Here is a 115,343-nt window from a genome sequence, read left to right as displayed (position 1 = left end):
CGTCTCCTCGTGGGTATTCACCAAATCCCAACATTCTTCCAATGTATTTGCAGCTGAAACCTCGGTCCCGGCATATTTACCGGCTTTCATGGCATCGACGGTCATGGTTACATGCCATAGCCAAGGTGTGGCAATGACAACGGCATCCACCTCCGGTAGCTCCAATAGATTCCTATAGTCATAATTATTCTTGCCAAAGGTCTTGGGAGGCTTGCCACCGGCATCCGCAATTTTTTGTTTCGCGATCGAAATGCGGGCCGGGTCTACGTCACAGACCGCAGTAACGTTTACGTCCTTGCGTAGAAGCAAGTTCTGAAGGTGATTGGTGCCCCGTAATCCGGCACCGATAAGTCCTACGTTCAATTTATCATTCTGACTTGAACCCGAAATATCAAAGGCAAATCCAGGTGCCATGACCATTCCCGCCCCTACTAGGGAACTTTCCTTTATAAATCTTCTTCTTGAACTCATACGTCTATTTTAAATATTGGTTTTGGAATTTATGTTGTTGCTCAAATTATGAAATTCTATATAAAATTGTTTGTATTAATCCCCTTAATTATGATCTATATCGATATATAAACCATTTTTAAATTCAAAGGGCTATTTTTGCCCCAATAAAAAATTTCAAGAAATTTTATATTTTGCCCCTCCCGGAATTGCTAAAAGGCAATTCCGACCTCCCCAAGGGGAGGTATGATTGGAAACTCCAAGGCAAGGCTATCGGGGAATTATACAGATTAAAAACATAAACCACATGACCTTACTTTTAATGGCTGCCGGAAGCGGAAGTCGCTATGGAAAACTGAAACAATTTGACGACCTAGGACCCAAAGGTGAATTTTTAATGGAATTTGCCATATACGATGCCTTAAAAAATGGTTTTGACCATATTGTGGTCATTACCAAAAAGGAAAATACATCTTTTTTGTTCGACCATCTTCGCAAGAGGCTGCCCGAAAATATTAAACTGGATGTATTGGCACAGGAAGTTACCGATTTACCGGAAGGATGTAGTTTTTCCGGCGAACGTCCCAAACCTTGGGGCACAGCGCATGCCGTATGGACTGCGCGTCATGTAATAAACAATCCCTTTGTAGTCATCAATGCGGACGATTTTTATGGGCAGCCTGCCTATAAAAACGCCGCCGATTTCATTAGGGAACATAAAAACGACAATACCTTTGCCTTGGTAGGCTATACTTTAAAGGATACCCTTTCCGAACATGGTTCGGTTTCCAGAGGGGTTTGCAAGGTGGATGGCGACCATCTCCTGTCCGTTGATGAACGTTTGAAACTGGAATGGGAAGGCGATGGCGTAAAAGATCACGATTCTGGAAATATGTACACCGGTGACGAACAGGTAAGTATGAACTTTTGGATTTGTAAACCTTCAATATTTGACAAAATAGAAAGTGAATTCCGGAGCTTCCTTTCAAATGAGGAATCGGCCAAGACCAGTGAGCTCTATATTCCAAAAACCGTTCAGGAAATGTTACAGGCCGGTGAAATAGAAGTGAAAGTTGTACCCTCTGGTGGAGAGTGGTTCGGGGTTACCTATGCGAGCGACCGTGAAGTGGCCGTGACCCATCTGCAAGAAAAAACAGATAAGGGACAGTATGTATCACCTCTTTGGCCGCAACAATGAGCCGCTATTCCCACAACGAACTCAACTTTCTTTTAGAAAACTTTTCCATAGCGAAGAAGGAGTATTCGCTTTCGCCATTAACAGATGGTTACATTAACGATACGTTCTTGGTAAAGGAAGGCATTGCTCCTGTTTACATTTTGCAACGTATCAACCATGATGTATTTCCGAATGTTTCTGGGATAATGAACAATATCGAAAAGGCGTTCTCCTTTCTTAAAAGCGATGACTACCATAATATTTCGCTTGTACAAACGGTAACGGGACAAAGTTATTACAGCCATAAAAAAGAGGGCGCTACCTATTGGCGGCTGATGACCTATATGGACAATAGCCTTGCTCACAATACCACGGAAAATCCAAAGATCGCTTTCGGGGCGGGAAAAATCATTGGTGAATTCCATCGATTACTCTCTCCCGCCAAACCGGAAAGTTTTGTTGAAATCATACCTGGGTTCCATGATTTGAATTTGCGAAAAAAGCAATTTAATGAATCGCTTTCCATGAGAGCCAGCGATCGGCAAAATACGGCTAAAAATGCTATTGCCTTTGCCAAAAATACCCTAGAGACCTTAAAGGAACTTGACCATCTTGAACTTCCATTGCGAATCTGCCACAATGATACCAAATTGAACAATATCCTTTTTTCAAAAAAGACAGATCAACCGCTCTGCTTGATAGATTTGGATACCTTGATGAGCGGATTCTTCCATTTTGACTTCGGGGATGCCATACGTACTATAGTAAACACTGCTCCAGAAGATGAGCAGGATCACGACAATATTGTATTCCGAAGGGACCTTTTTGATTCCTTTATAGATGGGCTTGCAATGAATGGGGCTTTTTTGACCCAAGCAGAAATTGATGTACTGCCCATGGGGGCGGTACTTATGCCATTCCTTCATGGTATTAGGGCCTTGACAGACTACCTTAATGGGGATGTGTATTATAAGGTGGCTTATGAAAACCAAAATTTGGATCGCTGCCTAAGCTTGTTCGATTTCACCCAAAAAGCCTTGGAAGAACTGGATTTTATGAAAGATTCAATTGCGAACAGGCTAAGTACAGTGACCCTATGAACTGATATTCCTAAAAATTACCCAGAAGATTGAAAATGAAAATAATCCAATGGTTCAAAGTAGTTCTTGGCATAGGTCTTCTTTTCAATTTCGTATCTTGAATGTCTTTCTATACAATTGTTGAAACCAAAGCATGCGGCACATTTTAATATATGGTGTCTTCTTTTTGTGCATCCCCTTCTTGTCGGGCGCACAGGAGCTTTTGCCCCCCATTCATAATTATAAGGTTTTTGAGTACGATGCTGCGGGTAAGAACTGGGGAATCGCTGTTGATGAAAATGGGGAGCTTTTTGTGGCTAACAATGCGGGGCTACTTCATTTTAATGGTGAAGAATGGACCTTGAACAAGTTACCCAACAAAACCATTATACGTTCTGTGGCTTATCTAGATGGTAAAATTTTTACGGGATCTTACGAGGAATTTGGATTTTGGATGAAGAATGAAGTGGGTACGCTGCAATATACCTCTCTCACGCATCTGATAAAAGACCATGAATTTACCAGTGAGGAGTTCTGGGAAATCCTGTCCTATAAGGAATCCATAATCTTCCGATCTGTTGCCGGAATCTATATCTATAAGGACAATGAAATAACGGTTGTAAATACCCCATTTGTATCCGATATGGTTCTATTTAGGGGTGAACTCATCGTGGCCGGGGGACAAAATGAACTATTTAGGTTATCCGACAACGAGCTAATCTCCTTAGGGAATCAGGAGCTGTTAAACGGAAAAACGGTAACCGATATGGCTACCTTAAATGATGAATTGCTCATAGGAACCAAATTAAACGGTTGCTATCTATATAATAACGAAACTTTAAAACCTTGGGAAGAAGCTATAAATGAGGATTTGAAGTTCCATCAACTCAATAAAATTTTGTTCCTAACTTCAAAGGAAGTGGTTTTCGGGACTATAAAGAATGGTATTTATTTGTATGATATTGAACAAAAAACGGCAAGAAACATCAATAGGGAGACAGGGCTTCAGAACAATACGGTGTTATCCCTGGCACAATTTCAAGACCAATTATGGGCGGGGCTGGACAATGGTCTGGACAAACTTCATATTAATACCCCTATTACCTACTATACGGACTATACCGGTGCCCTAGGGACGGTATATGATATTTTGGTTCATGGAAATACGGTATATCTGGGAAGCAATACGGGCATTTATTACTTTGAGGGGAATACATTGAATTTCGTAAGCGGTTCCCAAGGTCACGTATGGGATTTAAAAACAATAGAAAATGAATTATTCGCCGGCCATAATACAGGAACCTTCAAAATAGTTGGGGATAAATTGGAAAAAGTGTCCAACATCACCGGGGGCTACCAATTGGTAAAGGTCCCAGAAAGTGAGAACACCTTTTTGCAAGGTACCTATACAGGGGTTGCCAAATATCAAAAAAGTCAAAATGGAGACTGGCAGATAACCCGTATCAAAGGTGTGGGATATCCTATAAAACGGCTTTGTTTTGAAGATCAACGGACCGTTTGGGCCGCTCACCCCTACAAAGGCCTGTTCAGGTTTGAACTAAATCCTGAACTAAGTGAAATTTTGGAAACCAAAGAATTTGGAACAGATGTCATTGCCAATAATTATAACATAAAGCTATACAACATAAAAAACCAGATCGTTATACAGAGTGAAGGACTTTGGTATAAATACGATGCCATACTTGGAAAAGTTGCCATTTTTGAAGAGTTTCAGCCGTATACCCATAAAGACCTTATTTATACGGACGGCACTAATTTTTGGTTTTTGAACGGGGAAGGCAATAATGAAATAAGTTATACGAATTTAAAGACCGAGAATATATCCATATCGGAACCGACCTTGGAGCAACGGTTGGTACCGGATGCTGAAAATGTATTCAAACAAAACGATTCCATTTATCTTTTGACCTTAAGTGATGGATTTGGCAGAATCAACATTTCACAATTACAAAATCGTTTGGGGAATTTTACACTTCCTGTTCCCAAACTCAGTTATTTTAGGGATGGGGAGCGCCTCCATTCCATTGATTCCTCATCATTTCATATTCCCAATAGATATGCAAAGGAAATACGCTTACAGGTCTCCGCTCCAAGTTTGGTAAAGCCAAGATATCATTATGAGCTCAGTGGTCCCAGTTCAAAATCCCAAATCACCGATGAGGGTACCCTAGATTTTCAGAATTTGCCACATGGCGACTATCAAATCCGGATATCTACGGTAAGTATGGACAATAAAAGGTCCGCTCCCCTTACAATCCAATTTGAAATAGCCCCGCCTTGGTTCCTCTCCAAACTGAGTATTGCCCTTTATGTCATGGGTTTGATAGGGTTAGTATTTTTAGTACGTTACTACAATAAACAAAAGCTTAGACGAAAGCATGATAAGCTAAAAGAGCAGTTACAAAGGGAACAGGAAGAACGGCTGGCCGCTTTGGAAAAGGAAAAATTGGAAAGGGAAATAAAACAGAAGCAAAAAGAATTGGCCCGGACCACCATGGATATGGTAAAAAAGAACGAATTGATATTGGAACTGAAGGAAATGCTCGTGCTTCACAAAAATGAATTTTCCAACAAACAGCGGTATCGCTCACTCTCCAAAAAACTGAACAGCTCCATAAACGAGGATGAGGATTGGAATCATTTTGAGGTAAATTTCAAGGAACTCCACGAGGACTTTTTTGAAAATCTGCTACAACAATTTCCGGATCTTACTCCCAAAGACCTAAAGCTTTGCGCCTATTTGAAAATGAATCTTTCTTCCAAGGAAATTGCTCCTTTAATGGGTATAACCATACGGGGTGTTGAAATACATCGATACCGGCTAAGAAAAAAGCTCAAAATGGACAGTTCCCAAAACCTTTCTAACTTCCTAATTACTCTAAAGTAGTTAAAATAACTAATTTCTAGTACATCAATACTACATCATTCTTTGTTTTTTCTTCATAAAATTACACGTAAATAGTATAGTACTATAACGTAAATTCTTTCTTTTTGAAAGATTGAAATATCATGATGTACTTTTTATGTAGTACTTTACCTACTTTTTTGAGATTGTTTAGATACTTTTAAAAAGTCTAAAACTATGCTTTAATGCAACTCTCGGCAACACAGATCTCTCAATAAACGAATTCTTGGGCTTACCATTCTTAAAAATGAGTTGATAGATAATCGGAGCCAATACAAAAGTATAGCGGAAGCCGAAAAGCTAGAATAGAGTAGGCATAATTTCATCAATATTCCATTATGAAGAAAATTAGTTTTAAACAGTTGAAGGAAACTTTGACTAGAAAAGAAATGAGAATGATTGCCGGTGGCGGCAGTACCGGTTATGATGTTTATGAGATAAGATGTGCAGACGGACTACTCTCGCGGGGTCTCCCAAATTGCAGCCCGTCTTATTACCATATCTGTGATGGCCATGGAGGAGTAGCATGCTGTGCTGTTGAGGACACCGTCTGTTAGATAGCACTATAGGGTACTTTAAGGTCAAAGTGCCCTATTGGTTTTGCTTGTCCAATTTTAATAGTCATTGAGCCGTTATTGCGAAGAAGTTTATAAAATCAGCGGGGAACCAGAAATCCTTTTGCAATTGAGGCCACAACCCTGAGCCTAAGTTCTACTGACCACCATAAAGTCATGTGGAAATCCATATTAAAAATTCAGCCACCTGCGAAAAAGATTAGGAGAATCCAATTTATGAATCCAATAAGTTTTATTCTCCACTCCAGTGAATTAATAAAAATGATATGTTTACCATGCCTAAAATACTCCTCATAACATGTTACTTTGGTAAATTTCCGTGGTATTTTGATTTGTTTTTAAAATCATGTGCCACTAACCCCACCATAGATTTCATTATTTTTTCGGATTGCCCCACTCCTAAGAATCTCCCTGAAAATATAAAGGTAATTTCATTTACCATAAAGGAATTCAATCTTTTGGCAACGGAAAAACTTGGTTTTGAAGTAACCATTAAGAGTGCTTATAAATTATGTGATTTTAAACCGGCCTATGGTGTTATTTTTTCGGAATACATCACGACCTATCCGTTCTGGGGAATTACGGACATAGACATTGTATTTGGAAGAATACGGGAATTCATGACCAATGAACTGCTGGATAACTACGAAATCATTTCCGTAAGAAACGATTATCCTACAGGATCTTTTATGTTGTTTAAAAACAACAACAAAATCAACACGCTTTTTAGGAAAAGTAGGGACTTTAAAAAAGTGTTCCGGTCAGATACCCATTACTGTTTTGATGAGTGCAATTTTCGTCACCGCTATTTGCAGGAGGGAGGTGATATTTTTGATATTGATTGTGATATAGAAAGTATGCATCACGTCATTAAAAGAGAACAAAAGGAAAACAATTTAAAAGTTCATTTTGATTTTTTGGTCATTGAAGGGCTCCCTGGCCAATTGAAGTGGGAAAAAGGAGTGCTCTCGTTTAAAAACGAATTTGAAGTATTGCTCTACCATTTGATTCTTTATAAGGCAAATAGGTACACTAGAAAAAAAGAATGGCCCCTTGTTCCGGACACATTCTACATTGATAAGTATTTGATCAGAAAAAATAAATTGATCTCATTTACAGGCCTTTTGGCCAACTCCTGGTACAATAGAATACTTCCAAATCTTAATAAAATGCTTTTTAAAATAGATTACTTTCTTTCAGGTCAGCTGAGCATCAAAATGAAAGGGGTAAGAACCGGAACATATAAATTAAACAGATTTAGCATTGAAATTTGCAAAAATTCTGTAAATGAAAATCAAGTTCACTTCAAGAAGATAAAAAAATTGAAAATGCCCAGATCTTTATTGTACAGGGGTGGTTTTTTTATTCAATCATTCCCTACCAGAAGGTATAAATTAAACAAAGAAAAATACCAATTAGTGGAGTTTTGCTCTAGTGGGAATATTCGGGTTTTAAATAAAATCTGAGAAACCTTTCTTAAGGGCCTACTCCACCAAATCCATACAATAAGGCATTGATGCTTCATACATATCATTCGTTCACCAATTGGATCGTTCCATCGAAGGAGTTGAGGATTGGAAACATTTTGAGATTTTAACTCCAAAAAGGTATTTTTGAATATCTACCAAGAATCGATTTTCATAACAATAAAACCTTGAAACCTAACCTTTCTTTCAAGAGAAAATGGTGTCCATTGGAGAGAATTTTTCATCATATATAGGAATATTGCAGTAAAATATAGTTTGGACTATTCATAAGATCTTATCAGGCAACCCACTAAATCCAACAAGAATCACCAATCCATAACTTTTTCGGATTCCATATTTAACATAATTCAACTACATCATTACCACATCACAATGTTAAAAATTTAAGTTCTCCGAACGTAATAAATACTGCAATCGTAGGATAAATAAGGCCTTTGGGTGCAGTAGTACCTGATGTATTTTTTATGTAATCCTTTCTCGACTTAGCGCTGATTTGTTTTACTAATTTGGCAATAATCTAACTCAATTAATGAACAAATATGAAATTAAAAAGCGTTTTATTGTCGATTTCATTTTTTATGTTTCAATTTGTGGTATTCGCTCAGGATATTACAGTATCTGGAACGATATCGGACAATACAGGCAATCTACTGCCGGGGGCCTCAATAATCGTAAAGGGGACTACCATAGGCACGCAGACTGATTTTGATGGGAACTTTACCCTAGCCGATGTACCAACCGATGCAACCTTGGTCATCAGTTATATTGGTTATACCACCCAGGAGGTTCCGGTCAATGGACAGAGTACCCTTAACATAACCCTACAGGAGGACACGCAAGCGTTGGACGAAGTAGTAGTTGTGGGGTATGGCACACAAAAGAAAGCTGATTTAACGGGTGCAATTACTACCATTGAATCGGAAGATATTACCAAAACACCCGCAGGCGCACCCATGCAGTCCTTACAAGGTAAGGTTGCCGGTCTCCAAGTGGTTACTAGCGGCGCCCCTGGTGCGGCACCTACTATACGGGTTCGGGGTATTGGGTCTTATGACAACAATATTGGAGATAGTTTTGACCCCTCAACACCGCTGTATATTGTTGACGGTGCCTTTTACGATGATATCGATTTTTTGAACAATGAGGACATCGAGACCATTTCAGTGCTTAAAGATGCCTCTGCCTCTGCCATTTATGGAGTAAGGGCGGCAAATGGGGTAGTCTTGATCCAGACCAAATCCGGGAAAAAAAATCAAAAGGCCCAGATTACGTATGACGGGTACCAAGGTGTCCAGATAGCCCAAAATGTGGTAAGATTGTCCAATTCGGAACAATTTGCCACCGTGGCACGGGAGTCCGGTTCCGATGCGGAGGCCCAGTTCATTGAAAATGCCATCCAACGCTATGGAAGGAGCAGAATCAATCCCAACATACCGGATGTAAATACGGATTGGTATGATCTAATCCTTCGTCATGCTCACATACAAAACCATAGTTTGGGGGCTACTGGGGGATCGGAAAACTCAACCTATTCCCTTGGATTAAACTATTTTGAGCAGGAAGGTGTGCTCAGGATGAAAAATGATTTTGAACGATTTAACATTAGGGGCAAGCTAAATGTTGACTTAAGCGATAGACTACAAGCCGGAATTTCAACCCTTTTTAGCAACGCTACCCGTTTCCGACCGGAAGAAGCCGCTTTTGCTTCAGCCTATTCCGCCGTACCGGTAATGCCAGTCTTGGACCCATCCAAAACGGATGCGTTTCCTAGACCTTATGCCAATGCACAGGATTTAGGATACAGGGGCCCACAAAACCCCTTTCCACTCATGGAGAATACAGAAAATAGGGATAGAATACGAAATACCTTAATGGCACTAGATCTTAGTTACCAAGTCATCCCTGAAAAATTGACCTTTAAAACGGCGTATTACCACAACTTTGAAACCATAGAGACCCGAGAGTTGAGGTTTCCCTATTTCTTTGGTACCGGAAACGCCTTCAGGGAAAATGCGGAATTAATTAAAAAGAACCAAACCTTCTCAGAGCAGACTTGGGACAATACCCTTACCTATAATGATAGTTTTGGAAAACATAACCTTACCGTCTTGGGAGGTACTGCCTTTAGGGACCTTTCTTTTGAGCTGTTGGAAGCAAAGGGGCTAAATTTTCCTATAGGTCCCGGAATTGGTGATGAGGCCTATTTCCTGGATTTGGCCCAGACTATTGTGGATATGGAAAACAATACAAGGGTTACCGGGGATGACGGAAGACGGGAATATTTTCTTTCCTATTTCGGTCGTGTGGCCTATAATTTTGACAATAAGTATTTATTGTATGGAACGTTTCGTGCGGACGGCACCAGTAAGTATCAGGAAAAATGGGGGTATTTCCCTGCCTTTGGTGCAGGTTGGGTAGTTTCCCAGGAGCCTTTTATGCAGAATAATGGCATTTTCGATTTCCTGAAGCTACGGGCCAGCTGGGGTGAATTGGGTAACGCCAATGTTGCTGCCAGTGAGGGCGACATCACTTCTGAAGAGGTGCTTGCCAATTTTGGTGACATCCCATTTTCGGGCACCGTAACAAGTAGTGATTTTGTGGCCTTGCGGTGGGAGAGAACTGCGGAAACCAACTTTGGCCTTACGGCAAGGTTGTTCGACAATCAATTGTCTATTGAATCCGATTATTACATTAGGGATACCGAAGATGCCGTAATTCCGGTATCAAGACTTTTGGTTGCAGGAGAATTGAGGCAGAACGTGGGAGGAATACGAAATTCCGGTTTTGAACTGGCACTGAATTGGAACAAGCAGGTTTCACCCGATTTCAGTTATACGATCGGGGGCAATATAGCCACCTTAAAAAATGAGGTGTTGGATTTGGACGGTCAGGAAAATCTGCTTACTGGTGGGGATACTGCCCAACGATCCATAGTAGGGCGATCCATAAATCACTTCTTTGGCCTTGAGGTAGACGGGGTCTACCAGACTCCCGAGGAGATTCAGTCCGATCCCGCGGCCGTGGCCGCAATTAACGGTGGACGTACCATAGAACCAGGGGATTTCAGATATGTAGATCACAACGGAGATGGATTGATCGATGCACAGGATAGGGTAGACCTAGGATCCTATTTGCCTTCCTATACCTTTGGCTTTAACCTAGGGATCAATTACAAGGCTTTCGATTTTTCCTTAAATGTAATAGGTCAGGGAGGTCATGTCATTGCAAACATGAGACGCTTTGCCATACGACAGACGCCGGATCCCAATATTGATCGGGATTTTGCCCTAAACCGATGGACAGGCCCCGGAAGTACCAATAGCTATCCCTCTGCTAGGGGAATAAAAAACTCCTGGAGCAACGAATTTCTGAATAGTTTTTTTGTTGAAGATGGTGATTTTGTCCGCTTGCAGAATGTTACCCTAGGTTACACATTACCTCAGCTGACAGGAAAATTTGCACCAAAGATTCGACTTTATCTAACCGCCGAACGGCCTTTGACCTTATTTGATTACAATGGCTTTTCCCCTGAAGTGGCAAATGGTAGGGATCAACAGACCTATCCCATAGCCGGAGTATATACGTTTGGCATGAACATTAAAATTTAAAGAAAATAGCTATGATACACTTAAAAATAAACAGATTACCATTGTTTTTGGTTCTGGCAGGAATACTGCTTACCGGTTGCTCGGAACAATTGGACCAACCTCAACTTAACAAGGATTTTAGTGGAGGAGCGGATTTTTCAAGGACCGAGGATATGATTTTCTCCCTAATCGGAATTTATCGTGAGGTCAATAGCCGGGGATGGGAACAGCCTTTGGTTGTTTCCACTCGTGGGGATGACGTAAATGCTGCCGGGGATCAACAGGGTCTAATCAATCAGGATCGCTATATTTATGACAACTCCTTTTTCGGTTCAAGAACGTTTTGGGAAACCTACTATACCGATATCATCACGGCCCATACGGGTATGGAACAAATCGAAAGGTATCAGGAATTTGCCGATGACGCGGGAATTGTCCTGGGCAATCAATACATAGCCGAAGCCAAGGTATTAAGGGCATTGTTGCTTTTTCAACTTTCCCAGGTATATGGAGATGTCTTTATTCCGGAATCTTCGGACCTAAGTGCTTTTGAGGATATCACCGAAGTGCCCACCAAGGATCAGGTGATGCAGCATATTTCCGATCAGATGGATGAGGCCATTCCCCTTCTACCGGATATGCGTCCCAATGAACGTACCGACCTACCCGGCGGAGTTACAAGATACACAGCCCTTATGCTCAAGGCGGCCGCAAATCAGGAATTGGAGAACTATCAGGTCGTTGCGGATGTAACGGGTCAGATAATCAACTCGGGTAAATTCAGTCTTTTTGATGATTTTTATGAACTGTTCAAAACACCCGGTAAGCTAAGCGATGAAAGCCTTTTCGAGTTCCAATATTCAGATTTTGGACAAGATCAGGGAGATCGGGTAGGGCATCTTTATGCACCTTACGGGCCACAATCTTGGGATCCCACTGTCGCCGGTGCCAGTAATGGTTGGGGCTTCTTTGAACCGACGTTGAAATTCGTGGAGTTTATGTTGGATAGGGAAGAAAATGTTCGTCTGGAGACTTCCGTATTCTTTAGTCAAAGAGGAATCGATAGCCTAATTGCGACAACGCCATATACAGAGACTACCTTACCCGCTGTTGTATCGCCCACAACAAGAGATGGGGATACAAATACCGCCAGTGTACGATCTATATTTTCCAGCGGAAAGCATTATTTGCCTACCAATCAGTTAATTCCGGGACGCACGGCGTACGGAAGCAACAAAAATTATATCGTTTTCCGGTATGCGGAAACGCTTTTGATGTATGCCGAAGCCTTACTTCAAGGAGCTTCCGGTTCCGGCCTTACCGCCGATCAGGCCGTGAATCTTGTAAGGGACCGTGCCGGCATGCCTTCCTTGTCCGGAGTTACGTTGGATGATGTAGTGGACGAAAAATATGCGGAGTTGGCCATGGAGTGGGGCAAACGGTTTTTTGATATGGTTCGGTTAGGTAGAAATGATGAATTGAGTTACGGGGGAAGGACTTTTACCCAGGACAGGGCCTTTGTAACCTACCACCAGGAACAGATAGATGAATTCCCTATTCTGGGTGACATAGTAAATAATAGATAAAAATTGTTGGAAAAATGAAAGCAATAAAGTACTGTATTACAAGTTTGGTCGCCATAATGCTGTTTTATGGTTGTGACCAGGGTATAGATGGCATTACGGAAGTTGATCCGGGGCCGGATGCCTCGGCACCCCAGATAAAGATCAATTCCCCTGCAGATGGGTTATCGCTGAAAGTAAATGAAGAATTGACCAGTGTACCTATTCGATTTGAAGCGACCGATGATATTGAATTAGGATCCGTAAGAGTCATTATGGATGGCACACAAATAGCCAGTTATTCAAGTTTTAAGGATTATCGTCGCTTCATCGTAGAGGATCTGATCTATGATGGGATTGATGACGGAACACATGAGTTTGCTGTTTCCGCAACGGACTTGGATGGAAAGACCACTACCGAAACGACTACCTTTGTAAAGGAGCCTGCCTACATCCCCAAGTACGCCGGAGAACTATTATATGTTCCCTTTGATGGCGACTATACGGATCTGATAAGTTTTGAAAAACCTACAGTAGAAGGCAATCCTGGTTTTACCGATGAGAGTCTTAATGGGCCAAGTGCCTATGCCGGGGCGGCCGATTCCTACTTGACCTTTTCTACTGACCGATTCAAAAATGCCGAATTCAGTGCCATATTTTGGTTAAAGATAAACGCGGTACCCGATCGGGCCGGAGTATTGATTATGGGGCCACCATTAAATGACACGGGAGGTAATGATTTGACCAAAGGGTTCAGGTTCTTTAGGGAAAATGCCGGAGGAATGCAACGTTTCAAACTCAATGTGGGTTCTGGAGATTCCGGTACGTGGTTCGATGGCGGCGAGGCTGCCGATGTGGATCCAGCCGCGGATAAATGGGTGAATATGGCCTTTACCATTTCAAACACCGAAGCGGTAGTTTATATTGATGGGGAAATTGTAACAGAAGGCCCACTTATTGGAGGTGTTGATTGGACGGACTGCAATGTACTTTCCATCATGTCCGGAGCACCGAACTTCACGGGATGGAACCATTGGTCCGATGAAAGCTATATGGATGACCTTCGGGTTTTTGATAGGGCAATCACACAAGAAGAAGTGCGGACCATTATTCAGGACGACTCTGGGGTAGCACCCCCTTTGTACGACGCCACCTTTGATGGAGAAATGTTCTATATGCCGTTTGATGGTGACTACAAGAATCTTTTTACTGATACTGAAGCTACCATAGAAGGAAGTCCGGGCTTTGCCGGAGAAAGTGCCGCAGGTAGCGATGCTTATGTTGGTGCTACGGATTCCTATCTCACCTTCCCTACCAATGGATTGACTACAAATCAGTTTAGTGCCACGATGTGGTACAAGATAAACGCCGATCCCGATCGAGCAGGAATCTTGGTCATGGGTCCCCCAATGATAAACGATGGGGCCGATAATGACCTCACAAAGGGATTCCGGTTTTTTAGGGAAAATGCAGGAGGTAATCAGCGTTTTAAACTCAACGTAGGTTCCGGTGCAGGAGGTACCTGGTTCGATGGTGGGGAAGCTGCGGATGTAAACCCGGCTACCGAGGAATGGATTCATTTGGCGTTTACCATATCGGATACGGAAGCCGTAGTATATATTGATGGCGAAATCGTTTCCCAGGGCGCATTTGATGGAGTGGATTGGACCGATTGCGATGTACTTTCCATCATGTCCGGGGCACCGAACTTCACAGGTTGGAACCATTGGTCGGATCTAAGCCTTATTGATGAGTTACGCCTTTATGATAAAGCGTTGACGCAGGAAGAAGTACAAAACATCAGGGATTCCGATCTATAAAAATAGTTGTAAGTTAGTTTGAGTTAGTTTAGTTTTCATGAGGTTAATTTTAACTGTAATGGCCATTGCTTCACTGTTGTTTGGTTGCAATGGTCATTTTTCTACAAAGGAAAAATCTGCGAACAGTATTTCCAAAACAATTGAATGGTCGGATGGTATGCTGTTGGATACCATCCAAAAACAGACTTTCAATTACTTTTGGGATGGGGCCGAACCTATTTCCGGATTGGCTAGGGAACGTATTCACATGGATAATATATATCCTACTCACGATAAGGATATCATTACTATTGGAGGATCCGGTTTCGGATTGATGGCCATCCTGGCAGGAATTGAACGCGGATTTATTACCCGCAAACAAGCCTTGGAACGCTATGAAAGAGCTGTCGATTTTTTGGCGACGGCCGATCGTTTCCACGGGGCCTGGCCCCATTGGTTAATGCCCAACGGAAAAGTGGCTCCCTTTAGCACCAAGGATGATGGAGGGGATTTGGTTGAAACCGCGTTTCTGATACAAGGGTTGCTAACCGTAAGCGAGTACTTTAAAAATGGTAATGCAAGGGAAAAAAAGCTTACCCATAAAATCCAAAAACTTTGGGAAGAAGTAGAATGGAATTGGTATACCAAAGATGGGGAGGATGTTCTCTATTGGCATTGGTCTCCAAAGTACAGTTGGGAAATGAACTTCCCCGTTGGTGGATACAATGAGTGTCTGATCATGTACATTTTGGCGGCCGCCTCTCCCACATATCCCATACAGAAAACAGTATATGAAAAAGGATGGGCAAGAGATGGGGCCATAACAAAGGATACCATTTTCTATGAACTGGAAACCGAACTGGATCATTACGAACATGACGAATCCCCGGTAGGTCCACTTTTCTGGGCCCATTATTCGTATTTGGGACTTGACCCCAACGGACTCACCGATCAATTTGCGGATTATTGGAAGCTGAACAAAAACCACGCCCTAACCCACTATAGGTATTGTGTTGATAACCCAAATGATTATGAAGGTTATGGCCCTAATTGCTGGGGCCTAACATCCAGCTATTCCATGAAAGGTTATGCCGGACACCGGCCCGATAAAGACCTTGGGGTAATTTCTCCCACGGCCGCATTGTCATCGATGCCATATACTCCAAAACAAAGCATAGCATTTTTACGATATATGTATACCGAACAAGACACGCTCATCGGTAAATTCGGTCCATATGATGCCTTTAGTTTGGAGCATGATTGGTACTTGCCCCGTTATTTGGCCATAGATCAAGGCCCTATCCCGGTAATGATAGAAAATTACAGAAGTGGATTGCTTTGGAAGCTATTCATGAAGAACCAGGATGTTGCCAAGGGATTGGATAAATTGGGTTTTGATAGCTCTAGAACACAAATAGCATTATGAACAGATTGTTAGGTATTTTCTTTGTTTTAGTATGGATGATGGCTTGTTCGTCCGATGACCAAAATGGTCCTATTGGCATATCCCAAATTCCAGAACCTCCCAAGGATAACGTACCTGATGAACCTATTCTAAACGATGAAGAGCTCCTAGACCTTACCCAACGTGAAACGTTCAAGTATTTCTGGGACTTTGCGGAAGTCAATTCCGGCGGGGCACGCGAAAGATATCATCCCAATGAGCCGACCAGGGATCAATATGTGGTCGCTACGGGAGGTACTGGTTTTGGACTAATGACTATGTTGGTGGGTATGGAAAGAGGATTTATAAGTCGGGAGGAAGGCGTTGAAAGACTTACACGAATAGTGAATTTTTTGGAAACCGCGGACCGCTTTCATGGTGCATGGCCTCATTGGATCGATGGTAGATCAGGCAATATTATTCCTTTTAGCCCCTTGGACAATGGTGGTGATTTGGTCGAAACTGCATTTTTGGCCCAAGGACTAATATGCCTAAAAGAGTATTTTAAAAATGGTAGCACTATCGAAAAGGCATTGGCGGATAAAGCCGATGTACTATGGAAAGGAATAGAATGGGATTGGTATACCCAGAACAAAGATGCTTTATATTGGCATTGGAGTCCCAATCATGATTTTGCCATCAATTTAGTATTAAAAGGATATAATGAAGTGCTCATCACCTATGTTTTGGCAGCAGCTTCTCCAGATTTTAGTATATCCAAGGAAACCTATGACAGTGGATGGGCTTCCAATGGGGGAATCAAATCGTCAGATACCCAATACAATCTTCCATTAGTGGTAGACCATGCAGGCGATGCCCCGTTCGGCGGACCCTTATTCTGGGCACATTATTCCCATTTGGGACTAAATCCAAAAGGTCTTTCCGATAATCATGCAAATTATTGGGATGCAAACGTAAACCATACCAAAATCAATTACAGTTATTGTGTTGAAAACCCCAAGAACTATTTCGGTTACGGGGAAGATGCTTGGGGGCTTACGGCCAGTTACACCCGAAACAGCGATGGAAGTATAGGCTACAATGCCCATAGTCCAACTAACGATACAGGTGTCATTTCCCCAACGGCAGCCATAAGCTCAATTCCTTATACACCTAACGAATCCTTGAAGGCTTTGCATTATTTCTATAAAAACAAAGATAGACTTTTAGGGCCGGCAGGTTTTTATGATGCCTTTAGTCCCCATTACAATTTTTGGGTGGCCGAGGCCTATCTAGCCATAGATCAAGGCCCCATTGTCATAATGATAGAAAACCATAGATCTGGTTTGCTTTGGAACTTGTTTATGCAAAATGAGGATGTCCAAGCTGGATTGAATTTATTGGGTTTTGATTGGCAAGCTAACTAAGATGAGGAGTGAACAGTGAACAATGAGCAATGAAAATTTAGAATTCTGAACTCTGAATTCCGAACTCGCAACCCATAACGCTGAAAGCCCGTGTAAATATTTTTCAATGTTGAAACCAAAACCTGAAACCAGAAAGACAAAACACCGAATAGCAAACTATTTAATGTTATGTTCGCTTCTTTCTTGTTTCGTGCTCATTTCCCAGGGCAAACCGGCCACCTACTGCAATCCTTTAAATCTAGATTACACCTATATGATCTATAATGCCCATAAGGATCTGTCCTATCGTTCTGGGGCCGATCCTGCAGTGGTCCGGTACAGGGATGAATTTTATATGTTCGTTACTAGATCTATGGGTTACTGGCATTCCAAGGACATGAATCAATGGCGCTTTATTCGACCCAAACAGTGGTATTTTCAAGGTTCCAATGCACCGGCCGCCTTCAATTATAGGGACTCCGTGCTCTATGTCGCAGGAAACCCTTCCGGCCACATGAGCGTACTTTATTCCGAGGCACCACAAAATGGGGCATGGAAGGCAACACCCTCCATTTTGCACGAACTCCAAGATCCTGCCTTGTTCATCGATGGTGATGGACAGGGCTATATGTACTGGGGCTCTTCCAATAAATTTCCAATACGGGCCAAAAAATTGAATCGTAATAAACGATTTCGACCTTCCGAAAAAATCCATGAGCTCTTCAATCTGGAACCTGAAAAACATGGTTGGGAACGTTTCGGGGAAAATCATTCGGATACCATTTTGGGCGGTTATATTGAAGGGCCTTGGATGACCAAATACAAGAACAAATATTATCTACAGTACGCCGCCCCGGGTACGGAATTCAATGTTTATGGAGATGGGGCTTACGTCGGCGATTCCCCTCTGGGACCTTTCAAGTATTTGGCCAACAATCCATTCTCCTATAAACCTGGCGGTTTTATCAACGGCGCGGGACATGGCAGTACGGTACAAGGGCCCAATAATCAATTTTGGCATTTCGCTTCCATGGCGGTCAATGTAAATATTGGCTGGGAAAGACGCGTGGGTATGTTCCCCACCTTTTTTGATGACGATGGATTGTTGTATAGCAATACGCGGTTTGGGGATTATCCCCACTATGCGCCTTCAGTACCTGATAAAAAAGAACATTTTAGGGGATGGATGTTGCTATCCTATAAAAAACCGATACGGGCCTCGTCCCATATCTCGGGATACGACCCCAAAAATATGGTGGATGAAAACATAAAGACCTTTTGGTTGGCTCAAGAAAACAATGAAGGGCAATGGATCGAAATCAATTTGGAACGACCCAGTCTGGTATGCGCCATACAAGTCAACTACAATGATTATAAATCTGATATGTACGGAAAGATTCCCGGATTATACCATCAATATACTATCGAAGCCTCACTGGATGGAAAAAATTGGGAAATTCTTGTTGATCGCAGCTCCAATATAAAGGATGTCCCAAACGATTATACAGAACTGCCGACCCCCAAAAAAGTCCGGCTTGTCCGGTATAAAAACATTCATGTTCCCACACCCCACCTTTCCATTTCCGGACTTCGCGTTTTTGGTAAGGGCAGCGGAAAACTGCCCAAATCGGTAAAAGGTCTTTCAGTAATCAGAAAGTCTGATCGAAGGGATGCGCAAATTTCTTGGATCCCAGTCAAAAATGCCCAGGGTTATAATGTAATTTGGGGAATAGCCCCCAATAAGCTGTACAGTTCCTGGATGGTTTATGATGATAATTCCTTGGAGTTGAAGTCCTTAAATATTAATCAGAACTATTATTTTGCTATTGAGGCCTTTAACGAAAACGGAATTTCAAAAAAATCGAAAATCGTAACCGTAGAATAACACAGAGAAGATGAATAATTCCAAACCTACTTTGAGCTTCCTCGTATTGTTATTTTGTTTTGCTATGCTAGTGGCACAGGAGCCGAAAAGCATTCCGCAAGTAGAGGAACTCTTACAGAAAATGACCTTGGATGAAAAAATAGGCCAACTGAACCTCCTTACTCCGGGAGGAGGTATTGCCACAGGATCTGTCGTAAGCAAAAATGTTGAGGCCAAAATAAAAGTCGGACAAGTCGGCGGACTTTTTGGCATATCAGGTCCTGAAAAAATGAGGAAAGCGCAGGATCTTGCCATACAAAATACACGTTTAAAAATCCCCTTGTTATTTGGTTCGGATGTCATACATGGCTACAAGACTACTTTTCCCATTCCTTTGGGGCTCTCCTGTAGTTGGAATATGGAACTCATAGAAAACTCGGCACGTATCGCAGCAACTGAAGCTACGGCAGATGGTATTAACTGGAATTTTTCACCGATGGTGGATATTGCCCGGGATCCAAGATGGGGCCGCATTGCCGAAGGTGCCGGGGAAGACCCCTATTTGGGTTCGGCTATCGCTAGGGCCATAGTAAAGGGGTATCAGGGAAATGATCTGGCCGACCCAAAAACGATGTTGGCCTGTGTAAAACATCTTGCTTTGTATGGAGCATCGGAAGCAGGTAGAGATTATAATTCGGTGGATATGAGCAAGATAAAAATGTTCAATCAGTATCTGCCTCCGTACCATGCCGCAGTAGATGCAGGAGTTACCAGCGCTATGACATCCTTTAACGATATTGACGGTATCCCAGCTTCCGGGAATCAATGGCTCATAACGGACCTACTTCGGAAACGATGGGGATTTGAAGGTTTTGTAGTTTCTGATTATACTTCCGTAAATGAAATGATTGCACATGGACTGGGGGATTTACAAGCCGTATCGGCTTTGGCGTTAAAAGCAGGGCTCGACATGGATATGGTGGGTGAAGGATTTCTGACCACCTTAAAAAGGTCTGTTCAAGAAGGAAAGGTGAGTGAAGCTGAGATTACCCAAGCTTGTCGAAGGATCCTGGAGGCCAAATATAAATTAGGGCTTTTTGATGACCCCTACCGTTATATAGACCCCAAACGACCGGCTACGGATATCCTAAATGCGACACATCGAAAAACGGCCAGGGAGGCAGCTGCACAATCTTTTGTATTGCTCAAAAACCATAATGATGTGCTCCCGATTCAAAAAAATGCTAAAATCGCATTGATAGGGCCCTTGGCGAATAACAAGAATAATATGTTGGGTACCTGGGCCCCCACGGGTAATCCTCAATTGTCCTTTCCCGTGCTGGAAGGTTTCAAGAACGCCGCCCCAAATGCTACGATCACCTATGCCAAGGGCACCAATATTTCCAACAATCCTGAACTGGCCAAGAAAGTCAATGTATTTGGCCCCAGAATTGAAATAGACGAGCGCACTCCAGAAATTCTACTCGAGGAAGCACTCAAGTTGGCCCAGAAGTCGGATGTTGTCGTAGCCGTGGTTGGAGAGGCCACCGAAATGAGCGGAGAAGCTGCGAGCCGAACCGACCTCTCAATTCCGGACAGTCAGAAAAAGCTTATTCGGGCACTGGTAGATATCGGAAAGCCATTGGTGCTGGTTTTGATGAGCGGTAGACCCTTGACCATTCCCGAGGAACTTGCCCTACCTATAAGTATTCTGCAAGTTTGGCATCCCGGGGTAGAGGCTGGAAACGCCATTGCCGATGTAGTATTTGGGGATTACAACCCTTCGGGTAAACTCACCGCTACTTGGCCGCGTAATGTAGGGCAAATCCCGATTTACCACAGCATGAAACATACAGGAAGACCCGCGGAATCCACTGAATTTCAGAAATTCAAATCAAATTATCTGGATGTTCCCAATTCGCCCTTGTTGCCTTTTGGCTACGGTTTAAGCTACACCGCATTTGAATACTCCGACCTAAAAATCGATAAAAAAGAAATTGGCCTGGAAGAATCGGTCAACATAAGTGTGACCCTTAAAAACACTGGGGATTTTGACGGAGAGGAAGTGGTACAGTTATATCTTAGGGATGTGGTCCGAAGTATCACACCACCGCAAAAAACATTAAAAGGTTTTAGAAAAGTATTTCTTAAAAGAGGTGAGACCAAAACCGTTCGCTTAACTTTAAACCCCGATGATTTAAAATTTTACAATAGCCAATTGGAATTTGTTTCCGAAACCGGCGAATTTGAGGTTTTCGTAGGGACAAACTCTGTAGAAACACAAAAAGTTTCCTTTATCCTAAACTAAATGACAGTCTACAAATACACACATCTGATATTAGGTATTCTATTGTTCCTAACGGTTGGGGTAAATTATGCCCAAGAGCGCTATTTGGATTCAATTTCTTCGAATATAGGAAAGGTTACCTATACCTATTCGGACAGCCTAAAACTCGATTTTTACTCCATAAAGGGGGATACCGTTACCAATAAACCTTTACTAGTATTGGTCCACGGCGGTGGCTTTGCTATCGGAAAACGGGACAATATTTTGGAAAGTAGGTTCAGTAGGCAAATGGCCAAAAAAGGATATGCCGTTGCCTCCATAAGTTACCGATTGACCAGAAAAGGAAAATCATTTGGTTGCAACTGCCCGACCAACGAGAAAATAGAAACTTTTCTTTCGGCTTCGGAAGATGTTTTAAGGGCTACCCAGTATTTGGTGGACAGGGCCAACGACTTGAAGTTTGATAAAGACAATGTAATCCTTGTAGGAAGTAGTGCAGGTGCGGAAGCCATCCTGAATACCGCTTTCATGCAATTTCGCTATGATTTCAGAACCTTGCCGTATAAAGATTTAAAGTTTTCCGGGGTAATTTCCCTTGCCGGGGCCGTTCTGGATGCAGATTACATTACCCAAAAAAATACGGTTCCCACCATGTTGTTCCACGGGGAAAGGGATAATTTGGTGCCCTTTGCCTCTGCTCCTCACCATTATTGTAAAGAAACCGATCCAGGATATCTTCCGTTGGACGGTTCCCGTTCCATTGCCGATAGACTGGAAGCTCTGGATACTTCATATACCTTGGTATTTGATCCAGAAGGGAACCATGATTGGGCCAATTTACCTTATTCCCATACCGATATGATATCTCGGTTCATCAAAAAAAACATCATCGATGGTGAATACCATCAGACGAAAATTAAGGTATCCTCCAAAAAATAAACATGTCTCAAAAATTCCTTTTAGTTGGGGTCATGGCTTTGGTCTGCTTGTCCTGTAAGCAGGAGATGGCAAAAAAGCTTTTGGAAAACAAAAGACCGAATATCCTTTTCATCATGTCCGATGATCATGCCATACAGGCCCTAAGTGCCTATGGACACCCCATAAGCCAATTGGCTCCCACCCCCAATATTGATAGGATAGCGAAAAACGGGGCTTTGTTTACCCAAAGTTTTGTCACAAATTCCATCTGCGGGCCAAGCCGAGCAGTTATCCTTACGGGTAAGCATAGTCATATCAATGGTTTCCGTCAAAATGGCGACCATTTTGATGGCAATCAACCTACCCTACCCAAAATGCTGAAGCAATCCGGTTATCAAACGACCATTGTGGGCAAGTGGCATTTGCATGGCTATCCCCAAGGTTTTGATTACTGGAAAATTATTGTAGATCAGGGCAATTACTATAATCCGGACTTCATTGAAAACGGTGATACCACACGAATAGAAGGCTATGCAACTGACATAATCACCAGGGATGCCTTGTCTTGGTTAAAAGACAAAAGAAACGATTCTTTGCCCTTTTTTTTAATGGTACACCACAAAGCACCGCATCGAAACTGGATGCCCGCATTACGGCATACGAACAAATATGATTCCATCCAGTTTCCATTACCAGAAACCTATTTCCCGAATTTTCAGGATCAACAAGCGGCCCGAGAGCAGTTGCAGACCATTTACGAAGATATGTACGAGGGTCATGATCTTAAGATGACCTTGGAACTTGACAATGTGGAACTTGCCCACAACCCATGGAAAACCGATTTTGAACGTATGAGTCCCGAACAAAGAAAGGCATGGGACGAAACTTATAAAGAAAAGAATAATGACTTTCACCAAGCCGGTCTAAGAGGGAGGGATTTGGCCGAATGGAAAGGGCAACGTTACATCAGGGATTATATAGCCACTATAGCCGCCTTGGATGAAGGTGTAGGGAAGCTATTGGATTATCTCGAAAACAATGGATTGGATGAAAATACCTTGGTGGTCTATACCTCGGATCAAGGTTTCTATTTGGGTGAAAAAGGGTGGTTCGATAAGCGGTTTATGTATGAGGAATCCTTCGGAACACCTTTGTTGATGCAATTGCCCGGTACTATTGCTCCCAATCAAAAGGTTAAGGCTCTAGTACAAAATCTGGATTTTGCGCAAACTTTTTTGGATTTTGCAGGTGTTACAGAAACGGATTTCGAAATGCAGGGCAAATCCTTTAAGGGGCTGTTGGATGGTAGTCTGGAGGAAGATGATTTTAGGGATGTGGTTTATTACCATTATTACGATTATCCTGCTTTCCATATGGTTAAAAAGCATTATGGTATCCGCACCAAACGGTACAAATTGATACACTTCTATGATGATATCGATACTTGGGAGTTTTATGATCTGAAAAAAGATCCAAAAGAAATGTACAATGCCATTAATGATGACGTCTATTCCAAAACTATAAACCGGATGCATAAAAAGCTGGACAGCGTTCAAAAACACTATAAGGTAACCGAAAGGGAGTTCGAAAAAGCACCTAAGGAAAAGATAAAACGGGCCTATGAGCAATTTGACAAGCTAAGGGGAAAGCCTGCTTTATAGTTTTCGTTCAAAACCCCGTTTTTAGTAACCTATGATTCGACAACTCTTTGGCCGTAAAGGATGTTCAACGGTGTTTGGGATTTGGTAAGACCTAATTGATTATAGATTACTCAAAATCAACTACTGAGTACATTATTGGCCATTCGTTCCGAAATTGATACTCCAAATACCTCTGAGTTCGTTTGTTCCATAACCTATGGCCTTATCCTTTGGATAGAGATTTTTTAGCGCAGTCATGGTTTCAGGTACAATCTGTTCATTGGGGTTTCCATGACATTGTAGGCACATCGTATTGGTGGTAATCGGATAGTAAAAGTTCACTTCGTTATCCTGTAATTCCACGATGGGCTCTACGCTTTTACCGGAAGCTATTTGTTCCTTAAAGAGGTTAATATGTTTCAATTCCTTGGTATTGGCCTGATTTTGTGGATTTCGTGGTTTGTCCGTTACCCTTTTGATAATCGCGTTCTGCATTACGGACATACTATCCGTTAATGGTATCGCCCTTACATTACAGAATTCCACCGCTCCTTGAGTTCCTTTTTCGTTAATGGCCTTCATTAAGTTCCGGCCCAACTGTGCCTTGGTCGCCAAGGCATGGCCAAGCCCCTTGTTGGCATAGCGCTTTTCGGCATTGCCGGTTGTGGTGTAATCATATATTTCCAATGAATTTTTCGCTTCTGGTTTATCATTTTCCAGATAATCGGCAAACCAATCCGGCCGGTCTATTTCATAGTCGTACATATATTCCGCAATCTGTTCAATGACCTTCTCGGGATAGGGGATATAGGGCATGCTGCCAAATCTTTCAACGGCATTAGGAATCTTGGATTCCTGTTCAGGGTCGTTCAGCCAATGTACCAATGCCTCCGTAAATTGTTCCTTGGTGGTTCCCGAATCTATATAATGCATCTTGACCATTGCCATAGGCGGAGCGATCATATGGGCTTCAGAAGCTTTTGGATTGTGGCACATATAGCATTCCCGTTCCATAAGTCCCTTTCCAGGATGCAAGGCCTTAGCATCCAACGCTTCTTTCCCGGAAGACACCTTATCCGTACCTTCCTTAGGTGATTTGAAGTCCTTACACCCTACGGTCAAGAGTACCGTTGATAAAACAAAAAGGAATCTATTCCTCATGATTTTGACAGTCTTCCCATTGCACAACTTACAAAGGAGCGTGTTTTGTGCGCCAAGTTATTTTTACTATCCACAGATGGGTATCCCAACGATGCCAAGGTATCCCTTGCCACCAAGGCATCCTCCGTACTTTCGTACAAAAAAGAAACCATGGAATTTTCCGTATTAACTTCAACCTTTGAAATATGATCTATTCCCGATAACTTTTCGGTGATGGTCTTGGCACATCCGCCACACTTTAGGTTCTGTACGATAATTGAAGTTTTCATCTTTTATTTTTTTACTTTTTTTGACTTAATAGGCGAGTCAAAAAAATCAGTTTTTTGCAGTTATCCTATTCCGTTTTTAGATACCCAAATTTACGAAACCTTCTCATCATTTCCATCGCAGATATCCCCCTTTAAGGTCATAGATTTTTACGAAACCCATACGTGCTAGCTTATGGCTGGCACGTCTACTTCTACTTCCTGAACGACAATACAGGTATACCGGTCTCTCCTTGCTCATCTTATCAAAAGACCTTTCAAAATTGACTGAATCGAAAAAATCGATGTTCACCGCATTTTTGATATGTCCGCTATTGTATTCCGCCGGGCTACGGACATCCACCAATTGCACTTTTGTATCGGATATGGCCTTGGCGTAAGTCTTTGCATCCAGGATTTCGATCTTATCCGTCAGCTCTTTGGCTCCTCGAAAAGAAACATTTAAAAACGACATAGCTACATTTTTTGTTTACAAGGAAAAATGGATAAGGAACGGCCATTCAAAAAAATGACCGCTCCTTAAAAACAACTCATCAACCAAACAATTTCGTCTTTGTATAAAGTAAAATTACAATGTATAAATAGGTCCCATGGTAACATAGGTTACACAAGCGGTATATTCTTTTCCACTTTCATTTTAGTCTGAAGAAATTGGCTCTGATGCGTTTTGTTTTCGAATGAAAAATGACGTAGTACAGATAAGATATGCTCAATACTATTTTCCCTAAGTGTTTTGGAAAATTGTTTACGTGGATGAGAATCAAGGGAGCAAAAATGCCTTTTTAATCCTCAAGACGGGCTATAAAACCCCAATTGGTATGTTGCAGTCTGCCCAGATATTTAAACCCTTTACCTCCAAAAAAACCGGCATCCCCTTCCGCAACGACCAATAATTCGTTATCCCCCTTTTTCAAATCCAGGTTTACCCTGAACATACCGTCGAACATGCGCTCAAATTTTATCTTTTGGTAACTGAATACTTCATGGCCGTTTAACATGATCTTTACCCTGCCGACAAAATCAAAGTTCAAGATAGACTTCTTGTCCTTATCGGATTTTAACATCTTTCTGGCCACCACAACCCCCTTGGGGTATTCAAAGTATCTGGCAAAATTTACATAATTATCCCGTGGATGCTCTATTGCTTTCCAATTTTTGGATTTATTTACTTTCTTGATCAACGTATCAAAATAATTGGATACAGTGTCCCTGGGAAATTGTTCCGAGATTTCCCAAGACGTTAAAAAAGCATTCATGTTTGGTTGGGAAGTTTTGGATTTACCATCAGAGAGTTCTTCATAGGTAATGTTGGCAAAATAGGAAACCCCGAACAAACTCCTCAACATAAAATTACCTCCGGATATTTCCGAGTCCAAAAGCTGAATGTCCATTTGTGGTTCGGGACTATGATCTACGAAGACCTTTAAATTGGTTCCCCGGACTTCAAATGCGGTATGGAACCATTCCAGGGAACTGACATCTGCCGTAGTTTCATAAATGGGATAATTGTAGAACACCCAACTCAGGGCCCCGTTGTAGATTGGAATGTACTGAATGGCTTCGCGGGTACCCCCCATTCCCGGTCTGAAATAAATGAAACGGTAGTTGAACTTGTCCTGTACCCGAAATCCCAATCCGGACATGACTTCTCCGGCGATATCCATTTCTACTCTAAAGTTCCTTACATTTTTGCCCTTGGTCAATGCAACGGACGTTTTTTTTCCATCCAGTTTAAGACTGCGCTTGCCCTTATAAATCGTATCGATATAAGTTGTAGGTTTGTTTTCTTCGGATAGAATAATACATTTATCCTGCTCGAACAGTGCTTGCTGTCCATTCATGGGTTGTAAGAATAAAAGAAAGGCTAAACTCAAAAAATAATACGGTAACTTCATGATTGATGATTTTATAATGAATACAATTCCAAACTAATGGAAGCAAGGTCTAGGAAGGCCTTCATTTTTCAACCATTTTAGGTTTTTTTTTGATTCATATTTGTAAAATTCTGTAAATGAGTCATATATCCGACAACGATAAAAATCTCCTCGAAGCCATAAAAAAGCGGATCGCAAAGGCTTCCGGACTTTCCGAAGTATCGGATTGGGTCCAAAAGGACTATGAGTTTGTTGTTTTCTTTATCGAAGATCAAACGGGCCACCGGCTTAGCTTATCCACAGTTAAAAGAATATGGAAAAACGAGTTTGAAAGATTGCCCCATACCACTACCCTGGATATCCTGGCAAACTTGGCGTACAACAAAGATTGGCATTCCATTAAAAAGGAGCATCTAAGTCCTGAAATACAGACTATACCTAAGAGGGAAATGGAGAAAAAACCTCGGAAAGTCAAAAGCCCAAAACTTTACTTTTTAATCCTTCTTGCAGTATTATTACTTTCGGTTTTAGGCACCTACCTATTAAGTACTATATCCACAAGGTCCCCATCAAAGGTATCCGAAGAGGTTTCCTTTTCTTACGAGAAAACGGTTGAGGGAAAAATACCCAACACCGTGGTTTTTAGATATGATATTGAAGGTGTGGACGCCAATCGATTTTTTTTACAACAGAGTTGGGACAGCAGCCGCAAAGTGGAAATATTCAAAGGAACCAACGAACGAACGGATATCTATTATATACCCGGATATTTTATGGCCAAATTGTTTGCGGATGAGGAAATAATAAAGGAGCTGCCCATCCATGTGACCTATGAAGATTGGTTTATGGCCGCCAGACAGCCCATGGAAAAAATATATACGTTTAGTCCAAACTTATGGTCAAAGGAAGATTATTTGGGCATTGACAAACGTAAACTGGCACAAAAGGGCATTGATTTAAACAAGAAACTGCAATTGGCCTTTTACTATGTTATAGACTTTGGTCTGGATGGAGATGATTTTGAGCAGACTACCCATTTTAAAATGGAACCCCTGGAGGCCATAGACTGCCCTATTTTTAACCTGCACGTACAGGGTGTAGATGGATATTACTGGATAATGTTCGGAAACAAGGGTTGCGAAAGCGAATTGGAGATGCGATTGGGCGATGTTATACACAATGGCAAGAACGAGGACCTGAGTATGTTCGGAACTTCAGTGTATGAATGGCAAAAGGTGGATGTTTTAACAAAGGACAAAGAGGTTACCCTAAAACTAAATGGAACCCCGATATTTTCCAGTGCTTACCATCAATCCATAGGTCCAATAATGGAAATCAGTTATTTTTTCAATGGAATCGGTATGATCGATAATGTACAGCTGAAAAATATCAATGGGGAAACCATCTTTGCGGATGACTTCACGAAGAGATAAATGAGTTGATTCATTAGCGAAACATTCCAAAAGAGTAGTCAAAATAGCTATGGTAAATTCAAGGTTTAGCATTGCGAAAAGACTTCACGATTTTATTGCAATGTTTTGCAATAGAATTATCCCCTAAAAGTGAATTATCGGAACTACTAAAAAGGACCAAGAATAGGACACCAGTGTAAGATGGTTGATATCTTCTAATGGCGCTCCTTAAAATGGCCATTAAAAATTATTGAAACCTTATTTAAGTATTTGCTTAAATAATTATATATTCATCCTAAAATATTGATTATGTCATTGGAACTAAGTTGTACGCGTGCCGAAGCAGACCACAAACAAATTCTACGTTGTAAAGATGTTTTGCACGATGTATCGAATTCTATGGAAGCGATAAGTAAAATAATGGCTCTAGCTGGCAATCAAGTCCGTTTTAAAATCTTGTTTTTGTTACAAAGAGAAACTGAGCTATGCCCATGTGACTTTGCCGATATTTTAGAAATGAGCGTCCCTGCCATTTCTCAGCACTTGCGTAAAATGAAAGATGTGAATGTCATTGAAACCCGTAGAGAGGGACAAACTATTTTTTATCGTATTTCAAAACAAGAGGAAGCCTTTATTTCCTCCATTTTAAGCAGTATAAAATCCAACAGAAAAATCGCATAGTATGAAAAAGACCATTACATCTAACGGAACCGCCCTAGCAGGTGTATTTTCGGCTATTGCCACCTCATTGTGCTGCGTAACACCTGTATTGGCATTACTTTCTGGCACTACGGGCATTGCCTCCACTTTTTCATGGATAGAGCCTTACAGACCTGTTTTGGTGGGTATCACGGTATTTATTCTAGGTCTTGCCTGGCATCAAAAATTGAAAGCCCGCCCTGAAGATATTGACTGCGCCTGTGACGATGAAAAGCCCAAATTCATCCAATCCAAAAAATTTCTTTTACTGGTAACATCCTTTGCGGGCATAATGCTGGCATTTCCCTATTATTCGCATTTGTTTTATCCAAACCTTAACTCTCAAAAACAAGTAGTTTATGTGTCAGAAGGTAATGTAAGTGTATTGACTTACTCAATTCAAGGAATGACCTGTACAGGATGTGAAGCCCATATTGAAAACGAGCTAAATCAATTAGAGGGTATTTTAGAGGTAGATGCGAACTATGAGACATCCAAAACTTTTGTGAAGTTTGATAAAAGTAAAGTGACCGCTAGTGAAATAACATCTGCTATTGGAAAAACTGGATATACAATCATAGAATAATGGAAGCTATTTTAGAATCGACAATCACCTGTCCCAAGTGCGGACATAGCAAGGAAGAACTGATGCCAAAAATAGCTTGCCAATTCTTTTATGAATGTGAAAGCTGTAAAGAAATAATAAGACCCAAAGAAGGTGATTGCTGTGTATTCTGCTCCTATGGTACCGCCGTCTGTCCTCCCATTCAACAAAACAAGAGTTGTTGTTGATGGCCATGCGCAAAACAGTATTTGAAATTTCCAAAATGGACTGCCCATCCGAGGAAAATCTTATCCGTATGAAATTGGATGGGATAGGAAATATCGAAAATCTGGACTTCGATATTCCTAATCGAAGATTAATCATTTACCACAAAGGGGAAGTTGAAAAAATTGAAAAATCCATTATCGAACTTAATTTAGGGAGCAAGAGACTTGCCACTCAAGAAACGGAACAAAAAAAATTCACCAAAAACACAAATCAAAAAAAACTGCTTTGGACTGTCCTTGCTATAAATTTCATCTTTTTTCTTCTTGAAATGACTACGGGTCTGATTTCAAAATCTATGGGGCTTGTAGCGGATAGTCTCGATATGCTTGCAGACAGTTTTGTTTATGGTATCAGCCTTTTCGCGGTGGGTGGAACGATGGCCAGAAAGAAAAGAATTGCCAAGCTTGCCGGTTATTTCCAGATAACGCTCGGCATTATTGGATTTATTGAGGTTCTTAGGCGTTTTTTTGGAGCAGAGGCACTACCTGATTATTCTATCATGATTATTGTTTCCGTGTTTGCGCTTATCGCAAACGGAATTTGTCTTTACCTGATGCAAAGATCCAAAAGCCGAGAGGAGGCACACATGAAGGCCAGCATGATTTTTACGTCAAATGATGTAATCATAAATTTAGGTGTTATAGTAGCTGGGCTTTTGGTCAACTGGCTAAACTCCGATAAACCTGACCTTATCATTGGAACCATTGTTTTCATTTTAGTGGTGCGAGGAGCGATAAGAATATTGAGGCTTGGAAAGTGACTAGAGGAGTCTAGAATTGGTAAGTTCCTTAGAAATGAACCTTTAATAATACATCCCTACCATATTCCATATATTCCATTTCCTACTTTAAGGAATAGTTAAGATTTAGGATTCCGGACTACCATTTTCTTGCTCCATTCATAATTAATTGTAATATTGCGATAAACAAATAAAAGAAATGGGTTTAGCGAAGACCGAAATATTTACGGATAAACAAAACCAGATTGCAGTCTTTGCCAAAGTATTCGGGCATCCCGCACGCGTGGCCATACTCCAACATCTATTTAAAACCGATTCCTGTTTCTGTGGAAACCTCGTGGACGAAATTGGACTGGCCCAACCCACTGTTTCACAGCATTTGAAGGAGTTAAAACATTTAGGCCTTATAAAAGGAAATGTGGAAGGTACAAGCGTCTGCTACTGTATTGATAAGGAAAACTGGACCGTCATGAAGGAAGTGATGTCCGATTTCTTGAATCAAGACCTTCCTCCCGATGATGATTGTTGCTAAATAAAAAGTACATAAACCAATGACCACAAAGACAGTAGTTTTCGAAAAAATAGACCTAGGGATTTCCTCGATCCAAACGGATACCATTTCTGATGAGCGAAGAAATACGTTACAACCTCTTATAGCTTTTATACAGGGTAAAGTGGACCATGGACAGGAAATTAGACTCAACTTTATCTGTACCCATAATTCCAGAAGAAGCCATTTGTCACAAGTTTGGGCACAGACCATGGCGGCCTATTTCAAAATTAAAAATGTGTATTGCTATTCCGGTGGAACGGAAGCCACGGCCCTATTCCCAATGGCGGCTACAACTTTGGCCAATTCCGGTTTTCAGGTCAAAACCATCAACCAAGGCCCAAACCCCGTTTACGCCATCAAATATGCCGGGAATGCACATCCCGTGATTGGATTCTCAAAAACTTTTGATGACGATTTTAATCCCAACAGCGAATTTGCGGCCATCCTTACCTGTTCTCAGGCGGATGAAGGCTGCCCCTTCATTGCAGGTGCCGAAAAACGGATTCCGATAACCTATGAAGATCCCAAGGTCTTTGACAATACCTCGCAGCAAGCAGAAAAATATCATGAACGAAGTCTGCAGATTGCCACCGAACTATTCTATGTTTTTTCTAAAATCAAGGCATAACCATGGCGAACAAAAAACTGAGTTTTCTGGATAAAAATTTAACGCTTTGGATTTTTATTGCCATGGCCTTGGGCGTTGGAATCGGATACTTTTTCCCATCATTTCCCGAATTGCTGAATACGGCCAATAGCGGCACCACCAACATCCCCATTGCCATAGGCTTGATATTGATGATGTATCCGCCCCTGGCCAAAGTGAACTACGCCTTGTTGCCCAAAGTGTTCCGCAATACCAAAATACTATCCATATCATTACTTCTGAATTGGATTATTGGTCCTATTTTAATGTTCGTTTTGGCGATTATCTTTTTGAGGGATTATCCCGAATATATGGTGGGGCTTATTCTGATAGGTCTGGCGCGTTGCATTGCCATGGTACTGGTTTGGAACGACCTAGCTGAAGGAAATAGTGAGTACGGTGCGGGACTGGTGGCGTTGAACAGTATTTTTCAGGTGTTCGCCTATAGTTTTTATGCCTGGATATTCATCACTATTCTTCCCCCCTATTTTGGGTTTGAGGGTGCCATTGTAGATATTTCAATAGGAACCATTGCCGAAAGTGTAGCCATATACCTTGGGATTCCATTTTTATTGGGTATTCTTAGCCGTCTGATTTTGGTGAGACTCAAAGGCGAGGAATGGTATAGAACAAAATTTATTCCCACCATTTCACCAATCACCTTAATCGCGTTGTTGTTCACTATTGTAGTTATGTTTTCACTTAAAGGTGAATTGATCGTAGAGATTCCCATGGACGTCCTTATTATCGCCCTACCTTTATTGGTATACTTCAGTTTGATGTTTATCATCGGTTTTTTCTTTACCAAGGCCATGGGTGCGGAGTACGACAAAACGGCTTCCGTGGCATTTACGGCCGCAGGAAACAATTTTGAATTAGCCATTGCAGTGGCCATAGCGGTTTTCGGATTGAACTCCGGTCAAGCCTTTGCCGGGGTAATCGGGCCATTGGTGGAAGTGCCAACATTAATTCTTTTGGTTAGGGTAGCCTTTTGGTTAAGAAAAAAGTATTACAGACCGCAAACGGCATAAAATTGCTCTGTCCAGAAAACATTTGCCAATCCCTTGTTTTTTAAGGGTTTGAGGAAATGAGAATTCTTAAATTATCAATTTTGCATAGGCATTAGGAATCTTTCACCAGTCCATTTTGGTTGGGTACCGTTCCCCGTTTTCTAACCAGGTTCTCGCTATGTCCAAAGCTTCTCTAAATGCTTTCTCCTTTGAGTATCCATGAACCTCGATCATTCCATTGGCCAATAGGTAAGCCTTATCAATGACCTTTGGATGCTCCTTCTTTAATTGGTGTTTGAATTCTTCTCGATTAAATTTTTTTCCCATTTTATCGACTCCTAATTCCATATGTTACCAAGATGTTAAGATAAGGTAAACAAACAAATTATCACTTTTATTGTTTCCAAAATACCGATAGTATTCCCTACACCTTTGGATTCTTTAATTAAAGAATCCGAAATATCGTTGTTTTATGACCAAAAACGCTTAAAAAATCGTTTCTACGCGAAAATCACCGATAACCCTAATTGTTGTCAATGAAATAGTAAAATGTAACTCTTTTTAAATAATTCTAGCTGAACATCGGAAAGTATGACCTTAGCTTTTACCATAGCTTAACCTTATAATTTCAAGTATTGGTTCAGACATAAACATTTTATAAGTTTTAGCTAACATCGATACGGCATAGGTATTGGAACTTTAAACAGTCGTTGGGCTATCGCCCAAAAAATTTTTCGAACAATCAACCCTTAAATTTTTTAAAATGAAAAAAGTTCTATTCTTTCTTGCCCTAGTTATTCTTATCTCTTCCTGTGACCTCATTGAAGACCATATAGGCACTCCAGACCCAGGGATTCCTCCCAAATCCGTACTGCAGAAAAATGTTCAGTATCCCCTCCCTTTTAATGTATTGGGCACCTTGGAAAACAATGTTGAAATCCGTAACGGTGGGTTTGGTTCGGCAGCTACGGCCCATCCTACCCATGAAGGCGAGTTCTATGCGATCACGGATCGAGGACCAAATACTAATTTTTTGGATGGCAAAAAGTTTCCCGTTTCCGACTACATCCCTAGGATTGGCCATTATGCGGTCAATAGCGATGCCGAAATCGTATTGTTGGAAGAGATTTTGCTCAAAGACCCCTATGGCAATCCCATTTCGGGTATTCCCAATCCCGAGGGCAAAGGAGCCACTGGAGAAATTCCCTACGATATTGCGGGCAATCAAATCCCCTTTGATGATTTCGGAATGGATGCCGAAGGCCTGGTCGCCTTAAAAGACGGTACTTTTTGGGTATCCGATGAGTATGGCCCACATATTGTGCACTATTCGGCTACCGGAGTAGAATTGGAGCGTATCTCCCCAATTGGTGTAAACGAGGGAAATGGCGGTAGAAAACTTCCCGCCGTTTACGCCAAAAGAAGGGCAAACCGGGGGATGGAAGGATTGGCCATCACCCCGGATGAACGTGTTCTTGTAGGCATCATGCAGTCTACCATGCACAACCCAGAAAGTATCCGGGCCGACATCACTAGAATTGTAACGCTTGATCTATATACCGGAAGCACAAAACAGTATTTATACAGACAGCAAAAGGCAAATCTCTCTAATTCGGAAATCGTGGCCCTATCCAACACGAAATTTTTGGTAGTGGAACGTGACGGGAATTTTGCCGGAGCAGAGGCCGCCCAAAAACATATCTATGAAATAGATGTATCAGTGGCTACTGATGTATCAGGTGCTGATGATGCCTCCGAATTTGGCCTTATGATAGATGGTAAGACCATAGAACAATCAAGCTGGGAAGAACTGGACGCCGCAGGAATCGTCCCAGTAGAAAAAGAACTTGTGGCGGATTTGGTGGCACTCAATGGATACTCTCATGACAAATTGGAAGGTTTTTGGTTGATCGATAACCATACTATTGGATGTCTTAACGATGATGATTTTGCGGTTTCCGATGAAGACGGGGATGGCACCATCGAACAGAAAATACTTCCGGGAACGGATGACGTGGATGCGAGCTCGTTATATCTAATTCATCTTGATTAACGTGTAAATCAACTTTGGAGAGACGGATAACTTCTGTCTCTCCAGAGTTTCCTATGTTTGTACACCCTCCTTTTTTACCGATCATTCCTCAAAAATAGGGTCTCATCACCCTGTCCCATGATGATTAGATCCGTGGATTTCAGAAAAAGTCCGGTTTCAACCACCCCGGGCATTTCTATAAGGGTTCTATTTAAGCTATTTATATCTTTGACCCCAAAAATATCGACATCAAGAATACAGTTATTTTCATCGGTGCTGTACGTTTTCCCATCGTGTTTTCTTAGGACGGGTCTCAAACCCATTTCAATCAGCTGGGCAAGTATCGTTGGGGTGGCAAAAGGAATGGTTTCCAGAGGCAACTTAAATTTGCCCAAGATATCGACCTTCTTTCCGGAATCGGCAATGATTACGTTTAGCTTAGCATTATAGGCAAGAATTTTTTCCCGCAACAATGCCCCGCCACCACCTTTTATCAATCGGAATTGTGGGTCGAATTCATCCGCTCCGTCTATATTAATATCCAGCTTACCGGCTTTTTCCAATGGTATTAGGTCTATGCCCAAATCCTTCGCCAATTGAGCTGTCTTTTCAGAAGAGGGAACTCCCTTTATGGACAGACCTTTCCCAACTTCTTCTCCCAATTTGCGAATCATATGTTCGGCTGTAGACCCCGATCCCAGACCGACTATCATGCCGTTTTTAACCAAGGAGACCGATTCATAGGCCGCTAATTTCTTTTCATGTTCTATTACGGTCGACTTCATTTTTAAAAGCTCTTTCCCGGACTAAGATAATTAATAACGGAACAATTAAAGTGCCGGGAGACATTGTGGTCCACACCTGAAAAAGGTAAAAACAAAATAGCGCTAGATACTTTACCTAATTTTCCTAAATTCGACCTGTAATGATCAAAGCTCTAATTTTTGACCTGGATGGAACACTTATCCAGACGGAAGTATTGAAGGCAACTTCGTATGCCCAGGCCATACAACAGTTGACCGACCATGCCGTAGGGGAACAACAGGTATTGGATGTTTTTGGAAAATTCGTGGGGTTGTCCAGGGAAAAGGTCGTGGAAGGTCTCTACAGGGAATTCTTATCGGAATTGGAACTGCACTTGGGCTCTCAGGATTCTGATCATATCAAAGAACGTATCATCAACAAACGGTTGTCCATTTATGATGAAATACTAAAGGATACGGCACTTTTATCCAAACATTTTTGCCCCTTTACCCTAGAGCTTCTGCACAAGGCCCATTTTGAGAAGTTTCATGTTGTTTTGGCTACCATGTCACATCTACCTCAAGCGAAAAGAATGGTTACCCTAATGGGAATTGTAGATAAACTTGACTTGATATTAACCCGGGACGATGTCGATAAGGGCAAACCAGATCCCGAGATTTATCTCAAGGCAAAAAATGCACTCCAGTTGGATTCGGATGAATGTTTGGTCATTGAAGATTCCGTTAATGGTATCAAAGCCGGACTCAGTGCTGGAATGCAGGTCTTTGCCGTTACAAACGATGTTACAAGACGCTCCGTACATTCCGGCAATCTGTTGGACGATGCCTATATTGTGGATACGCTTGAAGACCTCAGCTCAAGGGTATTTGGTTTTATACAGGCCGAAACGTAATTCCATTTTTTTATCAGTCCCCTTACCACCGGATTAGGGCTAGATTAACTTCTTACCATCCCCAGATCGATTACGGCTGACTCCTCCGTTCCATTCCCTGTAAAATCAAAAGTGGTTATGCCGCTCAGAAACAGCACATTGTTTTCGAATCCAATATTGAACAATTCATAATCGTCCCTGGCATCACCATCAAAGACTACAATTAATCTATCCCCATACTCTTCTCCGTTAAAACCAAGTTCACCGGAAAATGTTTCCAAGCCCAGTCCAGGAGTGTTGATCGTGATGGCAAATCGGCCATTGGCTTGGACGGTCAATGTAGCACTTCCGCCTTCCTCAATGATATCCAATCGGTTACCGGGAACATCAATACTTTCAAATATCGCGCTTGTGGCTGTCCAGTTCCCGGTAAAATCGGAAACCGAGAGTACCGGGCCTTCCAACGATATGGCCAAATCCTCACCATCACCGCTACAAGAAATTGAAGTGCCAAGTATTATAAACATAATAGCCACAGAAAACATGGCCCCTATTCTCTTATACGGGTAATCCAAACCTTTATTTTTCATTCTTTCCATTTGTTTTGGTTCAACATAAAACTATCTGCAATAGTCCAGTATCAACTATCACAATGCCTTCTCAAAAGTAATTGTATGGAAAGCGATGGCTTATTACGGATGTTCCAATTTTTAACACCGATGTTACATGTATTAATCTCATTATCTAGGGAATAACTATAAAAAAGATAGATTTTACCACTATCTTAGTTGGTATACCAACAACCCATCCGCCCAACATGAGAAGGCTTATTGTTTTTGGCTTCATCTGTTTAAACTGCTGGGTAACCCATGCCCAGCTTGACTCAAAAATTGATAGTCTGGAACAATTGCTCAAAACGAGTCGTAATCAGGATACTACCAAAATCCAACTACTTTTGGATGTGGCCAATGCCTACAGAGGGGTCAGTTTGGACACATCATACCTTTATGCAAAAGAGGCATATGACCTGGCTTTAGTCCATGACCATGAATACGGTATGGCCTCGGCGGATAAAATTAGAGGGACTTATTTTCTCTATTCCGGGATTACGGATAGCTGTATTTTTTACTATCAGAGAAGTCAGGGGTTATTTCAAAAATTAGGCAACCTGGATGGGGTACATGACATTAACTATAATCTGGGTCTTCTACATACGTCATTGGCCGAGTATGATAAGGCCATTTCCTATTACCAAAAGGATTTTGACTATCGAAACCAAATTAATGACACCCTGGGGATAGCGGATGGTTACTTGAATATGGGAGCTGTCTTTTTATACAAGGGCGACAATCAGAATGCGTACACGAACTTTACCGCCTCCCTACCCTATTTTAGCCAAGCTGGTGATAGCGTATCGGTAGCCAAGGTCAATTTTAATCTTGGAACCATACAATGGAACTATAGCAATTATGACTTGGCCTTGACCGATTTTTTCTCCGCACTGGAAATCTTTGAGAAGGAAGGGGACCGCTATCTGTTGGCCAGTTGTTTGGAAAACATCGCAGGGGTGTACGAGAATATGGAGAACTATAAAAATGCCCTAAAATACTATAGGGCATCATTGCAACACAGCCAGGAAGTGGGCAATGCAAGACTTACGGCCTCCAACTATCACAGTCTTGGTGCAGCCATGGATAAAAGTTCCCAAAGGGACTCCGCACTTTATTATTTTGATAAAAGCTTGGAGCTATCAGAAGAAGGTGATTTTAAAGATTTATTGAGCCTCAATTACCATAGCCTAGGTGTGCTGTATGCCGGTAGTAAACCGGTAAAGGGTACTGAATTTCTCAATAAGAGTATCTCTCTAAAAAAAACCATTGAACTGGATGACTTTAACATTGCTACAAGCCTGTATGAGTTGGGTGCCATACATGTAAACGGGCAGCAATGGGCGGAAGCCAAAAGAATATTTGAGGAAGGATGGGAGGTCTCCCAACAAACCGACAGCAAGGATATCAAAAGTAAGCTGTCCTATGCATTATATGACCTGCACAAAAGAATGGGAAACGAAAATAAGGCACTTTCCTATCTAGAAGAGTTTTATGTGTTAAGGGACAGTATTTTTGATGAGGAAACGAGCAAAAACATCGTGGCCCGGGAAATCCAGTACGAGACCGCAAAAAAAGACCAACAAATACAACTTCTGGTCAAGGAAAAAGAGCTACAACAAGCCGAAGTTGCTACCAAGGAAGCATTGGTTAAACAGCGTTCCATCCAAAGAAACCTACTGCTGTGGGGAATTGTCTCCTTGATCATTATTTCCCTCCTTTTATTTCGAAACTATAATATAAAACTGAAGTCCCGTGAACTTGTTAACAGAAAACAGCAGGAGTTCGTAAATCTTAGGTCACGTTTTTTCGCAAACGTTTCCCACGAATTTCGTACGCCGCTTACCTTGATTCTCGGTCCGTTGAACGATCTGCTGTCCTCTGGCCCGGAAAACAAGGAGCATCAAGAAAGCTATCGATTAATGAAGCAAAACGGCGAAAAGCTATTAGGTCTGGTAAATCAGTTGCTCGATCTCGCGAAACTGGAAGCCGGCAATATGCCCTTGCGTTTGACGGAAGCCGACCTCAAAACTTTTTTGAGGGCACGGGCTGCGGCTTTTAGTTCGCTGGCCGACTTTCAGGATATTTCGTTCCATATAAACGTTGCACCCGAAATAGCATCAGGTTGGTTTGATTCCGATGCCCTTGAAAAAATCATCAATAATCTATTGTCCAATGCGTTCAAATATATCGGGGAAGGGGGAAAAATAGACTTTATAGCCTCGTCAACGGATGGAAATGGCAGAATTCCAGGAGAAGGTACCTTCTTAAAAATAGAGGTTAGGGACGACGGTTTGGGCATTTCCGGCCCGGAACTGGGCAAAGTTTTTAATCGTTTCTACCAGGCAGATGCCCCTTCTACCAAGAAAAAGATGGGAACAGGCATTGGTTTGGCCCTGACCAAGGAATTGGTAGAATTGCACAAAGGGCATATTTCCGTAGCTAGCGAAGAAGGCAAAGGAACTGTCTTTACGGTTGTCCTTCCCATTACCAAGGAGCATTTCAAGAAAGCGAACATCATACTTGAGGATGAAAGGACACAAAAGGTTCGGGAATTGCATAGTGTGGTTCCCTCTAGGGCCTTTACCGACCCAGAAGTTCCAGGGGCCAAAACAAAAGGACTCCCCATATTGTTAATAGTAGAGGACAATACAGACGTAAGAGCTTATATTCGGAAACAACTTCGAGACACATACGAAATTGAAGAGGCGATAAACGGAGAAGACGGTTTCGACTTGGCTCAAAAGAAGATTCCCGATATTATAATCAGCGATGTGATGATGCCAGGAATGAGCGGAATAACACTCTGCGAAAAGCTAAAACAGGACGAAAAAACGAGTCATATTCCCGTGATATTACTTACGGCATTGGCATCCCAAGCCTCTAAACTTGAGGGCATTGAAACAGGGGCGGATGACTATATTGTTAAACCCTTTGATAAGGAGGAACTAAGGGCCCGGGTAAAAAACCTAGTCGATCAACGACGGTTGCTACGAAAAAAGTATAGTAGGCAGCTTCGTTTAGAACCCAAGGCATTGGCCGTTACCTCTACGGATGAACGTTTTCTAAAAAAAGTGACACATACGTTGGAACAACGTTTGGACGATTCCTCATTTGGGGTTGAGGATCTGGCAAAAGAAGTAGGAATGGGCAGAACACAGCTGTTTCGCAAAATGCGTGCCCTTACCGATCAAACCGTTCAGGATTTTGTTCGGGACTACCGGCTAAAAAGGGCGGCGCAATTACTTAGGGACAAAGCCGGGAACGTATCGGAAGTTGCCTATCAAGTAGGGTTCAACAACCTTTCCTACTTTACAAAACGTTTTAAGGAACTTTTCGGCAAAACACCTTCACAATATGCCTCTTGAGTAATTGGTTATTCAACCTTAAATTAGGATCACCTTTTTAAATTCTAACCAAATTCAACTATCGTTGAAAGCTCTGGATGGGGATATCATTGATAACCCGTAGTTAACACAACCTTAAAACCAACTTTGCAATAGTCTAAAGGATTATTTACAAACTTTGAATAATCTGATTGTCCCGACGTGAAAATAAATCGAATTTTAGCATATAACGAGCCATTGTACCCTTCTTGCCGTTCTTCGTTTCATCAGCCATCCTCGCCTTCAATTAGATTTAGTAAATACACCAACACCTCATATTTCCTATGAAAAAAAGATCAGTAGACCTTGTGGTCATTTCAGACGTGCATTTGGGCACATATGGATGTCACGCCAAGGAGTTATTGGCCTATTTAAAGTCCATAAAACCCAAGCAAGTTGTACTAAATGGTGATATCATAGATATTTGGCAGTTTAGCAAACGTTATTGGCCCAAGTCTCATATGAAGGTGGTAAAGCTAATTATGCAATGGGTTTCCAATGGGGTAAAGGTGCACTATATTACGGGGAACCATGATGAAATGTTACGGAAGTTCGTAGGTTTTACTTTGGGCTCCTTTACCATATCTAACAAGGTGGTACTGTCCTTAAAAGGAAAAAAGGCATGGATGTTCCATGGAGATGTGTTTGACGTAACCATGCAGCATTCCAAGTGGATCGCAAAGCTCGGCGCCATCGGATATGATTTTCTGATTCTCTTAAACCGCTTTGTTAATTTTATCAGTAAAAAAATGGGCAAAGGACCCGTTTCCATGTCAAAGCGAATTAAAAATGGGGTGAAATCGGCCATTAAATTCATAAGTGATTTTGAGAAGACCGCTGCCAATATTGCGATAGAAAAGAAATTTGACTATGTGGTCTGCGGCCATATCCATCAACCGGAAATTAAGGAGGTCAAAACGGACAAAGGTGCAGTACTGTATTTGAATTCTGGGGATTGGGTGGAAAACCTCACCTCGCTGGAATACCATCGAGGCAAATGGAAACTATACAGTTATAGCGAAGACGCATCGGCCAAGACCTCGGATGTCGATGTCGCCGACCCCATTGAAGTCCTGGAGAAAAACGTACTTTTTGAACATCTTCTGCAGGAATTCAAGAGTATCGGGCAAAACAGTACTGAATCCCTCCATAACCAAGTAAAATGAAAGTGCTTTATGCCATTCAGGGAACGGGAAATGGGCACTTGAGTCGAGCAAGGGATATCATTCCCGTCCTTGAACGAAAAAATATAGAACTCGATATCCTGGTCAGCGGCACTCAAGCAGATATCCCTATTCCCTATCCCATTAAATATCAGTTAAAAGGATGGAGTTTCATTTTTGGAAAAAAGGGAGGCGTGGATATGTGGCGCACGTATCTAAAAACCAACGCAGTACGATTGCAAAAGGAAATCAAAAGTATTCCCGTTGCCCAATACGACCTTATCATTAATGACTTTGAACCGATAACCGCCTGGGGCTGTAAATTGCAAAATAAGGCTTGTATCGGTTTTAGCCACCAAGCGGCGGTTTTGGCACCGGAAGTTCCTAGACCAAAGAAAAATGACCCTTTGGGAAAGCTGATTCTTCGAAAGTATGCGCCAACAACAAAATCGTACGGATTACATTTCAAGGAATACAACAGCAACATATTTACCCCGATTGTGCGGCAAGAGATACGAAAAACCACCCGAAGTTCAAAAAATCATTACACGGTTTATTTGCCTTCCTATAGCGACGAAAAGATTCTGAATATGCTCTCAAAAGTGAAGGGAATTCAATGGGAAGTTTTTTCCAAACATACCCGCACCAATTTTTTTCAGAGCAATGTCTCCGTTCGCAAAATCAACAATAAGGCTTTTATTCAAAGTATGGCATCGTGTAAAGGCATGCTCTGTGGAGCAGGTTTTGAGACGCCCGCGGAAGTGCTACATATGGGCAAGAAGCTTATGGTCATACCCATGAAAGGACAGTATGAACAACAGTGTAACGCAGCGGCATTGAAAGAAATGGGGGTTCCGGTAGTAAAATCGTTAAAAATGAAACACTTTGGGAAGCTTCAGGACTGGGTGGAAAGCAATCGAAAAGTAGAGGTTTACTATCCCGATATTACGGAACCCATTATCGACCGGATTCTTGAAGAGGCTACCGCCGGTGTCCTTCACTAAAAAGACGAATGCGAAAAATTCCAACGAGCCTCCCTATTGATTTGAAGAAGACCGATTTTGGCAATCATTTCGTATGGGGTGTATCCACGGCGGCCTATCAAATTGAGGGCGCTTATGAGAAAGACGACAAAGGAATGTCCATCTGGGACAATTTCACGGCAAAGTCAAAAACAATTTTCGGAAGACATCACGGGCAGGTAGCTTGCGACTTCTACCATCGCTATCGCGAGGATATTCTTTTGATGAAGTCAATGCATATCAAAAACTTCCGATTTTCGATTTCATGGCCAAGATTGATTCCCAATGGTCATAGTGAAGTAAATAGGGCCGGAGTCGATTTTTACAATCGTGTCATAGATTTCTGCTTGGAATGTGGTATCACTCCTTGGGTTACCCTGTACCACTGGGACCTACCTCAAGCCTTGGAAGCTAAAGGGGGTTGGACTAATCGGGATATTTTAGGTTGGTTTGGTGAATATGCCCGTCTTTGTGCACGGTGTTTTGGTGATCGGGTAAAGCATTGGATGGTGTTAAATGAACCTATGGTCTTTACGGGCGCGGGTTATTTTCTCGGAGTCCATGCACCTGGGCGTAGGGGATTAAAAAGTTTTTTGCCAGCAGTACATCACGCTACCTTATGCCAGGCCCTTGGAGGTAGAATTTTGAGGGAAGAAGTTAAACGATCCAGTATTGGCACTACGTTTTCATGTTCGCAAATTTCCCCGTATTCCGAAAATGAAAAAGACCTGATAGCGGCAAAAAAGGCAGACACCTTGTTAAACCGTTTGTTTATTGAACCTACCTTGGGCTTGGGGTATCCATCGGAAAACCTAAAGGTTTTAAAACGCCTGGAAAGGTATCAACAGCCGAACGACCTAAAGGATATGATCTTCACGTTCGACTTTATCGGCATTCAGAATTATACAAGGGAAGTCGTTAAACACAGTTATCGCGTGCCCTATTTAAGGGCCAAAATCGTAAAGGCCAGCGAACGGGACGTTCCCATTACGTTAATGGATTGGGAAGTATATCCTCCCAGTATTTATGAAATGATTGCCAAATTCAACGCATATCCGGGAATTAAAAAAATCATGATTACCGAAAACGGGGCAGCATTTGAGGATAAATTGAAAAATGGATCGGTGGACGACCCAAAAAGGGTGAATTATCTACAGGATTATTTGAAACAAGTTCTAAAAGCGAAGAACGAAGGGCTAGAGGTCTCGGGATATTTTGCCTGGACCTTTATGGACAACTTTGAATGGGCAGAAGGTTACCATTCCCGATTCGGGTTGGTGTATGTAGATTTCACCACCCAAGAAAGAATTATCAAGAAATCCGGGAAATGGTTCAGGGCATTTTTAAGATCGTAAGTATGCCACAGTCTGAAGCCCACTCCCAAATCTTGGATTTCGCTCAGTAATCCGTTCCTGGATATATATCTAAAACTAGTATTTGTCAGTCGTGGTCAGAGGAAGTAAATGCGATGACCAAACAAGAGACTACAAAACAGATGGCAAAAAAACTGATGAGGGCGATATAGTTGTTCATAAGTAGGAATTTTCGTTGAAAATAACAAAAATCCCTGTTCAACAGACTTCTACAGTGTACTTTTCGATGAACGGGCCTTTTTTAGAAAGGCAATAAGCCTTTCAAACTAGGTATCGTTACCATTATTCCTTGAACAGATCCATTCGTTTCATTTGCTTTAAAGATCTATTAAGGTTGCGCAACGTTATCCCTAGATAATCCGCAATATCCTTTTTTGAAAACATACCGGTCTCCTTGGAAAAAGTTCCCATAGTATTTTACTGTTGATGGCATAAACACTATAGTATCGATAGGGGCAAGACATAACCTTCATTGGGAGAATGAAATCATAAAAAGGCAGAAGCTTTGGAACCTTGGCGAAATAGACTCAAAATTAAAATTTGTCTTGAAGTTAAGGACCGGGAAGTGATCCAGCTTATGGAACAGGGGCTAACACGGAAATAGCATCGCCAACAAAAAATATGTTCGGCATTTTAACACATATTACAACTTCCTTAACATCAGCGTATTACAAAGGGCCGTAGTTTTAGAAAAACTAATCCCTCCTTCTAGCATGAAAAAAATTACGCTGCTTTTCCTACTTTTATTATCACTTTCCTTTCATGGACAATCGTTAGACAAACGCTTTCATTTGGATTTTGAAAACGCCAAAAACGGTGACGGTTTACCTTCCGAATGGATCCATTGGGGAAACTACCATCTAGATACGGACGATAAGGTATTCCATTCGGGCAACTACTCGGGTAAAATCATTTCCGACAGTACAGGCAATACTTTCGGCAGTATGGCATATCGTATTCCTTCCAAATATAGGGGAAGTACCGTTAAGCTTGAGGGCTATATCAAGACCAAAGACGTTACGGATGGTCATGCCGGTTTGCTATTACGTCTTGATGGCGAGGGAGGACCGCTCCATTTCGATAATATGCGAGACAGAGGTGTGATAGGCTCTACGGATTGGGAAAAACATAGTATCAGCTTTCCCTATCCGGAAGAAACTAAAAATATTATGGTTGCGGGCATTTTAGTGGGAAAAGGCACTGCCTGGTTTGATGATTTCAAAGTATTCGTGGATGGCAAAAACATTCAAACCCTTACCGAAGTAGAAAAAGTGCTTTCCAAGGCCGAAATGGATACCGAGTTCGAAAAAGGTTCCAATTTCAAACTAGACAATCCTACTGAACAGCAGTTAAAAAACCTCTACATTTTAGGTAAAATATGGGGCTTTGTAAAATACCATCATCCGGAAATTGCAAAAGGAAATATTAATTGGGACAGTGAATTGCTTAGGACTATTTCGGTCATTGATAGTACTGACTTCGAAAATCAGGTTTTTTCTTGGTTAAAAAAGTTTGAAAAGCCCACCTCGGAAAAACAAATCGAAGATGTTACTGAAAATGTTGCCTTTAAGGCAAATACCAACTGGATATCAAGTTCGGATATTACATCCAACAACCTATTAGAATTACTCCATGCATTACAGGAAGCACCAAAGGAAAAGGTAAACTATTATCTAAAATTTGCACCCCATATAGGTAATCCCCTATTCAAAAATGAACGTTCATACAAGGATATGGAATGGAACGATGATGGATTAAAACTCATAGGCCTCTTTAGATATTGGAATATGATCGAATATTTCTTTCCCTATAAACATCTGATTGACGAGGACTGGAATAACGTTTTAAAAACATCGATACCCATGTTTTTGAAAGCGGACGACGAATTGGGCTATAAACTGGCTATGCTTAAACTAATTCGGGAAATTCAGGACACTCATGGAAACATGGGGAGGCGGGATAAGATGCTTAGCCAGTTTTTTGGGCAAAACATTGCTCCTATTCAAGTGAATTTTATCCAAGACAAGGCGGTCGTGGTAAAGACCTATCCGCAACTTCCATCCGAAAGTAAGATAAAACCAGGGGATATTATTTCAAAGGTGAATGGAATTCCCGTAACTGATTTGGTGAAGGAAAAATTAGCGTATACCCCAGGTTCTAACCAAACCGTACAATTATGGGCCGTTGCCAGAAAGCTTTTGCGCACCAATGAAAACAGCCTAACCCTTTCCATTAATGACGGCAACAACGTCTTTGATGAGGAAGTTTTAAGTGTTCCCTATGGTGATATCAACTTTTGGGACAAAGGCATTCCTTCACATAAAGAATTGGAGAACAACATTGGATATATTTATCCCGGAAGCCTTAAAAAAGGTGAAATACACGATATTATGAAGACTTTTTTACACAAAAAAGGTCTTATTATTGATTTGAGATGTTACCCTTCCGACTTTATTGTTTTCAGTTTAGGAAAGTATTTGATGCCTCGACCCACTGAATTTGTGAAATTTACTATGGGCAGCCTCCAACAACCGGGAAAGTTTACATTTTCCAACCCCCTAAAGGTAGGAGAGGACAATCCTGATTATTTCAAAGGGAAGGTAATAATCTTGGTAAACCCACGTACCATAAGTCAGTCCGAATATACCACAATGGCCTTAAGGGTAGCACCGAATGCTATGATAATCGGACATACGACCGCTGCCGCCGATGGTAACGTATCATCCATAATCTTACCTGGAAACATCAGAACCATGATTTCAGGAATTGGTGTCTACTACCCAGACGGTACCGAAACCCAACGTGTAGGTATCGTTCCGGATTTAGAAATAGAACCGACCATAACAGGTATTCGGGAAGGTAGGGACGAGGTGCTCGAAAAAGCAATACAACTTATCGGCGAAGAATAGCATTCATTCCCTATTCGTTTTCTACATACTCGGAAGGTGAACAGCCAAAGTACTGTTTAAATGCAGTGGAAAAATAGGTAGGCAGATTGAATCCTGCCGCATACCCGACCTCTGATATATTATCATGACCGTCCTGCAATAGTTTTGCCGCCAGTTTCAGCCGCTGTACCCTGAGGAACTCCGAAGTGGAAAGTCCGGTAAGTGCCTTTAGTTTACGGTGCAGGTGCATTCGGCTCAAACCGATCTGTTCGGAAAAAGAGCCGGCATTGAATTCTGGGTTCGTCAATTCAACATCTAGTATTTGCCGTATCCTGTCCAACAATCTTGTATCTAAACTGGTGAGCTCTATGTTTTTTGGCTTCAGGAAGGGCTGTTTACTGAACTTTTCCTGGATAACGGTTCGGGTGGCAATCAATTTATCGATTACTACCCGCAATTTTTCTTCCTTGAAAGGCTTGATCATATAGGCATCGGCCCCGGTCTTGAGCCCGGTCAGCTCATGTTCCTCCCCAGATTTTGCCGTCAGTAGAACAATGGGGATATGCGATGTTCTTTCATCATTTTTAAGTGCAGTACTCATATGTATCCCGTCTTTTACGGGCATCATAACATCCGAAATAATCAAATCGGGAACAATTCGAAACGCAATATTCATGCCCTCTTCCCCATTTTCCGCTTCTTGTATTTGATATTCACTCTTGAACAGCGACTTGATAAAAAGTCTGATCTCGGCATTGTCATCCACGACCAACAAAACTGGAAGGGAGCTTTCCCCAAGTGCCTCTTCTTCATAATCTCCTTCGGAAACCACTTCTTCACCATGTTCCCCAATGTTTGGAGGTATCTCATCTTCCAAGGCCAAATCTGCCTTTGAAAAGGCATTCTTTGACAAGGGCAAGGTCACAACAAATGCCAAGGTCTCATCATCAGGTTTGTATGCGTGAATCGTGCCGTGGGAAAGGTGCGTCAACTCCTGTACCAATGAAAGACCGATACCAAAACCTTGATGCAGGGTATCGTTCTGATAAAAACGATCGAACAAAAGGGGAAGTTCCTTTTCAATCAAATCCTTATTTTCATTAATGGTTGTAATGATTATTTGTTGTCCCTGCCGTATGGCCTTAAAATAGATATGGCCTTCATCAGGGCTATACTTTAATGCATTGGACAAGAGGTTGGTCACTACTTTTTCCACTACATCGCGATCAAACCATACCTGTTCAGGAATATCGATTTGACCATTGAGAACCATACCCTTTTGTGTGGCCTGATATTGGAAAGGCTCGGCCAAGTGTTTTAGAAAGAGTTCCATATTTCCCTTGGAAACCCTGAGTTTTCTTCTGCCTGCCTCTATTTTTGAAAGATCCAATATCTGATCTACAAATTTTAGCAAACGATCTGCGTTCCTTTGAATTAGTCCAAGGTCGGTCTTATCATCGGCAGAAAGATCTTTTTTGGACAACTGGTGGGCAACCGGGCCCGATATTAAAGTCAATGGGGTTCTAAACTCATGGGAAATGTTGGCGAAAAACCTCGACTTTGCCGCCTCCAGTTGTCGAAGTCTCCGATTGGTTTTTTGCTTGTTTCGGAAAAGAAGGAACAAAGTGATAAAAGCCAAGCCCATAACGGACATCCCCGCAATAAAAACATTACGTTGGTTTTTGGTCTTCTGCTCGGCCAATTGGCTCTGGGAGGTAAGAAGAGCTATTTCCTGTTCCTGTTTTTCATTCTGATACCTTTTGTTCAGTTCCTCAACTAGTGCAAGGTTCTGGGATTTCTGGATACTGTCTTTCAAAACTATTTGTTTTTCAAGCACCATTAATGCGTTCCCATAATCCTTGCTGTCCTTATACGCATCATACAGTCCTCGATAGACACTAAGCAAATCTATGCCCACAGCTTGGCCATCACCTATTTCTTCAAAAAATTCCAAAGCTTTGTTAAAATGGGAAATGGCCTTTTTGTATTGGTTTTTATGCCAGTACAAATCCCCTAAGTTCATCTGGTATCTGGCTACCGCTACGGTTCGTATTGAGTTTTCAGGAATCGAAGAAACCTTTAAAAGATAGAATTCAGCGTTTTCAAGCTCATTTAGTTCCAAGTAGGTGCCGCCCAATCTCCTATAAATACGTGCAAGGATACGCAAGTCACCATAGGCCTCATAATAGTCCTTAGCTTTCAACAGGTGTTCAATGGCCTTTTTATCTTCCCCAAGCAAATCGTAATGCGTGCCCAAAGCGACCTCTCCATAATGTACCCCCTCTTCCAGGCCCAAGGCCTGATAGACCTCGATGCTCTTCTTAATATAATCAACCGCTTCAGGATTTTTAAGTTCGGTATAGATTGTCCCAATATTGGCATATGATGCCGCCAAGGATTTGTCCAGCTCATCTCGCGACGTATAGATTGAATCCAGTTTGAGATAATACGTAAGCGCTTCAGGATATTCGGCCCGCTGAAAGTTTTGATTTCCAAGCAAATTATATATGGAGGAAAGTGTTCTCCAATCATCTGTTTGCTTTGCGTTTTCCAAAGCTAGTTGTGCATACTTTTTGGACAGGGAATCTTTTCTTCTGATATTATAAATGACCCCGATCTTCTTATAGCAATCCGCCAAATAGGCCTTATCTTGAAGTAGCTCCGCTATCTTAGAAGCCGATTCAATATGAAAAAATGCACTGTCAATATCCGATTTGGCGAAATGATATCTGCCACTTAGTGAATGGTACAGATACCGCCCATGGGCATAATTATTTTTTGCCGAAATCGTTTTGATGTTTTTTCGGAAACCGTCTGCAGAATCAGGTGAAACATAGAGATATGCCTCAAAGAGCTTTGCGCTCAGTTTCACGGATTCCTCCGCGTTAGACGTGCTTTTCAGAAGTCGCTTCAGGGAATCAATCTCACTTTCATTTTGGCTCCATGTAATTAAAAAACCAAAGAACAAGAATAATATGGAAACCGTGTTCTTCATTTTAAGGTTGAGTCGTTAAAAGGTACAAAAAGCTTCAGAAACCAATACTTCCAGATTTTGCCCATTAAAAATCGGGCATTGATCTAACGATAGTACACGGCAAACCCTGAAGCAGGAAATTCAGAGGGACATGTTCCCGAGGTCTCTCGTACCACATGTAATGTTCCATCCGGCTGTAATTGGAAATAAAAGTAGCCCCCGGAATCCAGTTCGTAGCAATGCTCTGTGGTTACCTCTTCGGGATCTACATGGGTTGCCGTACCAAAGAGTACTCGATTTACCGTGGATTCCGTACCTCGGACAATCTTTACCGTCCCGTTCAAGGCCGTTGCTACATGTAGGGGTGAAAATTCGGTCTGACCAAAATAGGGGGTTGAAAATACTTCCTGGGTATCAAACCAAGTCCCGGCAATAGTCCCTTCCTTTCCTCTTGGCCCCCTACAACTTAAGGGCTGGGCCAGCGGTTTCGGGCCAAAAAGGTCGTACATTTGGGTGCGCAAGGCGGGGGTAAAATAATCATAGGGACAACTGGCATATTTAAAAGTCTCCACGGGATGAAAACGGTCATCGTTCAAAAAGGTAAGTGGGCGTTCACTATGATAAACGCCAAAGTCAAAACTTTTAGCCTGTACCGTTCCGGATGTGGTGCCTATGAGATCCCCGGCTGAAAACTTCAATAAGGTAGAGGCCTGTCCTTCAAACATGCTAATGCCTTGATCCACCACTAAATCCCGTATGGCGGGGATGGGATTTGTGATATGGCCAAAACGTATCACCACCTCACAACTGGCACGGAACATGGGTTGATAACCTACACCATCAAATGTAACGTTCACCAAATCCATATCTACGGGCGCATAAACGGGCACTTCGGACACCTCCGGTTTAATGAAGACATAGGTATGTTCCGAAAAATTATGAAAGGCCTGTATTTCGCCAAGAGGCTCAATGTGTGCAATACCATCAAGATCCGTAAAGGAGGCTGTAAAAGTAACGTTGGGGTTGGAACCGGTCTCCCATGCAGAAAGCGGTGGCGGACCACTGCTATCGCCATCATCACTTCCACATCCTATAAGAAATAAGGAAAGTAATATAGGTACAAGAGATTTTCTGGGTTCCTGAATTATACAATCTATATCCATTAGAACAGTTAATTTAATCCAACGAAAAAGATAGGGCTTGGAGAATGAATAGTCTTTCAAAGCATTTATCTCCCAAGCGCATCCGTTTCAAGGTAACGATTTTTGTTTTATTTTCTGGCTAGTCCGGGAGGTTGTAAAATGCCTTGACCGCTTCATAATCGGAGTAATTCAATTTTCCGGCTTGTGCACTTTCAGGAATTAGTATATATCTAAATATGTTGCCTCTAAAGCCGGAATATTGGAACTCCGTTAAATCCACACCATTGGTGCTCTCCAGTCTTATCACAATTCCTTCAAAGCCCGGTGTGGTAGAACCGAATGTAAATGAATACCAGGTATTACTCCACCGACCAGTGCCTGGCATGGTGTATATGGAATTAGTTCCAAATTGCCTTAGGTACATATAAACCAAAGTCCTGCTTCTAAGTTCATTGCTGCTTATCTCAGTAACGGGAACATGCATGGTTTTTAACTGTGCGGTATCTACATCATTCCAATCCGCACGCATCCATTCCGAAAAGATAATATTGGCGGTCCCGTCCTCTCCATCCGTACCATCCTGTCCGTTTTGTCCATCTACTCCGGCCGGTCCCTGTTCACCTTGCTCTCCCTGAGGACCAATAAGCCCCTGCTCACCCTGTGGCCCAACAGGCCCAATTGCCCCGTCTTCGCCATCTTCCGTACTACAGGATAAAAAGGCAATCGTAAAAATTATTAGACCCATTACTTTACATAAATTGGAGTTTTTCATAATGCCGTATTTTATGGTTTTATGGATGAAGTCCGAGATACGCAATAACTTCTTCATAGCTCATCTTGAAAAAATTAGGAGTATTATTCTTATCCGATGTGGGATCGGGCTCAATAATGATATATCGGAATTGGGTTTCCGGTGGGAGGTATTCATTACCGGCTACATTACGGCCGAAAGCCTGAATTTGTATAAATAGTCCATTACCCTGTACCCGGTTTGTCAACGACAACTCCAAATCACCGGAAGCACTATATACCGCTACCGGCAATGTGGCTACCTGGGTAAGCGTAGGAGTCGGTCGATACCTTCGGTAGACTAAAATCAAGTCATTTTCAATTTGGAATTCCGTGAGGTTTAGATTTGGAATCCTATGAAACTTAAAATCGGCCAAATCGGTGTCCCAGGTATCGATTTCAAACCATCCGGAAGAAAATACATTCGCAGTACCATCTTGTCCGTCTGTACCGTCTTGTCCATCCTGACCGTCCGCGCCAGGAAGTCCTTGCTCGCCTTGAGGTCCAGTGGCACCATCGGCACCATCCTCTGCTGAACAGGCGTGCAACAACGCGCACAGTGCCAAAGGGATAATCGTAAAAACGAAACGTTTTGTTCTCATAGGTTTTGGGTTTAAGGGTTGTTACGTTTATACTTCGCGGGAGCTTTTCCTTGGGAACTTCTCTTGGCAATACCCCGCTTCAACGATATCCCAAAAGTAGAAGTACAACGAGGTAGGGGATTTTTAATATGTAACAAAGACTTTTTGAAATGTAACACGGGCCAAAAATCGAGGTAGAGGCTGTAGGAAGTATTTGCCAAAGACCCCATGCCAAATGCCTGGGTACCGAGCTAAATGCTTAAAAAAGAAAATTGATTTTGAATTGAATCTCGCAGTTGAAAGTTTACATAAACCATTGTTTATTGTACTGTATTAATTTAGTCACCATTGATAAGCAGTGAAGATAGATTTTTGGATTTCATCTATCAAATCGCCTCCATTGTCTCCGTTTGTCATTATAATAAGGGAATTACCAAGGTATGCAAATGATGTGTAGTTGTTTGCGAAACCCTTGTTATTGCCTCCATGTCCGAAAAGTAGTGAATCGCCTTCTTTGTCGAGACGTGGTCCGAGTCCCCATTGTCTCTCATGCTTGGTCAACATAAGTTCAATAGTCTCTTTCTTTAAAATACCCTCTTTCCTACCGGTAAGTATTTCATGGATCTCAATACAGTATTTTGCCAAATCGTTGGGTGTGGTCCATAGACCTGCCGCGGCCTGTTCGGGGTAATTGTGCCAAAGTCCCGACACGACCTTTCCACGACTATTGTGGGCGGCACTTGCGCTGGAGTGCCTAATTTCTGATAGTGGTTGTTTGAACGTGCTATTGTTCATGCTTAAGGGACCAAGGACGTTCTCATTCATATATTCTTCTAAAGGTAGGCCACTAACATCCTCAATTACCTTTTCCATAATTGAGTATCCGCCTCCCGAATATTTCCAATTGCTTCCCGGTATTCTATTGACTTTCACCTTGGAGGTGTTCCCTTCACCGTTAAGGACTTCCTCAATCTCGGGCAATTCCTCATATTGTCTGTATCCCGGGAAACCGTGCACCGTGAGACCGGCCGTATGCGTTAGAATTCTTTCAAGTGTAACTTTTTCGTCCTTTGTGAGATCATTATTTTCTATTTTCCATCCTTGGAGATAATTGTTGACGTCCTCATCCAAGCGGACGAGACCTTTTTCAAACAGTTGTAATGCTGCTAAAGCTGCAATAGGTTTGCTGATAGAACCTGCCTGAAAAAGCGTATTGACATCGACTTTTTGTCCATTTTCCTCATTGGCGATACCATATGCCCGTACCCATTCTATTTTTCCATGTCTTGCCAATGCAATGCTTACACCGGGAACATTATAATCCTCCATTCTTGCGGAAAGATCATATCCGGTTTCTTGTTCCGCAATACCTTCCGCGCCCGATTCAAAAGAACTGAACTTTATTTTCCTTTTTTCACTTTGACATGAAATAATCAAGTAACCGATTATTGAAACTAAAAGAGCTTTTTTTAATCTCACTATCTTTTATTTGAACTTAATCATTCCTTAGGAGTATAATTTAAAATGGTAAGATACTTGGTCCATGGGCCTACCTCGTTCTTATATTGCTTGGCCATTGTCCTTGAGATTTGGGCGATATGGCCAAGGTCATGTACTACCCATGCGGATAAGAGCTGGGCTAACGTAACTTCACCAAATTCCGGATGGATCCCTGTACGTCCGTAATCGACGGAAGTAAGGTTTCTAGACTTTAATTCGGTAAGATTGTCTTTTCGTAATCCTTCAAACTCATCAAGCAGGCTTTCGACAGTCTTGCCTTTGGAATTTTCAAATTGTGCAAATCTATCGAAAGGTTCAAAGGTTGGGTTTGAACCTTTTTCCAAAATAAGTGCTGTTCGTATCATCCAATCGGTCTTTTCACCGTGGATCAAATGTCCTACAACATCAAACGGGCTCCAAGTGTCTTCACCTTCATTTTCCCGGATCCACTTCTCGGGCAAATCCTGTAATAGGGCCCTTAGAACAGTTGGTGTTCTTTCTAAAATCGGGATGGCCGTTTCTAGTTCAAATTTCATCATTAACAGGGTTGTGGTTGTAAATCGCTTGTCGCAATATCTCCAAATCGTTTCTCATCCATCAGAGCTTTTTATGGTATTTTAACCACGAAATTTAGCGGAAAATATCGGTATCGCAAATTCCTGAACCTCGGAATGCCCATTGTGCTTTTACAGTTCCAATTCAAATCAACCCTGTTTTAGGGCCTGTAACTTGTAGTGCTGTACAAAGCGTTTAAGTATTTCCTTTGCTACCGGGGTGTTGGTGCTACGAATTGCCCTAATTAATCCATCGGCTTCTTCCGGGGCAAAATAGCCAAAGTCCTTATAGGTCTTGATTCGTAGAATAAATTCATTCGCATCCGCTTCAGGATGGAATTGCGCGGCATAAATGTTCTTTTTGACCCTGAACATTTGTACGGGACATGATCCGGAAGTTCCTAAAAGAACTGCTCCTGAAGGAAGGGCATCGCAAGCTTCCTTATGTCCTACCAATGCCGAAAATGTTCGCGGCAAACCTTTTAAAAGAGGGTCTTTTCTCCTTCTTCGGTTATCGAGATATCCACACTTCCAATGGGTTCAGAATATTTTCCTGATATCCGGGCTCCAGAGTATCGGCCCAAAAGCCCATTGCCGGAACAGGCACCAAAAAATGGAACATCCGAAGAAACCACTTGATCGAATAATTTATCATAAAAGGCCTCTATGTCCTTCTGTACTTGGCCCTTTTCCTTTTGGTCCATGCTTACATCAAAAGGACTACCGCCAGCTATAATAGCATAGTAGTCTTCCATATCAATTTCAGGAATGCCTTGCTCCAATCGGACACGACGAACCTCATCCGGGCCCAATTCGCCAACCCTTAGAATGGCCTGGAACTCACTATCGGCCGCTTCATCTTCAGGTCGCATCTGTAAAATGAGCATTTTCCGCATTGAACCTTGTTTATTTTCAATCATATCCCATTTTTATTACCACAAGGGAAAGATGATATGTATCCCTTCTATCAACCCAATATATAAAATCTTTTACCGCTCCTAATGAGGTTTACAAAACTTGAAGGAATTGCCATCCCTACCAGCCCTCCTAAGCTATAGCTTCCGAAACTTTAGGATGATCTACGCAGGATTACCACTCAGCTACTGAGGGTACCAATCCAGCGATTTCATTTTTCCCATAACAATTTAAACTGTTGATTTATGAAAAACCCGCAGTGAAATCATTTGTTTTTCTTTTCACGGTGCTAGTCCTTTCCTGTGTTCCAGACCTACCAAAGGATAACCTTAAAGCCAGGAAAAATCCGGATGGCCTAAAAATAAAACTGACCAATGGCAACTGGTTCAATGGGGAGAACTTCACAAAACGGGATGTCTGGGTAGATGAAGGCCTATTGAGTTTTAGCCCTATCAGCAAACCGATGGACACGGTACTGGACCTTACCGGTAAATATATAATTCCGCCGTTTGCCGAGGCCCATAACCATAATTTGGAAAGCGCGTATAAACTTCAAGATAGGATAGATTCCTATTTAAACAACGGGATATTTTATGTTAAACTTCTCTCTTCCATAAAAAAGAGAATAGACCCCTTAATGCATCATTACAACAAACCCCTTGGCCTTGATGTAAGTCTGGCCCATGCCCCTTTGACCGCCAATGGAGGGCACCCGATAGCGCTACGTAAAAGATATCTGCATTACGGTTATTTCAAAGGACTCTTTAACACCATTGGTGACATAGAATCCCATGGCTTCTTTATCATTAACAACTGTGAGGACCTTGATAACCAATGGGAACGGATTCTTTCCTTTGGGCCCGATTTCATAAAAATTATGCTTCTTTATTCGGAGGAATACGAAATGCGAAAGAACGATACCACTTATTTTGGCCATAAGGGCCTTAACCCAACAGTGGTTCCGGAAATTGTAAAAAGAGCCCACCAAAGCGGCTTACGCGTTAGTGCCCATGTGGAAACTACCCATGATTTTCATGTTGCCGTTAAAGCTGGGGTCGATGAGATAGCCCATCTGCCGGAAATCGATAATGGCAAACCGATCGCAGAGGAACACGCTATTTTGGCAAAAGAAAAAGATGTAGTCGTTACAACTACTGTTTCCCTGGTCACAAAAAAGAAGGAGAAACCGGAATACGGTGAATTGGTGGAGAATATAAGGTCCAATCTAATCTTGTTAAAGAAAAAAGGTGTGAAGCTCGCCATTGGCTCGGATATGTACAATGACAATTCCTTAGGGGAATTTCAGCTTTTACACAATTTGAATGTTTTCACCAATCTGGAACTATTGAAAATGTGGACGGAGAATTCGGCTATGACCATTTTCCCCAACCGTAAGATCGGATTCCTCAGGGAGGGTTATGAAGCTAGTTTTTTGGTACTAAATAAAAATCCCTTGAAAGATATATCGGATATTACCGAGACTATTGAGATGCGGGTAAAGCAAGGTGCACTTTTAAAATGACGCAATGCGAAATCAAGATGAGGGATAGGGTGATATCCTTCGGTTAAACACTAACCAAATATTGTAACTTTATAAGGAAGCCCATTATCCGAAAATAGTTGAGTCCACATTTCTCCATAAAAAATACATCTAAAGCAAATTATAGGAACGGTAAACCGGGCAAGATACTTTGGCACCTCTTGTTTTGGATAGTCTTTGTAGTGCTTTGGAGCATGCACGATCTTAACTATCATCGTGATTTTTTGGCAAACCTGCAGACCAACGTTTTTGCCTTTGTTCCCTACGCCGTCCTGGTCTATTTTAACCTCTACGGGTTAACGCCCCGTTTCCTTTTGCGAAGGAAAATTGGCGCCTACCTTGTCCTTTTGGTGCTTAGTATCGTGATAACGACCTTGGTTTCCTCCAAATATCTTTACTTCTATTTTTCTACGGTAAACGTGTATATACCCACTGCCCAATTTTTTAGCAGTTTTGAAGGTAGAATTGCCATAATAACGGAGATTATCTTGTCCTTGGGACTTTCCATGACCCTGTTTCTAATAGATCAATGGTACAGAAAGGAAAGGGTTCTAAGGGAGACGGAACAAAAACGATTGGAAATGGAGTTAAGCCTACTAAAGAATCAGATCAACCCCCATTTTCTGTTCAATTCGTTGAACAGTATTTATATTATGCTGGGCAAAAATCTGAGCGATGGGAAAAATATGTTGCTGCAATTTTCGGAATTGCTGAGCTATCAATTGTACGAGACGGGAAAGAAACGAATTAGTCTAAAAGTGGAGTTCGAAAATCTGGAAAACTATATCCACATTGAAGGTATTCGGCATAAGGATCTTGTTAAAGTGACCCATAACTTCCCGAAGAATTGTGGAGACTTGGTAATTTCTCCTATGCTTTTACTACCTCTTATTGAAAATGCATTTAAGCACGGCCAAAGCAGTCAGGGATATGCCATAGCTATTGATTCGGAGGTTACATCGAATGGTGTTTTAAAATTTTATGTGGAAAATACGATCGCCAACTCGAAAAAACAGAAACCTGGGCATGCCAGGGGCATAGGACTTGCCAACGTAAGGCGAAGGCTGGAACTGATCTACCCGAACAAACATAGTTTTGTCACGCGGCAGCTCGATTCAAAATTTACGGTTCAACTGGAAATACAGCTCCATGAAAATGAAATGCTTAATAGTTGATGATGAGCACTTGGCCAGAAAGGGCCTTGAGGATTTTGTGCTTAGGACACCTTTCTTGGAGCATGTTGCTTCCTTGTCATCGGCCTTGGAGGCCTTGACATTTTTAAAAAGCAACGCGGTAGATGTTGTGTTCCTTGATATTCAAATGCCGGATATGACCGGGGTAGAGCTTATACAAGCCCTCAACCGACCGCCTCAGGTAATTTTTACTACGGCACACCGAGAGTTTGCGGTAGACGGATTTAACCTTGACGCCACGGACTTCTTATTAAAACCGTTCTCCTATACCCGATTTTTGAAAGCTGTGGATAAAACCGTTCTTAATGGCATAAAAGGTTCCAGGGAAGATAAAACCCATATTTTCATCAAGTCTGATGGGACGATAGTTAAGGTGCAGATTGACCACATCACCTTTGTAGAAACCGCCAAGGATTATGTTTTTGTGCATACGATCAACGAAAGGTATCTTACCTTGGTATCCCTGCGTCAATTGGAACAGGAATTGCCCGATTCAAAATTTATGAGGGTTCACCGATCTTATTTGGTCGGGTTGCAGCATGTGAAAAAACTCGAAGGGAACCTGCTTTATGTAGGAAGCCAAAAGATTACGATCAGCAGAACACTTCGCAACGAAGTGTATCAGAGAATAGTGGGCAATAACCTTATTGGGCGGTCTTCCGAGAAAGACGTTTAAAACGAAGTGTGAAAATCGTTGAAAAGATTCTATATACAGTTACTTTTTAATGAATTATGGTTCGGATTTATCGTCGACCCTAGCCCCAAGTTCTTCCACCTTGGACCTGGCATGGGTTCCGTACCACGAAATGGTATCCAATTCCGAAGCCTTTTTGTAATACTTGAATGCTGTTTCTAGTTCGCCATACGCTTCATGGCTCTGTCCCAAATCATGATAGGTTTGGTAGGATTGGGGATAGAGTTCCAAATTCATATGGAGCAAGTCTATGGAGCTTTTATAGTTTCCCAGAAAATGATACCAATAGGCCAACATCAACATTTCATAATCATTAAAAAAAATCCGATTCTTATAATTTTCCCTTAATTCGTCAAAAACGGTTCGCCCTTTTTCCACCCCTTCATCCAAGACTAACTGGAAAAATTGTGACTGGGACAACGGGGCCTCCACATTTAGTTTTTGATACTGCTCTATGGTCATGTCCGGGAAATTTTCGGTTACCACATGATTTCGTATATAATCCAATACCTCTTTTGCCTCTGTATTTTTTTTCGTTTTGATCAATTCATCGGCAAGACCTATCAATTCTTCCTCCAAAACATAATGGGTATTCAATGAATCCAGAATAGCTTTCGGATACATTGCAATTGCGGTTTCCAAACCATCTTCCTTGATCAGGTCAACAAAGGGGGTTACCTCTAGATTGGTAAGCGTCTGTCTGTTATTGCCTTCTGAATCGGTTACAACTATACTGTTTCGGCCTATCCTACTGGAGTGAAAGGTAAGGTGTTTGCCATCCGGGGATACCCGGGCTTCCAAATCCCAATTTGGGGAATCCGTAATCCTTTGCCATTTTTTTGTGGCTACCTCAATACGATAAATCTCATACTTAGGTTCATCCTTATTGCTATAGAAATAAATATGTTTGCCATCGGCCGACCAAACAGGTGCCCCATCATCCGACCAAGATTCCGTTATCCGCTCCAATGTACCGGTCTCCAGGTTCAATACCTCGATCTCCGGGTTTCCATACCTTCCTGAATTAAATGCCAACAGTTTTCCATTAGGATGCAGGGATGGATTCCCTACACCCCAATCAAAATAGGTGACCTGGGATTTCTCACCGGTCTTTACATGAAAATTATAAATATCCGACCCGTTTTCATTCTGTACCTCGGCATAGATAAGTTGGCTATCTAGGGAGAAAACCACTTGCGTGGACAGCACATCCTCTTCCTGGGACAGCATTCGAATATCCGAACCATCGCTGTTCATCATAAAAAGTGACCGTATCACGTCCCCTTGATCGGAGATGAACGCAATCTTTGTTCCGTCAGGAGAGCAAACGGGAAAACTATTTCCCCATCCCTCTTTAAGAAAGGTCAATTGTTGTATATCGCTTCCGTCGGCATTCATTCGAAATAAGTTTTGGGTGGGGTGCGAATTTCGGGTACTGGCAAATACGATTTTTTTCCCATCGTGGGACCATGAAGGTTGATAGTCCCAATATTCCGGGACAGTATATTTAGTAAGCGTATTGGAAGTTTCCTTGCATGAATTCCATCCGAAAGCAAGCATGCCGAGAAGAATAATATATATGTAGTTTTTCATGGGTTTGAAAATTAATTTTTCTATGATTTACAACATTAGAGTACCTAAAGATTAATTGAACTAAATTTTTCCATTATTTCGGATTAGGGTATGTTCATTTTATATATTCCGATAGTAGACTTTTTAACACTATAAAAAACATTCTTTTGATTTCTGGACCAGCTGGGCCAAGACTCAGAGTACCCATCATTGGTTAATCGTTTAATTCCATTGGTTTTTAAATCCATTACAAACAGGTCATGGGAATCATCCAACTTTTGCTTGCCCTTAAAACAAATCTTGTTTCCATCGGGCGACCAGCGTACGCCTTCATAACTCTCAAAGGGAATATGAAATCTTTTTCGGTTATTGTTTTCAAGTGACATGGTATAACTCTTAACTCCGGAAGCCGTATATGTGGTAAAGGCAATTGTTTTGTCCCTTCTATTGTAGTCACTTACTACAGCATCGGAACCATCATCGAATAATAACGTCACCTCTCCGGTCCCTAAATGGACCTTCCAAAGCTTTAGATTGTCTCTTCCCTGAGTACGTGCGCTCATTACCAGATAAGGAGCCTCGCACCAAACTGCATGGTCTACAAAACCTACATGCGTAATTTTAGTCTTGCTTTCATTCTTAAGATCTACGTACCAAAGATTATTGGTGTCAATCCATCCCCCCTCGGAAATGGTTGCGATTATTTCATGAGGTTTTGACATCCAATTGGCGCTTTTACCAAAGAATTCACCTGTATCGACTGCCTTAAGAAAGTTCCCTTCCATATCCAAGGTTACCGCCATGTCTTCCTTGCCGATAGTATCCGTAATGGCCAATATCTGCAATCCATCTGGCGAGATCTTGGGGTTTTGGTATTTGGCCCTGCCCATGGTAACCTGTTCTATCCGCTCGTCCAAGATGGTGTTTTTGAAAATGTGATGATCCTGTTTTTCAAAGGAGAAGAAAATGGAATCACCAATAATCTGATTAATGATAAACACTCCTAAATTTTGGGTCTTCCGTTGGATTTCTCCATTGCTTATTTGAGCGGAGAAAATATCGGTTTTTCCTCCATATCTTCTGGATAGGAAATACACCGTTTCATTACCATCCCCCCATCTAACGCCAAAATCCTCCGAGGAATTATGGGTTAGTTGTTTAAGGTTGTTACCATCCAAATCCACTACAAAAACGTCCGTCATTTTACCATCCCATGTAGTATAAAAAGCTATCTTTTTACCATTGGGAGACCACTTAGGAATCCATTCGTTATCAGGGTGATCCGTAATTTGATTTAATGCCCCATTGGTTAGAGATACCGTCCAGATATCCCGACTACCAAGTCCTGTACCGGAGAAGACTATCGAATTCCAATCGGGAGACCAATCCGGCCATTCGGCTACGATGGAATCAGGTGTAATCCTTTTAAGTGTCCGACGATCAAATGGATCCATTGTCCAAATACCAATTCCATCCCTGTACGACGTAAACGCTATCAATGAACCATCCGGAGACCATACCGGATGTGAGTCCCTGGTAGGGTTATCCGTCAGTTGGATTATTTCACCTGTAGTTTTCTTTTTTATATAGATATTTTCATTTCCGGCCCTGTTAGAGGAAAACAGATACATGGAACCATCCGGAGATATTTGGAACCAAACTTCATCCCCGTCGGAAAAGTCTACTACTTTTTCTATTTGGTCAGTAGAACTTTCTGGGTAATGGCATGCAGAAAAACCAAAGAGAAAAACTGCAAGAGCCAACTTTAGGGCTTTCATTACCTGGGATTCTAATTCTTTGTCCATTTCTTGCTAATACATACTCAAGTTACCAGAAGCCCTTCCAACAGCTTCAAAAGCAAAAACAATTAATTGTTGGTCTTCATGCCCATATTTTTATTGACTCTCAAAAAACGATCCATCATTTTTTCACCATAGGCAGTAAATGGCTATAGAGCAATTTAATCGGCCCAATTTCCTCGCTATAGGTTGCCGAATCGTTTTGGGTCATAACGATTACCATATCATATTGGGGAATTACAAATAGGAACTGTCCCCAATGCCCATAGGCCATCAGAATATCAAATGAATTTTTGGTCTTCGTTTTTTCCAGCGGCAATAACCACCACATGCCTCCATACCCTGCAGGAATGCCGCCATGAAATTTTTTAACCAGAGGAACGGCATTTGTCAATATCCCGTGAATCCAATCTTCGGGAAAAATCTGTTGTCCCTCCCAACAACCATTCCTTAAATACAGATACCCTATTCGTGCCAAATCGATCGGCGTAAGAAAAAGTCCGCCCCCGGTATGCGGAATACCCTTATGGCCCCAAGACCATTGGGCACTTTTAATGCTAAGGGGGCCAAATAGAAACTGTTGTGCAAAATCCTTTGTGTCCATCCCGGTGGCATTTTGAAGAAGGCCACCCACTAAGATGGCTATCCCGCTGTTGTAGTGCCATTTCTTGCCCGGGGCCAATTCCATTTCGTAATCCAGGACATATTTCATTCTATCGCCTTTGTATTGGTTTAAGGGGCCAAGGTGACGCTCCCCGGTCCATGCCTGGCCCGTACGCATATTAAGGGCATTTTGTAGGTTCATGGCCCTTTTTGCGCTCTCATCATTTTCAACGGTTTGGTATTCAGGAAAGAAATCGAGGATTTTTTGATCAAGGCCCTGGATAAAGCCTTGTTGAATAGCAACCCCGACCAAAGTACTGGTAATACTTTTGGTTACCGATTGCAAGGTATGTGGTTTGGACACCTCATATTCCCCAAACCTTTCATTAACTACCAGATATCCATTTTTCACTATGACCAGCGATGTGATGGGTCGTAAAATCCGATTGTTCCTAATCTTTCGGACTAAATCTTGCAATTTCCCCCCATCTAATCCTTGACTTTGTGGAGTATCGGTCCGCCAAGCTTCTTTAGGAAAGTAATTGTCTCCATAGTTTTTGAAATATGCGACGAGATCTTCCCGAGGCGCCCTGATCCAATCCTTTTCGTTTTGGGCTATTACCCTATCAGCCTTAGAGCTGACAAAAACGACCCATAAAAAGAGGACAAGAAATCTCATAGTATACCCGACTTAAACCAGCATGAAAGTAGTGTACATAGGCAACAGGTCTTTCGTTCCAAATCCAAAATCCGTACGGATTCATGAATTCATACGAAATAGGGTAACTCACGACCTCTTGGTCAAGATAGTGTAGATATATTCAGAGCTATAGAAGATCCGGTAACGCCGGCGTCTTCTCCCAATAGTCCTTTTAATAGCAAAAGCTAGCTATTTGGGAAAACATCTTGTTAAAAAAGAAGCTTATGAAAAAAGCGTGCGTTCACCCTTCCATTATCTCCTTTTTGTTTATGGTTTTTTGTTTGGGTCAAAAGGAAGGAACAAACCAGGAAAGTATACTTTTCTTCGAAATTCTTGATGAATCGGTCCCGTCCTGGTATCCCGATGATTCCAAAATCGTTTTTGCTTCTATCAATCATTTGGGGAATTCCCAGTTATATACCATCACCCTTAAAACCAAGGTAATTGAACCGATCGGCGCTCCGGAATACACTGCAAAATACCCTTCCTGTAGTTCAAATTCTAAAATGCTCTATTATCTATCCGATAAGAGTGGAATCCCTGAAATCCATAGCCTATCCTTGGATGGCAAGGATGAAAGGCAAATTACATTTGACGGTATCAAGAAAAAGTTCCTGGTAATTTCGCCTAACGGAAAAGAAATTGCCTTTATCCGATATCCCATAAAAAATAAAACCACTTCCGAACTCTGTGTTTTAGATCTAAGTTCGAGAGCGGTCACTGTGCTACATGAAGACCCATTGGGTTATTTGGGTTGGCCCTCTTGGGATTCCAATGGAAATTATATCTATTCCTATAAGTTGTTTAATAACTCCAGGAACAATATCCTTCGCGCTGACAGACAAGCCCAAAACAGCGAATTCCTCTTTACTACCGAAAAAGGGGATACTTGGAATGCACAGGCTACCCCGGATGGGGAGGGAATATACTATTTGTACAATCCCACCGTAAAGGGCGAATGGGGAAACAATTCCGAAATCCGTTACAGAAAAAACAAGAGTCAAGAGGATAACCTAGTTTTTAACGGTCCTAGGTATGAAAACGGTTTGGCCATAAGCCATGATGGTTCCAAAATTGCCTTTTCCTCGGACATCACAGGCTATTATCAGTTGCACATTCTGGACACGGAGAGCCGAAATGTGGAGCAACTTACCTTTCAAACGGAAATGGAACTTTGCACTATCATTAGAAAACAGGGAATGGATGCCGGTAGAAAACATTATGATACCAATAGGCACAGGGGAAAACTATTCTCGGAAAAAGCCATTTCTTATTTAATTCAGGATATGGAAAGGAACCTTACAAATTCGGATAAGGCATATTTAAGTCGACTTATCAAAGAATAGTAACCATTTTTGAAATCTACAGCTATACTGTATTTAAACCCAAGCACATGCCCCATGGTTCGTAGGAATTACCGAATACATTTTGATAAAGATCACTTAATCATTCAACTATGTTATACTGCCTTTAGTCGGAAATTTTATTGAGCCGCTAATACCCCTATCGCTTGGCATAAGTTCAGAACAAAGTAAAACCGATAAATTGAAAATTTCATTTATAGAATAAAGAAGAATGTTCCTACACCCCCCTAAAATAGGACAATACCGATGTTTTTCATCCCCTACCGTTTACCATACGAAACCTACCGCTTAGGGGATTGGGCCAAAATCTACAGGTATCCCCACTTAGCTTTGTATCAACTATGCCCCGTTCCCCCAAGCCGGTAGCCGTCTCGTATTTTGACGGATCTAAGGCAAGCATGTTACTTAACCTGACAACCGACCAATGGCCTCAAAAGACCGATTTTTAAAAAACATTTGGGTAGTTCCCCTACTTATACTTATTTCTAATTCTACAATAGGTTTTGGACAGTGTCTTACACCCTTCAATTTCAGTTCGGATGCCGATGGCACGTTCGAGTCCTTGTCAAGCGTAGCCAGTAACAACGCATTCAACTTTAGTAACGTAATTGCTCCGTCAGGATGGTCTCCCTCTATTGGTATTACCGGTGCATGGGTTTCCCCAATGCCCCTTACCGGGTCGAACCTTCTTACCGGAATCGCTGACGGGATGCCCTCTTCCCCTGATGGGGGTGTTTTCGTGGGTGGATACGTATTCACTTCGAATGTAGGCGTATCCTTTGTTGCTACGGTAACCGGTTTGGATATCGGCGAAACCTATGTTTTGAGGTTTTATCAGGCCAATGCGGGTATCGACGGGAACACGCCCATAGACCCAAACCAAAGGGCACGATGGAACGTAACCTTCGGAGCCCAGAATTTCTTTAGTACGGCCATGGACTATAAAGGAGAGGGCAACCAAATATGGATGGAGGAGGAAATGACCTTTACCGCCACGGCAACATCGCAAGACTTAACCTTTAGGGTAGACAATGACGCTACTGGCTTCAATTACGAATATATGGCCCTGGATGGGGTAAGGTTGTTCGTTGGTAACGATACGGATGGTGATGGGATACACGATTGTATTGATCTCGATGACGATAACGATGGAATAACGGATATAGATGAAGGGCATTCCTGCCCAAGTATCACACTTGGAGAAGTATACGTAAACACCGAAATTGGTGAAATTGCAACCTATAATCTTGAGACCAACGCGGTAAATGTACTGTGCTCCGGGCTTCAGTTATCCGGAGATATCGGAATAGCTCCGGACGGTCAAATTTATACCATTGAATTTAACGCGTCGACTTCAGATATAAAAAGAGTCGATCTAAATACCTGCACTGAAACTATTGTTGGAACAGCGCCATTTGCAAACGGCAATGCCATGTCCTTCCTTCCGGATGGTTCAGCCTTGGTTGGTTTTCCAGCGAATCCTACCATTTACAGGGTTACACTGTCCCCATTTACCATTACCCCATGGGCCACCATACCGGGCTTCGGTCCAGGAGGAGACTATTCCTTGGTGAATGGAAAAATATACTACTTGGCCATTTCAATAATGGCCCCTTCTTCATATTCTATCATTGAACTGGATATAGATCCCATCACCTATGCCTATGTGAGCAATTCCGCACCTACCCTCCTTCCAGGACCGGCCTTTGGAGCGTCTATTTCCGGGAGCTGTCAAGTGGTCCTTGGTGCAATTGACACCATGGTAATCTTGGATGACGTCACTACAGGTATTGCGGGGACCACAATAACCACTTCAATCCCTCAAATAGGCGCTATTTATGGATTGGCCAGTGTATATGAAGCGGATGGCTGCAACAACGATTGTACGGAAATCGATACTGATAACGATGGTATCGCGGACCATTTGGACACGGATAGTGATGGCGATACCTGCCCGGATGCCGTGGAGGGTGGAGGTTCTTTTACCAAAAATGACCTGGATGCCAACAACAGATTGGTCGGGCCCGTAGACACCAACTCTTCTAGTCCAAGTTATGGTATCCCCTTGGCGGTGGGTAGCGGGCAAGCTGTTGGATCCGCACAGGACAATACCTTGCGTTTGGGTTGCCCTACCCGGATTATCACCAATAGGAGGGTAACTTATAGGGTTAAGAGGGATTGAGGAAAGACTGGCCTATATCGGGGCACAACCAAACGTACATTTCTTAACGGAAAAAACTTCATTGGAATACCACGTCCTGCAGGTACTTACTTTTCCAAGTTAGGTAGGGGTGTGTTTTTCCAGTACTCATTTTTAAGGCCTTCTTTGTTTATGGGCTGTAATACATTATCCAAAGGCAGTACCTTTTGCATAAGCCCTACCGTATCCAATTCTTGTTTGGTCTTTAGCTTTGCCTCCTGGGTAAAAAACTCCCGATATTGATGGATATATTCCCATTTTCTTTCATCTAGTTTGTTCCCGAGACGGTCTTTGATATTCCTAGGGGCAAATTTCAAATTTGGAACTTGAAGACGTTCTTTAGGATCGAATAAATAATCAAATGTTTCCTTAGAGCGTTTATAATCCAAATGGGGGCATACCACAAAAGTAAGTTCGTCTTCCAAGAAGTAGAACTCCTTTAGTGGTAAAGCCTTATTTCTATAAAGGATTCTAAAATCACCGATTTTAATTTTACTTGGGTTAACCGGCATTTTGTTCAAGCGGACCCTAAAGGTACGATCTCCTAAGTTTAAGCGGAATTTAGATTTAAATGCCGCAGGTCTTTGCAACAGTATCTTATTGTAAAACGAAATATAAGCTAAGAACATTTGGCCTCGGGCACCTTTTGTGTATTCTATTTGAATGTGGTACAGCATTTCCCCATTCATTTTTTTGAATCCATCCGTGAACCTTTCCTGGGCATTTTCCGCCACACGGTAGAACAAAGGTTGCCTCCTTTTAAATAAGGCATAGTCGAGCTTATGGATAGCGAACCCATCAGTATTAATAAAGATCCTACCCTCCGCACGATAATTTTTATCTTCATAGGTCAAATCGATTTCGTATACCCTTTCTTTATTAAAGTTGGTTTTTCGAAGAATTCGAAACTGATGGTTCTCTATAAAGTGGGTAGAAAGGGAATCTATGAACGAAAAGGATTCCAGGCCATAATTCCGAATGGCATCATGTAATCGTAAAGTAATAAATTCATTACCGCCATCATTCCTCATTCTTGCATTGGGCACTATCTTGTTTCGGCCTGAATAGTCATAAGGTTGTCTTGCAAACGGATCGACCTCAAAATCGAGATTTTTGGTATATGAATACAATTGGTATTCATTATCAAGAATGTTCTTGGTTGTAAAACCTTGGTCCTGAACATTAATGATGGCTTCGTTTAAGTTGATATAGTTTCCATTCTTAACTTGATAATCGCGATAATATCCAACGATTTCAAAATTTTCTGAAGGATAGTTCTGTGGAATACTGTTCACCGCAATTTTAACGATCTGTTTGGCGGTAAGCCCTCGGATTTTGGCCGAAACCACTGCTTCGCTCAATTGAAACCCTCCTGGCTGTAGCACTATGATGTTGCTTTGTCCCTCGGTTAAGTCTTCCATCAATACCTCCTTGGTCACATAACCCATACATGAAATCTCCAAAACATCGCCCAACGCCTTAAATCGCAACGGTATCTTAAACGTGCCATCTATATTGGTGATTACGCCCAGGGCCTTATCCTTTACCCGAATACTGGCAAACGGAATGGTCTCATTTTTAGTGGAGTCGATCAACTGCCCAAATATGAAATCCTCCCTTTGTGAAAAGCAAGAAGTCGTTATCAATACGAGCAATAAAAAAAAGGAATTCCTAAACCGCTTTTTTGCCATACTAATCCATTTTTCCCTGTAAGGGTGTGTTCATCCAATACTCTTGATCATCCTTAGATTCTTCAATGGGTTGATCCTTGAATATGGGTTTTCTCTTATTCATGAATTTGACATCAAATGGTGCACGAGAATCCAATTTTACCCTTTGAACAAAGAACTCCCTGAATTGCTGATAACTCTCCACCCTTGGCACATTAACTGAGTTCCCTTCAAAATCCTTTACGTTCCTGACCTGTATGTCCAACAATTCGCTGTCAAAGCTTCTCTTCTTCGCGGCCACATCAATTTCACGCATTGTCTTGGCCAAAGTTCCTTCTTTTAAATCGGGATAGACCTTTACCGAGTCCTTGAACACCTCCAGTTTGTCAACTTCCCATTGAGCCCCTTTAAAGGTAATGGTGTAGTTACTTTTGATTTTGGCGGAAAGCGGATCGATGGGTCGATTGAATTTTAACACGAAATGACTCTCTGAGAGAGAAAGGTCTACCTCATTCATTTCAAATATGGGCGGAAGGTTAAGCCTGAAACTATTGTGAAAGGAGATATAGCTTAAATACATTTTCCCCTTGATCCTGTTGTATTTCGTAACCACATCAAAAATCATTTTACGCTTGTGGCCGTGTTTATTCTTAATCCCCGACTCATTCTTTTCAGTCGAATCGTACAGGGTATATTCCATTTTATAAATGGCGTAATCGGTTTTGGAAATATATAGTTTTGCGTGGGCCCTATAGCCCGGTTTTTGCCCTTGGCCATCGATTACATACAATGCCTCATCGGCCAGATAGGTCTCTTTGTTTTTCGAAAATTTATGATTGGTCAAAAAATCCTCCTCCAACCTGCCGACAAAATCATAAGAATATACATTGAAGTTCCTTAGGGCATCGTGAATTCTCAAGTTCGTAAATTCGTTTCCATCGTAATTCTCCAAATAGGCCTTGTCTATTATTTTCGTTCCGGTACTATAATCATATTTCTGGGAGGCAAGCGTATCCCGTTGAAAGTCCTCGTTCATTTTCGTATTGAGCAATTGTACTTCGGAAGTCCCAAAATCATCCTGGTCAAAACCTTGGTCGAAGACCTCTAAAATTGCTTCGTTCAAATTAAGGTAGGCACCATTCTTCCTCTGATAATCGCGATAGTAGCCCACTATAGAAAAAGAACGTATTGGATAGTTTTCGCCTATGGCCTCAATGGCCATTTTTACTATGGCATTGGCAGAATAATTCCTTCGCTTTCCCTTGGCCTTCACAATGGCCTCATCCAGCACTATGGTATCTGGATTTAATCGTATCCGGTTGAGGGTCCCTTCCATCAAATTTGCAATGGGAATTTCCCTTGTTTTATATCCCATGGACGATATTTCAACTATATCACCATATTCCCTATACCTCACGGGAATTCTAAAACTACCGTCCTCATTGGTAATAACGCCCAGGGCCCTGTCCTTGATCCTGATATTGGCAAATACAACGGGATCCTTCGTTTTAGCATCTATAAGTTTTCCGACAATGTAGTCTGGATCTTGGGCCAGCAAAGACCATGAAAATAGCAGTACTACGCTATAAACGATGTAAGTGGCTCTATTTTTTGGCATTGGAGGAACACGTTTTGGTTTTCCGCACTTATCGCTAGGAGTGCCGCGAATGACGAGGAATACCCCTCGTTTTATAATACAACCCTTAAAATATGGCTTTTCGTGGACTTTTCCTACCGCTCTGTTTAAGCAACCCTAAAAAATGTCGTCCCATCTAAAAATAAAAGCAGTGTTCCTAACAAAATCGGCAAACACTTTTGTTTATTAAGCTAAATAAAGCCTAGAATAGCTAGAGAAATCCGAGGTGTTTTTTTAAAAAGGTGGTAAGAAAATCAATTTACTATTGATCACACCCAAGGCATCTTGAATCATTTTAAGGAGTAAGCTACCAAAAATTGACAGAAAAGGAATTAAACACAAAACGTCATGTATCAATTGCCTGGGAAGTGGTCGTTTTTGGACGCACCGTATGGTTGAGCTTCAGTGGATTTAAGAACGAGGCAATAAGTGCATATCAAGACATGCTACTGCTTGTTTACGGAAAAAGTACCATTATTTCCGCTCGACGCATTCCATGATCCCGTCAATTGCGTTTTAGAATAGGGTGCCGTGAATGAGACTGAAGTACCATCACATTCATCATTGCCTTTAGCTTTAAAAGATTCCCCTAACACTTCCCACTTTGCAGTCAACGGGCAATAAGGAGAATCGGCTCCTTCACCTGACATAGTTCCATCACTTTTTAAATCAATGACAATCTCTGCCTCGCCAAGACCCCCGTTTATGGTGCCGACCCAATTACCTATTAGGGCTTGGTCAACTTTCCCTTCTTGAGTTTCTTCTGCCAGACCATCATCCGATGATGAGCATGTGATGCCCATTATCGCTGTTAAAAGAAGTAGAGTTCTTGATATCGAATTTGCCTTCCATTCCATGTTCTTCAGAATTTAAGTTAAAATACCTTTAAAATATGAATCAGGACGATAATATTGTACAGATGGTTTCCAAAAGTGTGCAATTAGTTGGTTCACCGAATGTTCATTCATCAAATCGATAATTTGAACCTCGTCAGATCGCTGTTTTACATACAAAAGGTATTGATTGAATTAAAACGTTATTAGAATCAACCTAAAGCTTAAACATAATCGGGCCGAATAATATCTCTAATCGGCTTAGGTAATCCGAAGCGTTGTTAGAAAGGCAGTTCGGAGCTTTTTATGGTCTGGGCCTGCCTGCGGGCAGGGCTGGATTGATTTCTTCGCTTCACTCAGGAATCGGCCAAAGGTTGGTCTCCAATAAGCCAATCCCAATGCCAACAGATGCTGGCATGGTCGTTTTTTGGACTCACTATGAAACTTACTTTTTATCATAATTTAGCATTATGATAATTATATATAACCTGTCAATTTATAGATGGCTTGTTCTGCGAGGCTATTAAAAAATAATACGGGCTAAGCGTGAAATGTTTACCCCTCCCAAACGAACCGCCTAAATCTTAATCTGCTGAAGCATCTCCCTCGCGCTTTTACCGATTTCCCCATTTAAATCCAACGAAATCGTTTTTTCGAGGAATTCAATGGCTTTTTCCGTATCCCCGGCTTTTAAATATGCTTGTGCCAAGTTTTTCCAAGAATTTGCAGAATTTGGAAATAGTTGTGTAACAAACGATAATATTCCAATGGCAGCTTGCACTCCTTCCGTTCGGCCACTCTTTGCCAGATGTAATCCAGCTTTGCCCAATTCAGTTTCAAAATCAAAAAAAGTGTACCTCGGGTCTTCTACCATTTTGGGAACCTCTTGTGCCAATTCCTGCATCTTTCCGGCTAGAAATAGGTCTGTTATATATCGCATGGGGTTCGGTTTAAAATCAATATCCGAGAATGCCAAGGCAGCATCGAGCACCGGGTCTTGATTGGATGCATATTCTTTAAAATTCATTTCCACGGGAATAGCAGGTGCGAGCCAATCGGCATTTTCCCAAGCTGGTTTTTTTTGCCACCAAGCGTAAGATAAATACACAGGAATTTTACTATTGGGTAAGGTTACCGGACGGTTATCCCCGTAAAAATTTACGTTTTCCGCCGTTGGTTCCCCAACAAAAATAGCGTTCGTAAAACTGTCCAATTCGTTAACAAGATTCTGACAAGCAGAAAACGTATTTCTTCCGATAATCACAAATAAGCTACCGACTTTATTTATTTTCTTGGTTTCAATAATACCCTTAACAACAGGCTTGTTCAAATAACTGTTTCCGCCTCCGTTCAACCGAACATCGAGAATCAATTTTTCAATAGCGTTATTTTCGATAAAGTCAAAAAGGCGAGCATAAAAAGACTGTGTATCTTCTTCAGGGTCGTTCTGTATTTGGCTATGTCTTACATATACTGCTTTCTCTTCAGGTAAGTATTTAAAAAAGTAAATCTTATCAAGATGTTCCATATACAAAGGAGTATGGTCTTGATTTCTGGCCTCCAACCAATTGCTATCTTTAAAAACATATCCATACCTGGACGGCACTTTTTCTCCCTTGGGTAACGAGGTAAATTGCTGTTTAAATGTTTTGCCCCCTTTCTCTAGGGTAAGCTCAACCGAATTCTCGAGTCTATCCGTAATACCTTGTGCCTGCAGCACTTCAGGTATAGTTAAATTATGTATTCCATAGGCCTTGAAATACTGCGTGTTTTCGGCACTCACCACGGGATAGATTCTTTTTAATGCGTCCGCTATAGGTACCTTGTTGATTGCCAAAACCTTGGCTCCCAGTGCTTTTTGATAGTCTTTATGTACACCTTGAACATGTATACCATCATTAAACTGGTATAAATTTAAAGGCAGGTAGTGAAACTCAAAGGGTTTTTGGTGAAAACCAACACCCATATGACCGTATTTGAACAACCCAATAATTCTCGCCATTCCCACGATAATCTCATGATTCTCTAAATTCGGAATTTTCTTATAAAGCGTTTCAACTTCTGAATCGAAAATTTCTTCGGTCGTTTTTACGAATAGAAAAGGGTAGTCCTTGTGAACGGTATTTTGCAAGAAACGCAGATCTTCTTGCCATTGGGCGGTTGTCATGTTTTCTTGGGCGGGTAGCTGCAAGAAAAACAGAATATTTAGGATGAACAGCAATTTTTTCATGATATAGTATTTGTTTTGAAATGATTATTGGTGCAATATCATTTTTCCTATTTTTCAAGAGAAGTAGTTTTTTCCGAAATGTCGTAATGCGTAGTTGAATTGTAAATAGCGATGCTACTGATTCATCCACGTTTTAAAATCACTGGTTTTTGATCTGCTGACGATGAATTCTTGATTGCGTGGATTTGTAATGGAAAGTTTAAACCGATGGTTAAAATAGGGGGCTATTTTCTGGATAGCAGTTTTAGCAATGATTTGTCCTCGGTTGATTCTATAAAATTCGTTTTGATCCAAGGAACTGAACAATTCGTCTATAGTCTCCTCGATAATAAAACGTTTGCTGGCCGTAACCCCAAAAGTGATGCTATCCTCGGAATAGCAGTACAGCAGTTCTGAAATTTTAATTTGAACAAACCCGCCTCCCTCTTTAACCAATAGGCCCTCACGTTTTTGGTTTACTTGCAGACTACCGAGTAATTGTTTTAAAACGCCAGGAGCAATAGTAGCCGATCTATTTGATTTAACGAATTTGTTCAGCGCAAGACTCAAGTCATCCTTTTGAATAGGTTTCAACAAATAATCGATGCTATTCACTTTAAATGCCTGTATGGCATATTGATCGAAAGCTGTAGTGAAAATAATGGGTGCTTCCACCTCTGTTTTTTGAAAGATTTCAAAACTCAATCCATCCGCCAATTGAATGTCCATAAATACCAGGTCCGGAGCGGTATTTTCTCGAAACCACTTCACCGCTTCTTCAACGGTATCGATTATTCCCAACAAATGAAAATTGAAACTACACATTTTTAACATGCGTTGCAATTGTCCTGCCGCTCTCTGTTCGTCTTCAATGATCAATACTCGCATCCTAGTTCTTTTTATCTAATGTTGTTACTAATGGCAGAGAAACCATAAATCGACTTCCATCATTTTTGACTTCAATTGATTTGCCCGAAATCAGCTTGTACCGCTTTTCGATGTTCGCAAGTCCGACCTTTGTAGATGGTAATTTTGTAGATTTTGGTTCTATTTTATTATCGACGACCAATTTGTTATCGCGAACGGCTACATGTATTGTTAAGGGTTTCGCTTTGGATATTACATTGTGCTTTATCGCATTTTCGAGCAAAAGTTGTAGACTCATAGGTACGATCATTTTGTTTAAAAAGGTTTCAGGGATATCCCAGTTCAATTTCAGATTGTCCCCGAACCGCTCGGATTGTATGTGGGTATAGGCCTTGGCAAATCGCAACTCATTTTTTAGGAGAACTAAATTCTCGTTGCCGGCTTCCAGTAAAAAGCGGTACATATCAGATAACTTGTCCACAAATTCCTTAGCTTCCTCCTTGGAGTTTTGATCGATGATATCGCGAAGTGTATTTAAGGTATTGAAGAAAAAGTGAGGTTGGGCTTGATTCAATAAAGCATCCAATTGAGCTTGTACTAGGAGTCGTTTTGAATGTTCTTCTTCCCTTACCGATTTTTTAAGTCGTACGTTGTAATAAATAGCTTCGTATATGGCCATGCTCATAATAGTAATTAATATTATAGGCAATAGTACTTTTAACCTGGACAGGGTAACCATGTAGTTAACACCATGGATTTGGGATATTAACGTACCCCCTAGAAAATCAACCGAAACCACGGTGCCTACAATAGCCAGAAAAAATAAGGTAATACGCTTAGTATCATCACTAAATGCGGGGTATTTTTTACGTAAATAAATCATGATCGATCGATTGATAAGCCAATCAACAATCGTAAAGAACAGGGATACCCCCCAACTAAAAACTTTTTCGGTCAAAGACAGAACCTGAAGCGGATCATTGAAAAGGTAAGCCGCAATACAACTTATGATCAGAATTCCAATAATGGAAAACCAAAGGTCGTCAAAGCCTAAATATTTTATACGTTCCTCTTTATTAAGTAGCATTGTAATAGGGTTGTTTTAAAATGATCGGCGACCCAGCCTTTACTTGATAAATATAAATCGGTTTTACAAAAAGAAGGGTACTCCGAAACGGATTAAGTATATTATTTAGTTCGAATTGAGTACTTATATAAACAGTCATAAGACGCTAGCGGAATTATTATCACCCATGCAATTCAAAAAACTGATCTATTCAAATTACCTAACTACTAACAGACAAGTCTGTTTTTGATTATTGACTTAGCAGATGACCTACAGTTTCCTGATCAAGACACCAATAATATAATTAGTTATCCTAGATAACGCCGCTTTTTACAGACATATTGAATTTCATTAATGAACAATACAATCATAAGTCGGTCAAATATTAGCCCGTGTGATGTTTAATGAAATGACTTTAGGCTCAATCGTCGTTAAATTCGGTTGAATTATCAAAGATTTGACAGATTTGGCAAACATACTGGCACTTAAATATGGGATTTTTAGCTCATTTGCTATTGCCAGCTTGGTGACAACATTTCTTTTTAAACCAACTTTTCCTTTTTGTAGCGTATACCAACTCCTGTAATAGCTTGACCTAAACCCAAAAAATTGACCTTTGGTAATATTGTATATTTGTAGTAAACGATATGGATGAGAATCAGGGCAGAGATTACCAGCAAATACATTAACGAGACAGATCGCAAAGTGGCCGTAGTGGCCAATGCCCTTGCACACCCTTTACGAGTGGCACTGGTACGCTACCTTAGTACCAAAAATTATGGCCGTGGGGTGGACAATGTTACCTGCAACAAGGACCTTGTTAAAATGTTCGACTATTCCCAGAGTACTGTTTCCCAACATGTAAAGATTCTAAAAGAGGCCGGTCTTTTTATTACCGAGAATAAGGATAAGTTCACTTTTTATACCCTTAACAAAGAACTACTGGAAGAGTTCCGGGACTTCCTTAAACTGTAATCCCTTTCAAATATTAATTTGTTGTTAAAAGCTAAAGAGGTTTCTTGTTTTTAATTAAATTCGTCTATCGCTTATTAACGATTTATAATTAAAAACCTACCCTATGATTCAAAGAACATTACTCCTATTGGCCCTATTTGGCCTCAGCCAATTTCGGGGGCAGATAGCTCCCTTGGAACCTGTTAAGGCGCACTACAAAACCCTCCAACAACTCAGCTCAGCACCTAATCCGGAACGCGCCCCTTTGGACAAAAAGAGTTTTCCCCCAGCGGAGTACAGCAGTGGCACCTTAATCTATACCATGGTGGAACCCGCCTACCTTTCGTCCGCTCAGGTAGAAATTTTGAAAAGCAGCGTGCAGTTTCCTGCCAATAGTTCGGACCAAACTCGGGCTGAGCTGGACTTTTTGCTAGAATGGCAAGAAAAACGTACCCCGGCCCAGGAGAATAAATCCTCCAATATCTTGGCACCCATTGGGTATTGGCCACATGCCGCTGTCCTCAAAAACCATAATCGCTACGATGAAAATATGCAGCATCTTTTTTACGAGGGAAGAACCGTAATGGGGAATGAATGCACTCCAAAAAATTATCCGCATACCGCCAAACTGATGCAAGGCATTACCAAAGACATGCGTATTATGGAGTTCACCGTAAAATATCATTTGCTGCGTGCCCGTCCCTACCATTTAGAGCCCCGCTTGCAGCCCTTGGCCCGGATTTCGTCCCCTTCCTTTGCCAGCGGACATACGCTTTGGGCCTATATACAAGCCTTTGCATGGAGCGAGCTGATTCCGGCTAAAAGAGCTGAATTTTTGGAACTGGCCTACGAAGTAGGAGAGTCGCGCGAAATTATGGGTATCCACTATCCCAGTGATGAAGAAGCTGCACGAGTGCTAGCGCACAGCATGCTTACCGCAATGTTGGAAAACCGGGAATTCAAAGAAGATTTGGCTAAGGCTAAGGAAGAATGGAACTAAACTTTAGGGAAATTTCAACTCAAAAGCGGCCACAAAATAAATTCCGTTCTTATGGTTACCACGGGGTACATAAACCGTGGAGGTTGCTGTCATAAATTGTAGATCGCCCAAATAGAAATCGTCCTTTACAAGTTGAGTGGCTTTGCCATCGGCATCCAAATACCAAAGCGCACTATTTTCCACCGTGCTCAGTAAATGTCCACCATTATAGGTTGGCCAAAGCCCATCAAAATCTTTGATTGGTGGGCTTGTTTTTAGTTGCAAAATCTGTTTGGTAGACAAATCAATTATGGAGAGATGTGTGCCTCCCACCAGAAGTTGGTTATCTTGGGCATAAATGCCATTGGCCCATTCCAAAGCAGTTTCATCCTGAAGCCATACGATTAGTTCCTCTCCCTCCATTTTTAAGACAGAATGCGTGAAGGAAGCGGTAACAAATAGCTCTCCCTTTGTATTGATGGAGATATCGTTCAGTCCCGAATTCTTTACTGGTTCAGGGTAGGTTTTCAAAACCTTCCCGGATGAAGTATCAACGACCTTGAGCGCATTTACGTCGGCTACCCAAAGTTGGTCTTTGTGCAAGGCCATTCCAGTGGGTCGGCTAAGACTATCGACCCATTTAAGTTGTACCAAACTTCCATTTTTATCAAATTTTGATAGGAATCCATCCGTTCCCGGTGCAAACTTTTTCCCATTGGAGACATAAAAACATCCGTTTTTGGTATCAAAAATTATACTCTCCGGTTGTTGCAATCCGATACCCTTTCCCCATTTTTCAGAAGCCAGAATAGGAGCATCTTGTGCTTGCAGATAGCTTTGTGCATACATTATAAAGAAAACTAAAAAATAGGAGGTTCTGTGCATAACTATAAATTTATTAGATTCCTTTTATTTAGATTTTCAGCTTGCCTATAAAATTAACATAACCTAGTAAATTCAGTACAGAAATTAATACTAGCTTTGTTTATAAGCAATAACCTATTTAAATAGGTCGTCCAGTATAGATTATCAAAGGGTTGGGAATAAAAGATTAGGGACGATTTTTGTGATTTTCAATTTGATTTATAACAAGGCCCTTTTTTGTCAAAACCGCTTCTACAGATCGTTCCACGTCTTCCCGTTTCATGTTACTGCAAAGCTCCCAATAAATGATAAAACAATATTTTCAGTTCGTAGAATATTGAAAATAGGAATAACTCAGTATTATATCATCCGCCATTTGTACTATTCTTTGATGATCCGGGTGATTCTGATAAGCCTCCAGAATAGTCCTGGATGAAAACGTAACATGGACCATTAAGTCATAATCTCGCATAGAACTTTCAATCGTAGCTATTTCTACATTTTTCATTCCCTCAATTTTATAGGGTAACAGTTCAAATGTTTCTAAAAACATTTCTTTTTGCTCATTTGTTGCATTTGCTGACCATTTGTAAAGTAAGACGTGATGAAATTTATTGAAATCCTGACATCCTAAATTGAAAAGGCATACCAGAAATAATAAACACACATTTTTCATTTAGTCGCAGTATTTTTCTACACTATTTACTAGGTGCTACGTACGATATCTCTGAGAGGTCTTCCAAAAGCCTATAGTTCACCATTACAACACTCCATTGGCCACCTGTTTCAAAAGCTTCTTTCCATAATCGAACTTCCCCATAGTTTATCATTTCTCCCAGAAAATGCGTTTCAGCATGGTTATTCGATCTACCATATGCTACCGGATTCCCTTGAGCATCCGTGGCTATCCAAACAACAAATTTCCCCTCGATAAAAAAGTTGATTCTATCCTCAGCCAATTCATAGGTCAGAATTGGGTCTTCAGAGGCAATAAGATGAAATATTCTGGTGGGTATTCCTGGCCAAAAAGATCTGTAGCCGTTGACTATATCCACTTCCCATTCCTTTGTTTCGCCATTTTCATGAGTCCAACCAGAGTCAATATTCAGTGCTCTTTTTTGAATCCGCTCTGCACTCTCAGTGACAATCTTAATTCTTGGGTTCTCAAAATCTATCCAAAAATTTCTAACTAAAGGCAACTTAAGACCACTGAAATTGGCTATTTCCAACATATGAAATCCTTTGGCTGTTCTCCATGAATCCTCATTTCCTACAGCCTTCATAAGTTTTTCTATTCGCTCAGGTCTTTTTTGTTGATATTCCTGGCAAAGGATACTTGAGCAAAATGTAAAAATTGCAAAAAGAATAAAGATTTTTTTCATCTCAAAGGGATTGTTAACTGATTATTTTCCAGGTTCAAAACTTATGTCAGGTGCTTTTTTGTAACCCTTAACTTCAATATACTCAAATTGCCATTCAGCATTTTCTGAAGTGCTCCATCTGGGCAACATATAATTGCCAAAAACTGCCAAAGGGCCATGAATTGTAGCTTCTTCACCGTATTCACTTTTCATGATCCATTTAATGGGAACACTATTTTTGTTTAGCTCAATAGCACATAATAACACGTTGTTATCCTCAAGGACTTCCAAGACATTTTCTTGACTTAACCTGAAAGATAGTTGTGCTCTATTAAGGCTGATTCGTCGGCAAATAGAATATATGTTTCTTTTCCAATTAGCAATTTCTCTTTTCAGTCTCAACGAATCAAATTCATAATGCCTACCATCTTCAAGTATGCCCCATCCTCTGTTAGCTGTAAATGCCCTGACCCAGTTAAACGTTTCATTTTTGAGTCTAATTTTCGATTTGGGAGTGGTTAAATCCAACCATACCTCCATATGTATTGAGTCTGCTTGTTTGTACCACATTGTCTCTTTTATATAAAGAAAGTTAGTTTCTGCCCAAAGTTCTTCCCCACCCATATTATCAACAAATTCTTGAAGTACCGTCTCCAAGGCTTTTTCCTGAGAACAAACAGCTTGGAAAAACAACATAAATAACAGTAACATCAAAGAAATTATGCGATTCATATTTTTTCATTGTTTATGTGTTAAAAGTGATTATTTTATCTATTAGAACCATCCTGATTTGTAAATCATGAACGAAAATTTTGAAGGAGGTACTTATTTTTGTCAATATGAATTCAATGAACCATACTTATTTCATGGTTATGTGCTGTTCCCTTTTATTAGGGTTTTCAATCTTTTTTTCAATTTTTCTTTTGATTGAAAAAAAAAATCGCAAGTACAGTTTTACAAAATATCTGCTAGCCGCTATACTACTGGCTTTTTCCTTAAGAATTGGCAAATCTGTAATTTACATTCTCTTTCCTGAATATGGCGGTACACTTACTGCTATCGGCATAGTAGGAATGTTGGCAATTGGCCCACTCTTTTGGTTTTATATCTACGCTCTTCTCATAAAGAAAAAAATGAACTATTGGCACCTTACACCTATGTTAATGTTGATATTGGTCTTGCCCTGGTTAGCACATAACGGGACACAAAACATAAAACATCAGATTATTTCATTCATATACAAAACCAGTTTAGTCCATATGTTGGTCTATTTTATTATGGGTATTGGTGTATTTTATCAGAACGATTTGCCTTCAACCAAAAAACAAAACAAAAAGGTAAAGTGGGTGATAATATTTGTTTCCGCAATGTTTCTAATTTGGATAGGTTTTGTAGTTCAGGCTTTTCTAGGGAATAAAACCATTTACATTTTCGTAACCTTTAGTGAAGTGTTAATTCTATTCGCAATTGCATTGGTGGCCATGACGAGTTACCATTTAATAATTAGGTCGCCAAACAATTCATTGGAAAACGAGTTATGGCTTGAAAATCTTGCAAAAAAGGCCGTTATGGTATTAAAAAGGGATAGATTATATGTTAATAGCAACCTTTCAATTTCAGTGCTCGCCAATACAATAGGCACCAATAGTCACACTTTGTCCCTTGCGCTAAACAACTATGAAAACCAAAGTTTCCCCAAATTGCTAAATCAACTTAGAATTGAATATTCCCTAATATTACTTAAAGACTTCAAGAACCGTAATTTGAGTATTGAAGCGATTGCCTTTGAGAGTGGTTTCAACAGTTTGTCTGTGTTTTACCGAAACTTTAAAAATTACAAAGGCATAACACCCGCTGAATATCGTAAAATTCATGAACAGAGATGAACCTAAGTACTTTGGGTAGAACGATAATCTTGAGCAATTACCAAGGCTTATCGGGCATCCTACCTGGTAAGAAAATTCTAGATGAATACTTTGTCCCAAGACCCTATGCAATAAAGCTTTGGTGTCACAGCAATCCGTTTCTTATATGAATAAGAAACTTTTTTGGTATACCTCATGGGACATAAATAGTCTTTTGCAAGACTTTTTAAATTTGGTCAACAGTATAAGAAAGGTGAGACATCTTTAACAACGGTTAATGACGACGTTATAGATTGTAATTATCATTATTTTTTTAATGGTTTCAATGTACTTGTATTTATTTTTCCTCTTGGGGAGATGAATAAGAGCAGTACGAAAGTAATCTTGCAAAATATTTAGTCTGTTTGTCTTTTGATATTATTACTCCGAAAAGTATTTCTAATCGATTCATCCTTTCCAATTTGCAACACATGAATTGCTAATTTTTTTAGCGAGTTGAGTTCCCCATAACCTTATCAAATCCCCCCTATTGTTTCTACAATATTTCTAAAGACACCAATCCTAATAGCTATTTCTGACCATCTTGGAATCAATTTTTGAACTTCGGACACAATTCCTTTTGGGTTCTTAATTGTAAATTCTTCAGCGACTGCAAGCACATCTTTTAGACTAATTTCAGTGCGCTTTCCATTTATGGAAAGTGCCCTTGAGGTCGCTTTAAAGGTTATCCGAGGATTTAAGGCATAGGTCACTTCATAGGCGGGGCCTAAGTGCCAGCTATACGTTGACTTGTTATAGATAAAACTATGGTTCTTTAAATGGTCGTCAACATTCCGAAACACCAAATTGAAAACCATACGCCGAAAGAGTAGCTGGATATCTTTATGAGGTACACCCAAACTCAATGCTACCTTAAAGACATTTTCATAGGATGAATTTTAATATAACGAACTGTCAGAGCATAGTATTCAACTCAAAAAACAATACCTATTGAGCCAAATAGGAGGTTTAAACGGCTCATGATCAATGCAATTAGCGAAACGAAGTTTCGTGCCGCAGGCCTTTAATCCCTTCAAATTGGATGTTCTTAGGCCGGATTCAAAGTTCAAAATGTATGGAAAGGCAACAGCCCCTGACACTTAGTGCCAAGGGCTGTTTTCTTTGCGGTCTGGACGGGACTCGAACCCGCGACCCCCTGCGTGACAGGCTTGAATTTTCAGATATTTCTAAAGTCAAAAATCAATTTAACATATTGATTTTTAGATATTTAATAGATTTAGATGTCTTTTGGTTTGGTTCGATATCAAGAAAAAGTTTGCAAAAAGTTTGCAATTTTTATTCGTAACTTAAATAAAAAAGCAGACGAAAATGGCCAAAATAAGCCTGATATTGGACACTAGGAAAAGCTCTAGAAAGACGGATGGCACATACCCGATCTCTTTAAGCGTCTATCATGTAAAAACGAGATATCTAAGCCTTGGTCATTCAACATCGATTCTTGGTTGGGACCAGGCCAATACCAAACTGAGAAAATCGGTCGCCTGTAACAAAGGTCTTCGCTGTGAGGAGATCGATACTGAATTGGAGGATAAATTGTATCAGGCCAAATACTTGCTGAGGGAACTTGGGAACAGTCTACGCCATTTGGATGTCAACGGTCTAATTGAATTGATCAAGGACAGGTGGAACGACAATATAAAGTCCGAGATCAAAAAGAAGGTCGAGAACAATATCTCCCTTGAGGACTGGGGCGAGGTTCTTATCGAAAGAAAGCGCAGTGCCAATAAACCGGGAACGGCCAAATGGTATTCCAATGGCATCGCGGCCCTTGAAAAATTCAATAAGGGGAAAACGATCAGACTTTACGAGATCACGGTCTCTTTCCTAAGAAACTTCGAAGCTCATCATTTGGGAATGGGGAACAGTAAAAATACCATTAGTATATATCTCAGGGCCGTTAGGGCCATTTATAATTCCGCTATCGAGGAAGACCGGTTCGTACCCTTGAAGAATGCTTTTGAGACCTACAAGATCCCGTCCGGTGGCCGTACCAGGAAAAGGGCCAGGACAAAGGAGAATATGAACGGCATAAAGGAGCTGGCCTATCCGGCAGGTTCCATTCTCTGGCATGCAAGGAACTATGCCATGATCATGTTCTACTGTAGGGGAATGAACTTCATAGATCTTGTCCAGGTCAAGGTCGGACATATTACGGATACCCATATATACTATGGAAGGAGCAAGTCGGACAAGCCCTTAGCAGTAAAAATAGTTCCCCAACTTCGCGAAATTCTTGATTTTTATATAGTAGGTAAGCGGCCAGGTGACTATCTGTTCCCGACAAATTATGACGGGAGTACGGAACATTATCAAAAGTATAAGTCCCAAAGAAGAAGAATGAACGAGAGATTGAAGATCATAGCCAAGGATGCCGGTATCGAAGGAAAGTTCACGACCTACAACATCCGGCACTCCTGGGCCACGATAGCTAAATATCTAGGAATTTCCACCGAACTGATAAGCGAGGCGCTGGGCCATAGCTCCTTGAGGACGACCCAGGTCTACCTGAAGGACTTCGATAATGACGTATTGGATGAAGCCAATGCGTTGGTAGTGGCCTAATAGTTAGTATATTGGTTCAGTAAAATAACTCTTACATATCGATATTTGGTCGGACCCCACAAGAGAGGACCGTAATCTGGTTTACTTTAAGGGAGCCTAAGTGATACATCTACTCAGAATGGAATTGTGAGAAGAAAACTTTTGGGCGGCATCAAATATTACAGTAAGAAATATTTTGGCAGGTTGGTCAATACCACGGATTTTCAAAAAGCATTTGAAAAATCAACCGGTCGGGATCTTAAAGCTTTCTTCAAAAAATGGATATACGAAACGGAGGGATAAAGAGCTACTAAATGGAACGTTTATGAAAAAACTTTGTTTTCTTTAGAACACCTTTTTTATTGTACCATTTATGAACACTTGGAATTTAATCGTCCCTTCATTTTAATATTTTTTTAGTTAGTAGCCATATTCACTTTTAGTACAGCCCTGCCAATTAATACAAAATCTTTATTTTCTATCCTAAACGCGTAAATAGTTTTCAATGGATGACTTTGCAAAAAATCATCGGGTCATTGCCTATAGCCGTCGTTATGCACACCCGAACGGGCAAACGGTAAATGATTCTAACGACTATTCGGTTATGGCACATGCCCAAGATCTTTCAGAATTTTTAAAATCTCTGGATTCAGGTCCTGTACATCTGGTAGGCCATTCTTATGGTGCCTTCACCTCATTGATAACGGCTTTGGAGCATCCAGAATTAGTACAAAGTTTGACTCTTGGTGAGCCACCGGTAATGTCACTTTTGCAAAATATTCCTAAGGGAGACGAATTACTAGGGCAATTCGTTACTAAAGTATTTGTCCCAACGGGTGCAGCATTTGAAAATAATAACCATAAAAAAGCGGTCGAGCTTTTTATTGGTGGGGTATTGGACGATAGTCTTTATTTCTCTCAAGCTCCTCAACAACAAAAAGAAATTATGTTGGACAACATTGTGGAACTAAAAGCGGTGGCTTCTAGGCAGGATCTTTTCCCGCCAATGGACTGTGGCAAAATCAAACAGTTGCAGATGCCAACATTATTGGTAAAAGGTGATCGATCGCCTCAAATTTTGATTGCCCTGATCAACGAACTCGATGCATGTATCGAAGGTAATGAAATGGCAACCTTGACTAACACTTCACATGGGCTGGAATACGAAAACCCCATGGAGTTCAATAGAGTAGTTCTCGACTTTATTGACAAAAATCGACAAACTGAGAAATAAACATCTATTTTCTAAAAGCCCTAAAAAGGAACAATTTATAAGACTCGAACAAATTTCTAAATCGGATTCTGAATGTGGTTATTATTTAACATCAACTTTTTCTTAATGAAGCGGTCATAGCAGAGTGTTTAGTAAGGTTATTATTGATTAAAGTAGTAGTGTTTTTAAAATGATTCTATTTCCAGTGATTTTAGTATTATAGCTAACTCAATATGCTAATTGAGCTCTTTTATAAGTATATTTAAAAGACGAAGTTGGAAATAAGATACAGAAAAATAAATCAAAAAATTAAGAGACTAGTTATTTGAGCAGTTATTGTATTTTATTACCATTTTTTTAATTTCAATAATCTATTCAGAATAATTATGCGATTGGTACAATTAATACACAAACGTCATGGACGAAAAGTGGCTTTGGTAGAAGAACCAAAACTGAGACTTGTCTCCGGTTATGAATCAGTATATGAGCTTGTCGTGAAAGCAATACCTGATGGCGGGAGTCTAAAGAACTTAGTGATACAAAATCTTACAGAAAGTGAATTGGATTATGATGCTATTTATAAAGGAAGTTCGGATTGGGATTTACTTCCCTCCTTTGATCACCCAATTGACCCATCAAAATTAATGTTATCCGGTACGGGATTGACCCATAAGGCCAGTGCGGAAAATCGTCAAAAGATGCACGAGGCCATTGAGGAAAAGGAACTAACCGATAGTATGAGAATGTATCTATGGGGTGTGGATAAGGGACATCCAAAAAAAGAGGAGATTGGGGTTCAACCTGAATGGTTTTACAAAGGAAATGGTTCAATACTCATGCCGCATGGAGCACCTCTCGAGATTCCCTCCTACGGACTCGATGGAGGGGAAGAACCTGAAATAGCCGGAGTTTATTTCAACGATATGGAAGGAAACCCTTGGAGGGTCGGTTTTACCACAGCGAATGAATTCTCAGATCATATCATGGAAAGAAAAAACTATTTGTACCTAGCTCCCTCAAAAATAAGAAATTGCTCCATAGGTCCGGAATTGATAATTACCTCCACTTTTCAGAACATTCAGGGAAAAGTTAGCATTTTCAGAAATGATAAGGTTCTATGGGAAAAGAGCATACATACGGGAGAAAAAAATATGGCGCATAGCCTCGAAAATCTAGAACACCATCATTTTAAATATTCCAACCATAGGTTACCAGACCATGCCCATATTCACTTTTTCGGAGCGGACGCTTTCAGTTTTGGCGAACAGATAACACTTGAGGAAAATGATATTATGGAGGTTGGATGGGAAGGCATGGGAAGACCTCTTAGAAACCCATTAGTCCAAAACAAAAAAAGTGAAAAGCAAGTACGGATAGGTGTCCTCTAATAGCAATGTCGTATTAGCTTCGCTATTTTGGCCTTTGCAAAAATCGTCATGCAAAAAGATTGGCTTGCGCTATCATAAGGTTGGCGAATTCTATTGGGTGCATATTTTTATTTCCTCGTATTTCCAAGGTCATGGTTTTTAAATTGGGACTATTCTTTATGACTTTTTTGGTTAGCCGTAAAATGAATTGGGACAGTTCATTTCCTTTGGTAAAAGGCAAGTGTCCATCAGTGTAGCCATCCAACGGGTTTCCTTCAGGAACATTCACGTGTATTTGGTATACTTTATCGCCTATGATTTGAAGAAGTTCTTCAAAATAGTCCGTTATTGATCCGCCATATTCCCTTTGATGAATTTTTGTGTCGGCCGTTATAAAAACGTGGCTGATATCAAATAGAAAACCAATGGGAAGAATGCCCTTATTTTCCAAGCTTTGATAAAGATCTCGATAAAAATCAATATCGCACACCCATTGTAAAGCGGCATTTGTTCCAAATTTTTCAAAAACCTTTTCTATTTCGAATTTGTGCACTTTTACTTTATGGGATTGTATTTCCCAATCTATGGGTCTCTTCCGTGTATAGTCCATAGGTTCCAACAATACCTGTTTTTGCAATTCCGGTGGAGTGGACTCGTTCAATAATCTTTCAAAACCCAAAATGTTATCGCAAATAACGGAAAGTAACCGCTCTCTTGATGTAAACAGTGTGGAAATTTCAGGGGCATCGGGATAAGCACGCATTTTGTAAACCTTTTCTGCTGAGAATCCACAATGAAAAGCCACCACGGGAGAATTCGTATTTCTAATTAAGTTCAATACCTTTCTACCTTGAGGACTTTCAAAAACGGATAGCCAGTTAGGGTTGCCCAAATTATTCATCTCAAAAACCAACGGATCATGTGCTGCACATTTTAATCCTGAACTCTTAATGGACTCATAGTGCTGTACAAGGCTATATACCTCAATGCCAGAGATGATGCCCGATTGTTTAAGAATATCCTGTGCCTTGTAATCGGAAAGTAGTCCATCAAATATTGAGATGTAGATATCGTTCACTTGGAGTTTAAAAATGATTTAAAATTTGTTTACGAAAATAAGAATATGGTTTACCACAATAGAGCGTATATCGCAACATAGGTCAAAATCAGGATTACTATCCAATACCAAACCTGCCTGTAAAAAGGTAAGCTTTTCGCAAATAGGTCTTTGGGCAATTTTCCCATTTTCTTGCTCCATACATAATCAGCGGAATTGGGATTTATACTGGCCGGGCTAATTTTGCTGATGAGTACGGCGGCAACGAATATGAATATTCCAAGGATGCCCGCAACAATGTAACCATTCATGGAAACATTTAACAAGGTAAGTATAAAGGGAAGAACGAACATTGGAAAAGTTAAACAGAGAATCCAAAAAGCCGCTTGGTTACTAAACTTTTCCCAGGAAACACCAAGGACAAATACAATCATTGACGGTACGGCTACAAAGGCCCAACACTTTTGAAAATATTCGAAGATTTGATCGAATTGCTCCACTACGGGAGCCCATAACGCTCCGAAAATGAGTAATAATCCACCAACTATGCGACCTATACGTATAAGCTTTTTGTCATCCGCTTTCTTGTTGATCATCCGTTGATAAATATCAAAGGTGAAAATTGTGGAACAGGCATTGGTAATCGCCTCTATAGTTGAGATAATAGCCCCGGTAAGGCCTGCAAAGACAATTCCCTTCATTCCACTGGGGATGAGTTGATTTACTACAAGTAAATAGGATTCATCGGCATTGTTCGAAACAAAGTCCAGATGAAGGGCTCTTGTAATCAGCCCTGGAAATACATCTGCCAGTGGAATAAGAATGGCAAGAAACCCTGCGAACAATACACCCATTTTAGCATGCCATTCGTTCTTAGCTCCCAAAGCAGCCTGATTGATAGATTGGTTTGTACAAAAAAACCAAATGTTGGTCGATAGCATTAAAACAATAAGTGCCGGCCATGGTATTTCGGGATGATCTGCCGGTAAGATCAGATGGGCCCTTTCACCTGTACCTATAATTTCCTTAATCCCACCCGGAACTTCTATTACGCCAAGTATAAATACCAATATACCGCCCCCGATCAACAATATGGATTGGAACATGTTTGTCCATGCAACTGACTCCATTCCCCCGTAAATTGAAATAAGCCCCGCCACAATGGTCAGTATCCATATTCCAAAGTAAATATTGTCAAGTTCAAAGATTACTTTAATGGCAAACGCTCCTGAATAAAGCACCCCGGCAAGGTTGATGAACACATAAATCAAGATGGAGATAATTGCAAATAAAGTTCGAGTACGGGGCTCGAACCTCATTTCTAAAAAATGGGGCATTGTAATTACCTTTTTGCGGATATAAAAGGGAATGAATACAAGGACCAACAAAATTATGGCGGGTCCATTGAGCCATTCCCAATTGGCAACGGAAATACCGTATTGATACGAGTAGCCTACCGCGCCAAGAAAATGCTCCGAGCTTATTCCCGCGGCAATTATCGAAAATCCGACGGCATACCACGGCAAGGTCTTACTGGTCAAAAAGAAATCCTTTGCGACCTCATTGCTTTTCTTTCTTCCGGAAACAAAACCAATAATCAAAAGAATAACAATATAGCCGACAAAAATTAAGGTGTCAAGAGCGTTTAATTCCATGATAGAAGAGGTTATGCAATCATATCTGTTAAGTCTTGAACATAATCAATTGACTATTTATTATCATGGAAAGGGGTATGATAAAGCATCCCAAATCCACGGTCAAACTATTCATCACTCTTTTCAAAAATTAACTTTCTGGGTTCCTGAAGGCCTAATAAATATTTCGTGGCATGAATTCTCACCAAAAATGCTTTCCATTAGTTTAGTGTACATTTCAACTTTTTCGTTCGGAAGAAATACTTGTATGGTACCGGCAAAACCTCCCCCATGCACTCGCCAAGCACCTTCTTTTAAAACTTGATCTGTTGTTGCCAGGGCAATACTGATTCCTTGTTGCTCAACATTTTTTATTGAATAGCAATTTTGGCAAAGCATCCAGGAACTCTCACCAGATTCTTTTATTAGAAGAAGAAAATCATCGATTTTATCATTTTTTAGAGCTTCCACTTGCCTCACCACCCGCATATCGTCATTCAGGAAATGAAATGCCCTAAGAACGGCCCTATCACTAACTTTAGTTCTTAAAAAATTTAGGTTTTCTAGTATTTTTGAATCTGTAAATTCGCGGAGAAAACTACCTCCTAAATGCTTGGCCACATTTTTCATTTCATTTTCGAGAGCCGCGTAATCATCGTTCAAGTCGGCATGATCTCCCCCCGTTTCAATAATCATTATGGCCAAACCTTTATTGGAAAAATCATAGTTTACGACCTCGATAATCGGATTACTGAAATCCTTGAAATCTATAAAAACCAATCCGCCATAAGCACATGTCGTTTGATCCATAAGCCCACAAGGCTTTCCAAAGTAATTGTTTTCTGCAAACTGTGCGATTTGAGCTATGTTTGTGTTGTCCAAGGCACCTTGGTTGTAAAAGTGATTCAAGATGGTGGCGATAAGTACTTCAAAAGCAGCGGATGAACTGAGTCCAGCCGCTTTGGGCACATTGCCGTTTAAGCACGCCCTAAAACCACCAATTTTATGGCCCTGCTGGACGAATCTGGCACACACTCCCTTGACCAAAGCCCTTGAGGTAAACTTTTCTCCTTCTTTTGGCTCAAGGTCAGTAATGTTGACCTTTATTTCATCATAACCACTGGATTGGACAACAACGCTATCGTCATTCGTGGGCGCGCAAACGGCTATAATATCCAAATCGACCGACGCAGCCAATACCCTACCCGCATTATGATCGGTATGGTTACCCCCTACTTCAGTTCTTCCAGGAGTCGAAAACAATGACAGGTCGTTAAAATCAGGGAAGCTGGTCTCAAAATTTTGGACCAATGCCTTATAACGCTTTCTCTGTCCCGTAATCTTTGCAGGTTTGTTGCCATATAGTTGCTTAAAAAGATTTGTTGCCTTGTCCGACTCAATCTTTTTCGTTAATTGCTCGACATTCATTCTGAAACCACCTTTACTTTCTTGCTAAATTCAATAATACAATTTGCCATATATTCAATTGCTTCATTGTTTAGACGTGGATGAATGGGAAGAGTGATCAAAGTGTCAATAATATTTTCCATAACGGGACATTCCCCTTCCCCGTGGCCTTGTCTTAAATAAGGTTCGGTCAAATGAATAGGCATATAGTGCGACCAGCACTTAATTCCCTTTTTGGTATACATTTCCCACATAAAATCGCGCTTGCTCATTGGAAAATGTTTGGTAAGGCGAAACATAAAGACATGCCAAACATGTTTGCCTTGGGAATCCTCTTCAGGAAGTATAATACCTTTTACATCGTCCAATTTAGAACGAAGCTTTTTGGCTAGTTTGGTTCTACGGGCATTGTGTGCAGGTAATTTTTTTAATTGCTCTATCCCCACAGCCGCCTGTGCATCGGTCATTCTAAAGTTATATCCTATATTGTCAAAATACAATTTCCAGTATTCCTTGTTCATTGGATATTCTGATTCATCAATTGGTAGATACTTTGTACTGCCACCATACGTCCTACAACATAAGGAACGATAGCTCAATACAGTTTCAAAGAGTTTCTTGTCATTTGTCGTCACCATTCCGCCCTCACCCAAAGTAGACATGTTTTTTTGTTGGTGAAAACTGAACACACCCATATGACCAAGGTTCCCAGATTTTTTGCCCTTATACTCCCCGCCTGGATTATGTGCGCAATCTTCAATGACGCGAACGTTGTATTTTTTGGCAATATCTATGATTTTATCCATTTCACAGCACCGACCAAATAAATGAACTGGAACTATGGCCTTTGTTTTATCCGTTATGAGTGCCTCCAACTTGTTGGGATCCATATTGATGGTATCCTCGGTTACATCACAGAATACAATCTTTGCTCCAAGAACCGAAAAGGCGGTAGCTGTGGCAATCCAACTATTGGGCGTAGTAATAACCTCATCTCCCGGTTCTACTCCCGCGGCTATTCCGGCCAAGGTAAGGCCGGTAGTCGCCGAAGTGACCGTCAAGGCATATTTTGTTCCACAATACTTCGCAAAGGCCTCTTCAAACTGCTTTACTTTTACGCCACATGATGGGGCACCGTTTCGTACCACTTGAAGCAGAGCATCCTCTTCTTCCTTACCGTAGATTGATCCGTTGGCGACTTCTAGTTCATATTTAATTGTCGGTTTGACCATTTTTCAAATTTTAGTTTCGATTCGGCTAGCTGCATTTTCTATAGTTTCTTTCAAGGTAGGCATCCTCGTTTTTAAAACTTTGTTGGCCTTGGATACATCCAAAACCCCCATTTGATGACGCAAAGCCTTGTTTTTCGTTGCATTTTTGGAAGTATCCTCCACTATTTTTTCTGTGGGATAACCTAACTTTTCGGCAAGCATTTGGGTAAGTCTAAGCCGGTTAACAGGTTCTGTACATCCAATATGCAGAATGCCTTCGAATTCTGATGAGGATATCTCCAAAATGACATTCGCCAATGTCCGTACATCAATAGGTGTCCTTATAATAGCAGTAGGGGCCGTTATACGTTCCCCCACCATTAGTTTTTTTTCCAAGCCTGCAACAAAGGAATTACCGGAATCCAAAGGATATCCTAATATGAGGGATACCCGTAGAACGACACCTTCAGGATATTCCCTTAGAATTGATTTTTCTGCTTCGGCCTTGGTTTGGCCATAATAGTTGAGGGGGGCAACGGCATCCTCTTCCGTATACGATCCGCTCCTTCCGTTGAACACGGCGTCGGTGGATAAGAATATGTATTTGATTTTTTTGTCGGCACATATTCGTGCGATATTTATCGCACCCAATGTATTTACCTTGTAGGCCGTTTCTTGATGAAATTCTGCATAATCAATATTGGCTATTGCAGCAGCGTTTACTACAACATTGGGCACAAACGAATCTATAAGTCCCTCAACAGCCGTAAAATCTGTGATGTCCACGGTATGCATATCTAACCCTTCTAAAAGTTTTTTAGTGCTTCTAGAGGCCACACTTACCTCCCAGCCCTTTCTAAGTGCCAGTGCGGCAATATTACTACCGACAAATCCATTCCCCCCAAAAACCAATAGTTTCATAAACAGTTATATAGTATTGTTCTGATATGTTGGCATTTGATTTTTAAGTTGATGTCCACATTTGTGACCAAAATACTTAAAAATAATTAATAAAAGTAAATAAAAGATAATAAAAAGAAATCTTTAGTTTACTTTTTATCTGATTCTCAAAAAACCTACATTCAGAAACAGATTCCTTTATTTCGGAATGCACTTCGTCTAGTATTGGGCAAAATATTATCTTCAATCACTTGATATTCGATTTGCACAATAGCTATTAGTTGGCACTAAAACACTTATGATTAATCTGGCCCGATATCACTTGAAAGCTGAAAGAAACCCTCAAAAGGCGGTACGGCGACTATTTTATGGGCTATTGTATTGTCCTCGTCCTGAAATATGTAAAAGTAGGTTTCAACATCGGTACTACCGGTAAAATCAACGGTTATAGTATTATTTTCATGCTTAAAGTTTTCAATTTTGGAAGTAGTATGGGCCCTGACAATTCTCAAGGCATCATCTGTAAGCATGTACCAAGGTTCATAGCCGGCTAGAGCCTCGTTTATTTTTTTAAGTTCTTCCTCCCAGTTTTTGGGTTTTATCAGATAGATAAAATCGGTTTCATGGGTAAATAGTGTGGCCAGTCCCAAACCATCCAAGGATCTGGTCAGTTGTTCCACAGCGCGATCTACCGTGGCTCCAACATCATTATCAGGCTCCCATTCATAACCCGTAACATCCCGGACAACCACACGGGAATTAAAAAATTCGTATCCTGAAAAATTGACAAAACCATTATAATATTCCGGCCTATCGCCCATCAAATCAGGATTTAGGCCTATCGTACCTTTTATACCATTTACGCGAAAAGGGCCACATTGAAGCCATGGTGTTTTATCTGACCAAGGGAGGTCGGGCTCCAGACCGATCCCCAAGAATTCTATGCCCCATTTCTCCTTTATATGTGGAAGTGCCTTGATTGCAATCTCACCATGATGGGGAACCAGATAATTTGAGATAGGCAGCGGTGCGTTGGCATCGTACCATTTGTCGACTGCCTCTAAATTTTCCTGCAATATATCGTCGGAAAAATTTTTTCTTTCTTGATGATTGTAGAAAATGAATTCATCATATTCCTTTGCACGATATTCCAGGGCATCAGGATAATAGTAGAAATCAATGTCAGCTGTTCGTGGCGGTCTTCCCAGAGCATGGGGCGAAGCGGTTCCTTTACCTTCCTTAATGATTTGTCGTAATTCTTGTATGCCATCGGGAGTAACATTGTAGATAAACAAGGACATCCAAGGTTTGAAACCATATTTGTTTGCAATGTGCACCCAATAAAATGCACTTTCATTCCACAAATGGCCCCGGCCTGCCACATCGTCGACTCGCATGGTAACCAGAGGAGGTAGGCTCTGCATGACAAAAGGTTTTTTTGCCGCCCAAACCATGGAGCGCCACAGGCAGTCGTCCAATCCTGCCCAGGGTCCCAATATTTGTGGCCTAGCCCATCCCAAACTTGTCCATTGTACCACTTTTCCCGCTTCCTTCTGGAAGACCGCCAAAAGAGGTGCACCAGTTATGTTTATTAGGTTCTTGCCACTTTCATAGGAATTATTGGCAATATTCAAAGCATTGAAAAGTCGCATTTTCTCGCCGGGTTTGTGCCATTCGGTAATATAGTGCTTCTCATTGGCGAAGTGGACACTATCATTGCCAACCGACATGTTGGCCATGGATTTCGGCTTGTAAGGTATGGCCTCATCAAAACTTACTACTCCCGTACCGGATTGTATTTCCTTTTTTAAAAAAGCTTTCAACTGTTCACTTTCTTGATTGGCGCCATCAAGGAATTTCATATGTGAGATGATGATGAGGCTCCATTCACCTGTTATCTCCAATAATTTACTTCTATTGATATCCTGAGCTACGTAAGGAATCCCAAAATGTTCCAGATATGGTACTAGCAGTTCTTCATGTTGATCCACTTCATTTGAGTTACTGTTATATAATACCAAAACCTGCTGTGTACCTGTAGTCGATTTTTTACAACTGAAGTTGAAACTTAAAATTGCGAGAAACAGAATAAACGTGTTCCGTGTTAATTGAATCATGGATAATATTTTTGTTCGTCAACATTTCTTAAACTGGCACATTTGGAATTCTTTGCCTTACAACTTCCCCTATTTTACAAATTAGTATGGCATTACACGTGGCGCAGTGCAAAAAAGCGCAAGTGATTTTTCGAAAATAGAATTTTTCTTTTATTTTTGAAAATTTTTGTTTCTTTTCGTATATATTTGTTTCTAAGCTATTCGAAGATTGGAGACTCTGGAAAAGCTTCTTTGAAATTTTAGGATTCCAAAAGGACAGTAATAGTATAAGTTCAATAAATTCATTCTTTTATTGCAGGAAGGTTCAATCCCTTGAGACCCGCTAATGTTATTTGCTGAACATTGATAATACACAACATAATTGGTGTCTTCATCAGAATAGAAGTCCATCCGCAATGGAAATAAAGTGAATTCAAAAAAGTATCGACATGAAAAAAAAGTATCATAAAGCAATTTTTAGTATCGCCTTTTTTTTACAGTCCTGTTTCATTTTCTCCCAAAACGTGAACTATAATATCAGGGATTATGGTGCGAAAGGAGATGGAACTACCATGAATACGATTGCCATACAAAATGCAATTGATGAATGCCATCAAAATGGTGGGGGAGTTGTAGTTGTTCCAGCAGGTAAATATCTATCGGGGGCCATCTATTTAAAAAGTAACATTAATCTGTATTTGGCTCCAGGTTCCTTGATCATAGGTAGCGGAAAATTGGACGATTATCGACTGGAGTTGGACGGGATGATCGGAAATCAAAAAAATACGTTGGGAAGTATTAATACAGGGGAAAAGACAATTAGCGGAGAATCGGATAGGGCCGGTTTGGTAACAGCTTATAATGCCAATAATGTATCCATTTCCGGACAGGGAATTATCGATGGCAATGCCATGGCCTTTCATGACAAGAACAAAATGCATTGGGGCAAGGAAGGTGCGGCATACAAGAATACGCGACAAGGGGATGTCTATAAAGATCCCAAGTTTGCCTTGCACGATCCCCTAGCACATGATGAACGCCCGGGAAATCTTATCCGACTCATCAATTGTGTGGACGCACGCGTTAATGATGTTACCTTTCAAAACTCACCTACTTGGACCTTTCAAATCCAATCGTGTGAAAACGTGACGGTTTCGGGAATCAGGGTCAATAGTTTTGACAGCAACCTAAGGGTGCCTAATGATGACGGAATCAATATACAATCCTCTACTCTAGTCCGTATTTCAGATAGCGATATTCATACCGGAGACGACTGTATTGCCAATTTCAATGTAAAAAAACTAACGGTGACGAATTGCACTTTATCTTCAAGATCATCCGCTATCCGTGTTGGGGATACCCGCGGGGATGTAGAAGACCTTACCTTTTCTAACCTGATTATTTATTCTGCCAATAGAGCCCTTGGGGTTTACGTTCGAGCATCGGGTTCTGTTTCCAATGTTCTGTTTTCCGACATTATTATTAAGAATCAATTATTCACCGGTCATTGGTGGGGCCAAGGAGAGCCCATACATATATCCGCACTTCCATCGAACTTTTTTGGTTTCGAGGAAAAATTGGGGACAATTTCCAATGTTCGCTTCAAAAATATCATTGCCGAAACCCAAAATGGTGCCATCGTATATGGAAGTGAAGAAAGTATCATTAAAGATGTGTCCTTTGAAAATGTGAAACTGATTATCAACGATAGCCCCATAAATGATCAGTTTGGTGGGAATTTTGATCTTAGGCATACTACGGAAATGGAACAAGCCCTTTTTGCCCACGAAATCCCTGGAATTTTTACCAGGTATACGGATGGCCTCGAGCTCATCGATTTCAGCGTGGAATGGAAAGAAGATTTACCCGAGTTTTTTACCAACGCCATTCATTGTGAAGAATTCAATGATCTTACCATAGATGGATTCAAGGGCCAATCCCGAAATCCCACATTACACCCATCGATATCCCTTAAGGATGGTAGAGAGGTTACCATACGAAACAGTAAGGCCACAAAGGGCACCGTAAACTTTTTGAAGCACAATAATATTTCCGATTACCGATTGTTTGGCGGGAATGATCTTTCAGACGCGAAAAAGGCATTCGTTCCCGAAACTACCGGATTCGCCATGTATGGGAACTTAATGCCTAAATAGATTATGGATTTTACTACAAAAACTTTTTCAAGTCAATATAGAAGCTAAGATGCTATTTTCAAAATTCACTTTTCAATGTCATATTAAGAAGATAGTGATTGTAAACAGCTTTCTACTCTTTTTGATTTTTCAAGCGCAACTGCTGTATCCACAAAATAAGGAATACAATATTGCCACATACGGGGCCGTAAACGATGGTCTTACAATGGCTACACAGGCCATTCAGGCCGCCATTGAAGATTGCCATAAGGATGGTGGTGGAATCGTAGTTGTCCCGCCGGGAGAGTATATTTCCGCTCCTGTTTATTTAAAGAGCAATATTACTTTATATCTGGCTCCTGGAGCAGTACTTAAGGGGAGTGGAAATTTGAAAGACTACCGTCTCGAATTGGATGGAATGATTGGCGATCAAAAAAACACTTCAAAAAATACGATCAATACTGGAGAGCGAACCATTAGCGGAGAATCGGATAGGGCCGGGCTTATCACGGCCTACAATGCCAATAATATATCCATAATTGGTGAAGGTATCGTTGACGGTAATGCAATGGCCTATCATGATGAAAACAAAATGCATTGGGGGGGAGATAGGGAGGCCAATACCTTTACCAATACCCGACAGGGGAAAGATTATGTGAATCCCAAATATAATGTTCATGGCCCGTTGGCACATGATGAGCGCCCAGGCAATTTAGTCAGGTTAATCAATTGTGAAGATGTCAGGGTACGGGATATCACGTTTCAAAATTCTCCAACTTGGACATTCCAAATAAATACCTGTAAGAATGTTACCATTTCAGGAATCAGGATCAACAGTTTTGCGAGCGACTTGAAAATCCCCAATGACGATGGTATCAATATTCAAGCTTCTACACTTGTGCGTATTTCGGATAGCGATATCCATACCGGAGATGATGCAATTGCAGTTTTTGATGTCACCAAACTCGCAGTTACAAATTGTTCGCTTTCATCACGATCTGCCGCAGTGCGAATCGGTGATACGGGTATGGGCAGGGTGACGGAAGATTGTATTTTTAAAAACATAATCATATATGCTTCCAACAGGGCATTGGGTGTATTTCTACGAAGGGCGGGATCTATATCAAACGTGCTTTTTTCCGATATCATAATTAAAAACCAATTGTTTACGGGACACTGGTGGGGGCAGGGAGAGCCCATACATGTCTCTGCACTTCCGTACGATGAAAATGGCACAATTGCAAAATTCGGGACTATTTCCAATGTTCGTTTTAAAAATATTATTGCTGAATCCCAACATGGGGCCGTGGTCTACGGTTGTCCAGAAAGTATTATCAAAAATGTGTCTTTCAGCAATGTAAAGCTGTTTATAAAAAACAGTCCGATCAATGAACAGTTTGGGGGAAACTTTGATTTTAGATATACGACACGAATAGATCCCGCACTTTTCGCCCATGATATTCCAGCAGTTTTTACCCGATATACCTATGGGTTGGAATTAAAGGATATCAGGGTGAAATGGGCCAAGAATTTGCCGGATTTTTTTACGAACGCCATTCACTGTGAAGAATTTACCGACCTTACTATTGATGGTTTCAAGGGCATAGGGAACAATCCTACCCTTTACCCTACGCTATCATTAGTAAACGGAAAGGGATTGACTGTCAAAAATAGCAAAGCCTTGAGGGGTACAATGCATTTTTTGGAACATAGTAACGTGAAGGAACATCTAGTATTTAGCGGAAACGACCTTTTAAATGCAAAAAAAACCTTTACCCCTTCTTCATCCAACTTTACCATGTTCGGGAACATTTTATCCGAATAAAAAGCTCCTATGCCAAAAGACTTATAGAAGAGCATAACAAATTGAAACAACTAAACAGCCATCCAATGAAAAATTATCGAATAGTCCGGGTATGTTTTATGCTAATGACGACTTTTATTTTTTCCCAAAATAATGAAGGCATATATATTCCCGTCCCTAAAGAAGTTTCCGGGGTTTCAAACCCAAAGGTAAGTTTGAACGGGCAATGGAAGTTTTCCTTGGAACCACCCATCAATTTTTGGGAGAAAGGAATTAACCTTTCGTCATGGGATGCTATTATGGTTCCAGGGGAGATACGGACGCAGGGGTTTGCCATTGAACATGATAGGGAAGTTGCTTATAGAAAGGACATAGAGATACCTGAGGATTTTAAAGGCAAGTCCATTTTACTCCGTTTCGATGGTGTTTATAACTATGCCCGGGTATGGGTGAACGGCAATTTTGTAAAGGAACATTATGGGGGCTTCACCACTTGGTATTGTGATATTACAAAATGGGTCAAGGCCGGAAAAACAGTCACCGTAACATTGGGCGTAACCGATCGTGAAAATGACATTTCAATGGCCAGCGGTTATGCCAAACATGTAATTGGTGGAATTATTCGGGATGTCTACGTTTTGGCACTACCGAAGACGTACATCAATGGCATCAAAATAGATACCGATTTTGACGAAAATTATAAGAATGCCGAGCTGGTCTTGCAACTTTCCGGGCATTTTTATAAAGTCAAAAATGTAGAAGTACAAATTGAACTTTTCTCACCGGAAGGTATCCCCGTAAAACTTCCGTATGATAATATCTCCATATCCAAAGAAGAAAATCCGGTTACCAAAAGAATTGGAGTTACTTTGCCCAAAAAATGGGATGCCGAACATCCCAATCTATATACGCTGAACCTAAATGTTCTTGCCAACGGTAAGGTTTTGGAAAAAATCTCAAAAAAAATCGGTTTTAGGGAAATAATGCAAAGCGGAAAAAACCTGTTCGTAAATGGAAAGGAGATAAAATTGCGGGGCGCGAACCATCATTCCACACACCCATTGACCGGAAGGACGGTCACCAGGGAATTGGAAAAAACCGATGTCCTACTAGCCAAGGAAGCCAATATGAATTTTCTACGAACCTCCCATTATCCTCCTACCCATGCCTTTTTGGATTACTGTGACGAATATGGTATTTATGTTGAGGACGAATCCGCAGTAACCTTTGTAGATGTAAATCATCATGCGACACAAGATAACCCTAAGTTCGCAGATAGATATTTAGGTCAATTAAAGGAGATGGTGTGGGCGCATTACAACCACCCCTCTGTACTTATGTGGTCTATTGCCAATGAAAGTGTATATGGCTCCAATTTTCAATTGTGCTATGATTGGTTAAAACAAATGGACAAGACGCGCCCTGTGGCCTTTAGCTATCCCAGCACCGTAAAAGGTAATACGGCCTATGACATTATAAGTATCCATTATCCACATTTTGACCAAATTTCCAATAGTATTGAAGGTCTTTTTGACCCCAAGCTAAAAAAACGGGTTCCCTATGTCCGTGAAAATCTTCCGGTATTGTATGACGAGTGGGCGCATGTTCCCACGTACAATGCGGAAACGATAAAGGAAGACCCCAACGTCAGAAACTTTTGGGGCCATAGCATCCAGGCCATGTGGGGTCAAAGTTTTAACGAAAACGGTGTGCTGGGCGGAGCCATATGGTGTATGGTAGATGACGTGTTCTTGCTGCCTAAAACCGAAAAAGATGCCTCACAAAGAATTTCCAAATTCGGAACTGGCGAATGGGGCATCGTGGATGCTTGGAGAAGAAAAAAGCCTGAATTTTGGCATACCCGTAAGGGATATTCCCCCATAAAAATTTTGGACAGGGAATTCGAAATTCAGGAAACAAAATCGACACTGCAAATTGCCGTGCAAAACCGTTTTGACCATACCAATTTCAATGAACTGGTCATCAAATGGAAGGTAGGGGAAAAATCCAGCCAATTACAAAACATCGACATCCCTCCACATTCTTTTGGAATACTTGGCATTCTCGAGCAGGATTGGGGACCAAACGATAGCCTTGAACTTAAATTCTATAAAAATGACAATTTGGTCGACGAGTTTAGATTAAATATAAACCCCAAGGAAACGTTGAAGGATCAAGATAGGGAATATAAGGAAGCCGCGCCCAAGATTGTAGACAATGGTACGGAACTTACAGTGAGCTCGGGTAATTTTAAATTGGTCATTGATAAATCGAAAGGTTTAATTTCCGAAGGCAGCTATTATGGGAGCCGGGTAATTATGAGTGGGCCCCATCTTCAACTCTCCCCGATTGAACTCAAGGAATGGACATTAAAAAATCTGAATTATCAGAAAAGGGAGCATGAAGTGCTGGTGCACATTTCGGGAAGTTACGATTCCATAAACGTAAATTACCATTTATCCATTAAAGGAAATGGAACCCTGATTACGGAGTTTGAAATTGAAAATCCTCCGCCTCCACCTCCCAATGGTGATGAATGGTGGCCAAAAGAAGGGTATAAGGAAGTAGGTGTGGCTTACGTATTGGATGGATCGATCAATCTCAATTCTTGGGAAAGAAGGGCATTATGGACCGTTTATCCGGAAAATCATATGGGAAGAATTCAAGGAACGGCTAGAAGAATCAGTAAAGCGACTAAAGAAGTGATACGAGAAAAACCTGATTGGGCATACGAAATGGACATGCAAAATGTATACGCCAATAAAGGAACTGCAGTACCTTTTGGCGCATCCAATGACTTTAGGGGAACCAAGGAAAACATTTACAGGTCCTCCGTATATTCGTCCGTTACCAATTCCGGTGTAACCGTGGAATCCGATGGCGATTTGGCCGTCAGGCTAAAGGCTGCAACCATGGAAACGGATTCACCGATAAAAATGTATATAAACACTTTATGGGACTACCCTGCCCTTGGATGGGGTTGTTACATGAAGGAAGCGATAGAACTACCCAATAATTATAAAGAAAAAGTTGTTATAAAGGCTTTTAAAAGAAGGGATGTGAATGTCCAAAAATAATACGCAAAGTGAAAAAACTGTTTTTATTGTTGGTATTCTTAGGGTCATTTGCCCGTCCCCAGGATAGGATTTCCGGTTCAAATAGCGTAAGTCGATCTGTGGTTTTGGCCCAAAATGGCATGGCATGTACTTCCCAGCCCTTGGCAACACAGGCAGCATTGGATATTCTAAAACAAGGAGGAAGTGCCATTGATGCGGCCATAGCGGCCAATGCGGTCAATTCCGTCGTTGAACCTGCTAATTGTGGTATAGGCGGAGACTTGTTTGCCATTGTATGGGATGCCAAGACCAAAAAACTATATGGGCTCAATGCCAGTGGTAAATCTCCTAAATCCTTGACCTTGGAAGCCATGAAAAAGATGGGGCACACCAAGGTGCCATTTTTTGGTCCTTTGGCGGTTTCGGTTCCCGGTTGTGTGGATGGCTGGGCAGAACTTCACGGAAAATTTGGAAAGCTGCCCTTTGAAAAACTATTCGATTTGGCGATCGGATATGCCGAAAACGGTTTTCCGGTAACGGAAATTATAGCCCATGAGTGGAAGGCCAATGCCGATTATTTTCCTGAAAATAGTGATTTTGAAAGGGTTTTTGTCAAGGATGGAAAAACTCCCGCCCAAGGTGAGGTTTTCAAAAACCAGGCTTTGGCGAATTCCATGAAACAGATTGCCAAAGGTGGGCGGGATGCCTTTTATAATGGAAAGATTGCAAAAGAAATAGAAGTCTATATGGCGAATAATGGAGGATATTTAAAAGCCTCCGACCTAAAAGAACACAGATCGGAATGGGTAGAACCGGTGTCCACCAATTACAGAGGTTACGATCTTTGGGAACTTCCGCCGAACGGGCAGGGTATTGCCGCCCTGCAGATGTTGAACATTCTTGAAGAATACGACATTAAAAGCATGGGGTATGGCAGTCCCGAATATCTCCATCTACTGATAGAAGCAAAAAAAATGGCCTTTGAGGACAGGGCCAAGTACTATGCGGATCCCAATTTCAATAAAATCCCTGTAGAGGAATTAATTTCCAAGGAATATGCGGCCAAAAGAAGAAAACTAATCAATCCCAATAAAGCAGCGGAAGAATATGCACCGGGAGTTTTAGAGTCAGGTGAAACCATTTACTTGACAGTAGCCGATAAAGAGGGAAATATGATCAGTTTAATACAAAGTCTCTTCAATGGATTTGGATCCACCGTGACCCCTCCCAAGCTGGGCTTTCCTTTGCAAAACAGGGGTGAACTTTTCACCTTTGAGGAAGGTCATTTTAATAAGTATGAGCCTGGGAAAAGGCCATTTCATACCATAATACCCGCCTTCGTCACAAAAGATGGTGAGCCGTTCATGAGCTATGGGGTTATGGGTGGGGCCATGCAACCACAAGGCCATGTACAAATATTGATCAACATGGTCGATTTTGGAATGAACATTCAGGAGGCAGGAGATGTGCCACGCATTCGCCATTCCGGATCCTCGCAACCTACAGGTTCAAGAATGGAATCTGGTGGCATCGTTAATTTTGAACATGGCTTTGAACAGGAAACCCTCAGAGGGCTTGTTCAAAAAGGCCATTTTATGAAATTTAGTGTTGGAGGCTTCGGGGGCTATCAGGCCATCATGTACGATTCAAAAAACAAAGTCTACCACGGGGCATCGGAGTCGAGATTGGACGGTCAGGCATCAGGTTATTGATCGGTCGAAATCTACAAATCCCATGATTCTATGAAAACAAAACGCCAATCCTTTTACAACTCATATGGAATAACGCTCATTGCATTGCTAACCTTACTCCTTACATACAATTGCAAGCCGCACAACAAAGACCTGAATCAAACCATAAGGGAACACATAGAAAATATTAAGGTGATAGGCACCCATGAGCATCAACTGGATCCTTCCAAACATGGGATAAAAACAATAAGCTTTTTTGAACAGTTGAAAAGTAGTTACTTATATGATGACCTCATATCAGCAGGAGCGAGTAGAAATAGTACTGCGGAAAAAAACCTGGATTCGGATTCGTTGTGGAACTATTACGAGCCATTTTTGAATAGTACCCGTACAACTAGCTACTACCGGCAATTGATCAAGGGGTATCAAAAGCTGTATGATTTTGAAGGGCCTTATTTTACAAAGGACAATGTCTCAAAACTCAATGAACAATTAGTGGAGAACTACAACAACTACGACTCCTGGTTCAACAAAGCTTTTGAACTTTCCGGGTTTGATCTAATGTTAGTGGACCAATATTGGAATCCATATGAATTAGAACGTAATACCGGGCAATTTGCATTGGCATCGCAAGTAAACCAAATGATAGTGGCACCACTTTTTAAGGAAAAAGTTCCACCAGAATATTCCTGGATTCATACGGATTATTGGAAAATGGCAAAAAGCCACAACTTCTCAATGCAAACATTGGAGGAATATTTGACTTTTTCCAATTTTGTGTTTGAAAACTATTTCGCAAAGAATTCCGTTTGTCTCAAAAACTCACAGGGCTACGATAGATCTTTGTATTTTGAGGAAGTGTCTTTTGAGGAAGCTGCCGAACTATATCTTAAGGAGCCATCGACCCACACCGAGAGTGAAAAGAAAAAGTTGATGGATTTTATGTTTCATTGGATTATCCAAAAAGCCATTCAATACGACATTCCAATCCAAATTCACACTGGATATTTAGCCGGTACGGGAAGGGTTCTGGAAAATAGCCGGCCATCGCTCTTAAACAATCTATTTATCAAATATCCAAAGGCTAAATTCATTCTTTTTCACGGCGGATATCCATATACTTCCGAATGGATAGCCTTGGGGAAGATGTTCCCAAATGTTTACCTAGATTTTAGCTGGTTGCCCCAAATATCACAAATGGTTGCGAAGCGGGTATTGGAAGAATGTTTGGACACCGTGCCTTACAACAAAATCCTCTGGGGCGGTGATGAGGTGTATATCGAAGGTTCTGTCGGAGCCCTTGAACTAACTAAGGAAGTTATTGCCGAAGTTCTTATTGCCCGAGTAAAAAGAGGCTCACTGACTGTTGATATGGCACTTCTAATAGCCGATCATATTTTCAGAAACAACGCAATTCTACTTTTAGATTTAGAATATAATTTGACCGAATAAAGAGTATTTATTCCATAATTCGAATAATCAAAACTTCATAATCAATAATTATTTTTTTCTTTTTATTTTCTTTTTTTTGTTATTATTGCTTTTTTTTATTACTTTGAAAGACTAACTTAAACATAACCAATATGAAAATTACTCTTTTGAAAAAAATTGTGATGGTTCTCACAGTTTTTGCGTCCATCAATTTATGGGGGCAGGATGGCAGTGTAACAGGAATCGTTACCGATTCCGACGGCGTACCCCTTCCAGGAGCGAGTGTGGTAGTTAAAGGAACTTCCACCGGTACCCAAACCGATTTCGATGGTAACTTCGCCATCAATGCTGATTCCAATGCCACCTTGATCTTCAGTTATGTGGGTTTTGCCACGCAGGAAATCCCCGTTAATGCTCAATCCTCTATTAACGTTTCCCTAATGGCAGATGCGGCGGCACTGGATGAGGTGGTCGTTTTGGGGTATGCCACCCAAACCAGGGGGGATCTTACCGGAGCTGTATCCTCTGTGGATATCTCCGAAGCTACCAAGGCACCAATCGTAAATGCGGCTGAGGCTCTCGAAGGTAGGGTTTCCGGGGTCAGTGTAGTCAATAATGCCCAACCAGGTGGGGCTCCGACCGTACGTATCAGGGGTTTTGGAACTAGTAATAGTAATAATCCATTATATATTATAGATGGTATCCAAACGGATGATCCTTCTATATTGAACAGTATCAACCCGGCCGACATTGATCAGATGAACGTCTTAAAGGATGGAGCGGCAGCTATTTATGGGGCAAGGGCATCCAATGGGGTAGTGATTATCACTACCAAAGGTGGGGGCTATTACATGGATAAGCCAAGGGTTTCCCTTGAAATGTATACCGGTTTTTCGCGTGCACAAAACTTACCCGACCTATTAAATCCCCAACAATTCGGTGACGTAATCTGGGAAAGCCTACAAAATGACGGCGTACCTATAGAGCATCCACAATTTGGCAATGGGCCGACTCCCGTAGTTCCAAGTCAATTACAGGGTGTACCAGCTAGTGTCACGGTACGTCCAGAAGGGACCAAATGGTTGGAAGAGCTTTATAGGACCGCGGTTACCTCAAATATTTCCGCGACCATACAAAACGGAACGGAAAGTGGCAAATATCTTTTGTCCATGGGCTATCTGAACAGGCAGGGTATACAGTTGGGCACAGGGTTCAAAAGAGGGGCTACCCGGTTGAATTCCGAATTCAAGATTTCCGATAGGATCACTGTCGGCCAGCACCTTAACATTTCCTTTTCAAATACCAAGGGAGATGGTACTAGTAGGGTTCAGGGAGCAATGATAATCAACCCTTTGATACCGGTTTACGATGATGATGGTGAATTTGCCGGTACATATTTGGCAGGAGCCCAATTGGGCAACTCACGTAATCCTGTAGCCCAAACGTTACGGTCCGCTGATGACTATCGCAAATCACTCCGGGTTTTCGGTGATGTTTACGCCCAGCTCCAAATTCTCGATGGATTAAGTTTTAAAACCTCCATAGGAGGTGATATACAGGCCTATAATGATAGAAGGTTTCAGCCTTTGGATCCCGAAAATGCAGAATCGCGAGCCTCCGCACAGTTGGACGAGGAGGACTTTGACCGTTACGAATGGGTATGGAACAATACCTTGAACTATAACAAAAGTTTTGGTGAACATTCCATTAATGCCCTGGTGGGTATCGAAGCCTTAAGTTTTCGTAGAAGAGGCAAGGATATCAGAAGAACCGACTTTTTGTTCGAGACCCCTGATTTTTATCTGTTGAGCACGGGAACGGGTACACCCATTGTCGATGACGGTTACGATGAACAATCCTCCCTGTTCTCCATTTTCGGTACGGCAAATTATTCCTACGCCGACAAATACCTTCTCACCGCTACGGTCCGCCGGGACAAATCCTCACGATTTAGGGGCGATAACCAAAGTGATATATTTCCATCCTTCAGTGCAGGTTGGGTCGTTAGCAACGAGGACTTCTTTCCACAGGATGCTCTTGTAAGTAGGTTAAAACTTTACGGTTCATGGGGACAATTGGGCAATCAGTCGCTACCTTCGGATAACCCTACGGTAAATATTTCCGAGCTTGGTGAGACTTTCGCAAATTATTCGTTTGATGGAGGCAACTCGATTAGAACAGGAGCTTTTCTAAGTCAGGTGGGCAACCCAGATCTTCGATGGGAGACCAGTGAATCTACCAACATAGGAGTTGAATTTGGACTCTTTGACAATAAACTTTCATTGAATGCAGAGTATTTTGATATAGTTACCAAGGATCTGATTTCCAGGGATAATAGTTTGATAAGCACTACCGCTATCGACGCCGAGGCACCCTTGGTCAACTTGGGGTCTTTTAAGAATACCGGTATGGATTTGAGCATTGGATATCAAAACACTACTAAAGGTGGATTTTCCTATGGAATACAGGCGAACATCTCGCATTATAAGAACGAGGTGACCGAACTGATCAGTGATTTCCAAATAGGTTGGCCAGACTTTAGGGGGGGTGCCGTTACCCGCACCGCCGTGGGACAGCCTCTATCCTCTTTCTTTGGACGTGTGGTAGAAGGTATTTTCGCAACAGAAGCAGAGGTTTCGGCCCACGCCGATCAAGGATTTGAAAATCCGGCAGATGGCATAGGAAGATTTAAATATACGGATGTAAATGGCGATGGTTCCATTAACGATGACGATAGAACCTTTATCGGTTCACCCCATCCCGACTTTACCTATGGCGTCAACTTTAATTTTGCATATAAGGGATTTGACCTTTCGGCATTTTTTGCCGGTTCCCAAGGGAATGATATCTACAATTACACCAAGATCTTCACGGATATGCCCAGTTTTTCCAATACCCAACGTAGTGTTCGTGTTTTGGACTCTTGGAGGCCCGATAACCTTGATGCCACAATCCCGAGGTTAAGTTTTGCGGTACCGAACAATGAGACCCAACCCAACTCTTTCTTTGTGGAGGACGGTTCGTTCATGCGCCTGAAGAACCTACAGATAGGCTACACCCTCCCAGATAGTATCGTGAATAAGTTAGGCTTGGATACTTTACGGTTCTATGTCCAGGGATCTAACCTGTTTACCATTACCGGGTATGATGGTATTGACCCTGAACTTGGCCCAAGGGATAATGGAAACGACAACCTTACCATTGGTGTGGACAACCAACAGTATCCTTTAGCAGCAATATACACTTTAGGTCTTAACTTAAATTTCTAAAAAAATGAAAAAGAGATTATTTACTTACACAACGCTATTTATAGTTTTGCTAGCCTGTAGCGATGATTTTACGGAGATAGCCCCGGTCGGTGCTCTGGCAGATGAGGCACTTGCCAACGAGACCGGGGTCGACCTATTGCTAACGGGTGCCTATTCCGCCCTGGATGGTATTAGAAACAATCAAGGTGCCCCGGATTGGGCAGTTTCCGGTGATAACTGGTGGTTCGACGTGATTTCGGATGATGCCCACAAAGGGAGTACGGATGGTGACCAGCCTGATCTATTTGCACTGGAAATTTTCGATTGGGCCACTGCCAATCCTTATATTTTTGGAAAATGGAATGGCTTGTATGCAGGGGTAAACAGGGCCAACGCCGTAATTTCATTGATCAACTCCAGTGAGGAAGGTGACCTTACGGCAAAATTGGCCGAAGCTCGATTTTTAAGAGGTCATTTCAATTTTGAACTTCAAAAGATTTACGGAAACCCTGCCTATATATCCGATGAAAATTATGCTGCGACTGAATTCAATCAGCCAAATCCAGGACCAATATGGGAACAGATAGAGGCCGATTTTCAATTTGCCATTGATAACCTGCCCGCAAGCCAAGATGATGATGGGCGGCCCGATTCATGGACCGCCAAGGCCTTTTTGGGCAAGGCCCATTTGTTCCAAGCCGATTGGGCACCAGCCTTGGCCTTGCTGAAAGATGTCATAGACAATGGCCCTTACGCCTTAAACACGGAGTTTGTGGACAACTTTAACGCTGCAGGGGAAAATGGACCGGAATCTGTTTTTGCCATTCAGTTTGCCGCAGATGACGGCCAGTCCTTCAATGGTAACCGGGGCGGAACGCTCAATTTTCCAGGAGGTGGTCCATTTAATCCTGAAACCTGTTGTGGTTTTTATCAGCCTACACAGGATTTGGCCAATGCATACAAGACCGACGGTAGTGGTCTGCCCTTGTTGGACACCTTCAACCAAAGTGATATCGCCAACGATGCCGGCGTAGATACGAATGACACGGCATATGACGCGGACACCAAAACGTATGACCCAAGTCTTGACCCATTTGTCACCGAACAGGGTCCTCTTGATCCCAGACTGGACTATACCGTAGGTCGTAGAAAAATTGACTATAACGGTTTTGGGGCTCATCCAGGTAAAATTTGGATTCGAGCCACTTTTGGCGACATCTCCGGACCTTACTTGCCCAAAAAGAATGTCTATCAAGCAGGTGAGTTGGGCAACAATCAAGGAACTGGTGCGTGGGGTGAACAACGCTCGGGCATCAACTACAACATCATGCGATTTGCCGATGTGTTGTTGATGGCAGCAGAGGCCGCAGTAGAAACCAATGATTTGGTCTTGGCCTTGGATTATGTGAACCGAGTTAGGAACAGGGCGAAGAATATGACCTATGTACAGGCACGCGGCGCCGAGGACGAGGTCATAGAGGGAACCCCTGCCGCCGACTATCAAATTGAACCTTATGCATCCTTTGCCAGTCAGGACTTTGCCAGAAAGGCGGTACGTTTTGAGCGTCGTCTGGAACTAGGTATGGAAGGTCATCGGTTATTCGACCTTAGAAGATGGGGCGTAGCGCTGGAAACTATAAATACCTATGCGGAGAACGAGGCTCGTACCATACCCAATTTTGGTGACAAGTTTAGGGCCTACGAACCCAAGCATGACTTATTGCCCCTTCCGCTGAACGCCATAGATTTAAGTGGTGGAATCTTGAATCAGAATGATGGATTTTAAAATTTAGTTGAGTTAGTTTGTTAGTTTATTTTTAAGGCAGGACACCTATTGCGGTATCCTGCCTTTCATTTAATCTTTATTGATTATGTAATACAAGGTGGCTTTGGTTTAGTACAAAGTCCAGTTATGAAGGCATACAACCAAATAGAAAAGCCTTCAAAAAAGCTATACTAAAAATAACAGACTGCATGGCAGGCTTAACTTGATAAATCTAAAATCGCCTTTTAAAATCGAAAGGGCTGTATCTATTGTTTAACTTTATAGTATATGAGGTAAAATGAAAAAGCAATATTTCTTTTTATATATGGTACTGGTTTCCATGCTTTCCTGTAAAGAAGAAAAAACCACCTTATTCTCAAAAGTTTCCTCTTCGCACTCGGGAATAACTTTCAACAATCGAATCATGGAAACGGATTCTTTTAATATTTTGACTAGTGAATATATATTCAATGGTGGCGGTGTGGCCCTCGGAGATTTTAATAACGATAGCAAACCCGATATTTTTTTTACCGGAAATCAAGTCCCAAACAAGTTGTATTTAAATAGAGGAGGCTTTAAGTTCAAAGATGTAAGTGCACTGGCAGAAATCGAAGCAGAGAAAAAATGGGCCACTGGAGTGACCGTGGTCGACATAAACAATGATAATTTCCTAGATATATATGTTTGTGCCGCAATGCTCTCTTCCGAAAGTGAAAAGGCCAACATGCTCTTTGTCAATCAGGGTCCGGATAAATCAGGTGTTCCCAAGTTTAAAGAAATGGCCCATGAATATGGAATAGCGGATTCGGGAAATAGTATGAATGCCACTTTTTTCGATTACGACAACGATGGTTTTTTGGATCTTTATGTGTTGAACAATGTTGAAATTCATGAACTACCTACCAACTATAGGGAAAAAATTACTGACGGATCCGCATTAAGCAACGATAGATTGTACCGTAACAACGGAGATGGAACTTTTACTGATGTAACGCTATCGGCTGGGATTACACTTGAAGGTTTTGGTCTTGGACTTGCAATAGCTGATCTGAATTATGATGGATGGAGCGATATTTATGTAAGCAATGATTATCTAACAAATGATATACTTTATATAAACAATAAAGATGGTACGTTCTCTAACCGGATTGATCAACTGATAAAACATCAAAGCAAGTTTTCCATGGGTTCTGATATATCCGATTTCAACAATGATGGCTTTTTGGACATCTTTACCTTGGATATGTTGGGAGAAACAAACCATAGATTAAAAACAACCATCGGCAATAATAAATATACATCATATATTCTCAACGAAAAGTATGGATATGGATACCAATATATGAGAAACATGCTTCAAATGGGAAATGGGATAGGCCTTCCCTACAGTGAAATCGGCCTTATGGCAGGGGTATCCAGAACAGATTGGAGTTGGTCACCTTTATTTGTGGATATGGACAATGATGGTGTAAGGGATTTGTTGATTACCAACGGTTTTCCCCGAGATATTACGGATATGGATTTTGGTGACTTTAACTTTAACGTCCGTAGATATTTGGGTCCTTCCAAAATCTTGGATTCAATTCCAATCGTTAAAATACCAAATTATGCCTACAGCTATTCCGGTAATGGACACTTTAAGGACGTCGGGAAAGAATGGGGCTTAAATATCCCGTCCTTTTCCAATGGTGCGGCATTTGCCGATCTGGATACTGATGGTGATATGGACTATATTGTAAACAATATTAACGAAGAAGCGTTTGTTTTTGAAAATCAACTCAATAAACAGGACAAAGAAAATCATTTTCTGCTGGTCAATTTAAACGGGCCAAAAACCAATACCTCAGGTATAGGAGCCAAAATAGTAGTTAGATTTAAAGATGACACATTCCAATATCATGAACATCATCTGAGTAGAGGTTATATGTCTTCAGTACAGGACATTATTCATTTTGGCTTGGGAAATAAGAAGGATAAAATTACATCGCTAGAAATTTTATGGCCAGATAGCAAATACCAAAAAAAGCAAAATATATCGGAAAACCATACCATTACCTTAAATTATGATGAGGCCCTTTCCAATTATGAAAATGCCTTTTTTCCTTTAGTTCCAAAAAAGACCAATCCCATCTTTGAAGAAATATCCAATGAATTGGGAATCAATTATGTACATCAGGAAAAAGATGTAGTTGATTATGATGTACAGAGGATCTTACCACATAAATTGACCCAAAATGGTCCCTGTCTGGCCAAGGGAGACTTAAACGGTGACGGAATCGAAGACTTCATAGTGGGTAGCTCACATAATTACGCCCCACAAATGTTCTTTCAACAGAAGGATGGAACTTTTGAACGCAAATTATTATATCAGGATAAGAAAAACCTAAGATATGAAGAAGAAGCAATTGTACTTTTCGATCTCGAAAATGACGGGGATTTGGACATGTATTTGGTTTCAGGGAGTAACGAGTTTGTATCGGAAAGCAATTTGTATGTAGATAGATTAATGATTAATGACGGCAGCGGTAGTTTTACAATCGATAAGAGCTCAATTCCAGAAATCAAAGCAAGTGGATCAACGGTAAAAGCACATGATTTTGATGGAGATGGGTATGTGGATCTCTTCGTAGGAGGAAGAACACCATATGCCCAATACCCAATCCCTGAAGAGAGTTATCTGTTAAAGAATGAAGGAGGAAAGCTCAAAGACGTTACGGAAGAATACGCAAAGGAACTCAGGAATGTGGGTATGATTACAGATGCTGTCTGGGCAGATATCGATAACGATAGCTTTAGCGATCTAATAGTATTGGGCCAGTTTATGCCTATAACTATTTTCAAGAATCAAGGAACTTCCTTTGAAAAATTGAACAACAAAAAAATCGATAGTCTTTTGGGGTGGTGGGAAAGCATCCTGGCAGAAGATTTTGATAATGATGGCGACGTGGATTTAGTAGCTGGAAATTTAGGAGCTAACAACCTTTACCAGCCCTCCCAGGACAGGCCGATTACCACGTTGGCAAAAGATTTTGACAATAACGGCAATATGGATCCTTTGATGTTTGCATATTTTAAAAATGATTTTGAGAATACTGATTACAAATCGTTCCCTGTACATTTTTGGGGAGATCTTGTTGGGCAAAGCCCATTATTCAGATCAAAATTTAATTATTATAAAGAGTATGGGAAGGCAACCCAGCATACCTTGTTGAGTAAAGAAGAATTGAATGGGGCCCTAAAATTAACCGGTAATTATGATAGAACTGTTTATTTAGAAAATATGGGCAACGGAAAATTTGAAATTAGACAATTACCTTGGCAGGTCCAAATAGCCCCCATCAATCGTATGGTGGCCACTGACTTTGATGAAGACGGCCAAAAAGACCTTCTCCTGATCGGTAATAATTATGGCAATGAGATATTTGTTGGAAGATATGATGCCCTTAACGGAGCTTTACTAAAAGGTAATGGCAACGGTAATTTTACCTTTGTTCGGTCACAAGAGAGCGGATTTGTTGTAACGGGAGATGCCAAGGATATTGTAAAGATAAAAAATGCCAAGAATGGAGACCCATATATTGTGGTCACTCAGAATAGGGGAAAAATCAGGATATTCCAAAAAAAGTAGATATTTGCTTTTGAGTTTTTTCATTTTAATAAGACATTAATCTAGTCGAATTTCAAATCCGAAGTTAGGGCATGCTTTTAATTCATCATAAACTTTAGACACTTATATTTGTAAAAATTAAGAAAAAAAAGAAGCAAAAAGAGATAAAAAAAGTTTTGAAATAAACACCAGGCTCTGCTTACATTGAAAAATTAAATATTTTAAAATGCTTTCAAATCTCAGAAGAAAAAAGATAGTAGACCGCCTAGACGAGAATGGGTCGGTGAGAGTAAAGGAGCTATCAAGAATTCTTAAGGTTACAGAGGCGACCATTAGGCAAGATCTCGAAAAGCTAGAAAAAAAGGGGGTTTTACAAAAAGTGCATGGAGGTGCTGTGCTTAACAGGCCTAAAATTGATTTATTGGCCTTTGACCGTAGATTATCCGAAAATTCAGACAAGAAAAATCGTCTAGGAAAACTTGCAGCTGATTTCGTTAAGGATAATGATGTGATTTTTATTGACTGTGGAACAACGCTATACTCAATGCATAATTATCTAAAAAATAAAAAGAATTTGATAGTAATATCCAATTCGCTTCCAATAATTTTTCAATTGTCTAATCATCCAGGAATCAAGACCGTAGTAGTGGGTGGAGAGGTGGATACTGACCGAAAAGCTATTTATGGTCCGATTGCGGAAAAAAATGTAGAAGAGTACCATGCTTCAAAGGCTTTTATTGGTTCAGATGGGGTTACTTTGAAACATGGGCTTAGTTCGGATGAGATTAAGGAGTCCGTTATCACCACAAAGATGGCCGAAAACTCGGATGAGGTATTCTTAGTAGTTACTTCGGAAAAGATAGAACGCGAAGCATTTATTAAAGTCGCCCCATTGGGAATTGTGGATCATATAATAACCAATTCAGATGTTCCGCAGCAAATACAAGATAAATATAGGGGAAAGGCAGATTTGATTACAGATCAATAACCTTTTCCCCTGCCTTCCCTAGCCCTATAACCATGGCCATTCCCAAACCATGCGTGGCACCTATGACAAGTACAGTCTTTCCCTGCGAATTAAATAAATATACTTCTTATCTAATTTCCGTGATAGAACAAAAATCCATGTCTCTATAGCCCAAATTTTCCCCTGCCATGCCTCAAACAAATATATAGTTGGAAGTACCCGGACCAGAGTGAATCGACGAAGGAGGTGAGACAATCGCCTGTTAGTTCCATATCCAGATATGACATG

Annotated in this window: 85 protein-coding genes and 2 pseudogenes (1 of these 87 running past the window's edge); 49 read left to right on the top strand and 38 right to left on the bottom strand. The window is 41.2% G+C overall.

Going from position 1 to position 115,343, the window contains the following annotated elements; translation table 11 throughout:
* Nucleotides 1-471: the beginning of a Gfo/Idh/MocA family protein gene (locus D7Z94_RS13540; protein WP_120712153.1), read on the bottom strand. Its footprint begins 888 nt before the window's first position; 471 of the gene's 1,359 nt are visible here — the first part of the coding sequence; it begins with the start codon at nt 469-471; the stop codon falls past the left edge of the window.
* Between the two features lie 286 nt (nt 472-757).
* Here D7Z94_RS13540 and D7Z94_RS13535 point away from each other — a divergent pair, with 286 nt between their 5' ends.
* The 13 genes from D7Z94_RS13535 (at nt 758) to D7Z94_RS13475 (ending at nt 24,162) form a co-directional block, all read left to right on the top strand.
* A complete protein-coding gene (locus D7Z94_RS13535; RefSeq protein ID WP_120712152.1) occupies nt 758-1,648 on the top strand; it encodes a nucleotidyltransferase family protein in 891 nt (296 codons plus the stop codon).
* Complete coding sequence (locus D7Z94_RS13530; protein ID WP_120712151.1) at nt 1,645-2,727, top strand: phosphotransferase enzyme family protein; 1,083 nt, start codon at nt 1,645-1,647, stop codon at nt 2,725-2,727. Before D7Z94_RS13535 ends, D7Z94_RS13530 begins: the two co-directional genes overlap by 4 nt.
* Nucleotides 2,728-2,860: 133 nt before the next feature.
* The gene (locus tag D7Z94_RS13525) at nt 2,861-5,614 is read left to right on the top strand and encodes a helix-turn-helix and ligand-binding sensor domain-containing protein (RefSeq protein ID WP_120712150.1); all 2,754 of its coding nucleotides are present in this window, start codon (nt 2,861-2,863) and stop codon (nt 5,612-5,614) included.
* An 868-nt stretch (nt 5,615-6,482) separates the two neighbouring features.
* Complete coding sequence (locus D7Z94_RS13520; RefSeq protein ID WP_147415900.1) at nt 6,483-7,673, top strand: DUF6625 family protein; 1,191 nt, start codon at nt 6,483-6,485, stop codon at nt 7,671-7,673.
* A gap of 560 nt (nt 7,674-8,233) precedes the next feature.
* Nucleotides 8,234-11,302 carry a SusC/RagA family TonB-linked outer membrane protein gene (locus D7Z94_RS13515; RefSeq protein WP_120712148.1) on the top strand — a complete coding sequence of 1,023 codons (3,069 nt, stop codon included), beginning with the start codon at nt 8,234-8,236 and terminating at the stop codon, nt 11,300-11,302.
* An 11-nt stretch (nt 11,303-11,313) separates the two neighbouring features.
* Nucleotides 11,314-12,867 carry a RagB/SusD family nutrient uptake outer membrane protein gene (locus D7Z94_RS13510; protein ID WP_120712147.1) on the top strand — a complete coding sequence of 518 codons (1,554 nt, stop codon included), beginning with the start codon at nt 11,314-11,316 and terminating at the stop codon, nt 12,865-12,867.
* A gap of 14 nt (nt 12,868-12,881) precedes the next feature.
* The gene (locus tag D7Z94_RS13505; protein ID WP_120712146.1) at nt 12,882-14,663 is read left to right on the top strand and encodes a LamG domain-containing protein; all 1,782 of its coding nucleotides are present in this window, start codon (nt 12,882-12,884) and stop codon (nt 14,661-14,663) included.
* A 37-nt stretch (nt 14,664-14,700) separates the two neighbouring features.
* On the top strand, nt 14,701-16,068 hold the full coding sequence (locus D7Z94_RS13500; RefSeq protein ID WP_120712145.1) for a glucoamylase family protein: 1,368 nt from the start codon (nt 14,701-14,703) through the stop codon (nt 16,066-16,068).
* On the top strand, nt 16,065-17,453 hold the full coding sequence (locus tag D7Z94_RS13495) for a glucoamylase family protein (RefSeq protein WP_120712144.1): 1,389 nt from the start codon (nt 16,065-16,067) through the stop codon (nt 17,451-17,453). The genes D7Z94_RS13500 and D7Z94_RS13495 overlap by 4 nt, the downstream gene beginning before the upstream one ends.
* Nucleotides 17,454-17,559: 106 nt before the next feature.
* A complete protein-coding gene (locus tag D7Z94_RS13490) occupies nt 17,560-19,317 on the top strand; it encodes a family 43 glycosylhydrolase (RefSeq protein ID WP_120712143.1) in 1,758 nt (585 codons plus the stop codon).
* 10 nt (nt 19,318-19,327) lie between these two features.
* Entirely contained in the window at nt 19,328-21,604 is a 2,277-nt protein-coding gene (gene bglX / locus D7Z94_RS13485) for a beta-glucosidase BglX (RefSeq protein ID WP_120712142.1), read from the top strand.
* Nucleotides 21,605-22,522, top strand: coding sequence for an alpha/beta hydrolase (locus D7Z94_RS13480; RefSeq protein ID WP_120712141.1), 918 nt, complete (start codon nt 21,605-21,607; stop codon nt 22,520-22,522).
* 2 nt (nt 22,523-22,524) lie between these two features.
* Nucleotides 22,525-24,162, top strand: coding sequence for a sulfatase family protein (locus tag D7Z94_RS13475; RefSeq protein WP_120712140.1), 1,638 nt, complete (start codon nt 22,525-22,527; stop codon nt 24,160-24,162).
* Between the two features lie 132 nt (nt 24,163-24,294).
* Here the strand turns inward: D7Z94_RS13475 and D7Z94_RS13470 are convergent, their stop codons facing one another.
* The 4 genes from D7Z94_RS13470 to D7Z94_RS13455 form a co-directional block, all read right to left on the bottom strand.
* Nucleotides 24,295-25,302: a Tll0287-like domain-containing protein gene (locus tag D7Z94_RS13470; RefSeq protein ID WP_245967199.1), complete on the bottom strand. Its 1,008-nt coding sequence runs from the start codon at nt 25,300-25,302 to the stop codon at nt 24,295-24,297.
* A complete protein-coding gene (locus tag D7Z94_RS13465; RefSeq protein ID WP_120712139.1) occupies nt 25,299-25,571 on the bottom strand; it encodes a heavy-metal-associated domain-containing protein in 273 nt (90 codons plus the stop codon). Before D7Z94_RS13465 ends, D7Z94_RS13470 begins: the two co-directional genes overlap by 4 nt.
* Nucleotides 25,572-25,677: 106 nt before the next feature.
* Nucleotides 25,678-26,022, bottom strand: coding sequence for a rhodanese-like domain-containing protein (locus D7Z94_RS13460; protein ID WP_120712137.1), 345 nt, complete (start codon nt 26,020-26,022; stop codon nt 25,678-25,680).
* Nucleotides 26,023-26,350: 328 nt separating this feature from the next.
* Nucleotides 26,351-27,463, bottom strand: coding sequence for a hypothetical protein (locus D7Z94_RS13455; protein WP_147415899.1), 1,113 nt, complete (start codon nt 27,461-27,463; stop codon nt 26,351-26,353).
* A 116-nt stretch (nt 27,464-27,579) separates the two neighbouring features.
* Here D7Z94_RS13455 and D7Z94_RS13450 point away from each other — a divergent pair, with 116 nt between their 5' ends.
* The 8 genes from D7Z94_RS13450 (at nt 27,580) to arsB (ending at nt 33,354) form a co-directional block, all read left to right on the top strand.
* Nucleotides 27,580-28,875 (top strand): hypothetical protein, encoded by a 1,296-nt coding sequence (locus D7Z94_RS13450; RefSeq protein WP_120712133.1) that lies wholly within the window; start codon nt 27,580-27,582, stop codon nt 28,873-28,875.
* A gap of 288 nt (nt 28,876-29,163) precedes the next feature.
* Nucleotides 29,164-29,535: an ArsR/SmtB family transcription factor gene (locus tag D7Z94_RS13445; RefSeq protein WP_120713123.1), complete on the top strand. Its 372-nt coding sequence runs from the start codon at nt 29,164-29,166 to the stop codon at nt 29,533-29,535.
* Nucleotide 29,536: 1 nt separating this feature from the next.
* Nucleotides 29,537-30,139, top strand: a complete 603-nt coding sequence (gene merTP / locus D7Z94_RS13440) for a mercuric transport protein MerTP (RefSeq protein WP_120712132.1) — start codon at nt 29,537-29,539, stop codon at nt 30,137-30,139.
* Entirely contained in the window at nt 30,139-30,345 is a 207-nt protein-coding gene (locus D7Z94_RS25940; protein ID WP_120712131.1) for a GDCCVxC domain-containing (seleno)protein, read from the top strand. Before merTP ends, D7Z94_RS25940 begins: the two co-directional genes overlap by 1 nt.
* Before the next feature lie 5 nt (nt 30,346-30,350).
* Nucleotides 30,351-31,145 carry a cation transporter gene (locus D7Z94_RS13430; protein WP_120713122.1) on the top strand — a complete coding sequence of 265 codons (795 nt, stop codon included), beginning with the start codon at nt 30,351-30,353 and terminating at the stop codon, nt 31,143-31,145.
* A 178-nt stretch (nt 31,146-31,323) separates the two neighbouring features.
* The gene (locus tag D7Z94_RS13425; protein ID WP_120712130.1) at nt 31,324-31,656 is read left to right on the top strand and encodes an ArsR/SmtB family transcription factor; all 333 of its coding nucleotides are present in this window, start codon (nt 31,324-31,326) and stop codon (nt 31,654-31,656) included.
* A gap of 19 nt (nt 31,657-31,675) precedes the next feature.
* Complete coding sequence (locus tag D7Z94_RS13420) at nt 31,676-32,305, top strand: arsenate-mycothiol transferase ArsC (RefSeq protein ID WP_120712129.1); 630 nt, start codon at nt 31,676-31,678, stop codon at nt 32,303-32,305.
* 2 nt (nt 32,306-32,307) lie between these two features.
* Nucleotides 32,308-33,354: an ACR3 family arsenite efflux transporter gene (arsB, locus tag D7Z94_RS13415; RefSeq protein WP_120712128.1), complete on the top strand. Its 1,047-nt coding sequence runs from the start codon at nt 32,308-32,310 to the stop codon at nt 33,352-33,354.
* A 102-nt stretch (nt 33,355-33,456) separates the two neighbouring features.
* Here arsB and D7Z94_RS13410 read toward each other — a convergent pair whose 3' ends face one another.
* On the bottom strand, nt 33,457-33,681 hold the full coding sequence (locus tag D7Z94_RS13410; RefSeq protein WP_120712127.1) for a hypothetical protein: 225 nt from the start codon (nt 33,679-33,681) through the stop codon (nt 33,457-33,459).
* A gap of 415 nt (nt 33,682-34,096) precedes the next feature.
* On the opposite strand from D7Z94_RS13410, the gene D7Z94_RS13405 reads away from it, so the two are divergent.
* Complete coding sequence (locus tag D7Z94_RS13405) at nt 34,097-35,386, top strand: esterase-like activity of phytase family protein (protein ID WP_120712126.1); 1,290 nt, start codon at nt 34,097-34,099, stop codon at nt 35,384-35,386.
* 74 nt (nt 35,387-35,460) lie between these two features.
* Here the strand turns inward: D7Z94_RS13405 and rpiA are convergent, their stop codons facing one another.
* Entirely contained in the window at nt 35,461-36,150 is a 690-nt protein-coding gene (gene rpiA, locus D7Z94_RS13400; protein WP_120712124.1) for a ribose-5-phosphate isomerase RpiA, read from the bottom strand.
* A gap of 140 nt (nt 36,151-36,290) precedes the next feature.
* Here rpiA and D7Z94_RS13395 point away from each other — a divergent pair, with 140 nt between their 5' ends.
* A complete protein-coding gene (locus D7Z94_RS13395; RefSeq protein ID WP_120712123.1) occupies nt 36,291-37,022 on the top strand; it encodes an HAD family hydrolase in 732 nt (243 codons plus the stop codon).
* 44 nt (nt 37,023-37,066) lie between these two features.
* Here D7Z94_RS13395 and D7Z94_RS13390 read toward each other — a convergent pair whose 3' ends face one another.
* Entirely contained in the window at nt 37,067-37,591 is a 525-nt protein-coding gene (locus D7Z94_RS13390) for a hypothetical protein (RefSeq protein ID WP_147415898.1), read from the bottom strand.
* Between the two features lie 227 nt (nt 37,592-37,818).
* Between D7Z94_RS13390 and D7Z94_RS13385 the strand changes: the two genes are divergently transcribed.
* The 4 genes from D7Z94_RS13385 to D7Z94_RS13370 all read left to right on the top strand — a co-directional run bounded on the left by D7Z94_RS13385 (nt 37,819) and on the right by D7Z94_RS13370 (nt 44,535).
* Nucleotides 37,819-40,977, top strand: coding sequence for a response regulator (locus D7Z94_RS13385; RefSeq protein ID WP_120712121.1), 3,159 nt, complete (start codon nt 37,819-37,821; stop codon nt 40,975-40,977).
* A gap of 302 nt (nt 40,978-41,279) precedes the next feature.
* The gene (locus tag D7Z94_RS13380) at nt 41,280-42,161 is read left to right on the top strand and encodes a UDP-2,3-diacylglucosamine diphosphatase (protein WP_120712120.1); all 882 of its coding nucleotides are present in this window, start codon (nt 41,280-41,282) and stop codon (nt 42,159-42,161) included.
* Nucleotides 42,158-43,162 (top strand): glycosyltransferase family protein, encoded by a 1,005-nt coding sequence (locus tag D7Z94_RS13375; RefSeq protein WP_120712119.1) that lies wholly within the window; start codon nt 42,158-42,160, stop codon nt 43,160-43,162. Before D7Z94_RS13380 ends, D7Z94_RS13375 begins: the two co-directional genes overlap by 4 nt.
* Nucleotides 43,163-43,170: 8 nt before the next feature.
* The gene (locus tag D7Z94_RS13370; RefSeq protein WP_120712118.1) at nt 43,171-44,535 is read left to right on the top strand and encodes a GH1 family beta-glucosidase; all 1,365 of its coding nucleotides are present in this window, start codon (nt 43,171-43,173) and stop codon (nt 44,533-44,535) included.
* A 300-nt stretch (nt 44,536-44,835) separates the two neighbouring features.
* Here the strand turns inward: D7Z94_RS13370 and D7Z94_RS25775 are convergent, their stop codons facing one another.
* Nucleotides 44,836-44,964 carry a helix-turn-helix domain-containing protein gene (locus D7Z94_RS25775; RefSeq protein WP_120712117.1) on the bottom strand — a complete coding sequence of 43 codons (129 nt, stop codon included), beginning with the start codon at nt 44,962-44,964 and terminating at the stop codon, nt 44,836-44,838.
* A gap of 302 nt (nt 44,965-45,266) precedes the next feature.
* Here D7Z94_RS25775 and D7Z94_RS13360 point away from each other — a divergent pair, with 302 nt between their 5' ends.
* Nucleotides 45,267-47,462 carry a S41 family peptidase gene (locus D7Z94_RS13360; RefSeq protein ID WP_120712116.1) on the top strand — a complete coding sequence of 732 codons (2,196 nt, stop codon included), beginning with the start codon at nt 45,267-45,269 and terminating at the stop codon, nt 47,460-47,462.
* 10 nt (nt 47,463-47,472) lie between these two features.
* On the opposite strand, the gene D7Z94_RS13355 is transcribed toward D7Z94_RS13360, so the two are convergent.
* The 8 genes from D7Z94_RS13355 to D7Z94_RS25930 form a co-directional block, all read right to left on the bottom strand.
* Nucleotides 47,473-50,436: a response regulator gene (locus D7Z94_RS13355; protein WP_120712115.1), complete on the bottom strand. Its 2,964-nt coding sequence runs from the start codon at nt 50,434-50,436 to the stop codon at nt 47,473-47,475.
* Between the two features lie 83 nt (nt 50,437-50,519).
* The gene (locus tag D7Z94_RS13350; RefSeq protein ID WP_120712114.1) at nt 50,520-51,578 is read right to left on the bottom strand and encodes a hypothetical protein; all 1,059 of its coding nucleotides are present in this window, start codon (nt 51,576-51,578) and stop codon (nt 50,520-50,522) included.
* Between the two features lie 118 nt (nt 51,579-51,696).
* Entirely contained in the window at nt 51,697-52,329 is a 633-nt protein-coding gene (locus D7Z94_RS13345) for a collagen-like protein (RefSeq protein ID WP_147415897.1), read from the bottom strand.
* Between the two features lie 19 nt (nt 52,330-52,348).
* The gene (locus D7Z94_RS25855) at nt 52,349-52,948 is read right to left on the bottom strand and encodes a collagen-like triple helix repeat-containing protein (protein WP_211341790.1); all 600 of its coding nucleotides are present in this window, start codon (nt 52,946-52,948) and stop codon (nt 52,349-52,351) included.
* Between the two features lie 321 nt (nt 52,949-53,269).
* A complete protein-coding gene (locus tag D7Z94_RS13335; RefSeq protein ID WP_211341789.1) occupies nt 53,270-54,406 on the bottom strand; it encodes a serine hydrolase domain-containing protein in 1,137 nt (378 codons plus the stop codon).
* Nucleotides 54,407-54,426: 20 nt separating this feature from the next.
* Nucleotides 54,427-54,963, bottom strand: a complete 537-nt coding sequence (locus D7Z94_RS13330) for a DinB family protein (protein WP_120712112.1) — start codon at nt 54,961-54,963, stop codon at nt 54,427-54,429.
* A 168-nt stretch (nt 54,964-55,131) separates the two neighbouring features.
* Nucleotides 55,132-55,458 (bottom strand): glutamine amidotransferase-related protein, encoded by a 327-nt coding sequence (locus D7Z94_RS25935; RefSeq protein ID WP_245967198.1) that lies wholly within the window; start codon nt 55,456-55,458, stop codon nt 55,132-55,134.
* A gap of 5 nt (nt 55,459-55,463) precedes the next feature.
* A complete protein-coding gene (locus D7Z94_RS25930; RefSeq protein ID WP_245967197.1) occupies nt 55,464-55,901 on the bottom strand; it encodes a type 1 glutamine amidotransferase family protein in 438 nt (145 codons plus the stop codon).
* Nucleotides 55,902-56,155: 254 nt separating this feature from the next.
* On the opposite strand from D7Z94_RS25930, the gene D7Z94_RS13320 reads away from it, so the two are divergent.
* The 3 genes from D7Z94_RS13320 to D7Z94_RS13310 all read left to right on the top strand — a co-directional run bounded on the left by D7Z94_RS13320 (nt 56,156) and on the right by D7Z94_RS13310 (nt 59,305).
* On the top strand, nt 56,156-57,418 hold the full coding sequence (locus D7Z94_RS13320) for an amidohydrolase family protein (RefSeq protein WP_147415896.1): 1,263 nt from the start codon (nt 56,156-56,158) through the stop codon (nt 57,416-57,418).
* A 98-nt stretch (nt 57,419-57,516) separates the two neighbouring features.
* Complete coding sequence (locus D7Z94_RS13315) at nt 57,517-58,611, top strand: sensor histidine kinase (protein ID WP_147415895.1); 1,095 nt, start codon at nt 57,517-57,519, stop codon at nt 58,609-58,611.
* Nucleotides 58,592-59,305, top strand: a complete 714-nt coding sequence (locus D7Z94_RS13310) for a LytR/AlgR family response regulator transcription factor (RefSeq protein ID WP_158594637.1) — start codon at nt 58,592-58,594, stop codon at nt 59,303-59,305. Before D7Z94_RS13315 ends, D7Z94_RS13310 begins: the two co-directional genes overlap by 20 nt.
* A 54-nt stretch (nt 59,306-59,359) precedes the next feature.
* On the opposite strand, the gene D7Z94_RS13305 is transcribed toward D7Z94_RS13310, so the two are convergent.
* From D7Z94_RS13305 to D7Z94_RS13295, 3 genes are all read right to left on the bottom strand, one after another.
* Complete coding sequence (locus D7Z94_RS13305) at nt 59,360-60,916, bottom strand: DPP IV N-terminal domain-containing protein (protein ID WP_120712108.1); 1,557 nt, start codon at nt 60,914-60,916, stop codon at nt 59,360-59,362.
* 83 nt (nt 60,917-60,999) lie between these two features.
* Complete coding sequence (locus D7Z94_RS13300; RefSeq protein ID WP_120712107.1) at nt 61,000-62,700, bottom strand: PD40 domain-containing protein; 1,701 nt, start codon at nt 62,698-62,700, stop codon at nt 61,000-61,002.
* 115 nt (nt 62,701-62,815) lie between these two features.
* Nucleotides 62,816-63,976, bottom strand: coding sequence for a serine hydrolase domain-containing protein (locus tag D7Z94_RS13295; protein ID WP_120712106.1), 1,161 nt, complete (start codon nt 63,974-63,976; stop codon nt 62,816-62,818).
* Between the two features lie 245 nt (nt 63,977-64,221).
* On the opposite strand from D7Z94_RS13295, the gene D7Z94_RS13290 reads away from it, so the two are divergent.
* Entirely contained in the window at nt 64,222-65,343 is a 1,122-nt protein-coding gene (locus D7Z94_RS13290; RefSeq protein WP_120712105.1) for a TolB family protein, read from the top strand.
* A gap of 442 nt (nt 65,344-65,785) precedes the next feature.
* Nucleotides 65,786-67,543 (top strand): hypothetical protein, encoded by a 1,758-nt coding sequence (locus D7Z94_RS13285; RefSeq protein WP_120712104.1) that lies wholly within the window; start codon nt 65,786-65,788, stop codon nt 67,541-67,543.
* An 86-nt stretch (nt 67,544-67,629) separates the two neighbouring features.
* Here the strand turns inward: D7Z94_RS13285 and D7Z94_RS13280 are convergent, their stop codons facing one another.
* The 6 genes from D7Z94_RS13280 to D7Z94_RS13255 all read right to left on the bottom strand — a co-directional run bounded on the left by D7Z94_RS13280 (nt 67,630) and on the right by D7Z94_RS13255 (nt 75,863).
* On the bottom strand, nt 67,630-69,252 hold the full coding sequence (locus D7Z94_RS13280) for a carboxypeptidase-like regulatory domain-containing protein (RefSeq protein ID WP_120712103.1): 1,623 nt from the start codon (nt 69,250-69,252) through the stop codon (nt 67,630-67,632).
* 1 nt (nt 69,253) lies between these two features.
* A complete protein-coding gene (locus D7Z94_RS13275) occupies nt 69,254-70,849 on the bottom strand; it encodes a carboxypeptidase-like regulatory domain-containing protein (protein ID WP_120712102.1) in 1,596 nt (531 codons plus the stop codon).
* 464 nt (nt 70,850-71,313) lie between these two features.
* On the bottom strand, nt 71,314-71,670 hold the full coding sequence (locus tag D7Z94_RS13270; protein ID WP_147415894.1) for a hypothetical protein: 357 nt from the start codon (nt 71,668-71,670) through the stop codon (nt 71,314-71,316).
* 607 nt (nt 71,671-72,277) lie between these two features.
* Entirely contained in the window at nt 72,278-73,930 is a 1,653-nt protein-coding gene (locus tag D7Z94_RS13265) for a tetratricopeptide repeat protein (protein WP_120712100.1), read from the bottom strand.
* 114 nt (nt 73,931-74,044) lie between these two features.
* Nucleotides 74,045-74,797 carry a LytR/AlgR family response regulator transcription factor gene (locus D7Z94_RS13260; RefSeq protein ID WP_120712099.1) on the bottom strand — a complete coding sequence of 251 codons (753 nt, stop codon included), beginning with the start codon at nt 74,795-74,797 and terminating at the stop codon, nt 74,045-74,047.
* 1 nt (nt 74,798) lies between these two features.
* On the bottom strand, nt 74,799-75,863 hold the full coding sequence (locus tag D7Z94_RS13255) for a sensor histidine kinase (RefSeq protein ID WP_120712098.1): 1,065 nt from the start codon (nt 75,861-75,863) through the stop codon (nt 74,799-74,801).
* 630 nt (nt 75,864-76,493) lie between these two features.
* Between D7Z94_RS13255 and D7Z94_RS13250 the strand changes: the two genes are divergently transcribed.
* Entirely contained in the window at nt 76,494-76,817 is a 324-nt protein-coding gene (locus D7Z94_RS13250) for an ArsR/SmtB family transcription factor (RefSeq protein WP_120712097.1), read from the top strand.
* 103 nt (nt 76,818-76,920) lie between these two features.
* Nucleotides 76,921-77,796, top strand: a complete 876-nt coding sequence (locus D7Z94_RS13245) for a phosphatase PAP2 family protein (protein WP_120712096.1) — start codon at nt 76,921-76,923, stop codon at nt 77,794-77,796.
* Between the two features lie 3 nt (nt 77,797-77,799).
* Here the strand turns inward: D7Z94_RS13245 and D7Z94_RS13240 are convergent, their stop codons facing one another.
* The 4 genes from D7Z94_RS13240 to D7Z94_RS13225 form a co-directional block, all read right to left on the bottom strand.
* Nucleotides 77,800-78,660 (bottom strand): NHL repeat-containing protein, encoded by an 861-nt coding sequence (locus tag D7Z94_RS13240; protein ID WP_147415893.1) that lies wholly within the window; start codon nt 78,658-78,660, stop codon nt 77,800-77,802.
* 301 nt (nt 78,661-78,961) lie between these two features.
* The gene (locus D7Z94_RS13235; RefSeq protein ID WP_120712094.1) at nt 78,962-79,315 is read right to left on the bottom strand and encodes a Dabb family protein; all 354 of its coding nucleotides are present in this window, start codon (nt 79,313-79,315) and stop codon (nt 78,962-78,964) included.
* Nucleotides 79,316-79,337: 22 nt separating this feature from the next.
* Nucleotides 79,338-79,922: a hypothetical protein gene (locus D7Z94_RS13230; RefSeq protein WP_147415892.1), complete on the bottom strand. Its 585-nt coding sequence runs from the start codon at nt 79,920-79,922 to the stop codon at nt 79,338-79,340.
* 120 nt (nt 79,923-80,042) lie between these two features.
* Nucleotides 80,043-80,732: a hypothetical protein gene (locus D7Z94_RS13225; protein WP_147415891.1), complete on the bottom strand. Its 690-nt coding sequence runs from the start codon at nt 80,730-80,732 to the stop codon at nt 80,043-80,045.
* Nucleotides 80,733-80,923: 191 nt separating this feature from the next.
* Between D7Z94_RS13225 and D7Z94_RS13220 the strand changes: the two genes are divergently transcribed.
* Nucleotides 80,924-81,886 carry a helix-turn-helix domain-containing protein gene (locus D7Z94_RS13220; RefSeq protein ID WP_158594635.1) on the top strand — a complete coding sequence of 321 codons (963 nt, stop codon included), beginning with the start codon at nt 80,924-80,926 and terminating at the stop codon, nt 81,884-81,886.
* 494 nt (nt 81,887-82,380) lie between these two features.
* Here the strand turns inward: D7Z94_RS13220 and D7Z94_RS13215 are convergent.
* Nucleotides 82,381-82,785 (bottom strand): annotated as a pseudogene (locus D7Z94_RS13215) (HipA domain-containing protein); the annotation flags it as partial.
* Nucleotides 82,786-83,233: 448 nt separating this feature from the next.
* Between D7Z94_RS13215 and D7Z94_RS13205 the strand changes: the two are divergent.
* The 4 genes from D7Z94_RS13205 to araD1 all read left to right on the top strand — a co-directional run bounded on the left by D7Z94_RS13205 (nt 83,234) and on the right by araD1 (nt 87,067).
* Nucleotides 83,234-84,487 (top strand): tyrosine-type recombinase/integrase, encoded by a 1,254-nt coding sequence (locus D7Z94_RS13205; RefSeq protein WP_120712088.1) that lies wholly within the window; start codon nt 83,234-83,236, stop codon nt 84,485-84,487.
* Nucleotides 84,488-84,613: 126 nt separating this feature from the next.
* On the top strand, nt 84,614-84,769 hold the full coding sequence (locus D7Z94_RS25545; RefSeq protein WP_147415890.1) for a M1 family metallopeptidase: 156 nt from the start codon (nt 84,614-84,616) through the stop codon (nt 84,767-84,769).
* 202 nt (nt 84,770-84,971) lie between these two features.
* Entirely contained in the window at nt 84,972-85,700 is a 729-nt protein-coding gene (locus D7Z94_RS13200) for an alpha/beta fold hydrolase (RefSeq protein ID WP_120712087.1), read from the top strand.
* A gap of 365 nt (nt 85,701-86,065) precedes the next feature.
* Entirely contained in the window at nt 86,066-87,067 is a 1,002-nt protein-coding gene (gene araD1, locus D7Z94_RS13195; RefSeq protein WP_120712086.1) for an AraD1 family protein, read from the top strand.
* Between the two features lie 46 nt (nt 87,068-87,113).
* Here the strand turns inward: araD1 and D7Z94_RS13190 are convergent, their stop codons facing one another.
* The 6 genes from D7Z94_RS13190 to D7Z94_RS13165 all read right to left on the bottom strand — a co-directional run bounded on the left by D7Z94_RS13190 (nt 87,114) and on the right by D7Z94_RS13165 (nt 95,372).
* Nucleotides 87,114-88,124 (bottom strand): hypothetical protein, encoded by a 1,011-nt coding sequence (locus D7Z94_RS13190; protein ID WP_120712085.1) that lies wholly within the window; start codon nt 88,122-88,124, stop codon nt 87,114-87,116.
* 50 nt (nt 88,125-88,174) lie between these two features.
* Complete coding sequence (locus tag D7Z94_RS13185; protein ID WP_120712084.1) at nt 88,175-89,758, bottom strand: SLC5 family protein; 1,584 nt, start codon at nt 89,756-89,758, stop codon at nt 88,175-88,177.
* A gap of 123 nt (nt 89,759-89,881) precedes the next feature.
* Nucleotides 89,882-91,165, bottom strand: coding sequence for a galactokinase (locus D7Z94_RS13180; RefSeq protein ID WP_120712083.1), 1,284 nt, complete (start codon nt 91,163-91,165; stop codon nt 89,882-89,884).
* The gene (locus tag D7Z94_RS13175; protein WP_120712082.1) at nt 91,162-92,376 is read right to left on the bottom strand and encodes a DegT/DnrJ/EryC1/StrS family aminotransferase; all 1,215 of its coding nucleotides are present in this window, start codon (nt 92,374-92,376) and stop codon (nt 91,162-91,164) included. The genes D7Z94_RS13180 and D7Z94_RS13175 overlap by 4 nt, the downstream gene beginning before the upstream one ends.
* A gap of 3 nt (nt 92,377-92,379) precedes the next feature.
* Nucleotides 92,380-93,276 (bottom strand): SDR family oxidoreductase, encoded by an 897-nt coding sequence (locus tag D7Z94_RS13170; RefSeq protein ID WP_120712081.1) that lies wholly within the window; start codon nt 93,274-93,276, stop codon nt 92,380-92,382.
* Between the two features lie 281 nt (nt 93,277-93,557).
* A complete protein-coding gene (locus D7Z94_RS13165) occupies nt 93,558-95,372 on the bottom strand; it encodes a hypothetical protein (RefSeq protein ID WP_147415889.1) in 1,815 nt (604 codons plus the stop codon).
* 428 nt (nt 95,373-95,800) lie between these two features.
* Between D7Z94_RS13165 and D7Z94_RS13160 the strand changes: the two genes are divergently transcribed.
* The 9 genes from D7Z94_RS13160 (at nt 95,801) to D7Z94_RS13120 (ending at nt 115,076) form a co-directional block, all read left to right on the top strand.
* Nucleotides 95,801-97,507 (top strand): glycoside hydrolase family 28 protein, encoded by a 1,707-nt coding sequence (locus tag D7Z94_RS13160; protein ID WP_120712079.1) that lies wholly within the window; start codon nt 95,801-95,803, stop codon nt 97,505-97,507.
* A 49-nt stretch (nt 97,508-97,556) separates the two neighbouring features.
* Nucleotides 97,557-99,311 (top strand): glycoside hydrolase family 28 protein, encoded by a 1,755-nt coding sequence (locus tag D7Z94_RS13155; RefSeq protein WP_120712078.1) that lies wholly within the window; start codon nt 97,557-97,559, stop codon nt 99,309-99,311.
* 65 nt (nt 99,312-99,376) lie between these two features.
* The gene (locus D7Z94_RS13150; RefSeq protein ID WP_120712077.1) at nt 99,377-102,367 is read left to right on the top strand and encodes a glycoside hydrolase family 2 protein; all 2,991 of its coding nucleotides are present in this window, start codon (nt 99,377-99,379) and stop codon (nt 102,365-102,367) included.
* A gap of 8 nt (nt 102,368-102,375) precedes the next feature.
* Entirely contained in the window at nt 102,376-104,058 is a 1,683-nt protein-coding gene (ggt, locus tag D7Z94_RS13145) for a gamma-glutamyltransferase (protein ID WP_211341788.1), read from the top strand.
* A gap of 30 nt (nt 104,059-104,088) precedes the next feature.
* Entirely contained in the window at nt 104,089-105,489 is a 1,401-nt protein-coding gene (locus D7Z94_RS13140) for an amidohydrolase family protein (protein ID WP_120712076.1), read from the top strand.
* Nucleotides 105,490-105,620: 131 nt separating this feature from the next.
* The gene (locus D7Z94_RS13135) at nt 105,621-108,737 is read left to right on the top strand and encodes a SusC/RagA family TonB-linked outer membrane protein (RefSeq protein ID WP_120712075.1); all 3,117 of its coding nucleotides are present in this window, start codon (nt 105,621-105,623) and stop codon (nt 108,735-108,737) included.
* 4 nt (nt 108,738-108,741) lie between these two features.
* Nucleotides 108,742-110,502, top strand: a complete 1,761-nt coding sequence (locus D7Z94_RS13130; protein ID WP_120712074.1) for a RagB/SusD family nutrient uptake outer membrane protein — start codon at nt 108,742-108,744, stop codon at nt 110,500-110,502.
* Nucleotides 110,503-110,779: 277 nt separating this feature from the next.
* Entirely contained in the window at nt 110,780-114,109 is a 3,330-nt protein-coding gene (locus tag D7Z94_RS13125) for a VCBS repeat-containing protein (protein WP_211341787.1), read from the top strand.
* A gap of 205 nt (nt 114,110-114,314) precedes the next feature.
* Nucleotides 114,315-115,076, top strand: coding sequence for a DeoR/GlpR family DNA-binding transcription regulator (locus D7Z94_RS13120; protein ID WP_120712073.1), 762 nt, complete (start codon nt 114,315-114,317; stop codon nt 115,074-115,076).
* A 106-nt stretch (nt 115,077-115,182) separates the two neighbouring features.
* On the opposite strand, the pseudogene D7Z94_RS25925 reads toward D7Z94_RS13120, so the two are convergent.
* Nucleotides 115,183-115,343: pseudogene (locus tag D7Z94_RS25925) on the bottom strand (5-dehydro-4-deoxy-D-glucuronate isomerase); the annotation flags it as partial.

Origin of the sequence: Ulvibacterium marinum (assembly GCF_003626755.1) — a bacterium.
Classification (GTDB): domain Bacteria; phylum Bacteroidota; class Bacteroidia; order Flavobacteriales; family Flavobacteriaceae; genus Ulvibacterium; species Ulvibacterium marinum.
The sequence above is the reverse complement of the archived record's forward strand: the minus strand, read 5'-3'. Positions and strand labels throughout refer to the sequence as shown.

Coding starts and splice junctions, on each gene's coding strand:
- D7Z94_RS13225 (WP_147415891.1), bottom strand. CDS start 80,732: ATGAATCGCATAATTTCTTTGATGTTACTGTTATTTATGTTGTTTTTC.
- D7Z94_RS13535 (WP_120712152.1), top strand. CDS start 758: ATGACCTTACTTTTAATGGCTGCCGGAAGCGGAAGTCGCTATGGAAAA.
- D7Z94_RS13505 (WP_120712146.1), top strand. CDS start 12,882: ATGAAAGCAATAAAGTACTGTATTACAAGTTTGGTCGCCATAATGCTG.
- D7Z94_RS13260 (WP_120712099.1), bottom strand. CDS start 74,797: ATGCGAGTATTGATCATTGAAGACGAACAGAGAGCGGCAGGACAATTG.
- D7Z94_RS13150 (WP_120712077.1), top strand. CDS start 99,377: ATGAAAAATTATCGAATAGTCCGGGTATGTTTTATGCTAATGACGACT.
- bglX (WP_120712142.1), top strand. CDS start 19,328: ATGAATAATTCCAAACCTACTTTGAGCTTCCTCGTATTGTTATTTTGT.
- D7Z94_RS13180 (WP_120712083.1), bottom strand. CDS start 91,165: ATGAATGTCGAGCAATTAACGAAAAAGATTGAGTCGGACAAGGCAACA.
- D7Z94_RS25930 (WP_245967197.1), bottom strand. CDS start 55,901: ATGATTGAAAATAAACAAGGTTCAATGCGGAAAATGCTCATTTTACAG.
- D7Z94_RS13275 (WP_120712102.1), bottom strand. CDS start 70,849: ATGCCAAAAAATAGAGCCACTTACATCGTTTATAGCGTAGTACTGCTA.
- D7Z94_RS13135 (WP_120712075.1), top strand. CDS start 105,621: ATGAAAATTACTCTTTTGAAAAAAATTGTGATGGTTCTCACAGTTTTT.
- D7Z94_RS13430 (WP_120713122.1), top strand. CDS start 30,351: ATGCGCAAAACAGTATTTGAAATTTCCAAAATGGACTGCCCATCCGAG.
- D7Z94_RS13450 (WP_120712133.1), top strand. CDS start 27,580: ATGAGTCATATATCCGACAACGATAAAAATCTCCTCGAAGCCATAAAA.
- rpiA (WP_120712124.1), bottom strand. CDS start 36,150: ATGAAGTCGACCGTAATAGAACATGAAAAGAAATTAGCGGCCTATGAA.
- D7Z94_RS13120 (WP_120712073.1), top strand. CDS start 114,315: ATGCTTTCAAATCTCAGAAGAAAAAAGATAGTAGACCGCCTAGACGAG.
- D7Z94_RS13175 (WP_120712082.1), bottom strand. CDS start 92,376: ATGGTCAAACCGACAATTAAATATGAACTAGAAGTCGCCAACGGATCA.
- D7Z94_RS13525 (WP_120712150.1), top strand. CDS start 2,861: ATGCGGCACATTTTAATATATGGTGTCTTCTTTTTGTGCATCCCCTTC.
- D7Z94_RS13445 (WP_120713123.1), top strand. CDS start 29,164: ATGTCATTGGAACTAAGTTGTACGCGTGCCGAAGCAGACCACAAACAA.
- D7Z94_RS13405 (WP_120712126.1), top strand. CDS start 34,097: ATGAAAAAAGTTCTATTCTTTCTTGCCCTAGTTATTCTTATCTCTTCC.
- D7Z94_RS13465 (WP_120712139.1), bottom strand. CDS start 25,571: ATGAAAACTTCAATTATCGTACAGAACCTAAAGTGTGGCGGATGTGCC.
- D7Z94_RS13295 (WP_120712106.1), bottom strand. CDS start 63,976: ATGAGATTTCTTGTCCTCTTTTTATGGGTCGTTTTTGTCAGCTCTAAG.
- D7Z94_RS13360 (WP_120712116.1), top strand. CDS start 45,267: ATGAAAAAAATTACGCTGCTTTTCCTACTTTTATTATCACTTTCCTTT.
- D7Z94_RS13280 (WP_120712103.1), bottom strand. CDS start 69,252: ATGGCAAAAAAGCGGTTTAGGAATTCCTTTTTTTTATTGCTCGTATTG.
- D7Z94_RS13165 (WP_147415889.1), bottom strand. CDS start 95,372: ATGATTCAATTAACACGGAACACGTTTATTCTGTTTCTCGCAATTTTA.
- D7Z94_RS13300 (WP_120712107.1), bottom strand. CDS start 62,700: ATGGACAAAGAATTAGAATCCCAGGTAATGAAAGCCCTAAAGTTGGCT.
- D7Z94_RS13245 (WP_120712096.1), top strand. CDS start 76,921: ATGATTCAAAGAACATTACTCCTATTGGCCCTATTTGGCCTCAGCCAA.
- D7Z94_RS13130 (WP_120712074.1), top strand. CDS start 108,742: ATGAAAAAGAGATTATTTACTTACACAACGCTATTTATAGTTTTGCTA.
- D7Z94_RS13185 (WP_120712084.1), bottom strand. CDS start 89,758: ATGGAATTAAACGCTCTTGACACCTTAATTTTTGTCGGCTATATTGTT.
- D7Z94_RS13330 (WP_120712112.1), bottom strand. CDS start 54,963: ATGAAATTTGAACTAGAAACGGCCATCCCGATTTTAGAAAGAACACCA.
- D7Z94_RS13500 (WP_120712145.1), top strand. CDS start 14,701: ATGAGGTTAATTTTAACTGTAATGGCCATTGCTTCACTGTTGTTTGGT.
- merTP (WP_120712132.1), top strand. CDS start 29,537: ATGAAAAAGACCATTACATCTAACGGAACCGCCCTAGCAGGTGTATTT.
- D7Z94_RS13200 (WP_120712087.1), top strand. CDS start 84,972: ATGGATGACTTTGCAAAAAATCATCGGGTCATTGCCTATAGCCGTCGT.
- D7Z94_RS13125 (WP_211341787.1), top strand. CDS start 110,780: ATGAAAAAGCAATATTTCTTTTTATATATGGTACTGGTTTCCATGCTT.
- D7Z94_RS13170 (WP_120712081.1), bottom strand. CDS start 93,276: ATGAAACTATTGGTTTTTGGGGGGAATGGATTTGTCGGTAGTAATATT.
- D7Z94_RS13350 (WP_120712114.1), bottom strand. CDS start 51,578: ATGGATATAGATTGTATAATTCAGGAACCCAGAAAATCTCTTGTACCT.
- araD1 (WP_120712086.1), top strand. CDS start 86,066: ATGCGATTGGTACAATTAATACACAAACGTCATGGACGAAAAGTGGCT.
- D7Z94_RS13375 (WP_120712119.1), top strand. CDS start 42,158: ATGAAAGTGCTTTATGCCATTCAGGGAACGGGAAATGGGCACTTGAGT.
- D7Z94_RS13140 (WP_120712076.1), top strand. CDS start 104,089: ATGAAAACAAAACGCCAATCCTTTTACAACTCATATGGAATAACGCTC.
- D7Z94_RS13410 (WP_120712127.1), bottom strand. CDS start 33,681: ATGGAATTAGGAGTCGATAAAATGGGAAAAAAATTTAATCGAGAAGAA.
- D7Z94_RS13240 (WP_147415893.1), bottom strand. CDS start 78,660: ATGCACAGAACCTCCTATTTTTTAGTTTTCTTTATAATGTATGCACAA.
- D7Z94_RS13290 (WP_120712105.1), top strand. CDS start 64,222: ATGAAAAAAGCGTGCGTTCACCCTTCCATTATCTCCTTTTTGTTTATG.
- D7Z94_RS13355 (WP_120712115.1), bottom strand. CDS start 50,436: ATGAAGAACACGGTTTCCATATTATTCTTGTTCTTTGGTTTTTTAATT.
- D7Z94_RS13480 (WP_120712141.1), top strand. CDS start 21,605: ATGACAGTCTACAAATACACACATCTGATATTAGGTATTCTATTGTTC.
- D7Z94_RS13270 (WP_147415894.1), bottom strand. CDS start 71,670: ATGGGCATCACATGCTCATCATCGGATGATGGTCTGGCAGAAGAAACT.
- D7Z94_RS13305 (WP_120712108.1), bottom strand. CDS start 60,916: ATGAAAAACTACATATATATTATTCTTCTCGGCATGCTTGCTTTCGGA.
- D7Z94_RS25775 (WP_120712117.1), bottom strand. CDS start 44,964: ATGGGAACTTTTTCCAAGGAGACCGGTATGTTTTCAAAAAAGGATATT.
- arsB (WP_120712128.1), top strand. CDS start 32,308: ATGGCGAACAAAAAACTGAGTTTTCTGGATAAAAATTTAACGCTTTGG.
- D7Z94_RS25855 (WP_211341790.1), bottom strand. CDS start 52,948: ATGAGAACAAAACGTTTCGTTTTTACGATTATCCCTTTGGCACTGTGC.
- D7Z94_RS13255 (WP_120712098.1), bottom strand. CDS start 75,863: ATGCTACTTAATAAAGAGGAACGTATAAAATATTTAGGCTTTGACGAC.
- D7Z94_RS13265 (WP_120712100.1), bottom strand. CDS start 73,930: ATGAAAAAATTGCTGTTCATCCTAAATATTCTGTTTTTCTTGCAGCTA.
- D7Z94_RS13530 (WP_120712151.1), top strand. CDS start 1,645: ATGAGCCGCTATTCCCACAACGAACTCAACTTTCTTTTAGAAAACTTT.
- D7Z94_RS13250 (WP_120712097.1), top strand. CDS start 76,494: ATGAGAATCAGGGCAGAGATTACCAGCAAATACATTAACGAGACAGAT.
- D7Z94_RS13205 (WP_120712088.1), top strand. CDS start 83,234: ATGGCCAAAATAAGCCTGATATTGGACACTAGGAAAAGCTCTAGAAAG.
- D7Z94_RS13510 (WP_120712147.1), top strand. CDS start 11,314: ATGATACACTTAAAAATAAACAGATTACCATTGTTTTTGGTTCTGGCA.
- D7Z94_RS13520 (WP_147415900.1), top strand. CDS start 6,483: ATGCCTAAAATACTCCTCATAACATGTTACTTTGGTAAATTTCCGTGG.
- D7Z94_RS13490 (WP_120712143.1), top strand. CDS start 17,560: ATGTTGAAACCAAAACCTGAAACCAGAAAGACAAAACACCGAATAGCA.
- D7Z94_RS13380 (WP_120712120.1), top strand. CDS start 41,280: ATGAAAAAAAGATCAGTAGACCTTGTGGTCATTTCAGACGTGCATTTG.
- D7Z94_RS13285 (WP_120712104.1), top strand. CDS start 65,786: ATGGCCTCAAAAGACCGATTTTTAAAAAACATTTGGGTAGTTCCCCTA.
- D7Z94_RS13515 (WP_120712148.1), top strand. CDS start 8,234: ATGAAATTAAAAAGCGTTTTATTGTCGATTTCATTTTTTATGTTTCAA.
- D7Z94_RS13420 (WP_120712129.1), top strand. CDS start 31,676: ATGACCACAAAGACAGTAGTTTTCGAAAAAATAGACCTAGGGATTTCC.
- D7Z94_RS13470 (WP_245967199.1), bottom strand. CDS start 25,302: ATGAGGAATAGATTCCTTTTTGTTTTATCAACGGTACTCTTGACCGTA.
- D7Z94_RS13475 (WP_120712140.1), top strand. CDS start 22,525: ATGTCTCAAAAATTCCTTTTAGTTGGGGTCATGGCTTTGGTCTGCTTG.
- D7Z94_RS13235 (WP_120712094.1), bottom strand. CDS start 79,315: ATGAAAAATGTGTGTTTATTATTTCTGGTATGCCTTTTCAATTTAGGA.
- D7Z94_RS13460 (WP_120712137.1), bottom strand. CDS start 26,022: ATGTCGTTTTTAAATGTTTCTTTTCGAGGAGCCAAAGAGCTGACGGAT.
- D7Z94_RS13395 (WP_120712123.1), top strand. CDS start 36,291: ATGATCAAAGCTCTAATTTTTGACCTGGATGGAACACTTATCCAGACG.
- D7Z94_RS13390 (WP_147415898.1), bottom strand. CDS start 37,591: ATGAAAAATAAAGGTTTGGATTACCCGTATAAGAGAATAGGGGCCATG.
- D7Z94_RS13155 (WP_120712078.1), top strand. CDS start 97,557: ATGCTATTTTCAAAATTCACTTTTCAATGTCATATTAAGAAGATAGTG.
- D7Z94_RS13310 (WP_158594637.1), top strand. CDS start 58,592: ATGAAATGCTTAATAGTTGATGATGAGCACTTGGCCAGAAAGGGCCTT.
- D7Z94_RS13455 (WP_147415899.1), bottom strand. CDS start 27,463: ATGAAGTTACCGTATTATTTTTTGAGTTTAGCCTTTCTTTTATTCTTA.
- D7Z94_RS25940 (WP_120712131.1), top strand. CDS start 30,139: ATGGAAGCTATTTTAGAATCGACAATCACCTGTCCCAAGTGCGGACAT.
- D7Z94_RS13495 (WP_120712144.1), top strand. CDS start 16,065: ATGAACAGATTGTTAGGTATTTTCTTTGTTTTAGTATGGATGATGGCT.
- D7Z94_RS13425 (WP_120712130.1), top strand. CDS start 31,324: ATGGGTTTAGCGAAGACCGAAATATTTACGGATAAACAAAACCAGATT.
- D7Z94_RS13160 (WP_120712079.1), top strand. CDS start 95,801: ATGAAAAAAAAGTATCATAAAGCAATTTTTAGTATCGCCTTTTTTTTA.
- D7Z94_RS13385 (WP_120712121.1), top strand. CDS start 37,819: ATGAGAAGGCTTATTGTTTTTGGCTTCATCTGTTTAAACTGCTGGGTA.
- D7Z94_RS13370 (WP_120712118.1), top strand. CDS start 43,171: ATGCGAAAAATTCCAACGAGCCTCCCTATTGATTTGAAGAAGACCGAT.
- D7Z94_RS13230 (WP_147415892.1), bottom strand. CDS start 79,922: ATGAAGGCTGTAGGAAATGAGGATTCATGGAGAACAGCCAAAGGATTT.
- D7Z94_RS13345 (WP_147415897.1), bottom strand. CDS start 52,329: ATGAAAAACTCCAATTTATGTAAAGTAATGGGTCTAATAATTTTTACG.